Consider the following 113711-nt stretch of genomic DNA (forward strand, 5'->3'; position numbering starts at 1 on the left):
GCGATGACGCCCTGCCTTCAGCCAAACCCGCGGCGCTGACACCCGACGAACTGACCAACAGCGTATTGATCGTCCCCCTGAGCAGCAGCGACTGGCAACTGCGCGGGCTGTTCGACCGGCAACGGGTGATCGAACAACTGCTGCCGGCATTCATCGGCAAATGCCTGCTGGGCCTGGCCTTCTCACTGTTACCGTTCATCGCTTTGCTGAACATTCGTCGCCGCCAACGCCAACTGCATGAAGGCCGCCGACGCTATCAGGACATCTTCGAAGGCACCGGTGTTGCCCTGTGCGTGCTGGACCTGTCCGGGCTCAAAAGCTTTTTCGACAAGGCGCAACTCACCAGCAGCGAGCAGCTGAGAACCTGGCTCGGGATACCGGAGCAACGCCAGCAACTGTTGCAGGAACTGCGCATCACCGAGGTCAACCAGGTCGCCCTGCAACTGCTCAACGTCAATTCCTGCGATCAGGCCTGGAAACTACTGATCAACGGCTGCCCACTGGACTGCACGGCCATCGGCAATCAAGTGCTCGAAGCGGTGCTCCACCAGCAGAAACAGCTTGAGCTGGAAATCAAGCTTCAGGACGCCAATGGCCGCGACCAGCACTTGTGGCTCGTGCTGCGCCTGCCGGAAGATCAGCCCGACCATAGAGCGGTGATCCTGAGCATCAGCGACATCACGAGCCGCAAACTCATTGAGCTTTCGCTGCTGGAGCGCGAAGGATTCTGGTCCGATGTGGTGCGCACCGTGCCGGATCACCTGTATGTGCAAGACGTGATCAGCCAGCGGATGATCTTCAGCAACCATCACCTGGGGCAGACGCTGGGTTACAACCGCACCGAGCTGCACCAGATGGGCGAGTACTTCTGGGAAATCCTCTTGCACCCGGAAGATGCCGACTACTACCACCGCTCTCGCCAATCTCAGCGTCAGGCGGGTTACACCCAATTGCTGCAGTGCCAGCTGCGCTTCCGTCATCGCGATGGCAAATGGCGGCGTTTCGATATTCGCGAACAGGCCCTGGCGCGGGACAAGCACGATCAGGTCACGCGCATCATCGGTGTGGCCAAGGACATCACCGAGCAGATCGAAGCCAGTGAATCCCTGCGCGACAGCGAGCAGCGCTACCGGATGCTCGCCGAAAGTATCAGCGACGTGATTTTCTCCACTGACAGCAAGATGGCGCTCAACTACGTCAGCCCTTCGGTGCAAGCGGTGCTGGGCTTCGACGCCGACTGGATATTCCAGAACGGCTGGCAATCGACCATCGCCAACCCGCAACAACTGAGCGGCATCTACAGTCTGATGGACCGGGTCAGCAAAGCGCTGGATAAACCCGATCAACTGACACTGCTGCGCAGTCAGGTGCAGACCCAACTGTTTTTGTTCGACTGCCTGCGGGCCGACGGACGCAAGATCCCTATCGAGTTGCGTCTGGTTTTGGTCTGGGACGAACACGGCGCCTTCGAAGGTGTGCTCGGGGTCGGTCGCGACATCAGCCAGCAACGCCGGGCCGAGAAAGACCTGCGCATGGCGGCCACGGTATTCGAGCACTCGACCTCGGCGATTCTGATCACTGACCCGGCCGGCTACATCGTCCAGGCCAACGAGGCCTTCAGTCGAGTCAGCGGCTATGCGGTGTCCCAGGTGCTCGATCAGTTGCCGAACATGCTCACCGTCGACGAGCAGCAGGAAACTCATCTGCGCTACGTGCTCAAGCAATTGCATCAGCACAGCACCTGGGAAGGCGAAGTCTGGCTCAAGCGTCGCAACGGCGAGCACTATCCGGCCTGGGTCGGGATTACGGCGGTGCTCGACGACGAAGGCGATCTGGCCAGTTATGTGTGTTTCTTCAGCGACATCAGCGAACGCAAGGCCAGTGAGCAACGGATTCACCGCCTCGCCTATTACGACGCCCTGACCCACCTGCCCAACCGCACGCTGTTCCAGGATCGCCTGCACACCGCGCTGCAATCGGCCGAACGGCAGAAGTCCTGGGTGGTGCTGATGTTCCTCGACCTGGACCGCTTCAAGCCGATCAACGACTCCCTGGGTCATGCCGCCGGCGACCGCATGCTCAAGGAAATGGCCACGCGCCTGCTCGGCTGCGTCGACGATGACGACACCGTGGCGCGTATGGGCGGTGATGAGTTCACATTGCTGCTGCAACCCCGGGTCAACCGCGAGATCGCGCTGAACCGAGCCATTCACGTGGCCGAACAGATCCTCGCCAGCCTGGTGAAGCCGTTCGTGCTCGAAGGCCGCGAGTTCTTCGTCACCGCCAGTATCGGCATCGCCCTGAGTCCTCAGGACGGTAGCGAACTCAGTCAGCTGATGAAGAACGCCGACACCGCGATGTACCACGCCAAGGAACGCGGCAAGAACAACTTCCAGTTCTATCAGGCCGACATGAACGCCAGCGCCCTGGAGCGTCTGGAGCTGGAAAGCGACTTGCGCCACGCTCTGGAACAAAACGAATTCGTGCTGTACTACCAGCCGCAATTCAGCGGCGACGGCAAACGCCTGACCGGCGCCGAAGCCCTGCTGCGCTGGCGCCATCCGCGCCGCGGCCTGGTGCCGCCAGGGGACTTCATTCCGGTGCTCGAAGAGCTCGGGCTGGTGGTGGATGTCGGCGACTGGGTGATCGGTGAGGCCTGTCGTCAACTCAAGACCTGGCACCAGGCCAAGGTGCGGGTGCCGAAGGTCTCGGTGAATATTTCGGCCCGGCAGTTCTCCGACGGGCAGCTCGGCACGCGGATCGCCACCATCCTCAGGGAAACCGGCCTGCCGCCGGCGTGCCTGGAGCTGGAGCTGACCGAAAGTATCCTGATGCGTGAAGTCAGCGAGGCGATGCAGATCCTCGCCGGACTGAAAAACCTCGGCCTGAGCATTGCGGTCGACGACTTCGGCACCGGTTATTCATCGCTCAACTACCTCAAGCAATTCCCGATCGATGTGCTGAAAATCGACCGCACCTTCGTTGATGGCCTGCCGTCGGGCGAGCAGGATGCGCAGATTGCCCGGGCGATCATCGCCATGGCCCACAGCCTCAATCTGGCGGTAATCGCCGAGGGCGTGGAAACCCACGAACAGCTCGACTTCCTGCGCGAGCATGGCTGCGATGAGGTTCAGGGCTACCTGTTCGGCCGCCCGATGCCGGCCGGCCGGTTCGAAGCGCAGTTCAGCAATGATGCGTTGTTCATGTTCGACTGAAGAGGAACTTCTGTGGCGCGGGGGCTTGCCCCCCGTTGGGTCGCGAAGCGGCCCCAAAACCCGCGATGACATTTCTTCAGACAAACCGTGTTCGCGCAAATTACGACTGCTTCGCAGCCGAACGGGGCGATGCGGCGTTCCGACAAGCCCCCTCGCCACAGACGCTACAAATCCTGCGCATGAACACCACTTGTCTGCGACATGATGTCCTTTCATATGCCATCTAAAAGCGGTTGGGTTAGAATGCCTCCCTTTTCTGCCCCGATCCTTGAGGACCGCCATGTTCAGCCGTGATTTGACTATTGCCAAGTTCGACGCCGATCTTTTTGCCGCCATGGAGCAAGAAGCTCAGCGCCAGGAAGAACACATTGAGCTGATCGCTTCGGAAAACTACACCAGCCCTGCGGTGATGGAAGCTCAAGGCTCGGTACTGACCAACAAGTACGCCGAAGGCTACCCGGGCAAGCGCTACTACGGTGGTTGCGAGTTCGTCGATATCGTCGAACAACTGGCCATCGACCGCGCCAAAGAGCTGTTCGGCGCCGATTACGCCAACGTTCAGCCGCACGCCGGTTCGCAAGCCAACAGCGCCGTTTACCTGGCCCTGCTGCAAGCGGGCGACACCATTCTGGGCATGAGCCTGGCTCACGGTGGTCACCTGACCCACGGTGCCAGCGTTTCTTCCTCCGGCAAGCTGTACAACGCCGTTCAGTACGGCATCGATGCCAATGGCCTGATCGACTACGACGAAGTCGAGCGTCTGGCCGTTGAGCACAAGCCGAAAATGATCGTGGCCGGTTTCTCTGCCTACTCGCAGGTTCTGGACTTCCCACGCTTCCGCGCTATCGCTGACAAGGTTGGTGCTTACCTGTTCGTCGACATGGCCCACGTGGCCGGTCTGGTCGCCGCTGGCGTCTACCCGAACCCGGTGCCTTTCGCTGACGTGGTGACCACCACCACCCACAAAACCCTGCGCGGTCCACGTGGCGGCCTGATCCTGGCTCGCGCCAACGCCGACATCGAGAAGAAGCTGAACTCCGCAGTATTCCCGGGCGCCCAGGGCGGCCCGCTGGAGCACGTGATCGCTGCCAAGGCGATCTGCTTCAAGGAAGCGCTGCAGCCTGAGTTCAAGGCCTACCAGCAACAAGTGGTGAAAAACGCCCAGGCCATGGCCGGCGTGTTCATCGAGCGCGGTTTCGACGTGGTGTCGGGCGGTACTCAGAACCACCTGTTCCTGCTGTCGCTGATCAAGCAGGAAATCTCCGGTAAAGACGCCGACGCTGCACTGGGCAAAGCGTTCATCACCGTGAACAAGAACTCGGTACCGAACGATCCACGCTCCCCGTTCGTCACCTCCGGCCTGCGTTTCGGTACCCCGGCTGTGACCACTCGCGGCTTCAAGGAAGCCGAATGCAAAGAGCTGGCCGGCTGGATCTGCGACATCCTGGCTGACCTGAACAACGAAGCGGTGATCGACGCCGTTCGTGAGAAGGTCAAGGCCATCTGCAAGAAACTGCCGGTGTACGGCGCTTAATTGCCCCGCTAAACCGCAGCAATGAAAAAACCGGCCAGTGATGGCCGGTTTTTTTTCGTCCGCCATAAAGATCAATTGGGGTTGGCACCACTGGTCAGACCGGTCATGCCAACTTTGCTGCGTCCCCTTGTAATCCTGAAAAAATCCAGCGTAGACTGCGCCTGCACTGGACATACCGGTAAGACCACAATAATTAAGTCCTGAATCTGATGCGCTTGGCGCACGGCAGCCAGGACACCGACCAGGATTCCTCCCATGCTCAGATGGTGCTCGCGTTCAATCTTCCTTCAAGTGGTTCTCGGACTGGTGCTCGGCATCGTCTGCGGGCTGACCCTTCCCGAATACTCCGCCCAACTCAAACCCCTTGGCGACGGCTTCATCAAACTGATCAAGATGCTTATTGGCCTGATCGTGTTTTGCGTGGTGGTTAGCGGCATCAGCGGTGCCGGTGACCTGAAGAAGGTCGGACGCATCGGCCTCAAATCGGTCATCTACTTCGAAATACTGACCACCATCGCCCTGGTGATCGGCCTGGTGTTCGCCTTCACAACCGGCATCGGCAGCGGCGCGAACATTCATCTGGAGCAGCTCTCCGCCGCCGACATGGGCGACATCGCCCAGCGCGGTCAGCACATGCACACCACCACGCAGTTCCTGATGGACCTGATTCCGACCTCGGTGATCGGCGCCTTCGCCGACAACAACATCCTGCAAGTCCTGCTGTTTTCGGTGCTGTTCGGCAGCGCGCTGAATCTGGTGGGTGAAGCGGCGTCGGGTATTTCCCGGCTGATCAACGAGCTGAGCCATGTAATCTTCCGCATCATGGGCATGATCGTGCGCCTGGCGCCGATCGGCGTCTTCGGCGCCATCGCCTTCACTACCAGCAAATATGGCCTGGACTCGCTGCAACACCTGGGCAGCCTGGTCGGCCTGTTTTACCTGACCTGCGCGGCATTCGTGGCGCTGATTCTCGGCCTGGTGATGCGCCTCTCGGGCCTGCGGATGTGGCCACTGCTCAAGTACCTGCGCGAAGAACTGCTGATCGTCATGGGCACCGCTTCTTCCGACGCCGTGCTGCCACAAATCATGCGCAAGCTTGAGCATCTGGGCATCGGCAGCTCCACGGTCGGCCTGGTGATTCCGACCGGGTATTCGTTCAACCTTGATGGTTTTTCGATCTACCTGACCCTGGCCATTGTGTTCATCGCCAATGCCACCGGCACGCCGCTGGCCATGACTGACCTGCTGACGATTCTGCTGGTGTCGCTGATCACCTCCAAAGGCGCCCACGGGATTCCCGGCTCGGCGCTGGTGATTCTCGCCGCCACCCTGACGGCGATCCCGGCAATTCCGGTGGTGGGCCTGGTGCTGGTGCTGGCGGTGGACTGGTTCATGGGCATCGGCCGGGCGCTGACCAATCTGATTGGTAACTGCGTCGCCACGGTGGCCATTGCTCGCTGGGAAAAGGACATCGATATCCAACGGGCAAACAAAGTGCTGTCCGGCCAGGTGGGTTATACCTTCCAGCCGAGAAAACCGGTGGTCCCGGCACATCAGCAGGAATTTTAAACAACGTGTGCCTGCCCACGGGCAGGCACATTTATCGCGATTTGGAGCGAACAGTGATTACCTCGTCAACCGTCGTAAATTCAGTGGTAGAAAAACTTCGGGCCGCTCTGGCCCGCGGTCAGTGGCGTTCCGGCGACATGCTGCCGGGCCAGCGTGAACTGGCCGAACAACTGGGCATCAGCCGCCCAAGCCTGCGCGAAGCGGTGATCGTGCTGGAAACCCTCGGGCTGGTGCGCTCGATGCCGGGCAAAGGCGTGGTGGTGCTGGAGGCCAATCTCAGTGACAGCCAAAGCCACGACAGCGCAGTCGCCGGGGCCAGCCTGGAAGACGTGCTGCAACTGCGCTACACCCTCGAACCATTCATCGTCGGCCTGGTGGCGCAGTCCATCAGCAGCAAGGAAGTCGGGCAACTGCGCCTGACCCTGATGGACATGCGCGAAGCCCTGGAAGCCAATGACAGCGAGGCCGGTGTGAACGCCTACATCGCGTTCCACGAAGAGTTGTTCACCCTGACCTCGAACCCGATTTTCCAGAGCGTGGTGCAGCAGACCAGCAATGCCCTCAAGCAAAGCGCCGACGTGCTGCGCAATTCTCCGGAGCACTTGGCTGAGCGCCTTGAAGAAAGCGAAGCCATGGTACGAGCGATCCGCAGCAAAAACAGCGCCCAGGCCAGCGCCGAAATGCGTCGGCACATCCTTCGGGAAGGTCAACGGATGGGCATCGAATTGAATATCCCGGACGACCACCTCGGCAGTTGACCCCCTCTTCGAACTGGAGACAGGCCATGAACAGCTTCGCCTCACCACAAACTCTTGTTGCCCTGCCCTTTCGCCCGCCGGTGGATGATCTCTATTCGCGAATCTTCGACGCCATTCTCGAACAGCGTATCAATGCGGCCAGTCGCTTTACCGAAGAAAGCCTGGCGCAGATGTTCGGTGCCAGGCGCAGTGACATTCGTGGAGTACTGACGCAGCTGTCCCATCAGCAGATCATCATCCTGCGGACCAATCATCGCCCCCGGGTCGCCGATCCCGATGCCGAACAGACCCGTCAGACGCTTCATGCTCGCCGTCTGACCGAAGTCACGCTAGTGAAACTTGCCTGCCAGCAACCTCGTGCGCAAAACCTGAAGCGCCTGCGAGCCTTGATCGAAAGCGAACGCCAATGCAAGGAGCGTGGTCCAGCGATCCGGTTATCGGGGGAGTTTCACTTGCAACTGGCCGAAATGGCGGGAAATGCACCGCTGGCGCATTTTCTTGGCAGTCTGGTGCCGCTGACTTCATTGGCGATTGCGCAGTATGACGCTCAGACCGGTGATTATTGCGGATGGCAGGAGCACATGGGGATTGTCGATGCGGTGGAACGTGGGAATGTGGTGATGGCCGAAATGTTGATGCACCGGCATCTGGATCATCTTGAGGAGGTACTGCTGCACTCCGGATCAGTACTCAGCCAGAATCGTGTTGCCGGGTAGATTGCCATCGCGAGCAGGCTCGATCCCACACTGGAAATGCATCCCCTTGTGGGAGCGACGGTGCGACGATTCGACCTGCTTGCGACGACGGCATCGGGCCCGCTGAAAATGTCGGGGCTTACTGCGCCGCAACCCGCGCAAACCCCTCGCGAATCTTCTCCTCCGGCAACTCATCGGCAATAAACACGATCACGCTTTCGCGCGTGTCATCGTCCGCCCACTCGGTATCCCAATCGAAGCCGTACAGTTTCAGCACGCCCTGGAACACCATGCGCCGCGGCTCACCAAGAATGTTCAAAACGCCTTTGTAGCGCAGCAATTGCTTGCCATGGTCTTCCAGCAGTTCGTTCATGAACTCGCTGAGCTTGTCGATATCCAGCGGTTTGTCGGTACGCAGCACCAGGCTGGAAATGCGATCGATGGAGGGCGCCTTGCTCACCGGGCGCAAACTCACGCCACCACCGAGGTCGGCATTGAGGTTGAAGCCACGCACATCGAGCAATTCGGCCAGATCAATCTTACCGTGGTCGACCACACGAATCGGCGCGCGACGGTTGATCCGGGTCAGGCGTTCGCTGAGGGCAGTGAAGCTCGGCTCATCCACCAGATCGCGCTTGCTCACCAGCAAGCGGTCGGCAAAACCGATCTGCGCCTGGGCAATGGTCTGGGTCAGGTGCAGTTCGGCATGAGCCGCGTCCACCAGGGTGATGATGCCGTCGAGGATGTAGCGCTCGCGCAGCTCTTCATCGATAAAAAAGGTTTGTGCCACCGGGGCCGGGTCGGCCAGACCGGTGCATTCGATCACCAGGCGGTCAAAGGCGATTTCGCCACTGTCCAGGCGCTCCAGTAGCAGGTACAGCGCTTTGGTCAAATCGGTGTGGATGGTGCAGCAGACGCAGCCGTTGGACAGCGTCATCACTTGCACTGGCTCGTCGCCCAACAGTTGGGTGTCGATGCCGGCGTCACTGAACTCGTTTTCGATCACGGCGATTTTCAGGCCGTGCTCGGCTTTGAGCAGGTGGCGCAACAAGGTGGTTTTGCCAGCGCCGAGAAAGCCGCTGAGGATCGTGACAGGGATTGGCGCTAACAAAATAAGATCTCCCGGACGCAAAAAAACTGTAGGAGCCAGGTTTGCCGGCGAAAGCATCTTGAAGATCGCCTTCGCCGACAAGCCCTGCTCCTACAGTGGTGTGTTACCTAAACCGCGTACATCAACAGCACTTCGGTCCACCCTTGCCGCCGTAGCGAGCCTCTTGGCGCTCCCGAAAGAACGCCTCGTAACTCATCACCGGTTTGTCCGGGTGTTTGGTTTGCATATGCTCGACGTAGTTGTCGTAGTCGGGCATGCCGACCATCAGGCGCGCGGCCTGACCGAGGTATTTACCGAGGCGACTCAGGTCATTGAACATGCTGCAATCCTCAGGTTACGCATCCGGCAGAGCCTGGAATGGCGATTCTTTATCCGTGCGTTCTTTGGTGCCCCAGGCGGCAATACCGACCTTGAGCGCATAGAACAGGATGCTGAACACCACGAACAGGAACAGCGCGGTCAGCGTTGCGTTGGTGTAGGCGTTGTAGATCACGTGCTGCATCTGCTCGATGCTCTTGGCCGGAGCGAGGATCTGACCGTTGGCCAGGGCATCGCTGTACTTCTTGGCCAGCGACAGGAAGCCGATCGCCGGGTTGGCGTCGAACAGCTTGATGAAGCCTGCAGTGGTGGTGCAGATCAGCAACCAAACGGCTGGCAGCATGGTGACCCAGATATAGCGTTGGCGTTTCATTTTGATCAGCACAACGGTTGCCAGCATCAGCGCGATACCGGCCAGCATCTGGTTGGAGATACCGAACAATGGCCACAAGGTGTTGATGCCACCCAGTGGATCGATCACGCCTTGGTACAGCAGGTAGCCCCACATCGCCACGCAACCGGCGGTGGCGATCAGGTTGGCGGTCCAGGACTCGGTGCGTCTCAGCGCCGGTACGAATGAGCCGAGCAAGTCCTGCAGCATGAAACGCCCGGCACGGGTACCGGCGTCGACCGCGGTCAGGATGAACAGTGCTTCGAACAGGATCGCGAAGTGGTACCAGAACGCCATGGTGTTTTCGCCCGGCAGCACGCTGTGCAGGATCTGCGCGATACCGACCGCCAGGGTCGGCGCACCGCCGGCACGGGCCAGGACGGTGGTTTCACCGATGTCCTTGGCCACCGCCTGCAACGCTTCCGGCGTGATGGCAAAGCCCCAATTGCTGACCGCTGTCGCTACCGCCACCACATCACCGCCGACAACCGCGGCCGGGCTGTTCATGGCGAAGTACACGCCCGGTTCGATCACCGAAGCGGCCACCATCGCCATGATCGCCACGAAGGATTCCATCAACATGCCGCCGTAACCGATGTAGCGAGCGTTGACTTCGTTATCCAGCAGCTTCGGCGTGGTGCCGGAAGCAATCAGCGCATGGAAACCCGACACTGCGCCACAGGCAATGGTGATGAACAGGAACGGGAACAGCCCGCCCTTCCACACCGGCCCGGTGCCGTCAATGAACTGGGTCAATGCCGGCATTTTCAGCACGGGCATGGTGATCAGAATGCCGATCGCCAGCGCAACGATGGTGCCGATCTTGAGGAACGTGGACAGGTAATCACGCGGCGCCAGAATCAGCCACACCGGCAACACGGCTGCCACGAAACCGTAGCCGATCAGCATCCAGGTGATCTGGACCCCGGTAAAGCTGAACGCCTTGGCCCACACCGGGTCAGCGGCGATCTGCCCGCCCAGCCAGATCGAACCCAGCAGCAACGCCACGCCGATCACCGAGATTTCACCGATACGGCCCGGGCGGATGTAGCGCATGTAGACGCCCATGAACATCGCGATCGGGATGGTCGCCATCACCGTGAAAATGCCCCACGGGCTCTCGGCCAGGGCCTTGACCACGATCAGCGCCAGCACCGCGAGGATGATGATCATGATCAGGAAGCAGCCAAACAGCGCGATGGTCCCGGGGATGCGGCCCATTTCTTCACGAACCATGTCGCCCAGGGAGCGACCGTTGCGGCGGGTGGACATGAACAGGACCATGAAGTCCTGAACCGCACCGGCCAGAACCACGCCGGCAATCAGCCACAGCGTACCGGGCAGGTAGCCCATCTGCGCCGCCAACACCGGACCGACCAGCGGCCCCGCGCCGGCGATGGCCGCGAAGTGGTGGCCGAAAAGAATGTGTTTGTTGGTCGGCACGTAGTCCAGACCGTCATTGTTGATTACGGCAGGTGTAGCCCGACGCGAATCGAGTTGCATCACATTGTTAGCAATGAACAGGCTGTAGTAGCGGTATGCGACAAGATAGATAGCGACGGCTGCGACAACGATCCACAAGGCGTTGATCGCCTCGCCTCGACGCAATGCCACTACGCCCAGGGCGCACGCTCCTACGACTGCCAGCAGCAGCCAGGGTAAGTGGCGTAGCGGGCTATTATTATTTTTCATTTTATGATTCCAGCCAGAGTGGACAAGAAAGACAGCCATCTCGAGTTTAGCGCTACTGGCGGCAAAGACCATAGTTCGACATCAGTCTAGAGCCATCACTGTGCTGGCAGCCTCCGGCAATGCAGGTCTATAGTCAGCGAACCTTTACGAGGATTGCGCCATGAGCGAACAACCTGCCGATCGCCGCCGCTTCAGACGTATTGCGTTCGATGCCCGAACCGAGCTGAGCCAAGGGGAATTCACCTGGCCGGTGCGGCTGATTGACCTGTCGCTCAAGGGACTGCTGGTCGAGAAGCCCGAGCCATGGCTGGGTAATCGGGAATGGCATTTCCTGGTCGATATTCATCTCAACGATGACCTCGCCATCAAGATGGATGTGCAACTGACCCACGATGACCATGACCAGCTCGGGTTCGTCTGCAAACACATCAGCCTGGAATCCATCGAGCGCCTGCGGCGGTTGATTGAGTTCAACCTGGGCGATCCCCGGGAACTAGAGCGCGAATTGGGTGCCCTGATCGAAGCCTGAAGGCCTCCCCCTTCCATTGTGGGAGCCTGCTCGCTCCCACAGGGTTTGTGTCCCGTTTACGGTTTATTCGAACAGTGCGTCGAGGGCCTGTTCCAGGCGCGTCACGGCGATAATCTGCAACCCCGGCGGCGGCTCTTTCGGCGCGTTGCCCTTGGGTACGATGGCGCGTTTGAAGCCGTGCTTGGCCGCCTCTTTCAAGCGCTCCTGGCCACTCGGTACCGGGCGTACTTCACCCGACAACCCGACTTCGCCAAACACCAGCAGATCGTGCGGCAGCGGCCGGTTGCGCAAACTGGACATGACCGCCGCCATCAGCGCCAGATCAGAAGCGGTTTCCAGGACCTTCACACCGCCGACCACGTTGAGGAACACGTCCTGATCGTGGGTCGGGATGCCGCCGTGGCGGTGCAAAACCGCCAACAACATGGCCAGGCGATTCTGATCCAGACCGAGCGTCACCCGGCGCGGGTTGGCCAGGTGGCTGTCATCTACCAGCGCCTGGACTTCCACCAGCATCGGCCGGGTGCCTTCCCAGGTGGCCATGACCACACTGCCCGGGACTTCTTCCTGAGCGCGTGTCAGGAAAATCGCCGAAGGGTTGGAGACTTCTTTCAGTCCTTTGTCGGTCATGCCGAACACGCCCAGTTCATTCACCGCGCCGAACCGGTTTTTCACCGCCCGCAGCAAACGCAGGCGCCCATCGGATTCGCCTTCGAAATACAGAACGGTGTCGACCATGTGCTCCAGCACTCGGGGGCCGGCCAGCGCACCTTCTTTAGTGACATGGCCCACGAGGAAAATCGCCGTGCCGCTTTGCTTGGCGTAACGCACCAGCAATGCCGCACTTTCGCGCACCTGGGAGACGCCCCCCGGTGCCGACTGCAGTTGCTCGGTGAAGATCGTCTGAATCGAGTCGATCACCATCACCTTGGGCTTTTCCTGCCGGGCGGTGGCAATGATGGTTTCAATACAGGTTTCAGTCATCACCCGCAGTTGATCCTGAGGCAAGCCCAGCCGCCGGGCACGCATGGCCACTTGTTGCTGGGACTCTTCGCCGGTGACATACAGCGCCGGCATGCTCTTGGCGAGGTTGCACAAGGTTTGCAACAGAATCGTCGACTTGCCGATGCCGGGGTCACCACCGATCAACACCACCGAGCCATCCACCAGGCCGCCACCCAAAACACGATCGAGCTCACTGGACGCCGTGGAAAAACGCGGAATTTCTTCGACGCTGACTTCGGCCAGGGTCTTGATCTGTGCCTGCTGGCCGGTCCAACCGGTGCGACCGCTGGGGGCCGCGGCGCCGCCACTCTCCACCATGGTTTCGGTCAGCGTGTTCCAGGCTCCGCATTCGCCGCACTGGCCGGCCCACTTGGGGAAGGTTGAGCCACACTCGGTGCAGCCGTACATGCGCTTGGCCTTGGCCATCTGAACTCCCGGCAAAAACCGCGATGATAGCTCAGCTGACGCGGATCAGCGCGGCGCCGCCGTGCGGATTTCACCGCTGGCCAGACGCGCGGCACTGTTGCCCAACGGATCCTCGGCGTTCAGGTCCGCCCCTTTGGCCTTGAGTGCGTCGAGCAACTCGACGCGCTTGAACAACCCGGCATACATGGCGGCAGTCTGCCCGGCGCCGTTGCGTTGGTCGGGGCTGCAATTGGCGGCCAGCAGGGTTCGAGCGATCTGCACTTCGCCTTTGAAAATCGCGCCCATCAGCGCGGTATTGCCGCGTTGGTCCTGAGCGCAGGCGTCCGCCCCGGCCGCCAACAAGCGCTCCACGGCAGCCCCCTGACCGTGATAGGCGGCCAGTATCAACGCGGTGTAACCCTTGCTGTCGCGGGTGTCGAGGGAATAGCCTGCCTCGATGAAAGTCTCGAGCATCGGCACATCCCCCCTTCGGGCGGCATCGAAATAGTAATCCTGTAATTGCGCTTTCAGCGCCTCGGGGTCCTTCGAGACTTGCGCGTCAGGACCGGCGAATACACCGAACGACACGCACGCCAGAAACACAGACAGATAAACACGCATGGCGGGACTCCTTGGTCAGACGGGACCTCGTACGAGGCCCCGCTTCAGGCAGATAGATCAGTCGACCAGTTTGGCCGCCAACGCCTTGACCCGGGCCAGATCACCCTTGGCCACTTTGGTTACGCCTGTCCCGTATTCCGGGTCGGCCTTGTACAGGAAGGACAGAATGATGTGCTTGCTCTCGTCATCGGTGGTGGCCAGGGAGCCGCCGAAGCTGTCGATCAGGTCCTGACGTTCCTTCTGGTTGAACGAGCGATACAGATCACCGGCCTGCTTGAAGTTCTGCTCACGTTGAATCTTCGCCTGCTGCGTGCTGCCCGACAGGGTCGACTGGCTGTAACGCGCAGTTTGCGGCTCCTCACGGGGCAGCAGACGGCTCGGCTGGTAATTCACCCCCGTGCTGCTGGCGCCGATGTTCATCGCACCATCCTGATTACCGTTGTTCACGGCGACTTTCGGTGCGTTGATCGGCAACTGCAGTGCATTGGCCCCCAGGCGATACAGTTGGGTATCGGCATACGAGAACACTCGCCCCTGCAATAAGCGATCTTCCGAAGGCTCGATACCCGGAACCAAGTTGGCCGGTGCCATCGCCACTTGTTCGGTTTCCTGGAATACATTCGCCGGATTACGGTTCAATACCATCTGTCCAACTTTTCGCTCAGGAACACCGGGCCAGATCTTGGTGGCGTCCAATGGATCGAAATCAAACTTGGACAAATCTTGAGGATTTAGAACCTGGACGTACAAGTCCCACTTCGGAAAGTCCCCCTTGTTGATATGAGCAACCAAGTCGTTGGTCATATGACTGTAATCTTGACCTTGAACATTGGCGACTTCTTTAGGAGTGAGATTTTTTATTCCCTGCAAACTTTTCCAGTGAAACTTTACATAGTGAACTTCGCCCTGGGCGTTAACCAACTTGTAGGCATGCACACTGTTGCCGTCCATCTCCCGATAACTGGCCGGGGTGCCGGAGTTGGAATACAACTCGGTCAAGGTGCGAGTGGCTTCCGGAACATGAGAGAAGAAATCGAAACGACGGGAGTCATCGTCAAGATTGGTGCGCGGGTCCGGCTTGAAGGCATGGACCATGTCCGGAAACTTGATGGCGTCCCGGATGAAGAAGGTCGGGAAATTGTTGCCGACCAGGTCCCAGTTACCGTCGGCGGTGTAGAACTTGGTGGCGAACCCCCGCGGGTCACGCAGGGTTTCCGGGGAGTGGTTGCCATGGACCACCGCGGAGAAACGCACAAATACCGGCGTGCTCTGGCCGCCGGCGAATACCTTGGCCTTGGTCAAGTCACTGAGGTCGTCAGTCACGGTGAACGTGCCATGGGCGCCAGTGCCACGGGCATGCACCACACGCTCAGGAATGCGTTCACGGTCGAAACGCTGGAGCTTCTGAATCAACTGTACGTCTTGCAACAGCACCGGCCCGGTCGCGCCGGCGGTTTGCGAGTTCTGGTTGTCGCCGACAGCGGCACCATTATCACGGGTCAACGTCGCAGCGTTGATGGAGAAGGACAGCAGGCTGACGCTCAGAACGCCGAAGGTACGACGAAGGGGAAAAGCCCCGAGGCCAAGGGGAGTTGTCATGGAAGTTTCCTCTGGTTTTATTAAGCGCATCCTGGTGCGCACCACAGAGGCTAGTGACCCAAAGGCCAAAACATAAATAGAAATCCCGTACCGGGCCGATAGCGAAAAGGTTCTGGAAAGCCCGGTCTAGAGCGGGTAGACGCGCGCGAAGAGTGGAATTTTGTAAACTAATAACCGGAAGTTGTGTCGATAGACACGGGCATTGTAAGAAGGCGTTTCAAGCAAGGGGCGCTTTGCTGATTTACACTGCGTTCACCAACCTCATCTGTAACAAGGAAATAACCTATGGGCGTGATAAGTGAGTTCAAGGCCTTCGCGGTCAAAGGTAATGTGGTCGACATGGCCGTCGGTATCATCATCGGCGCTGCCTTCGGCAAAATCGTTACGTCATTTGTCGGCGACGTGGTGATGCCGCCAATCGGCTTGCTGATCGGTGGGGTGGACTTCAGTGATCTGGCCATCACACTCAAGGCCGCTAACGGTAATGTCCCGGCAGTGGTGCTGGCGTATGGCAAGTTCATCCAGAGCATGATCGACTTCATCATTGTCGCCTTCGCGATCTTCATGGGCGTCAAGGCCATCAACCGTCTGAAACGCGAAGAGGCCGTTGCGCCAACCCTGCCGCCGGTTCCGACCAAGGAAGAAGAATTGCTGAGCGAGATCCGCGATCTGCTCAAGGCTCAGAACAATCGGCCCTGATCGCTGATTGCCCAGAGAAACGGCGCCTTCGGGGCGCCGTTTGTTTACCAGTAGGTTTCCACCGCCACTTGGCCAGGTCGGCGACTGAGGCTCAAGTGCATGTCCCGTTGTTTCAGTAGCTTGCGCGTCTCATCGATCATCTGTGGGTTACCGCAGAGCATCACCCGCGAATGCTCGGCAGTCAGCGCTACACCGGCCGTCTGTTCCAGTTCGCCATTCTCGATGAGGCTGGTGATCCGCCCGTTCAAGGCACCCGGATGCTGTTCGCGGGTGACGGTGGGAATGAATTGCAGTTTGTGCGCGTACTCGGCCAGGTAGTCACGCTGCGCTAGCTCCGCAATCAATGCCTGGTACGCCAGCTCCCGCGCTTCGCGCACGCTGTAGACCAGGATGATTCGTTCGAATTTCTCCCAAACTTCGAAGTCCTGCAGGATCGACAGAAACGGCGCCACGCCCGTGCCTGTGGATAACAACCAGAGATCACGGCCATCGACGAAGCGATCCAGCGTCAGATAACCGAAGGCCTGACGGTCGACCAGCAGCGTATCGCCAGCTTCCAGCCGACTCAGCTCACTGGTGAATTCCCCTCCCGGCACAACAATAGAGAAGAACTCAAGGAACTCGTCATAGGGCGAAGAGACCATGGAATAAGCCCGCCATACCGTGCTGCCGTCTGTCTTGGTGACACCCAGCCGGGCGAACTGCCCCGCTCGGAAACGAAAGCCCGCATCCCTGGTGGTACGCAGGGTGAACAGGTTCGGAGTCAACGGCTGGACCTCAAGCAAGGTCTGACGAGTGAATTTTTCAACACTGGCAGTCATGGGCCGCTCCGATCAACAGATGACACCAGTGTCCCCCAAAGCAGACGACGTAAACACCGATGGTTTGTAGTGTTATTCGTGCAGAGACTTGGGCAGTGCAATAAAGAACTAGTACCGGAGTGTTGATTTTGTATAACCCTAAAACAACGCTAAGAACTAGTTATGCAGCTACAGGATTTTTCAAGAGCAAAATAGTTCAGCATGCTTGTAAGAATTCTCCTACACTCTGGGACGTGCCGGATCTTGGATCCAATCGGCACCCCCCAAGAAATTCCGCATGGAGTTACCAAATGAAAGTGTGGAAGGAGTCACAGCTAACACAGCTTTCTTGCGCTCAAAAAATAGAGACCGCGTACGAAATATCGCTTAACCTCGTTAAAAATATGGGCTTTAATTTTTGTGCATTTTCAATAACATCCCCAACAACAGGGACACACCGCCATAAGATAATCCTGAATAATTACCCTAGCGAATGGAACACGAAATATCAAAACGAGCATTACGATACGGTTGATCCAATACTAGCCCACTGCTGCGGCTCCGAAGTACCGATTCTCTGGCAAGAAGAGTGCTATTCAAAAACACCACGGCTGTGGCAAGCGCAAAAAAACCAGGGGTTGCACTACGGTTGGTCCCAATCCGTTCATGATAAGAACGGGCTTTGCAGTATCCTGAGCGTGGCCAGAACCCATTGCCCGATTACCGCATATGAACTGTACAAAAATCTGGGCTACGCGATGTTTATCAACCGTCACCTGCACGGGATTATCGCGAAAGACCTGCCGGCCTCCTCGCTGAAGCCGCCCACAACGAGTTTGTCATGCAGAGAAATCGAGGTGCTGAAATACTCAGCCGTGGGCAAGACGGCCTGCGAGATCGCAATCATCCTCTGCGTGAGCGAAAGCACTGTGCGTTTCCATATAAAGAACGCCATCCACAAACTTGGCGTCAATAACAAGATCGCGGCGGTGATCAGGGCAGCGAAAGCTGGCGTCATCTGAAACTGTTCGAATCAGGTAATCCCTGCAAGTAATCCAGACCAAAAAAACGTACCATCTGCGCTCCATCCCGAGTGATGTCGTGTGAAGCGTCCACGACGCAGTCCGCTCGGATGGCTCCGCCCGCTACAACGTCCGGCGGCCACTCGTTGATTATCTCCGCTGACTACCCAGAGCCCTCCGCCTCATGCCTCTGCTCGAAACTTCTTTCGCCCAACTCGACCTGATCCGCCAGCCAGAACAGCAGAACGAACCGCTGCAAGCGTTTGATGCCGCAGACGAATACCTGCTCAATCATCTGGCCGGGCAACAACCGACGGCAGATACTCGCGTACTGGTGCTCAACGACAGCTTCGGCGCATTGGCCGTTAGCCTTGCGGGCAAGGTCCGAGTGACCAGCAGCGGCGATTCATTTCTGGCCTTTCAGGGGCTCGAAAAAAACCTCATGCGCAATGGCCAGGCGTTTGATGCGGTGCCGAGCGTACCAGCCAGCGAAGCGTTCGTCGGGCCGTTTGACCGAGTATTGATCCGGGTACCGAAAACCCTGGCCTTGCTGGAAGAGCAACTGATCCGGCTACAGGGTCAATTGGCTCCCGGTGCTCAAGTGATTGCCGCCGCGATGGTCAAGCACCTGCCACGTGCCGCGGGCGATCTGCTGGAGCGCTACATCGGCCCGGTGCAAGCCTCGCTGGCCGTGAAGAAGGCTCGGATGCTGATCGCCACGCCCGAAACCAAAGCCCCCGCTGTCTCTCCATACCCCACGCGCTATCGACTCGACACGCCTGCAATCGAACTGCTCAATCACGCCAACGTGTTCTGTCGCGAAGGGCTGGATATCGGCACGCGAGCCTTTCTGCCGCATTTGCCGAACAACCTCGGCACAGCGCGGGTCGCCGATCTGGGGTGTGGCAACGGCGTGCTGGCGATCGCCAGCGCCCTGCAAAACCCCGAGGCCCATTACACATTGGTGGACGAGTCATTCATGGCCGTGCAATCGGCCGCTGAAAACTGGCGCGCGGCGCTGGGTGATCGTGACGTGATCGTACGTGCCGGCGATGGGTTGGCGGGGCAGGAACCCCAATCCCTCGACGTGGTGCTGTGCAATCCGCCATTCCACCAACAGCAAGTGGTCGGCGATTTCCTGGCCTGGCGGATGTTCCAGCAAGCGCGCGAAGCGCTGGTGGTGGGCGGCGCGCTGTACATCGTCGGCAACCGTCATCTGGGCTATCACAGCAAGCTTGCGCGGCTGTTCCGCGGCGTCGAACAAGTAGCCGCTACTCCCAAGTTCGTGATTCTCAAGGCACGCAAATAAAAGCAGGCAAAAAAAACCCTCCGTCGCAGGAGGGTTAAAAATCCGTGCCGCAAGGCAACGGGATGGGAATTTCAGTGGGTGCTCAGGCCCGCGGCATTCATGAACATGCGCATCAGCGTGGCCACGATGAACAGTGCCCCAACGCTGCCGGCCCAGATCAACGCCAGCCAGCCGAGTCGTTGCCAAAGCGGCTTTTTCTCTGCGGCTTCGATTTCCTGCAAATCAGGTTTGCCAGCCATCATCGCGTTCTCCTCTGCAACGGCGCAGGTATCAACCTTGCGCCGTATTCGTATGGGCTAGTGGTAACCGTCTTCATGGGTGACCTTGCCGCGGAACACGTAGTAGCTCCAGAAGGTGTAACCCAGGATGAACGGGATGATGAACAGCGTGCCCACCAGCATGAAGCCCTGGCTCTGCGGCGGTGCGGCAGCGTCCCAGATCGAGATCGACGGCGGCACGATGTTCGGCCACAGGCTGATACCCAGACCGCTGTAGCCGAGGAAGATCAGCACCAGGGTCAACAGGAATGGCGTGTAATGCGCATTGCGAGCCACCGCGCGAATCAGACCGTACAGGGTTACCAGCACCAGAATCGGCACCGGCAGGAACCAGAACAGATTAGGCAGGGTGAACCAGCGTGCGGCGATCTCGGCGTGGGCCAACGGCGTCCAGACGCTGACGATGCCAATCACCGCCAGCAACACGAAGGCCAATGGTCGCGCCAGGTCATGCATCTGTTCCTGCAGCTTGCCTTCGGTCTTCATGATCAGCCAGGTGCAACCGAGCAGCGCATAAGCCACTACCAGCGCCGCGCCACAGAACATCGTGAACGGCGTCAGCCAGTCGAGTGAACCACCGGCAAACTGACGATTGACCACCGGCAGCCCATCGATGAACGCACCCAATGCCACGCCCTGGAAGAAGGTCGCGGCGATCGAACCACCGATGAATGCCTTGTCCCACAAGTGGCGCTTGGCGTCCTTGGCCTTGAAGCGAAACTCAAAGGCCACGCCACGGAAAATCAGCCCGATCAGCATGAAAATCAGCGGCAGGTACAACGCCGAGAGCACCACCGAATAGGCCAGCGGGAAGGCGCCGAACAATGCCGCGCCGCCCAATACCAACCAGGTTTCGTTGCCGTCCCAGACCGGGGCGACGGTGTTCATCATCACGTCACGGTCGGTCTTGCCCTTGATGAACGGAAAAAGAATCCCGATCCCCAGGTCGAAGCCGTCCATGACCACGTACATCATGATGCCGAAGATGATGATCACGGCCCAGATCAGCGGAAGATCAATACCCATGATTCAAATCTCCTTGGTCAGGCTGTGGTTGTGATCGCCGTCACCGTTGTCGTCGGCGGCGGACAGCGGACGGGCTGGCGTGCGCTTCTGGCCAGGACCGCCTTCGTTGGTTTCCTTGCCTTCGTCGATCTTCGGCCCTTTGCGCACCAGGCGCATCATGTAGCCAAGACCGGCACCAAACAGCGCGAAATACACCACGACGAACATGATCAAGGTGATGCTCATCTGCACGAAGCTATGCCCGGAGGACGCATCCGCCGTGCGCATCAAGCCGTAGACCACCCACGGCTGACGGCCGATTTCAGTGGTGAACCAGCCAGCGAGAATCGCGATCAGGCCGGATGGGCCCATCCACAGTGCCAGATACAGGAACGGACGCGAGGTATACAGCGTGTCGCGCTTGCGCAGCCACAGGCTCCACAAACCGGTGAAGATCATCAGGAAACCCAGGCCGACCATGACCCGGAACGACCAGAACACGATGGTCGAATTCGGCCGGTCTTCAGGCGGGAACTCCTTGAGCGCCGGCACCTGTTTGTCCAGGGTGTGGGTCAGGATCAAGCTGCCCAGGTACGGAATCTCGACCGCGAATTTGGTCTTTTCGGCTTTCATGTCCGGCCAGCCGAACAGGATCAACGGGGTCGGCTCATCGCCGACATTTTCCCAGTGACCTTCAATCGCAGCGATTTTCGCCGGCTGGTGCTCGAGGGTATTGAGGCCGTGGAAGTCACCGATGACGGCCTGAATCGGCGCCACGATCAGTGCCATCCACATGGCCATCGAGAGCATGGTGCGGATGGCCGGGTTGTCCTTGCCGCGCAGCAAATGCCAGGCCGCCGACGAACCGACGAAGAAGGCGGTAGCGACGAACGCCGCCGTGGCCATGTGCATCAGGCGGTAAGGGAACGACGGGTTGAAAATGATCGCCAGCCAGTCCACTGGAATGACTTGGCCGTTGACGATTTCGTAGCCCTGCGGGGTCTGCATCCAGCTGTTGGAGGCGAGAATCCAGAAGGTCGAGATCAGGGTACCGATGGCGACCATGACGGTGGCGAAGAAGTGCAGCTTGCGCCCGACCCTGTTCCAGCCGAACAGCATGACGCCGAGGAAGCCGGCTTCGAGGAAGAACGCAGTGAGTACCTCGTAGGTCAGCAACGGCCCGGTCACGGAACCGGCGAAATCCGAGAAGCGGCTCCAGTTGGTGCCGAACTGATAGGCCATGACCAGGCCGGACACCACGCCCATGCCGAAGTTGACGGCAAAGATCTTCGACCAGAAATGGTACAGATCGCGGTAAGTGTCGTTGTGCGTCTTCAGCCACAGGCCTTCGAGTACCGCCAGGTAACTCGCCAGGCCAATGGTGATGGCCGGGAACAGGATGTGGAACGAAATGGTGAACGCGAACTGAATCCGGGCGAGATCAAGCGCCTCCAAACCGAACATAAGTCTTCCTCTGTCAGGTAATACTGGCTGAAGGCTTGCGGCCTGCACCCACTGCCCCCACGGTTATGGAGTGTGGCGAATTTGAACTCGTTCTTTTTCTACCATCATCACAACGTAGGGAATCTGGCCATCTGGCCACCGGATCATTTCCACGAAGGGTCTTGATCTGGATCAAGCAACGTTGAAAGAGTAGTCGCATTTTTGCCGATGGACGGTGTGGTCTATTGCCGCGTGACAGGTTGCCTCACGGGTTTGGTCATGCGTTGCAATGAATTCCCTGTGGCGAGGGAGCTTGCTCCCGCTCGGCTGCGCAGCAGTCGTAAAACCGGGTAACGCGATGTGCCTGTGGTATGGGGTAGCAGGTTCGGGGCTGCTTCGCATCCCAGCGGGAGCAAGCTCCCTCGCCACAGGGTATTTGTATGTTCTGTGGGATCGGTGTCTAGCTAACTAAATTTTCCGTGCTCGCAACTCCTGGTTACAGGTTGGTGATAATCTCGCCCTTCCCCTCACCCAGACTTGCCTTCAGATGCCCAGCCAAGCGCCCCTGCTGTTACGTCATCACCGCCCTTTTATTGCGTTCTGGCTGGCTCGGGTATTTACCGCCAGCGGTTTTCAAATGCTGACCGTGGCCATCGGCTGGAATCTGTATCAACTGACCGGCAATGTGCTCGATCTGGGTCTGGTGGGTCTGGTGGAATTTGCCCCGCGGGTGTTGTTCATGCTGCACACCGGGCATGTGGCGGATCGCTATGACCGGCGCAAGGTCGCGGCGATCTGTCAGTCCGTGCAAGCGCTGATCGCCCTGTCGCTGGCCATCGGCAGCGCGACTGACCAAGTCACCCGGGAGATGATCTTCATCCTCGCATTCCTGCTCGGCGCCGCCCGCTCCTTCGAGATGCCGACCACCCAGGCCTTGCTGCCGAGCATCGTCCCCAGTGCCTTATTCCCGCGCGCGGTTGCTGCCGCGCAATCTGCGCAGCAATCGGCCACCATCGTTGCCCCGGCGCTGGGCGGTTTGCTTTACGCCTTCGGCAGCGTCTGGGTGTATGGCCCGACGGTGATCCTCTACCTCATCGCCTGCGCGCTGATGCTTAACCTACCGGCTCGGCAGACACCGTTGAACAAGGGCAAGGCAACCCTGGATTCGCTGCTCGCAGGCATCCGCTTCATTCGCAGCCGTCCGGATATTCTCGGGGCGATTTCCCTGGATCTGTTTGCCGTCTTGCTGGGTGGCGCGACTGCGCTGCTGCCGGTGTTCGCCAAAGATATTCTGCTGACCGGCCCTTGGGGTCTGGGCCTGCTGCGTTCGGCCCCGGCGGTGGGCGCACTGCTGATGTCGCTGTTTCTGGCGCGATTTGCCGTGGAACGCAACGTCGGACGGGTGATGTTTACCGCCGTGGGTGTATTCGGCGTGGCGACCATCGCTTTCGGCCTGTCGACTTCGTTCTGGTTCTCTCTCGCTGTGTTGGTGGTTTTAGGCGCGGCAGACATGATCAGCATGGTGATCCGCGCCTCGTTCGTGCAGCTGGAAACCCCGGACGAGATGCGCGGCCGGGTCAGTGCCGTGAATGGCTTGTTCATCGGTGCTTCGAATCAGCTCGGCGAATTCGAGTCTGGCTTGACGGCCCACTGGTTCGGCACCGTACCGGCCGTGGTGATGGGCGGCATCGGCACACTGATGGTGACCGGGGTCTGGGTCAGACTGTTCCCGACCCTGGCCAACCGCGACCGCATGCATGTGCCAGTGGAAGAGGTCAGGGCCTGAAGCCGTCTTCTACACCAGCAATTCCCCCGCCACCGCCGACCGCGTGGCTTTGCCGCAGAGTTGCTCCACCAGCGTCAGCGCAAACTCCAGTGCGGCGCCCGAACCCTGGGCGGTGATGCAGTTGCCATCGACCACCACCGGTTGATCGACGAAGTTGCAGCCCGACAATTGATGGCTGACGGAAGGCAGGCACGTCATGCGCCGCTGACGCAGCACGCCAAAAGTCTGCAGCGCCAGCGCCGGCGCTTCGGCAATGCCGGCGAACAAGCGCCCGGCGGCGACCTGGTCCTTGATCAATTGTTGCAGGGGTTGGTGGGCCGCCAAATGCTGCGCCCCCACGGCGCCGCCGGGCAAAACGATCAAGTCGAAGGGTTGGGCCAGCAAATCGATCAGCATCGCATCGGCGGTCAGGCGGGTGCCGCGAGCGCAGGTCAGCATGCGCCGCGACTCGATACTGGCCACCACCACTTCAACCTTGGCGCGGCGCAGAACATCGATCAGGGTCACGGTTTGCAGATCGTCGATGCCCTCGGCGAGGGTAATCAGGGCTCTAAAGGTCATGGGCGCGGTCCAGAGAATGATCTTTAAAGCGTAGTCAGCTTTCCTGCCCCTTGTTCGAGCCTGGCCGTTACTTGATGTAAAGCTGCGTCGACATCGTGTTGCCCGGCGCGTTGATGGAGGTGTTGCTGAATGTGAAGATGCCGTCCTGCTTGCCTGCCAGGTTAAAGATGTACAGATAGCCGACAGTTTTTTTCCCGGCTGAGCACTCGGTCAGGTTGCCGGTATCAAAAGCACAGACAGGGGTCCGGGTGCCATCCACTTCGAAACCGTCCAGGGCAACATGGGCTTCGCGACCGTAACCGACTTCCAGCACGTACACCTTGATGTTCGGCCCCTGGTGATCGCAACGGGTCTGCTCCTGCTTGTCCGCAATATCTTCAAAGCCACAGTTGGGCGACTCGACCTTGAGCACCTTGACCTGACTCAGTGGTGGAGCCGACGCTGCCGAGGCGGTTTGGGCACCCAGGAACAACGCGATCAACATCGTGAATACGGCAACCACGCGCGTGCTCATGTACTTCATATTCCGCCCTTCCCTGCCCTAAAAAAACAGCGCGCAGTATGGCGCAGTTCCCTTTTTGGCAAAACATCGACGACGATCGCAGCCATAAGCAGCCATGGCTCCACGCTGCTGGTATGATGCGCGGCTTTTTCCGACCCACAGAAAATTCCCAGGCGCCTACGGCGGTCTGTGCTTTGCTGTTGAGGTCGATACATTCACGGCGCCGGGCGCGCCACGGGGAGCAGACATGCTGGAAAGGCTGTTTCAACTCAAGGCACACAACACCAACGTGCGGACCGAGATTCTGGCGGGCGTCACGACCTTTTTGGCCATGGCCTACATTCTGTTCGTCAACCCGAGCATCCTCGGCGAGACCGGCATGGACAAAGGCGCGGTGTTTGTCGCCACCTGTCTGGCAGCCGCCATCGGCTCGACGACCATGGGCCTGATCGCCAACTACCCGATCGCCCTGGCACCGGGCATGGGCCTGAACGCCTTCTTCACCTACACCGTGGTCCTGCATATGGGCCACACCTGGCAAGTGGCGCTGGGTGCGGTGTTCCTCTCGGCGGTGATGTTTTTCCTGCTGTCGATCTTCCGCATCCGTGAATGGATCATCAACAGCATCCCGTTGGCGCTACGTTCGGCGATTGCCGCCGGCATCGGCCTGTTCCTGGCACTGATCGCCCTGCACAACGCCGGCATCGTCGTCAGCAACCCGGCGACCATGGTCGGCCTCGGCGACCTGAAGCAACCGGCGCCGATCCTCGCAACCCTGGGCTTTGCCCTGATCGTTGCCCTGGAGGCCCTGAAAGTGCGCGGTGCGGTGCTGATCGGCATTCTGTCGGTGACCATCGTTTCCATCCTGCTGGGCTTCAGCCCGTTCGGCGGCGTGATGTCGATGCCACCGTCGCTGGCACCGACCTTCCTGCAACTGGACATCAAAGGCGCACTGGACATCGGTCTGGTCAGCGTGATCTTCGCGTTCCTGTTCGTCGATCTGTTCGACAACTCCGGCACCCTGATCGGCGTCGCCAAGCGCGCCGGCCTGATGGGCAAGGACGGCCACATGCCGAAAATGGGTCGTGCCCTGATCGCCGACAGCACCGCGGCCATGGCCGGCTCGTTGCTGGGCACCTCGACTACCACCAGCTATATCGAATCCGCAGCCGGCGTGAGTGCCGGTGGCCGCACCGGCCTGACCGCCGTCGTGGTGGCGATTCTGTTCCTGCTGGCGCTGTTCTTCGCACCACTGGCCGCCAGCGTACCGGCCTTCGCCACCGCACCTGCCTTGCTGTTCGTCGCCGTATTGATGACCTCGGGGCTGGCGGAAATAGACTGGGACGACATCACCGTTGCCGCGCCAGTGGTAGTCACCGCACTGGCTATGCCATTCACTTACTCCATCGCCAACGGCATCGCGTTCGGATTCATTTCCTGGACCGCCATCAAGTTGCTGTCCGGCCGTGGCCGTGAGCTGAACTCGGCGTTGGTGGTTCTGTCGATTCTGTTCGTGATCAAGTTAGGTTGGTTCAACGCATGACTTTTGATTCCCAGGCCTACGCCGTTCAGCTCGAAGAAAAGGTCACGCGCCTGCGTGATCTGCTGGCCCCGTTCGGTGCGCCCGAGCCTGCGGTGTTCGATTCGCCGCTGAAAAACTTCCGCCTGCGTGCCGAATTCCGCCTGTGGCGTGAAGCCGGCGAGCGCCACTACGCAATGTTTTCCCAGGAAGACAAACGCACGCCGATCCTGATCGAAGAGTTCCCGATCGCAAGCCTGCGCATCAACCAGTTGATGCCGCAGCTCAAGGCGGCGTGGCAAGCGAGTGCAGCCCTGAGCCACAAACTGTTCCAAGTGGAGTTCCTGACCACGCTGGCCGGCGATGCGATGATCACCCTGTGCTACCACCGCCCGCTGGACGAGCACTGGCACGCGGCGGCATCGAAGCTGGCAGCCGACCTGAACGTCAGCATCATCGGTCGCTCCAAGGGCAAACGCGAAGTGATCGGTCACGATTACGTGGTCGAGCAACTTGAAGTCGGCGGCCGCACCTTCAGCTATCGCCAGCCGGAAGGCGCGTTCACCCAACCCAACGGCACGGTGAACCAGAAGATGCTCAACTGGGCGTATGACGCCCTTGGCGATCGTTCCGACGACTTGCTGGAGCTGTATTGCGGCAACGGCAACTTCACTTTGCCGCTCGCTACGCGCGTGCGCAAAGTGCTGGCCACCGAAATCAGCAAGACCTCGGTCAACGCAGCGCTCAGCAACCTGAGCGAAAACACGGTGGATAACGTCACGCTGGTGCGTTTGTCTGCCGAAGAATTGACCGAAGCCCTGAACGAAGTTCGCCCGTTCCGTCGCCTGCACGGCATCGACCTCAAGAGCTACGAGTTCGGTAGCGTGTTCGTCGATCCACCCCGCGCCGGCATGGACCCGGATACTTGCGAACTGACCCGGCGCTTCGACAACATCCTCTACATCTCCTGCAACCCGGAAACCCTCGCGGCCAACATCGCCCAACTGAACGACACTCACCGCATTACTCAATGCGCGATGTTCGACCAGTTCCCGTGGACCCATCACATGGAATCCGGAGTGTTGTTGACCCGTCGTTGATTGCAACCGTTACACAGATCAGCCGTCCTCGGGACGGCTTTTTTGTGGGCGATCAAAGAGCCGCATCGACCTTGCGTGGGCGACCGCCCTTCTTGCCGTTGGCCCGAGCTGCCTCGGCTTTGGCGGTGCTGCTCTGACGGCCATTGCGCGAGGCGACCACCGAGGCCGCCATATCCATCAGCGGTTTGCTCGCCGAAATCAAACCGGCGATGGACACCTGCAGATCCTTGCCTTCATGGCAAAGTGCGGCTCCGGCGAAACCGATTTTCAAACCGGCGAAATCCTCGGTCTCAAAACCATCGAACTCTGGATAGTTTTTCACTGGCAACAACACACCGCTGCCATCCTCGAAACCGACGGCGAGACATGGATCGAGAAAGATCACCGTCGTTGCATTCAATCCACTGCGACGGCGTAACTCGCCACTCTCGATCGCTTCGTCCAAAACGCCTTCGGTCACAGGGTGATCTACCTGCATTTTTGCACTTATCGTTTTCATAATTCGATCTCCACGCCCTCCGGTGCTCCCATCAGCGTCAATAAGGTCTTGTTTCCTTCAGGCTCATAGCGAGCCGAACCAATCATGTAAGTCGTGCTGGCAACCCTCTTCATCACGACCACTTCATTGCCCTGCCAATCCCATAACTGATTGTCGAGGCAGGCCGTCTGCAATTTGCTCCACCAGATGCCACGGGCTCGCCGCAAATGGGCAGGTTGCCTGAGCGCCTGGCGTAACCCCTCCAGCATGGCCAGAGGAGGTCGATGCGAATGAGGAATGACATCCCAGAGATCTACGCCGTTGTGCCAGAAGCTGAACCGAAAGCGTGCGCTCCATGTGCCTCCATCGACGTGAACGTGTGGTGGGCAATGCTCGTCACGCAACATGACTACCAGTGACAATCCCTTGTAGCGGCATACATTCATGCTAACCCATCCGTTAGGTTATAGAATCCGAAGATTCGCCATTCCTTGAAAACCCGATAACTGGCGCTAACCGTTCGATCAGCTGACCACGTTTGAGCCTAGCGTTTCAGGTCGACCGTCCCCTGCCAATCAGGGCAAAAAAGAGTAAGCAATCCTTTCACTGCCAATATCTGGCCGGTGATGAACTCAACGGCGCTGGTGGTTGAAACGAATCCTGTATTTGTACGCCTGCATTTGATAAATACCACCTCAGGCATCCCATTTGATTCTTGGTGTAATCAATCATGCAGCGACATTTCGACGATCTTCAGCTCGGCAGCATCGAACTGTTTTGCCTGGCCGCCGAAGCGGGCAGCTTTACCGCCGCGGCCCTGGTGGCGGGTGTGACCCCGGCCGCGGTCAGCCGCTCGGTGTCGCGGATGGAAGAACGTCTGGGTGTGCGGCTGTTCGCGCGTACCACCCGCAGCGTCAAGCTGACCGATAGTGGCCGGCGCTATTTTGAGGAGTGTCGCCTGGCCCTTGCGCAACTGGTCGAGGCTCAGCGCGAAGTCATGGGTCAACAGCAGGAACCCTCCGGCACCTTGCGTATCAGCATTCCCACCACCTATGCCCACCACCGCATCCTGCCGCTGCTGCCGGCGTTCCGGGCGCGTTTTCCCGCCGTGAAAGTCGAGGTGCACATCAGCAATCGCAACATCGATTTCGTCGGCGAAGGCTATGACATGGCCATCCGTGTGCGGGCGATTCCCGACTCCGGACTGATTGCCCGGCCACTGGAAGACGCCGCGCTGGTGATGATCGCCAGCCCTGACTATCTGAAGCGTGCCGGCATGCCACAAACCCTGGACGACCTGGCGCACCACGAATGCATCCAGTTCGAGCTACCCAGCAGCGGGCGGCGGATTGCCTGGCTGTTCAACGATAACGGCGTGCCACTGGAGATTTTGGCCGAAGGTAATTACTGCTGTTCCGATGATGTATTGGGCGGCGTGACGCTGGCGAAACACGGCGCCGGGCTGTTTCAAACCTATCGCTTCATCGTCGAAAACGAACTGGCGGATGGCTCGCTGGTGGAAGTGCTCAAGCCCTATGGCGGGCGCTCCCGCCCCTTCACTTTGCTGTATCCGCAAAGCCGCCATGTGCCGTTGCGGCTCAGGGCGTTTATCGATTTTCTGGTTGAGCGTCTTCCGCGCTGAACGTTCGATCACCGCACAGATAATCCAGGGCCGGCGCCTCTTCAATTGACCTTATTAACCAGTTAGTACAATTTATCTCCACAGGCTGAGACCCTCGGCCAATGCCAACAATAATAAGTGGAGAGACCCGATGTCCCCTATCGTTCTGGTGCTCAACGGCCCGAACCTGAACCTGCTCGGTACCCGTGAACCGGAGACTTATGGCCACGAAACCCTGGCGGATATTTCAGCGCTGTGCGGTCGCGCCGCCGAAGAGTTCGGCCTGAAGGTGGAGTTTCGCCAGACCAACCATGAAGGCGAACTGCTCGACTGGATTCATGCCGCCCGTGGCCGCTGCGCCGGGATCGTCATCAATCCGGCTGCCTGGACCCACACCTCGGTCGCCATTCGCGATGCGCTGGTCGCCAGCGAACTGCCCGTGATCGAAGTGCACCTGTCCAACGTCCATGCCCGCGAACCCTTCCGGCATCACTCCTTTGTCTCGTCCATCGCCACGGCGGTGATGTGCGGTTTCGGCAGCCACGGCTATCGTTTGGCGCTGGAGCATTTCAGCCAACGTTTGAAAGGTTAAGCGTGATGACACAGAACACCGTGGTATTGGCCGGGCTGATCGGCGCCGGCATTCAGGCTTCCCGCACTCCGGCGCTGCACGAGCACGAAGGCGATGCGCAGGGTCTGCGCTACCTGTATCGACTGATCGACCTGGATCAGCTGAAACTCGACAGCGGCGCCCTGCCCGACCTGCTGATGGCCGCCGAGCGGATGAATTTCACCGGGCTGAACATCACCTTCCCGTGCAAGCAGACAATCATCCCGTTGCTCGACGAATTGTCGCCGGAAGCCCGCGGCATTGGCGCGGTGAACACGGTGGTGTTGAAGGACGGGAAACGCATCGGCCACAACACCGATTGCCTGGGCTTCGCCGAAGGGTTTCGTCGCGGCCTGCAGGACGTTGCCCGTGAACGAGTGGTGCAAATGGGCGCCGGTGGCGCAGGCGCAGCGGTGGCCCACGCGTTATTGAGCGAAGGCGTACAACTGCTGAGCATTTTCGATGTGGATCACAGCCGGGCTCAGTCTTTGGCGGACAACCTCAATCAGCATTTCGGTTTTGGCCGCGCCGTGGCCGGTCATGACTTGCCGGGGACGCTGGGTCAGGCTGATGGACTGGTGAATACCACGCCCATGGGCATGAAAAAGCTGCCTGGCATGCCGGTGCCGGTAGAACTGCTTCGGCCGCAGTTGTGGGTGGCGGAGATCGTTTACTTCCCGCTGGAAACCGAACTGCTACGCAATGCTCGCGCGCTGGGTTGCCGAACCCTGGACGGCGGCAACATGGCGGTGTTTCAGGCGGTGAAGGCGTTTGAATTATTCAGCGGAGTGGTGCCGGATGCCCAGCGGATGCTGGAGCATTTTCAGAGCATGAATGGTTGAAAAGCTTCGCAGGCAAGCATCGTCCGTAGGCGCGAGGCTTGCCTGCGAAGGCGTCAGGCCTGCAGATACCGCAACACCGACTCGCAGATCATCTCCCGATGACGCTGCTTGATACTTTCGTCCGGCAAGTCGATCTGAAAGATCTCACCAAAGGTATGACGGTTCGACACGCGATAGAAGCAAAACGAACTGATCAGCAGGTGCACATCCAGCGGATCGAGGCCGGCGCGGAATACACCCTCTGCGGCCCCGCGACGCAAAATCTCGCCCAGTGAATCGAGGATGGTGTTGTTCATCGCCTTGATCGCATCGGAGCGCTTCACATACTCAGCGTTGTGAATGTTCTCGATGCAGACGATACGCACGAAATCAACGTTGCGATCATGGTGGTCGAAGGTGAATTCCACCAACCGCCGAATCGCCTCCACCGGCGCCAGCTCGGCCAGGTGCAAGCGACTTTCGGTGCTGCGGATATCTCCGTAGAGTTTTTCCAGCACCTCGACGTAGAGCTGTTCCTTACTGCCGAAGTAGTAATAGATCATGCGTTTGGAGGTGTGGATGCGCTCGGCGATCGCATCGACGCGCGCACCGGAAAGCCCCTGTTGGACGAACTCGACAATGGCCTCTTGAAGGATGTTCTCGCGGGTTTTTTCCGGGTTGTTCTTGCGACTCTTGCGAGGCTCGGCAATTGGCTTTTCGGGCGCTACGGAGAGTTTTGAAATTATTGTCATTGCGGGCTCACGGCCATCACTGCACAAGTAGGCGATTATGGGCCGCTGCGCGCAGTGAAGGAAGCCACGCGGCAGCGGTTTTGTACCCGTGTTTACGATTTTCCTACAACTTTGTCTGACGTACGCCACCACTTCGGGATTTGGCCATGGCCGCCAGTCGCACGGCTACGTTGGCCGCGCCGTACCCCGCATAGCCGTTTTTGCGCTGGATGATTTCAAAGAAAAACCGCCCTTCGAACGGCTCGGTGTACACGTGAAACAGCTCGCCGCCCTGGGCATCGCGGTCGTAGAGGACGTTGAAATACGCTAGCTCGCTGAGGAATTCGTCGTCGAAATCGAAGCGTGCGGCGAGGTCATCGTAGTAGTTGAGCGGGATATCCAGCAGCGGCACGCCCGCCTCCTTGGCACGGCTGACTTCGGCAAAGATGTCATCACAATCGAAAGCGATGTGATGCACGCCGGAACCGCGATAACTCGACAGTGCGTGTGAGATCGCGGTGTTGCGATTCTCGGAAATGTTCAGCGGCAGGCGGATCGAACTGCAACGGCTGCGCAAGGCACGGCTCTTCACCAGACCATACGGGTCGGGCAGCACCACTTCATCGTCGGCTTCGAAATCCAGCAGGCTTTTATAGAACAACACCCAGCTGTCGAGGCTGTCGGCGGGCAGTGCCATGGCCATGTGGTCGATGCGCTTGAGGCCACCGCTGGCCACGGCCGCCGGTTGCAGATTGAAGTCAGTGCCATAGACGTCGGCGTCCTGGTCCACCAGGTAAATCAGACTGCCGTCCGGCGCACGCACGGCGGCGAGTTCCAGCTCATTGGGGCCTACCAGCCCGCGATACGGCTGGCCTTTGTAAGCCACGGCTCGGGCCAACGCACTGGCGCTGTCCTTGACCCGCACGGCGGTGGCGCACAGCGATGGCCCATGGGCCTCGAAAAAACTGTGGGCGAAGGAATAAGGTTCGGAGTTGAGGATCAGGTTGATATCGCCCTGACGCAACAGGCTGACACTCTTGGAACGGTGTTGCCCAGCCTTGACGAAACCCAGCCGCTCCAGCCAATGGGACAACTTCGCGCCGAGGCTTTCGTCCACGGCGAACTCAAGAAACTCGATGCCGTTGTATTCGCTGGCGCCTGGGGTATCGAACAGAATGTCGCGATTGGCCACAGGCGTGGCTTCCTGCTCCAGACGCTCGCGGGTTTTCTCTTCCAGGTACAGCAACGAACGCAAGCCGTCGGCGGCGTTGGCCCGGGGTGGCGCGGCGCGGAAACCGTCGTTGAAGATCTCCAGCGACAGCGGGCCGGTATAGCCGCTCTTGATGATCGGCGCGAGGAACCCCGGCAGATCGAACTCGCCCTGGCCGGGGAAACAACGGAAATGCCGGCTCCACTCCAGCACGTCCATGGCCAGGATCGGTGCATCGGCCATTTGCACGAAGAAGATCTTGTCACCGGGAATCTCGGCGATCGCCGTCGGGTCGCCCTTGAGCGACAGCGTATGGAAACTGTCCAGCAACACGCCGAGGTTCGGATGATCGGCCTGGCGAACGATGTTCCACACCTGTTGGTACGTGTTCACGTGGCGGCCCCAGGCCAGCGCTTCGTAACCGATCCGCAAACCACGAGCGCCGGCCCGTTCGGCGAGCAGGCGCAAGTCGTCGACCAGGATCTGCTCATCGCCGATGGAGTCGGCCGAGGCGTTGCTGCACACCAGCACCAGGTCGGTGCCCAGCTCTTGCATCAAATCGAACTTGCGCTCGGCCCGCTCCAGATTGCGCGGCAGGCGATCGCGGCGGCAACCTTCGAAATCCCGAAAGGGTTGGAACAGTGTGATCGCGATCCCGAGATCAGCGCACATCTGCCTGATTTCCCGTGGGCTGCCGTCGTAGTAGAGAAGGTCGTTCTCGAAAATTTCCACCCCGTCAAATCCGGCGGCGGCGATGGCTTCTAGTTTTTCCGGCAGGGTACCGCTCAAGGAAACGGTGGCAATGGAACGCTGCATGTGTCGACTCCCGGTGGTGGGGACATTCTTGTTGGGCAAATTATTGGCTTGACGAATCCGCACAGCAATTCAAAGTGTACTACCCGGTTAGTTTTGCGGGCGATTATCGAACACAATGGCGGTTGGCGAATTGACGATTTTTCGTCCACTGCGCACCATCGACACCACATTGAGTCCGGTCACGACCCCATGGACTCGGTTACCAAAGACCCTGAACACCACATAAAAATTTCAAAAAACGGGTACACGCTCATGCGCTCATTCAACGCCTTGTTTGCTTGCTCCACCGATCTCACGCCAGACCTGGTGTCCATCCGAACCTTGCGCCCACTCGGCCGAACTGCGCCGCTCGCTGAATAAAACGTTGTCGTCGCCTGACGAAAACACCTCAGCCGATCAATCTCACCCGCGCCCGTCGCCATCGATTGATCACGCGCCCTTGAAGTCCCGACAAGCCTCGCTTGTCAGTCATTGAACGGATGGCACACACATGTTTCCTTCTCAAAGCTCTCGCGTGGCTTCGGCCCAAAGCGTCGCCACTGGCGGCATCGGCGACAAAATCCGCGGCGCCATGGCCGTCGGCAAAACCCGCTGGGGAATGCTGGCGCTGGTATTTTTCGCCACCACCCTGAACTACATCGACCGCGCCGCCCTGGGCGTCATGCAGCCGATCCTGGCCAAGGAACTGAGCTGGACGGCGATGGACTACGCCAACATCAACTTCTGGTTCCAGGTCGGCTACGCCGTCGGTTTCGTGCTGCAAGGCCGGTTGATCGACCGGGTCGGCGTGAAGCGCGTGTTCTTCTTCGCGGTACTGCTCTGGAGCCTGGCCACCGGCGCTCATGGCCTGGCCACTTCGGCGGCGGGCTTCATGGTCTGCCGGTTCATTCTCGGTCTGACCGAAGCCGCCAACTACCCGGCCTGCGTGAAAACCACCCGGTTGTGGTTCCCTGCTGGCGAGCGCGCCGTGGCCACCGGTATTTTCAACGCCGGGACCAACGTCGGTGCGATGTTCACACCGATGCTGCTGCCACTGATTCTTCACGCTTGGGGCTGGCAAGCCGCGTTCCTGTGCATGGCGGCGCTGGGCGGCATCTGGTTGCTGTTCTGGGGCCTGAAGTACTTCAACCCGGAAGATCACCCGAGCGTTAAACAATCGGAACTGGACTACATCCAGAAGGAAGTCGAACCGGAACAATCCCGCGTACCGTTCTCGCGAATCCTGCGCATGCGTGGCACCTGGGCCTTCGCCCTCGCCTACTCGATCACCGCGCCGGTGTTCTGGTTCTACCTGTACTGGCTGCCGCCGTTCCTCAATCAGCAATACAACCTGGGGATCAACGTGACCCAGATGGGTATTCCGCTGATCATCATCTATCTCACGGCTGACTTCGGCAGCGTCGGCGGCGGGATCCTGTCTTCGTTCCTGATCGGTCGCGGGATCAACCCGATCAAGGCCCGACTGATGTCCATGTTCCTGTTCGCCTGCTGCATCATCGGCGTGGTCATGGCCGCCGGTTCGAGCAGCCTGTGGCTCGCAGTCTTCGCCATCTCCCTGGCCATTGGCGCGCACCAGGCCTGGACCGCGAACATCTGGAGCCTGGTGATGGACTACACGCCTAAACACATGATGAGTACGGTGTTCGGCTTCGGTGGCATGTGCGCGGCGATCGGCGGGATGTTCATGACCCAGTTGGTCGGCCACATTCTGACCATCACCAACAACAACTACACCGTGTTGTTCACCATCATTCCGGCGATGTACTTCATCGCGCTGACCTGGATGTACTTCATGGCACCGCGCAAGATTCCGACCGTAAAAGATTGATACACCACAAACGCAGGCCTGATCCCGGGCCTGCGTTTTTTTATGGCCGCGATTTATCCATTTCACCCTTTTTTTCTCACAGCCACAGAGGCACACCATGTCGCCAGGTAACTTGAGCATCGCCAAACGTGCCGTGATCAGCTTCGGCGTCATCGCCCTGCTGGTCCTGTTGCAGGGGCTGTTCGCCCTTAAACAGGTCGCGCAAGTCCGCGCCACCGGCCAGCACACTGAAAACGTCTCCCTGCCCAGCATTCGCCACCTGGGTGAAATCCGCGACTACATCCTGAGCATTCGCGTGCTCAGCCTGCGCATGGCGCTCAACCGCGATCCAAAGGTGCTCGATGCCACCGTCACACGTCTGCACCAAGTGCAGGGTTGGCTTGCAGAGACGCTGGAAAAATTCACTCCGCTGGTCGGTGATTACAACCGGGGGCCGTACGAAAAGTTCGTCACCACCGTCACCAGTTACCGCCAGGCGCTGGCGCAATACGAAGCTCTGTCGCGGGAGAACCGCAGCGAAGAAATGACCGCGTTGCTCAATGGAAAAATCCAGGACTACTCGACCCAGACCGGTGACCAGTTCGCCGAATTGATGGCGCTTTCCGCCAACGAAGTCAGCCTGTCAGCCAACCAGGCTGACTCGCTCTACAACCAGGTAAAAATCACCGTGATCGGTGCGCTGATAGCGGTCGCACTCCTGACCCTGTGCCTGGCCTGGCTGTTGATTCGCAGCATCGTCCTGCCGATCCGTCAGGCGGTCGACGTGGCCGAGCAAGTGGCCGCCGGTGACCTGAGTCAACCGATCCGCAGCCACGGCGCCGATGAAACCGCACGCTTGCTTAAGGCCCTGTCGGCCATGCAGACCAGCCTGCGGGAAACCCTGCAACTAATCAGCGGCACGTCGACTCAACTGGCGGCCGCCGCCCTGCAGATGAATCAAAGCACTCAACAGGATTCCAGTCGGCTGCAACAGCAACACAATGAAATCGAGCAGGCCGCCACGGCCGTCAACGAAATGACCGTCGCGGTGGAAGAAGTGGCACGCAACGCGGTATCGACTTCTGACAGCACCAGACAGTCCACACAGCAAGCCAACCAGGGCCAGGCGCGAGTGATTGAAACCCTGGATTCGATTCAGGCGATGAGCGGCAATGCGGGCATCGCGCTGCAACAGGTTCAGACCCTGGCCGAGCAGTCCCGGGAAATCGGCAAGGTGCTGGACGTGATCCGCGCCATCGCCGAACAGACCAACCTGCTCGCGCTCAATGCCGCCATCGAGGCTGCGCGAGCCGGGGAAGCCGGGCGTGGTTTCGCGGTGGTGGCCGATGAAGTTCGGGCGCTGGCGCATCGCACTCAGCAATCAACCCGGGAGATCGAACAGATCATCGGCCGGGTTCAGGGCGATACCAACGGTGTGGTGATGTCGATGCACGACAACAGTCAGCGTGTCGCCGAAACCTTGTCGATTGCTGAACAGGCCGGGCTGGCACTGGCAGAAATCACCCGGGCGATGGAGCAGATCCATGAACGTAACCTGGTGATCGCCAGCGCCTCGGAAGAACAGGCGCAGGTGGCCCGTGAGGTGGATCGTAATCTGCTGAACATCCGCGACCTGTCGCTGGAAAGCGCCGACGCCGCAACCCGGACCAGCGCCACCAGCCAGGAGTTGTCGCGACTGGCGGCGGGCCTGCAAAACCTGGTGGTGCGTTTCAAATTTTGACCGGGTTCAGCGGCGGCTTTGTTGCCACGCCGCCGCCAACCCGCTGCAGCAAATCACCGCGATCCCGACCACCGTGGTCAGGGTCGGCGTGTGAGAAAACAGCAACCAGCCGAGCAAACCGGCAAAGACAATCTGGCAATAGCCGAACGGTGCCAGCAGCGCGGGGGCGGCATGGCGGAACGCCTGGGTCAGAAACAGGTGCGCCGTCATCCCGCAGGCGCCCAGTGCAACCATCATCAATCCATGCCCAAGGCTTGGCACTTTCCAGAAAAACGGCACCAACGCACTCATCACCAGGGTGTTGCACAGGCCGGCGAAGAAGTTACTGGTGGTCGGGCTGTCGACTTCACTGAGCTTGCGGGTGAGCAATTGATAGAAGCAGAAAAACAGTGCCGAGCAGAGCGGCAGCAAGACTGCTGGCGTGAACAGATCACCGCCGGGATGGACGATGATCAATACACCGACAAATCCGCAAATCACTGCGATCCATTGGCCACGAGTGACCCGCTCACGCAGCAGTGGCACCGACAACGCGGTGACCAGAACCGGAGCGAGAAAGTTGACCGCCGTGGCTTCGGCCAATGGGATGTACTGCAAACCGGTGGTGAAGAACAAACTGGTGCCCAACAGGCACAACGCCCTGAACAACTGCAGCAACGGACGTTTGGTGCGCAGGACGCGCAACCCCGATTGCGGCAGGAAAATCCCGGCCATCAGCAAGGTGTGAACCACATAACGGGCCCAGACCACCATGACGATCGGATAGAACCCCGATAGATATTTCGACAAGGCGTCGTGACTGGAAAACAGAAAGGTCGCGACGACAATCAGCAGAATCCCTTTGAAGGGTTGGTTTACACCGGAGAGCGGGGTGCTGATGGTCATGCAAGGCCTCTGTAATCAAATCAGAATGTGGCGAGGGAGCTTGCTCCCGCTGGACTGCGCAGCAGTCCCCAAATCAGCAAAGGTGTTCCGTCACTGCATATAACAGGTCGTTGACGACCGCTTCGCCGCCGAACGGGACGGTGCGGCGGTCCGACAAGCTCCCTTGCCACAGGTTCAAAGGCGCGCCAACAATTCCCGGGTCTTATCCAACGCCATCTGCGCCCGCTGCAACCCGCTCACGCCCTGCTCCAGCAACTTCACGGTGGGAATCTCCAGGCTTAACGGGATATCGGCCGGCAAACACTGCAACAACCCCGCCAGATCACAATCACCATCGCCCGGAAAACGCCGCTCGTTACGCGCCTGACGCAAAATCTCCGCCATGTCCGTTGGCCGTGGCCCCGCGACATCGCATAACTGCGTGTACCGTAACCGTGACGGGGCAACTTTGGCCAGATCTTCCAGCCGCGAACCCGATCGGTCGAAATGGAACGCGTCCACCAACACCGCGCCGTTTTCCCGGTCAGCGTTTTCGACGACGCGCACCGCTTGTTCGAGATTGCGTGCATCGGTCCATGGCATGAACTCCAGATGCGGATGCAGCCCGTAAGGTGCCGCCAGATCACACAGCCGGGCGAAGTTCTCGGTGAGTCGTTGTTCGTCGGGATCGTTACCAGCCACCAGCAATTCACTGGCACCCAATTGCGCCCCGACCGCCAGAATCTTCTCGAAGTCGGCGACGACGGTTTGCGGTTTAAGACGCAGGATTTCAACATCCAGCACACGAATGCCGGTGTCGTGCAGCCGCGCCAGCGTCTCACGCCGTAAACCGACATCGGCTACCAGCGCAAAGTGATGTTCTTCGGCTGTCGCAGGTTCAAGGCGTAGTCCGACATGGCTGTATCCTGCCCGTGCTGCGACTTCGACCATCTCCGGCGGAGACAACTCCAGCACCGTCAGGCTGGCCAGGGAAAAGATTCGCTCACTCATGCTCATCCCTCGATTGACATCGGGGTGCAGGCACGACCGGTTTCGGCGGCCTCGCGAATCGCCTCAACCAGCGCCAGGGTGCGCGCAGCATCGGCCGCGCTCACCAAGGGTTCGACTTCCCGACGCGCCACGCGCACGAAGTGCTGCAACTGCAAACGCAATGCTTCATCGACGCTGAAGCGTTCCTGTTCCGCCAGCAACGGTTGATGCCATCCGCCATCGACGTCGGCGTAGTGCCAGCGCTTGAGCTGCGGAATGCTCAATGCACCGCCCGTCCCGGCCAGCAAGTAACAGGGCTGATCGGCCTGGCGCGGATAGGCCGGATTCTCCCCGGAACCCAGCTCCCAACTCCAGGGCGCCGCCACCGCGTCGGAACCGGTCAGGCTGCCCAGTGCGCCGTTGTCGAATTGCAGCAGCACCGCCGCGCAATCTTCGTTGGCAAATCCGCGCACCGCATTGCTGGTGATTGCCTGCACCTGGCGCACTTCGCCGCACAGATGCCGCAGCAGGTCGAGGTCGTGAATCAGGTTGGTCAACAACATCCCCGCACCGGGCTCGCGGCGCCACGACGTTTCGAAATAGCTGTCGGGTTTGCGCAACTGCCAGAGCGCCGTCACCGTCGTCAGCTGCCCCAAAGCGCCACCCTGCACCAGTTCATGGGCGCGGACGATCAACGGATTGTGCCGGCGATGGTGGCCGACCAGCACGGGAACTCCGGTGGCTTTTGACGCGGCCACCAGTTCGCGCGCTTCATCCAGGTGCACACCCACCGGTTTTTCCAGTAGCACCGGCACGCCGGCGGCGAGGCAATCGAGCGCCGTGCTGACGTGGAGCGTGTTCGGGTTGGCGACGATCACCGCGTCTGGCTTCGCCTGCTCCAGCATCTGACGGTGATCCGCGAAATACCCCACGCCCCATTCGCCTGCGAGGCCTGCCGCTTGTGGGCCGGGATCGGCCACCGCACACAACGTCGCTTGTGTCAGGGTTTGCAGATGCCGGTAATGCTGCTGGCCCATGTTGCCGGCACCGATCAGGGCGATGCGAAGGGGCGAAGTCATGCTGCGGTCCTCTTGTGATTATTGTCGGAGGGATGAATTCCAATAATTTAGAACCTGGTTCCAGATTCTTACAGGAGTAACGGCAACTTGTGTTCGAACAACGCACAGATTCGCATAGCCCACATATGGGTTTGTGCGGGCAGAATTAGACGAACAACTCCGAAGCCAGGCTTGCGGCAGACAGCTCCTCAGTGAACTTCAACAACAGCGGCGCCAGTTCATGCAACCGTGCCCCCGGCATCCGCGCGCTTGGCCCGGCAATGCTCAGCACACCGATCACTCTACCGTCGCCTGGGTGGCGCACCACCGCCGCAATCGCCGAGGTGCCCACTGCCGAACTCTCTTCGACCCAGGCGTAGCCCTGCTCTCGCGCCAGACGCAGGCGCTCCAGTAACTCAATGTTGGAACGCGGCGCGTTCGGCCCCAGGTCTTTCGGCCGTTCGCTCCCCTGACGCTCCACCAGCGACAACGCTTCGGCATCGCTCATGCACGCCAGCCATGCATGGCCCGACGCGGTGTAGAACAAGGGCGCATCACGGCCCATGTCCGGGTCGTAGCGCAGGCCCGAGCGGGCACCCTGAGACTTGGCGATCCAGACCTGGCGCTCGCCTTCAATAACGCCAAGGCGCACCAGCTCGCCGGTTTCCTCGGCCAGGCGATCGAGCACCGGTTGCACGATATCGGCGCCGCTGCTCGACAGGTAACGGAAACCCATCGCCACCAGTTTGGTCGACAGGTGATAGCGCAGGTTCTCCGGATTCTGTCGCACGTAACCCAGCCGAATCAGCTCGGTGAGCAGACGGTGGGTCGCGCTTTTGGGGATGTCCAGTTGCTCCGCCAACGTCTGCATCGGCAGGCCGCGAGGGTCACTGGTGAGGCTTTCCAGCACGCTGAAAACACGTTCGATCTGACTGCCGGCCATGGGGGGGTTCCACTCGAAATTTTGCCGATTCTAAAAGACAAACCACGTAATGCGAAATCTGGAACCCGCTGTCCGATAACCGCCCTCTTTACGCAGTGAATGGTTGCCGGGATCAATCAAGCCTTTATATTTTCTGGAATCAAATTCCAAAAACAACCTGGAGCTTTTAAACGATGCCTGCCGACTCTCCCCTCCTTGCGGACATCGAATGCGATGTGCTGATCGTCGGCTCCGGTGCGGCCGGATTGTCCGCAGCTGTAACCGCAGCCTGGCATGGCTTGAAAGTGATCGTGGTCGAGAAAGACCCGGTGTTCGGCGGCGCCACGGCGTGGTCCGGCGGATGGGCCTGGGTGCCGTGCAATCCTCTGGCGCGTCGTGCCGGCATCGTTGAAGACGTCGAGCAACCGCGCACTTACCTGAAGCACGAATTGGGTGAGCGTTACGATCCGGCTATGATCGACGCGTTCCTTGAGGCTGGCCCGCGAATGGTCGCGTTCTTCGAGCAACACACTGCCCTGCAATTCGCCGATGGCAACGCCATCGCCGACATTCATGGCGACACGCCGGGCGCCGGCACCGGCGGACGGTCGGTGATCGCTGCGCCTTATGACGGACGAAAAGTCGGCAAGCTACTGAAGCGCCTTCGCAAAACCATGCGGGAAACTTCGTTCATGGGCATGCCGATCATGGCGGGGGCGGACCTGAGCGCATTTCTCAACCTGACGCGCTCTTTGCCCGCGGCATGGCACGTGACCCGGCGCTTCACCCGGCACTTGTTCGACCTCGTTGTTCATGGTCGGGCGATGCAACTGGTCAACGGCGTGGCGCTGGTTGCGCGGTTGGCAAAGTCCGCCGAAGACCTGGGCGTCTTGCTCTGGGAATCGGCACCGGTGACCGAGTTGCTTCGCGAAGGCGATCAGGTGCAAGGCGCGATCGTCAGTACCGCCAAAGGCAATATCCGCATCCATGCACGCAAGGCCGTGGTGCTAGCGACCGGAGGTTTCGCCAATGATATCGAGCGACGCAAGGCATTGTTCCCCCGCACACCAACCGGCAACGAACACCTGGCGCTGCCGCCTCTCGGCGTCGCCGGTGATGGTTTGCGATTGGGCGAAAGCGCCGGTGCGCGGGTCAACACCGACATGGCATCGCCCGTGGCCTGGGCGCCGGTTTCGCAAGTGCCGCACAGTGACGGCAGCATCGGCCACTTCCCGCACATCATCGAACGCGGCAAACCGGGGATCATCGGTGTGCTGAGCAACGGCCGGCGCTTCGTCAACGAAGCCGACGGCTACTACGACTACGTGACGGCCATGGTCGCCGCCGCACCGCTGGGCGAAGAAGTCGCCTCCTGGCTGATCTGCACTCATGGTTTTCAACGGCGTTATGGCCTGGGAATTTCTCGGCCGTTTCCGGTGCCGCTGTCATCCTTTATCCGCAGCGGTTATCTGAAAACCGGCAACACTGTCGAGGAATTGGCCCTGGCCTGCGGCATCGACCCAAACGGATTGCGCAGCACGGTGGATGAATACAACCGGTGTGCGCGCAACGGCGAAGATCCGTTGTTCGGTCGTGGCTCGACACCTTACAACCGCAAACAGGGCGATGCGTTGCAGCAACCTAACCCGTGCGTCGCGCCGATTGAACAAGGCCCGTTCTACGCCGTGAAGGTCCAGCCTGGCTGCTTTGGCACCTTCGCCGGGCTCAAGGTCAATGAACATGCCCAGGTTCTTGGCGAGTCGGGGCAGGCCATCGCCGGGTTGTATGCAGCGGGCGGCGACATGGCCAGCATCATGGGCGGGCACTATCCCGCCGGCGGTATCAATCTCGGCCCGGCGCTGACCTTCGGCTACATCGCTGCCCGGCATATCGCCGATATAGAGTGAGTTTGATCAGTGATTCTCGAGACAAGCATTCGCCCACTCGGTAAAAACCTGTCGCCCTGAAGGAATTCGCTGGGCTATCCGTGTTCAATACAAGTCTGAAATGTTCCGTGCGCAGTAAAAGACAGACGACCGGACTGGCGCCGCTCTCTCTGACCAGCAACACTCATCACCATATTCAAACGAGGACTCACCCCCATGCTATGGAAAAAAGGCCGACGCAGCGACAACGTGGTCGATGCCCGTGGCGATGATGTCGGCGGTGGGGGTGGCGGGATGCGCTTCGGCGGGGGCAAGGGCCTGAGCCTGACGGCGATCCTGTTGATCGTCGGGATCGGCTGGATCACCGGCCAGGACCCGATGCAGATCCTCGGTCAATTGACCGGGCAAATGAGCGAGCAATCGGCTCCGGCCACCACCCACACCCGCAAGGCACCGCCGGCCAATGATGAAAACGCCGAATTCGTGCGCTCGATCCTCGGCGACACCGAAGACACCTGGGGCCAGATTTTCCAGCAGGCCGGTCGGCAATATAAAGACCCGACCCTGGTGTTGTTCAGCAATCAGGTGAACTCGGCGTGCGGATTGGCGACATCGGCGACTGGTCCGTTCTATTGCCCGGCAGACCAGAAGGTCTATCTGGACATGAGTTTCTTCCAGGAAATGTCGCAACGCTTTTCCGCCGCCGGTGATTTCGCCCAGGCCTACGTGATCGCTCACGAAGTCGGACACCACGTGCAGACCTTGCTCGGCGTTTCGGCGAAGATTCAGACCGCTCGGCAGCAGGGCCGGCAAATGGAGGGCGACGGTGGTTTGCTGGTGCGTCAGGAACTGCAGGCTGATTGCCTGGCCGGGGTCTGGGCCAACATTGCGCAGAAGCGCCTGAACTGGCTGGAACCCGGTGACATCGAAGAAGCCTTGAACGCCGCCAACGCCATCGGCGATGACCGCTTGCAGCAGCAAGGTCAGGGCCGCGTGGTACCGGACTCGTTCACTCATGGTACGTCAGCGCAAAGGGTGCGCTGGTTCAAAGCCGGATTTGCACAAGGCCAGGTTGGCCAGTGCGATACCTTTGCCGCGAAGAATCTGTAATGCACAAGTGGTTGTTAGCTCTGTTGATCACCTGCACAAGCGCCCAGGCTGCCGAGCAGGGGGTCAAGGAGATCAGTTCCGGGCGCCTGCTGTTGAGCGCCGGCGAAATCGCGGTGGGCATCGGCCCGACACCGGCGAAGAATATCGAACGAGTGCTGATCATCATTCATGGTCGTTTGCGCAACGCTGAAACCTACCGCCAGAGCGCCGAGCACGCGGCCCAGCAAGCCGGGCAAAGCGATAACACCCTGGTGCTCGCCCCACAGTTTCTCAATGAAACCGACATCGCGAGCCACCCGGTGCCTGACAGCGTTTTACGCTGGCACGGCAATGACTGGATGGCCGGCGGGTTATCCACCGCGCCGTTTACGCTGAGCTCCTACGCGGCGCTCGACGAAATCATCGCTCGCCTGGGTGATCGGCGACAGTTTCCGGACGTGAAGCAAATTGTCATTGCCGGTCACTCGGGCGGCGCTCAGGTAGTTCAGCGTTACGCCATGTTGAGCCACCCTCAGCCAGCCCTCGACACAGCGGGGGTGAAGGTGCGTTATGTGATCGCCAATCCTTCATCGTATGCCTATTTCAATGAGCAACGGCCAGTGGCGTTCAGTCACGCGGGGTGTCCGAACTTCAATCGCTGGAAGTATGGGCTGGCGGACTTGCCCGCCTATGCCAATGGGCAAACGCCTGCGCAGATGGAAGAAAACTACGTCAAACGCGACATCGTTTATTTGCTCGGGCAGCAGGACATCGACCCGAATCACCCGGCGCTGGATAAAAGTTGCGAGGCCAAAGCCCAGGGCGCGTCTCGTTTGATTCGCGGGCGCAATTATTTCAATTATCTGAAACGGCGCCATCCTCAAGGGTTGAGTCAGCAGCTGATCGAAGTGCCCGGGGTCGGGCACAATGGGGACGGGATGTTTACCTCGCCCGAGGGGCAGAAGGCGTTGTTCGGGCAGTGAGTTTTGGGGCGTCTGATCGGACGCCCAATCTCTCAAGCCGAAAGCAGCTGCCGCAACTCCACGCAATCGCGCGCATGCCAATCGGTCAATTCCGGCCACGGATTATCCGGCAGGTTCACCAACACCGTCCGCGTCCCCGCCGCCCGGCCGCAATCCAGGTCGAAGCGGTAATCACCGACCATCACCATTTCACTCGCCGGCACCTTCCAGGCCTCGGCCAGTTTCAGTAAACCACCGGGATGCGGTTTGGGCGGCGCTTCATCCCGGCCCAATACATCCTCCACCGCAAAGCAATCGGCCAGGCCAATCGCCTCCAGCGTGACATGGGCCAGCTCACGGGCATTGCGCGTGAGAATGCCCAGGCGATAACCACGCCCGGCCAACTCACGCACCAGTTCCACCGCGCCCGGAGCCGGTTTCGAACCCAGTGCCAGATCCCGCTCGTGTTCCAGCAGCCACGCATGTTTGGCCGCCGCTTCTTCGGCCGGCAGCCCAGCGAGGTGAGTGAGGATGTCGTGTTCCGCAGGAATCGCCAATGCCACGCGAATCGCCGCGAAGTCATGCACGGCCACGGTCAGGGTGCCGTCCATGTCGAACACCCAGTGCCGCACTTCGGCCAAGCTCATATCCAGTCCTTGCGATGACGAATCAGGCCTTCCTGAGTGACCGAGGCCACCAGTTGCCCGGCACGGTTGAACACGCTGCCACGGGAGAATCCACGCGAGTTGCCGGCCCACGGGCTGTCCATGGCGTACAGCAACCAGTCATCGGCGCGCAGGTCGGCGTGGAACCACAACGCATGATCAAGGCTGGCGACCTGCATGTCTTTCTGCCAGACCGATTTGCCATGGGGCAGCATCGAGGTGGTCAACAGGCCGAAGTCCGACGCATAGGCCAGCAGGTATTTGTGCAGCGCTGGAGTGTCAGCCAACGCACCATCGGCGCGGAACCAGACGTATTTGACCGGATCGGCAGGCTGCGGGTTGTAGGGATCTTTTTCGGTCACCGGCCGGAATTCGATCGGTTTCGGGCACAGCAGTTTTTCGCGCATGTGCTCCGGGATCAGGTTTGCACGCTGCTGAGTGAGTTCCAGCTCCGACGGCAGGTTCTCCGGGCCGACCACTTGCGGCATTTGGCTCTGATGCTGGAAGCCCTCTTCGTCGTACTGGAACGAGGCGCTGCAGGTGAAAATCGGGTTGCCCTTCTGGATCGCCGTCACCCGGCGCGTGCTGAAACTGCCGCCATCGCGCACCCGATCGACCTGATACACCACCGGCAACTTCGCATCGCCCGGACGCAGGAAGTAACCGTGCATCGAGTGCACATGGCGTGTCTCTTCGACTGTCTGACTGGCCGCCGACAGGGACTGGCCGAGCACCTGGCCGCCGAACAACTGACGGAAACCCAGGTCCTGGCTGCGGCCACGGAACAGGTTTTCTTCAATCGGTTCCAGGGTCAGCAGGTCTACCAGATCTTCCAACACTTGGCTCATTCAGACTCTCCTCACACAGAGCAATAATGCCGCGCAGTCTTGGCTGCGGCGGTCGATTCAGTTTATGGCCCGGTTCAACATGAGGGCCATTGTAAACGTCCGTGCCTGCTTATCCATGCAAGGTTTGCAGCCATTGCTCACGGGTGATGCGATACAACACGTGCGGGCGCAGCGGATGATCCTCTGCAAGCCGCGGGTGCTCGAAGTCATCGGCGAGGGCATGGTGCATGCCGATCGCCTGCATGACTTTTTGCGAAGGCAGGTTGGTTTCGGTGGTGAACGCCACGACCTCTTGCAGCGCCAAGCGATCAAACCCACAGCGCAGAGCGGTCCATGCCGCCTCGCTGGCATAACCCAGGCCCCAGTGCTCGCGCGCCAGGCGCCAGCCGATTTCGATGGCTGGCGTGAACGGTGCGTCAAAGCCGACCACACTCAGCCCGGTAAACCCGATGAACGCTCCGGTGTCCTTGCGCTCCAGTGCCCAGAGGCCGAAGCCATACTCGGCAAAATGCCCGCGAACCCGCCCGATCAGCGAGGCACTTTCCAGCCGACTCAAGGGCGCCGGAAAATAACGCATCACCTGTGGATCGGCGCACATCGCCGCAAACGCCGGCAAATCCTCATCGCGCCACTGCCGTAATGACAGTCGTGCGCTTTCGAGTTCCAGTATCGGCTCCATCGTGCCCCTCCCCTCTGTTTCCATGCCGCAAGTCTACATCGCTGGTAGGATCGTTCACTCATTCCTACATGCTTCCCCGATAAATCAGCCATGCCCCTGCCCCTGATCTACCACGAAGACTACAGCCCCGAGTTCCCGGCGGATCACCGCTTCCCCATGGACAAGTTTCGCCTGCTGCGCGATCACCTGGTGGACAGTGGCCTGACCCGCGACGCCGATCTGCTGCGCCCGGACCTGTGCCCGGCGGATATTCTCGCCCTCGCTCATGACCCTGCGTACATCGAACGCTACATGGGTGGCGAGTTGTCCCGCGAAGACCAGCGGCGCCTCGGCCTGCCCTGGAGCGAAGCACTGGCCCGGCGCACCGTGCGGGCGGTCGGCGGTTCGCTGCTGGCGGCCGAACAGGCGCTGGAACATGGCTTGGCTTGTCACCTGGCCGGCGGCACGCACCACGCGCATTACGATCACCCTGCCGGGTTCTGCATCTTCAATGACCTGGCGGTGATCAGCCATTACCTGCTGGAAAGTGGCCGGGTGAATCGGGTGTTGATCTTCGATTGCGATGTGCATCAGGGCGACGGGACTGCACGAATCCTGCACAACACCCCGGAAGCGGTGACCGTTTCCCTACACTGCGAAAAGAATTTTCCTGCACGCAAAGCCGAAAGCGACTGGGACATCCCGTTGCCGATGGGCATGGGCGACGCCGATTACCTGAAGGTGGTGGACGATGCGCTCAACTATTTGCTGCCGCTCTATCAACCGGATCTGGTGCTGTACGACGCCGGAGTCGATGTGCACAAGGACGACGCCCTGGGTTATCTGAAGCTGACCGACGAAGGCGTCGCCGCTCGTGATGAAAGCGTGATGCGCCATTGCCTGGGCCGGGATATTCCGGTGGTCGGCGTGATCGGCGGCGGCTACAGCAAGGACCGCAAGGCTCTGGCGCGCCGTCATGGCATCCTCCATCACAGCGCCCAACGGGTGTGGCAGTCATCAGGTTGTCATTGATGTGTGAGTCTTTACCCACAATGCCTGTGGAACCGCCTGTGGATAACCTGAGTGAAAGGGCCTGCAGCCCATGCGGGGTATAGGTTACAGAGAGGTGGTTGTTTTTTAACCAGCCCTCGAATCCTCCCACAGGGAGCAGGGCTGGTAGAATGCGCGGCTTATTCCGCCACGCCGCAGCTCTCGCCATGACCCAGCCCTCCACTTCCCTCCCCCCTCACGTCGCCATCATCGGCGGCGGCCCCGCCGGCTTGATGGCGGCTGAAGTGTTGAGCCAGGCCGGGATCAAGGTCGACCTGTACGACGGCATGCCTTCAGTGGGGCGAAAATTCCTGCTCGCCGGGGTCGGCGGCATGAACATCACCCACTCCGAGGCCTACCCGGCATTTCTCTCACGCTATGCCGAACGGGCGCCGCAGATCGCCCCGCTGTTACGCTCGTTCGGCGCCGAAGCCTTGTGCCAATGGATTCATGACCTGGGCATCGAAACCTTTGTCGGCAGCTCCGGCCGGGTGTTTCCCACCGACATGAAAGCCGCGCCCCTGTTGCGTGCCTGGCTCAAACGCCTGCGCGATGCCGGCGTAGTTATCCACACCCGCCATCGCTGGCTCGGTTGGGATAACAACGGTGATTTGCTAATCGACAGCCCCGAAGGCGAAAAAACCGTTCACGCGGATGCGAGCCTGCTGGCACTCGGCGGCGGAAGCTGGTCGCGTCTCGGCTCGGACGGTGCCTGGATGCTGCCGCTGGAACAGCGCGGTGTAGGGCTGGCGCCATTGCAACCGAGCAATTGCGGCTTCGAGGTGCAGGCCTGGAGCGAATTGATGGTCAGCAAATTCGCCGGCAGCCCGCTGAAAAATATCGCCATCGGCCTCAATGACGACGTGCCGCGACTCGGCGAGTGTGTGATCACTGCCACGGGAATTGAGGGCAGTTTGATCTACGCCCTGTCGGCAGCGATCCGCGAAGCGATCAATCAACATGGCTCGGCAACCGTTCACCTCGATCTGTTGCCGGGCAAGCCTGTGGATAAAATCCAGGCGGCGCTGAGCAAACCGCGCGGCTCACGCTCCATGGCCAAACACTTGCACAGTCAGCTTGGGCTAGATGGCGCGAAAGCAGCATTGTTGCGGGAATTGACACCGGCTGACTGTTTTGCCGATCCGGCCCTGCTGGCCAAAGCAATCAAGGCATTGCCGCTGACGCTGGTGAAAACCCGGCCATTGGACGAAGCCATCAGCAGTGCCGGTGGCGTGATGTTCGAGGCGATGGATGAACGTTTGATGCTCAAGCAACTACCCGGCGTGTTCTGCGCAGGGGAAATGCTCGATTGGGAAGCGCCGACCGGCGGCTATCTACTGACCGCGTGTTTCGCCAGTGGGCGAGCGGCGGGGTTGGGGATGGTGGAGTGGTTGAAGCACCGACACTGATCGTTCCCACACTGCGTGGGAACGATCTTCAGAGGATCAAGGCTTACGCTTACGCGGCCCGGTATTGAACACCGGCACTTTACGCACCGGCTTGATCGAAGGCTCCGGCGCCGACGCCTCACCGCTCTCGACCCATTTACCCAGGTTGCGCTTGCCGCCACCAGAGGTTTTGGGCTTCTTCGGTTTTTTCGGCTTCTTGATCACCTGACCGCTGGCATCGGTATCCGGCACGCGGTGTTCAGGTTCGAAGTCCGGCTCCATCTGGCGAGTCAACGTCTGACGGGTCAGCATCTCGATGGCTGACAGTTGATTCACTTCATCAGCGCAGACCAGCGAAATAGCCTGCCCGGTTGCGCCCGCACGGCCGGTACGACCGATGCGGTGGATGTAGTCTTCTGCCACGATCGGCAGGTCAAAGTTGACCACCAATGGCAAATCTTCGATATCCAGGCCACGGGCAGCCACGTCGGTGGCCACGAGGATCTGCACTTCGCTGGCCTTGAAGCGATCCAACGCCCGCTGGCGAGTTGCCTGGGGTTTGTCGCCGTGGATGCCGTCGGCATTGACGCCCAGGCCCTGGAGTTTTTCCACCAACGCGTCTACGCCGTTACGGGTCTTGGCGAACACCAGCACCTGCTTCCACTTGCCCTTGCGCATCAAGTGAATGAACAGCTCCGGCTTGCGCTTTTTGTCCACCGTCACCACCCATTGCTTGACGGTGTTGGCGGCCACGTTACGCGGGCTGACTTCGATGCTCAGCGGGTCGTTGAGCATTTGCCCGGCCAGCATGCGGATCGCATCGGAGAAGGTCGCGGAGAACAGCAGCGTCTGACGTCTCGAAGGCAGGGCTTTATAGATATTCCCCAGCTCCTCGGAAAAGCCCAGATCGAGCATGCGATCGGCTTCGTCCAGCACCAGGGTTTGCAGCTGGTTGAACTTGAGCGCGTTCTGACGGAACAGGTCGAGCAAACGGCCCGGGGTCGCCACCAACAGGTCGACGCCTTTGCGCAGTTTCATCATTTGCGGGTTGATGCTGACGCCGCCGTACACCGCGTAGGTGCTCAACGGCAGGTTCTCGGCATACTGGCGCACGGCTTCGTGAACCTGTTCGGCCAGTTCGCGAGTCGGCACCAGAATCAGCGCGCGCACGGAGTTGGCGCTGACTTTCGGCCCTTCCATGGCCAGCAATTGCAGCAGCGGCAAGGCGAAACCGGCGGTTTTGCCGGTGCCGGTCTGGGCCGCGGCCATCAGGTCGCGACCGGCCAGCACCGCCGGAATCGCTTGCGCCTGAACCGGCGTCGGGGTCTGGTAGCCGAGCGTCTCGAGGGCGCGCAGCAAGGGTTCGATCAGGCCAAGGGTGGCGAAAGTCATGGGAGTACCGTAGGAAAATTCAGCGCGATTGTGCGAAACAAGTGTGCAATGGCGCGCAGTTTACCCTAATTCGCTCAGGATTCTGTCGGCACCACTACGGCAGGGGCCGACCGATCCGTGCCACGGCGCCACTGCGGCATCCCGATCAACACCACCGCACTGATGATCACCGCCATGGCCAGCGCTTCCTCGACACCGATGGTCTCGCCAACGAATACGATCCCCAGCAACACCGCCACCGCCGGATTGACGTAGGCATAGCTGGTGGCCGCTGCCGGCCGCACGTGTTTCAACAGGTACATGTAGGCGTTGAAGGCGATGATCGAACCGAAGAGGGTCAGGTACGCCAGCGCCGCCCAACCTTCGATCGGCGGCAGACTTTCCAGACGCTCACCACTCACCGCACTGCCGATCAGCAACACCACGCCACCCACCAGCATCTCCACAGCACTGGCCATCGCGCCCTGAGGCAACGGCAAGTGTTTGCTCCACACCGAACCAAAGGCCCAGGACGCCGCCGCGAACACCAGCAACGCCGCGCCCAACGGGCTCGACTGCAGGTTGGAACCGAGGTTGAGCATGGCAATGCCGATCAGCCCGAGCGCAATCCCGGCCCATTCGAGACGGGTATTACGCGCGCCCCAGAAATATCCGCACAACAAGGTAAACAGCGGCACCGTCGCCACCGCCAACGCGGCCACGCCAGAGGCCACGCCCGTGTGTTCGGCGACGCTCACCGCACCGTTACCGCACGTCAGCAGCAAAATCCCGATGATCCCCGCGGCTTTCCACTGTGCCCAGGTCGGCGCCGGCGCCCCGCGCCAGCGCAGGTACGCGTACATCAACGTCCCGGCGAGCACGAAGCGGATACCGGCGAGCAGCAACGGCGGCCAGTACTGCACGCCGATGCGAATCACCAGATAAGTCGACCCCCAAATCACGTACAACGCGAAAAAAGCAGCGATCAGCGGTAAGGAAAAACGGCGTAGACCAGACATGGGCAGCTCGAGGAACAAGACAAGGAGAGCCGCTATTCTAGAAAGGCCAACAGCGGAAAATAAGCTACAAAACCTGTTTATAGCGCCGGTACACTTTTCAAAACACGGAGTTCGACGCTATAAACCGTGCTTTCGAAAGTCAGTCATTTTTCAGGTAGGCCACGATGGACAAATACGACCGCATGCTCCTCAGCGCCCTGTTGGAAAACGGTCGTGCGTCCTACGCCGATCTGGCGCGCAAGGTGAACCTGTCCGCTCCGGCGGTGGCCGAACGCGTTGCCAAACTTGAAGCCTGCGGGGTGATCACTGGTTACCAGGCGAAAGTCGACCTGTCCAAAATCGGCCTGCCGATCCAGTGCGTCATCGAACTGCGCCTGAACCAGCACGGTAATCAGAAAACCTACGACGAACTGATCAAAATCCCACAGCTCACCGAATGCCATCGCGTCACCGGCGACCCCTGCGTGATCATGCAAGCGGCGGTGGGCTCGATGCCGGAGCTGGAAGAGTTGATCAACCGGATCGCCACGTTCGGGTTCAGCAAGACCTCGATTGTGTTATCGAGTGCCATCGAAAAGCGCGTGCCGTTGGGTCAACTGGAGGGGAAATAGTGAGGCGACTGACGCCTTCGCGGGCAAGCCTCGCTCCTACGGTTTTTGAGGCGACCCCAATGTCGGGGCGCCCATAAATCTGTAGGAGCGAGGCTTGCCCGCGAAGAGGCCAGTAGAAACACTACAAGACCTTAAAACCCGCGATACCGCTTCAAATGCTCATTGATCTTCGCCGCCGGCACTTTCTGCAGGCTGCACAACAGATCATGGGACAACTCGCGCAATCCATGCTTTTGCCGCAGCTCTTGCGCCAGATGCGCCGTCAGGTTGGCGGCCATTTCCGCATCGGCCATGGCCCGGTGAGCCTTGCCGGTATTGGGCAGGCTGGCGAAGGTGGTGAGGGTGCCGAGTTTGTGGTTCGGCGCAGCGGGCATCAGGCGGCGGGCGAGTAACAGCGAGCAGGCAAAGTTCTGCAAGCGTGTACGTTTGATTCGCCCAAGCTCGTAGTCCCAGAACTTCTGGTCGAACGCAGCGTTGTGCGCCAGCAGCGGCGTGATGCCGACGAATTCGTTGACCTCGTTCATCACCTGCTCGGCCGAGGGTGCGGTGCGCAGCATGGCGTTGCTGATGCCGGTCAGTTGTTCGATGAACGCCGGCACCCGCACGCCGGCATTCATCAGGCTTTGGTAACGCTCGACGATGCGCCCCTGTTCAAGAATCACCACGGCAATTTCCGTGGCCCGGCAGCTGCTGCTCGGGGAGATCCCGGTGGTTTCAAAGTCGATGACTGCTATGCGTTCCAAACCTGTTTCAACTCCGTAAAAATCAATTCTTGAGCAGCAACGCGCCTTCGATCGGTACGTAACGACTGGCGGCGCGGATCAGCGAGTTGGCCGTCAGGCCCGGCACGCCGTAGGCCACCGCCTGCACGCCGTGCTTGGCGATGATGCGCTCCAGCAGCATGTCGAAATCGCCGTCGCCAGAGGCCAACACCACTTCGTCGACATGGTCGGCGGCGTCCATGATGTCGAGGGTGATGCCCACGTCCCAGTCGCCTTTGGCCGAACCGTCGCTGCGCTGGATGTAGGGCTTGAGCTTCACGACGAAGCCGAGGTTGCGCAGGATCTGCTGAAACTGCTGCTGTTTGCTGTCGCCACGATCGATCGCATAGGCGTAGGCCTCGACGATCTGCCCCTGCTTGCTGACGTCAGCCCACAAAGCGGCGTAGTTGAAGTGGCAACCATAGGCCTGACGCACGGTGTAGTAGAGGTTCTGGACATCGGCGAACACTGCGATTTTTTTCACCGTACATCCTCTCAGCGCGTTGGCGCGCGGGGTCGTGGCGCACAGGCGCGCGGGCTGGATCAGGCTCCAGGCCCGAAAAGTCGCCCAGTATGCCAGCCTGAAGGATTGTTCCGCGAACAATCGGCCCGGAGCGCCATGGCGCTCCGGACGAATGGCAGGTCAGATGAAGGAGTCGTCGTCATCGCCACCGAAGAACGATGAACCGTCATCGTCGTAATTCGCGTCGGTGAAACCGCCCTGATCGCTGGAGTTGTCAGCCACGCGCTGATCGTCGCCCCAACCGCTGCTATCGCTCTGATCGTTGACCTTGGCCGGTTCTTCCTTGATGACTTCAACCACTTCCGGCTGCTGATTGTGATGGAACAGGCTGCTGATGCCTTGCGCCAGCATCACGCCACCGGCCACACCTGCTGCCGTTTTCAACGCACCGCCGAGGAAACCGCTGCCGACAGGCTGTTGCGGTGCGTAATTCTGCTGAGGTGGCGCTCCGAAATTCTGCTGAGCAGGCGGTGCACCGAAGTTTTGCTGCGGCTGCGAGTTGAACGACGGCCGTCCTGGTTCACGCCAGCCGCCATTCGAGGGGGCTGCGCTTTGAGTCGGCGCAGGCTGCGGATCACGGGAAGCGCCGCCGAAAATGCTCGACAAAAAGCCGCCGCTTGGCGCCGGCGCCGCTGTCTGCGCCTTGGCCTGTTGCAGTTCGGCCTGCAATTGCTGCACTTGCTGGGTGAGTTGCTTGTTCTGTTCGTCGAGGCTCTTGATGGCTGCCTCTTGCACCAGAATCGCCTGGGTCATGAAATAGCCCGCCGCTGGTTGGCGAGTCAGGTGTTCCTTGATCCGCGCCTCGGCCTGGGCGTCGCGCGGGGCTGAGTCCGTTTCGGCCTGTTGCAGCCGGGAAAACAGTCCATCGATCAGGGTTTGTTCTTCGCTGTTCATGGCGACCTCGTAGATTGCCGGGAATATCATTGCCCTCACCCACAGTGGATAAGGTGCTCACCAGTAATGGGGCTGATACAGGATGTTTCAATGACCTTTACCGAACGTTTACGTTTGTGCCCCGAAGGGGTTGATCGGTTAAAGTGAGGCACTGCTTTCAACCTGCGATACCGACTGATGAATTCGTTCGATGTACTGCGTGACTCTCTGTATTTCTTCAAGCGCAATCTGAGCCAGATCGTGCAGCTATGCCTGCCGCTGGTGATTGTCGAGGCGCTGCTGCAACAAGTGGTCGACCGCTCCACCGGGCCGGACAGTTTCGCCGGCATCAGTGTAATTGTCGGCTTGCTGGTGTATCCGCTGTACACCGCCGCGCTGATCCTGTTTCTCGATGCCCGCAGCCGAGGAGAATCGCCGCGTACCCGCGACCTGTTGGCAGCCGCTGCGACCCTGTGGCCGCGCTTCGCCGTACTGACCGCCCTTAATACCCTGCTGATCCTGATCGGCCTGTCGCTGTATTTCCTGCCGGGCATCTGGCTGATGGTGACGCTGGCGTTCGGCGAGTACCTGTTGGTGCTGCGCGGCCTGGCACCGCTGGCGGCGATGAAGGAAAGCCTGCGCCTGACCCGCGGGCATTTCATACGCATTCTGGTGTGCATTCTGTGCGTGATGGGCCCGCTGTGGGTGCTCAAGGGAGCGACGCTGGCGGTTTACCCTGACCCGCAGAACCCGGTGATCTCGCTGCTGATCGACAGCGCCCACAGCTTCCTGCAGCTGTTCACCAGCGTGGTGCTGTTCCGTTTGTTCATGCTGATCGCCGATGCACCCGAGAAATCTGATGAGCGGCTCTGACCGCTCTACCCTTGGGCTTTGGCGCTGCTCTCGGTTATGCTCGGGGTCAATCTTGTAACGCGATAAGCCGAGCTATGCCCCGTCTACTGCGCTACACCCTGCTGGGCCTGCTGATCGCCATCAGCCTGATTGCATTGCTGATCTACAGCCTGACCTGGCGCCCCGACGCCAAGGAAACGCTGCCGGTCAGTTGCAACGCCCAGGCGCCGACGCTGGTGCCCGGCCAGGCGTTGAAGGTGATGACCTGGAACGTCCAGTATCTGGCCGGCAAGCGCTACGTGTTCTGGAACGACCTGGCCGCAGGAGACGACGAATCCCCTACACCTGAAGACATGGCCTTCAGCCTCGACGAAGTGGCGCGGGTGATTCGCGACGAGCAACCGGACATCGTGCTGTTGCAGGAACTCGATGACGGCGCCAAGGCCAGCGACTACCAGAACCAGTTCAAATTACTTCAGGATCGGGTCACCGACCTGTATCCGTGCACCACTCAGGCCTTCGACTGGAAAGCCGACTTCGTACCTGAGTCGCACATCTTCGGCAGCGTTGGCCGGCAATTGGCGACCCTGAGCCGCTACCGGATCGAACACGCCGAACGCCTGCAATTGCCGGTCGCGCCGGCCAATGTCATCAGCCGTCAGTTCAAGCCGAAAGACGCCTTGCTGGTCACGTACCTGGCATTGAACGACGGTGGCCAGATGGCCGTGCTCAACACCCATCTGGACCGTGCCACCCAGACCGACGATACCTTGCAAACCCAGGTGACCGCCGTGGCCAAGGTGCTCGACAAGTTCGAAAGCCGCGGCACGCCGTGGTTGATCGGTGGAGATTTCAACCTGTTGCCGCTGGGCCAGTATCAACGCCTGCCCGCCGAGCAACGCACGCCCTACTCTGCCGACAGCGCGCTGCATGTGCTGTGGGACAAATACCCGATGATCCCCACCAACAACGAAGCCAGCGGTATCGACCGGGCGCAATGGTTGACCCATTACCCGAATGATCCCGGCTTGAACGGGCCGGACCGGACCGTCGACTACCTGTTTTACAGCCCGCGCATCAAACGGGTCGAAGCGCGGGTGCGGCAGGACGATACGTTGCGCATTTCCGATCATTTGCCGGTGATTGCGCGGTTTCTGTTGCCGGCCGCGCCATAAAACACCTGTGGCGAGGGAGCTTGCTCCCGCTCGACTGCGCAGCAGTCGTAAACCGATTGACACCACGCACCTGAAAAATGATGTGACAGAATTTGGGGCTGCTTTGCAGCCCAACGGGAGCAAGCTCCCTCGCCACAAAAATCCGTGCCCTACTTACGAGGCTTAACCCGCGCCGTCGCCTCGGCCACCAGCGGATCATCCGGCCAGTAGTGCTTCGGATACCGCCCCTTCAAATCCTTCTTCACCTCGGCATAGGTGCTGCGCCAGAAGTTCGCCAGGTCCTGCGTCACCTGCACTGGCCGCCGCGCCGGGGACAACAGATGCAGTTTCACCACTTGCCGGCCGCCGGCAATCCGCGGAGTCTCGGCCAAGCCGAACAACTCCTGCAACCGCACCGCCAGAATCGGCGGCTGCTCGCTGTAATCCAGACGAATCGATGAGCCCGACGGCACGCTCAAATGATGCGGCGCCAGCTCATCCAGCCGTTGCGGCAACGGCCACGGCAGCAAGTTGTGAACGATGCTCGACAGGTCCAGATTGGCGAAGTGACTGAGCCGCGAGACTTTCCCCAGATAGGGCATCAGCCAGTGTTCGAGGCTTTTGAGCAATGTTGCGTCGCTGACATCCGGCCATTCGCTCTCGCCTTTACCCGCGAGATCCAACTGCCGCAACAACGCCACCCGCGCCTGCCACTGACGCAGCTCTGGCGTCCAGGGCAACAGCTCCAGACCTTTGCGCCGCACCAGATTCACCAACGCCTGACTGCGAGCACTTTCATCGAGCCCGGTCAGCGGTTCGCGGCTGAGGATCAACTCGCCGACCTTGCGCTGACGCTCGGCCCGCAGCACACCTTCGCGCTCATCCCAATCCAGTTGATCGACGCACCGCACCTGTTCGGCCAGCACGGAGTCGAACAGCGCCGGATCAAAATCCGTCGCCAGATAAATCCGTTCTTCACGCTGGCCCTGACGACTGCCCAGATCGGCGATCACCAGCCACGGTTGCTTCATCAGGCTGTCCGCCTCGGCAAACAACGCCGCACGACCGTTGGCCAGGCGATATTCAGCGCCACCGGCCCGCCGCTGTTGGGCGACCCGGTCGGGATAAGCCAATGCCAGCAACGCACCGAGCCAACGCGGATGTTCGGGGTCGCTGACCGGCTCCGACGCTTTGCCGCGCAAATAACCGCGATACTGTCGCGCCAGTTGCCGAGCTCGTTGAACACCGCCCTGCGCACCGCGAGCGGCCCGCTCTTCACCGGATAACAGCACCAGTCGGCTGTGCAGGTCCGCGCCAGCACCACGCAAGATATCGCGCTCACCAAGCAGTGCCGCGACATCACAGGCCATGTCGGCCAAACCGAGCGCCTGGCCACGCAACAGCAAATGGGCGATCCGTGGATGGGCCGGCAGTTCGGCCATGGCCTGACCATGACGGGTCAGCGCTTCTCCCTCCAGCGCACCCAAACGCTCAAGCAGATCCTGGGCCTGTGCATAAGCCGCTGCCGGAGGCACATCGAGCCAAACCAACTGCCCCGGCGTCACGCCCCAACGACCGAGTTGCAAGGCCAGCCCGGCAAGGTCCGCCGAGAGTATTTCCGCACTGGCGTAAGCCGCCAGTTGCTCGTGCTGATCCTGCGACCACAAGCGATAACACACACCGGGCTCCAAACGCCCGGCCCGGCCTGCACGCTGCGTTGCACTGGCTTTGGAGATCCGTTGGGTATCCAGGCGAGTCATGCCGCTGCCGGGGTCGAAACGCGGCACGCGCGCCAACCCGGCATCGATCACCACGCGCACGCCATTGATGGTCAGGCTGGTTTCGGCGATGTTGGTGGCCAGCACCACTTTGCGCTTGCCCGCAGGCGCCGGGTCAATCGCCGCCCGCTGCGCCGCCAGGTCCAGTTCGCCGTGCAGCGGGCACAGCAATACCGGCGTGCCCTCGCCCAAGGCATCGGCCAATTGTTGATGCACCCGCCGAATTTCCGCCTGCCCCGGCAGGAACACCAGCAGGCTGCCGGCTTCATCGTTCAGCGCGTCGAGGATGGTCTGCACCACCTTTGGCTCGATGAACTCACCGGGCTGAAACGGCCGGCCCCAGCGCATCGCCACCGGGTACATGCGACCTTCGCTGCGCAGGATTGGCGCGTCATCCAGTAACCCGGCCAGGCGTTCGCCTTCCAGGGTTGCCGACATCAAGAGGATCTTCAGCGGTTGATCGTCGCGGAACAGCTCCCGGCCATTCAGGCTCAGGGCCAGCGCCAGGTCGGCATCGAGGCTGCGCTCGTGGAATTCATCGAAAATCAGCAACCCCACGCCTTCCAGCGCCGGGTCATCCTGCAGGCGCCGGGTGAGGATGCCTTCGGTGACCACTTCGATGCGGGTATTGGGGCCGACCTTGCTGTCAAGACGAATGCGATAACCCACGGTTTCGCCGACCTTCTCGCCCAATTCACTGGCCAAGCGCTCCGCCGCCGCCCGCGCTGCCAACCGGCGCGGTTCGAGCATTAGAATGGTCTGCCCGGCCAGCCACGGCTCATTGAGCAAGGCCAACGGCACCCGGGTGGTTTTACCGGCACCGGGCGGTGCTTCGAGCACGGCTTCGTGGCGTGTAGCGAGGGCTTCACGCAGGGCGGGTAAAACTTCATCAATTGGCAAAGAAATCATGCTGGCTCCCAAACAGAGGGCCGAGTATAACGGCGTTCAGCGCGGTCCTAATTCATATCGACGATGCTTCGTTTCCAGATAACCCAGGAGATTTCAAATGCGTGCTCCCTTTCGCTTGATCGGCGGTGTATTGATCGCGTCCTTGCTGACCCAAATGACCGCCTGCGGTTCGATTTTCTACCCCGATCGCCGCGGCCAGATCGACGGCAAGATTGACCCGGCCATTGCCGCGCTGGATGCAGTGGGCCTGCTGTTCTATATCATCCCCGGCCTGATCGCCTTTGCAGTGGACTTCACCACGGGTGCCATTTACTTCGAGCCCGGCCGGACCGCCCAGGTGGCGCCGGAAAAACTCAAGGAAGCCATCGGCGCCGACGGCAAGGTCGATAACCACAAGTTGCAGACTATTCTCGAAAGTGAACTGGGCCGCAGCTTCCCGCTGGACGATCCGCGTCTGATCCAGCACAAGGGCAGCGCCCAGCAACTGGCTATGTTCGGCCTGCAACCGGCTGCATAATTCGTGCATTTGAAGGAACCACAGCACTGATGACGACCCCTACCGACCACGCCCGCCTGCTGCGGCTGGCGACGCGCGCCTCGGTGGCGGTCGCGTGCATATTGATCATCGCCAAAGCCATCGCCTGGTGGCTGAGCGGCTCGGTGAGCATGCTCGCCGGGTTAACCGACTCGGCACTCGACGGCATTAGCTCGCTGCTCAACCTGATGGCCGTGCATTACGCCTTGCGCCCGGCCGACGATGATCATCGATATGGGCACGGCAAGGCCGAATCACTGGCGGGCATGGCTCAGGCGCTGTTCATTGGTGGCAGTGCCGTGCTGATTTCCCTGCAGGCGATCGAACGGTTGAAACATCCGGAACCGATAGGCGCAGCGTGGCTCAGTATCGGGGTGATTGTGTTCTCCCTCGTCCTGACCGTGGCCCTGCTGATGTTGCAGCACCGGGTAATCAAGGCTACCGGCTCCAACGCGGTGAGCGCCGACTCCTTGCATTACCGCTCGGACCTGCTGCTCAACGGCGGTATTCTCGTAGCGCTGGTGCTGGCAGGGTTTGGCTGGCAGCAAGTCGACCCGTGGTTCGGCCTGGGGATCGCTGCTTACATCCTCTGGAGCGCGATTCAAATCGCCCGGGATAGTTTTGCAGTGCTGATGGATGAAGAATTGCCGACCGATGTCAGCCAGCACATGCTCGAACTGGCCTGCAGCGTACCGGGGGTTCTGGGTGCCCACGACTTGCGCACGCGGATTTCCGGCAACCAGTGGTTCGTGCAATTGCATCTGGAATTGCCGGGGGACTTGACCCTGTCAGTCGCCCACGGCATCAGCGATCAAGCCGCCGATGCGATTCATGCCGTCTACCCGCGAGCCGAAGTGCTGGTGCACGCCGACCCGCAGGAAGTGGTAAAGACCGCCAAGGCTCAGTAACTCACCTGATAACCGCGACTGCTCAGGCAGTTGCCCTGGGCCTGTCGGTAAACTTGCACCACCGACGGATCCGGTCGGTAGGTGGCAGTACGTGGATCGAAACCGCTCTGTTGCACGGCCCAGCGATAACATTCATAAGCGTCCCGGCTGACTTCCTCCGGCGACTGGCCGTTGGCTGGGTACGCCACCACGTCATAACCATTGCTCACCGGTGGCGGCTGCACAGGAGGGTCGACCACGACGTAATCCTGAGTGCTCTCCTGATAGGCGTAATATGCGCCGGCCGCCAGGAACAACAGCGTGCCGCCGATCCACACTTCACGGGCGTAATCGGGCAAGTAGCTGACGCGAATCCCGCGAGGCGGCTGAACCACCACATAACGCGGGCCTTGCGGGCGATACCAGTAGCCACCGGAATAGAAATAATCCTGGCCACGATACGGCACGCGGAAGTGACGCTCCTCCGGGAAGCGATCGATCACGTACCCAGGACGATACTGCGGGCCGGGGCCCCAGCCTGTGCCGTGCCCCTCCGGACGACCGGGCCAGCGACGGTCATCGTGACGCGGCTCCCGCCCCCCGGTCTGCCATGGCTGGTTGTGATTGTTACGCCACGGTTCGTCCTGATAGTAGCCACGCCGCGGTTCCTGGGTCTGGCGCACGGTATCGGGCCGACCCTGGATTGGCAGATTGTTACTCGGCTGTTGCGGCGCTCGCTCCTGAACGTTTGGATCGTGTAGCGGACGGTTCTGCCACTGGCCACCCTGAACGCTGGAGTCGTGCGGCGTACGGTTCTGCCACTGGCCGCCCTGATTGTTGGACTCGTGCGGCGCCCGGTTCTGCCACTGGCCGCCCTGATTCTGGTCGTGGCGTTCGAATTGGCGGCTGTTGTCGCCACGAATGATTTCGGTGTTCTGCGGGCGTGGCTGATTGCTGCCGCCATGGCCCTGGCCCTGTTCATTGCCCCGATGATCAGGCCCACGCTGCCCGCCATCGGGGCCGCGGTTCTGTGGTTCATCGGCAAGCGATTGTGCAGTGACACTCACACACAGCAAACCAACACCGGCCAAACGCCAGATGCGCGATTTCATGCTTTTCCTCACGGCGGGTTAGGGCCTGTACGTAAGACTGGGAAAGCGCAGGCCGGTTCTGCAACAGGTTATCAGTCACGTAACTTTTTTATTGAGCGGCTTTTTATTAAGGGCATGCCAAATTGCGGGCAAGAAAAAAGGGAGACCCGTCGGCCTCCCTTTGAGAACTTCGTCCGTGCTCGACGCTTATGACGTCGGCTCACCTCACGCCGTCTTCTGGACAGTGTGTAGCTCGGGGGCCGACGCATCCCCGGTGGGGGTGGCGACCGCAGCTGGCCTGATTGGGCGAGCCGCACTGGACTGTTTGTCCGAGCAGTGATTCTGGTGATAAGAATAGGCCCGGAGCACCGACAGAGGATTGCGAAGATTGCTCAAATAAACATCACTTGCGCAATTTTTAACTCAGGATAGATAATCTGCCGCAATAGTTATGACAAAGGCCTGATTGATGAGCAAACTCGACCGATACGACCTGAGTATTTTGGCGGAATTACAGCGCGACGCGCGCATCTCCAATCAGGAGCTGGCCGAACGCATCGGCCTGTCGCCTTCGCCTTGCTCGCGGCGGGTCAAGCAACTGGAAGACGACGGCTACATCTCCCGCCAGGTCGCCTTGCTGGACCGCAAGATGCTCGGCCTGAGCCTGACCGCCTACGTGCTGATCGGCATGGACCGCCATACACCCGAGCGTTTCGAGAACTTCGAAGCCGCCATTCGCACATTACCGCAAGTGCTGGAATGCAGCCTGGTGACCGGGATGGACGCGGATTATCAGCTCAAGGTGGTGGTGCCGGACATGGATCACTATCAGAAGCTGCTGCTGGGGCATCTGACCCGGATTGAAGGGGTGACGAGTGTACGGTCGAGTTTTGTGTTGAACCAGGTGCTCAATAGCACGGAGTTGCCTTTAACTCATTTGCGCAGCTGAGAATGCTTTGTGGCGAGGGAGCTTGCTCCCGTTCGGCTGCGAAGCAGTCGCAAAACCAGTGAACGCAGTGTGCCAGATTAAACCCGGTCGCTGATTTTGGGGCCGCTTCGCGCCCCAGCGGGAGCAAGCTCCCTCGCCACAATCCGACGCAGGTCAATACCCCGCCAATCCCCCTTGGCGTATACTCCTCCCGCCTTTTTAGCCCCGCCCGCGCTGGAGATGTTCAATGGATCCTGCAGTTTTTGAAGAGTGGATGATGACTGGCCTGGTCAGCATCCTGATCATTTTCATGGGTTTCATCGTCTGGGATCTGGCAAAAAAATCCAAAGCCGGACGCTTCGGCTCGTTCATTCTGTTCTTTGTGCTGGGGTTGGGTGTGGCCGCATTCGTGATCAAAAGCGTGGTCATCGGCCTGATCGAATCCGGCACGCTATAAACGCGCCGGCACTTCCTTCCACTGTCCCTGATCGAGCCCTTCGATCGACCAGTCACCGATTTTGACCCGCACCAGGCGCAACGTCGGCAAGCCGACCGCCGCAGTCATGCGCCGCACCTGACGGTTGCGCCCCTCGCGAATCACCAACTCCAGCCAACTGGTGGGCACGCTTTTGCGAAAACGCACAGGCGGGTTGCGCGGCCACAGCTCAGGTTCTTCAAGCTGCCGCGCCTCGGCGGGCAAGGTCATACCGTCGTTCAGCTCGACGCCCTCGCGCAAACGCTGCAACTGCTCGGCGGTTGGCTCGCCTTCCACTTGCACCCAGTAAGTCTTGGCCAGTTTGTGTTTCGGGTCGGCAATCCGCGCCTGCAGCTGGCCGTCGTTGGTCAGCAGCAGCAAGCCTTCGCTGTCGCGGTCCAGCCGTCCTGCCGGGTAAATCCCCGGAATCTCGATAAAGTCCTTGAGCGTCGCCCGCCCTTCGCCGTCGCTGAATTGCGTCAGCACATCGAAAGGTTTGTTGAACAGAATCAGCTTCGGCTCGGCCGGGGGCGCTTTGGCGATACGGCGCGGGGCGGAAGAAGATGACACAGGCTTCACGCCAGGGCGGCGGGAAACGGGACGTTGAGGACGGGACATGGCGAGAAGAACATCTAACGGTCAGGGCTGCTAATGCTAGTGCCCCAACCGTCAAATGACCATGAGAACAATCAGCGGAACGGCGGCTCGTCGAAGCTGCGCAGTTTGCGTGAGTGCAGCGAGTTGAGCTCGGTGCGCAACAGATCCACCGCCTCGATGCCGATCTTCAAGTGCTGGCTGACCGCGCGCTCATAGAACGCGTTGGCCGACCCCGGCAGTTTGATTTCGCTGTGCAGCGGTTTATCCGACACACAGAGCAACGTGCCATAGGGCACCCGCAAGCGATATCCCTGGGCCGCAATCGTGCCGCTTTCCATGTCCACCGCCACGGCGCGGGACAGGTTGATCAGCGGACGCTCCTGCGCCCAGCGCAGCTCCCAGTTACGGTCGTCGTAGGTCAACACGGTGCCGGTACGCAGGCGTTTTTTCAGTTCGTCGCCCTTCTCACCGGTGATGTTGGCCGCCGCTTGCTGCAACGCCAACTGCACTTCGGCCAAGGCCGGAATCGGAATGTTCGGTGGCACCACCCGGTCGAGAATCCCGTCGCGACGCATGTAAGCGTGTGCCAGCACGTAATCGCCAATGGTCTGCGACTGACGCAAGCCGCCGCAGTGGCCGATCATCAGCCAGCAATGCGGACGCAGCACGGCCAAATGGTCGGTGATGTTCTTGGCGTTGGACGGGCCGACGCCGATGTTCACCAGGGTCACGCCATGGCCGTCGCTGGCGATCAGGTGATAGGCCGGCATCTGGTAACGATGCCAGACCACGCCAGCGGCAATCGCCGAGGCTTCGCCGTGGTCCATGCCCTTTTCGATGATCACGTTGCCCGGCAACACCATGCGTACAAAACGCGGGTCTTTGCGCAGTTGTTCCAGGCCATGAACGATGAACTGGTCGACGTAACGGTGGTAGTTGGTCAGCAGAATCCACGGCTGCACATGCCGCCAGTCGCTGCCGGTGTAGTGCACCAGTCGGCGCAGGGAGAAGTCCACCCGCGCGGCATCGAACAGGGCCAATGGCAGCGGGTCGGTGTTTTCCCAATCGTACAAGCCATCAGCGATGCCATCGGTGGCGGCCGACAGATCCGTACTCGGGAACACCCGCGCCAGTACCGCCGCCGTAACGCCAGAGCCGGCCAGTTCATCGCCCTGCTCGACCACATACGGATAAGGAATGTTTTGCTGGCTGACGCCGACTTCCACGGTCACGGTGAAGTCGTGCATCAACGGAACGAGTTGCTCCAGCAGGTATTTGCGAAAGGCTGCTGGATGAGTGACGGTGACGCTGTAGGTCCCCGGCAATTGAACCTTGGCATAGGCGCGAGTGGTCTGTGGGACTTCGCCCTGGCAGAGGTAGGTCAGACGCAACTCGGGATAACGAAACAGGGCACGCTGTTCAGCGTCCGGCTCGACGCGATCCTTGAGATAACGCTTGAGCGCTTGATTCAGCGCTGTGGTTGCACGCTCGTGCAAGACAGCAAGCCGATCAACGGCTTGCTCGGCGGTTTGAACGACAATAAACGCTTCGGTCACGATCAGCTTCCTGTGTTCTGACTTGCAGACCTTCATCTTGCCTGCATCATCGCTTCACGGGAACAGTGAAAAAAGATCGTAGCCTTCGGCAACTCCTACAGAGGGTCGTCGTACACCTGTAAGAGGCTGCCGAAGGCTGCGATCTTTTCGCCCTTCAGAAGCCCTGCGGTGTCGAGCGGGCCACAATCGCTTCCACATCCAGCCCACGTGGCAACGTTCCATACACCCGACCGGCCGAACCGAGGCGGCTGGCGATGAACGCATCACTGACCGCCGCATTACCCGCCTCCAGCAACAGCCTGGCCTGAAGCCCCAAAGCGATGTCTTCGGTGAGCTGGCGGGCGCGGTATTGAATGTCGTCGGTGTCCTTGAACGCCTTCTGCAACTGGCCGATGTGTGCGGCCAGGCGTTTGTCGCCATGGCCATCGCCCAACTCGTTGAACAGCACATCGAGCACGCCCGGTTCTTTCGACAACGCGCGCAACACGTCGAGACATTGCACGTTGCCGGAACCTTCCCACGTCGAGTTGACCGGTGCCTCACGGTACAGTCGCGGCAAGATGCTTTCTTCGACGTAACCGGCGCCGCCCATGCATTCGGCCGCTTCGTTGATCATCGCGGGCGCGCGTTTGCAGATCCAGTACTTGCCCACTGCCGTCACCAATCGAGCGAATTTCGCTTCGTGGTCGTCATCCAGATGATCCAGCGCTCGCCCCATGCGCAGGCTCAACGCCAGGGCGGCTTCGCTTTCCAGGGCCAGGTCGGCCAGCACGTTTTGCATCAAGGGTTGTTCGCTGAGCAACTTGCCACCGACCTTGCGGTGGGCGCAATGATGGCTGGCCTGGGTCAGGGCCTGGCGCATCAGCGCGCTGGAGCCGACCATGCAATCGAAACGGGTCATGGCGACCATTTCGATAATGGTTGGAACGCCCCGGCCCTCTTCGCCGACCATCCAGGCCAGGGCGCCACGGAACTCCACCTCGCTGGAGGCGTTGGACCAGTTGCCGAGTTTGTTTTTCAGCCGCTGTATGTAGAACTGATTGCGCGTGTCATCCGGACGATGACGCGGCAGCAGGAAACAGGTCAGCCCTTTGTCGGTCTGGGCCAGGGTCAGGAAGGCGTCACACATTGGCGCCGAGCAGAACCACTTGTGGCCCACCAGTTCATACGCCTGGCCCGGCCCACCGCCCCCCACCGGAAACGCCTTGGTGGTGTTGGCCCGCACATCGGTGCCGCCCTGTTTCTCGGTCATCGCCATGCCGATGGTGACTCCGGCCTTATGGGCCATGCCGACATTGCGCGGGTCGTACTCGATGGCGAGGATTTTCGGCAGCCATTGCCGGGCCAGATCCGGTTGCAGGCGCATCGCCGGGACGCTGGCGAAAGTCATGGTCAACGGGCAACCGCTACCGGCCTCTGCCTGACTGTGCAAATACGTCATGGACGCGCGAGCCACATGAGCGCCCGGTTGCGGATCGGTCCAGGGCAACCCTGTCAGGCCATGCTCCACCGCCGTGTGCATCAACTGGTGATAAGCCGGGTGAAACTCCACCAGGTCGATGCGATGGCCGTAACGGTCATGGCTGACGAACACGGGTTTGTTTTGATTGGCCGCAAACCCGGCCTCCATCAGCGGCCCGCCGGCCAATGCGCCGTAAGCATCGATCCGCGACTCGGCCCAACCGGCATCGAACCGTCGCGACCATTCCTGCAAAGGCAGGTCGATGCGATAGAGGTTGATGCCATCCAGCGACGGTGGCTGGTTGGTGACTTCGTGGGTTTCGGCGAACTGATGCAGGTTCATGACGGGGCTCCTTTGGTCAGCCAAGGGCTTCAGTTAAGCACCGCCCCGAGGCCGAACAAAGTGGCATATCTGCCTAAATGTCGGCGCTTTCGCCTTGTCCAGAACAGAGCACCCGTCGATAGAGCGCGGCCTGCAAGTCCTCGAATTTCACCGGTTTGTTCAGGTAGTCGACCACGGTGTCGCTCGGGCAGTGCACTCGGTCCGCACTCAGGGCAATCATGAACACGGGTAATTCGGCGCAACCCGGCAACGCACGGATCCGGCGGCAGATGGAGGCGCTGTCCGCTGGCGGCAACTGGCAATCGAGCAATACAGCGTCAACGGCTTCACATTGCAATTGATCGAGCGCAGCAAGGCCATTGTCAGCGGTGCGTACCCGGAACCCGAGCTTGAGCAACATGCCGCGCATCACCAATTGATTGATGCTGTTGTCATCGACCAGCAATACCGTGCACTCCTGGGGCAAGCGCAGGCCGGTGGTCTGCCGGGTGATCGAGGGAGCAGGCTCCACCAACGACAGCTCGAATTCGACGTCCAGCTGGAAGCGGCTTCCACGGCCTGGTTCGGAACGGTGGCTCAGGCGCCCCCCGAGCAATTCGACCAACTGCCGACAGATCGCCAGGCCAACGCCAAGACCGCCATATTCACGGGTCATCGAGCCGTCGAGCTGGAAGAAGCGCTGGTACAGCGTCGCCTCCCCCAGATCGGTAAAACCGATGCCGGTGTCGATCACCGCAAAAGACAGCGCCAGCCGACCGGGCTCCGCCGCCGGTTTACCCGTCACCCGCAGCGCCAGACCACCGACTCGGGTGAATTTGATTGCGTTGTCCAGCAAGCATTCCAGGCATTGCGCCAGCTTGCCGCTGTCGCCGAACAAACGATCCGGCAACCCGGGTGCTACCTCGACCTTGAAGTCCAGCGACTTGCTCGACGCATTGCCATCGAACTGCCCGCGCAAAGACTCGACCATACTGCGCAAGCTGAACGTGTCCGGATAGACCTTGAGCTTGCCGGCCTGCAATTCGGTCAGGGTGAGGATGCCGTTGACCATGCGCATCATGTCCCGCGCCGAACCTGCCGCCGTTTGCTGATACTGCTCCAGCTCTGGGTTCATCTCGACGGTCTGCATCAGCTCCAGCGAACCGATCACACCGTTCATGGGCGTGCGCAGTTCGTGGGTCAACGTGGCGAGGAATTCGTCCTTGAGCCTATTGCTGTGAGCCAGTTGCTGGTTCAGCACCTCAAGCTTCTGGCCGGCGTCGAACAACGTCTGTGCCTGATGCTCGCGCATGGCGTTGATACGATCGGCCAGGGCCAGGGACAGCAACGCCACTTCAAGCGCCGAGCCGATCTGGCTGGCGTACATGGTGAGGAACACGTTGGGCAAATACCCCAACACCATCATCGTGTTGACGACGCCACCGAGCAAAAATGCCGACCAGGCAATGATGAAGTAGCGCGCCACCCTCAAGCCACGCCACCAGGCGAAAACCCCGGCAGCGAAAATCACTACGGTAAAGACCAGTGCCAACGCCGTCGCCAGACGCAGGGCCAGGGCGTAACTGGTCATCAGAGATAACCCGACCACCAGCGTACTGAACGCGATCAGCGCCAATAGCACACGGTCCAGCCAGCGGCTGTGGGTGGCCGTCCGCAGGAAGCTGCGGGCGAACTGGCTGCCGAACAACCCTGAACAGCCGATGAAGAACGGCGTCGCGGCATTGGCCCACCACGGATTGTTCGGCCAGAAATACTCCACGGCCGCGCCGTTCACCGACAGCTGATACAAGCCGAACGAGGCGATGTAGACGATGTAATAGAGGTAACTGGTATCGCGCACACTGAGGAAGATGAACAGGTTGTAGACCAGCATCCCCAGCAACACGCCGTAAATCAGCCCCAGCACATAAAGCCGCACCGGCTGCTCTTCAAGGTAAGCAGTGCTCGACCACAAGGTGACGGGCGCCTGGATCGAGCCTTCGCTTTGCAGACGCAGGTACACGGTTTGCGCCTGCCCGGGCGCAAAGCTCAGACCGAACAGATAGTTGTTCTGACGAATTTCGCGAGTGGCGAACGGCAACGCATCGCCCGTCTGTCGGACCAATTGATAGTCGCCGCCAGCATCGGGCAAGTACAAATCAAGGTGATCGAGGGGTGGATAGGCCAATTCCAGCAGCCAGGTCCGTTGCGCCGACGGATTGGTCGGACGGTATTGCAGGTCGATTTTCAGCCAGAACGCCGAACGCGAATAGCCGGCGTTGAGGGTGGCTTTATCGTGGGGTTTGAAGTGCCCGGCCGCGGCTTGCGCACGGACATCGGCAATGGTCGCTTGACCGCCCGGGTCTTCATAAACCTGCATCGTTCGGCCCAGGGGAAGGCTCTGGGTGAACTCGTCGAACTCGACGGCGCTCGCCAGGAGGGGCAAGCACAACAGCAACATCAGCAAATAGCGCATTTAAGCCCCAGCGTGGCCTGTCCGGTTCTGTCAGGAAGCCCCCCATTCCTTTTGAGTAGACGTAAAACCGGTATTACCTGTTATTGGTTTGGATCCACTCTAGCATAGCCGTTAGTGGCCATTGAACACCATTGAATTTTTTCCTAAAAAGGCTCTAGCACGGGCGTTCCAGCGCTATGTATTGAGCTAGAGCTGTTGGCTTGATCAGGATGTGACAATGTCCCGGCGAGTGATGAACACCTGTGGCGAGGGGGCTTGCCCCCGTTCGGCTGCGAAGCAGTCGTAAATCTGCCGACGCGGTGTTCCAGACAGAAGGCAAAGGGGGCGCTTCGCACCCCAACGGGGGCAAGCCCCCTCGCCCACAATGTATCGGCCGGACTGGACGTCGCAACACCCGAAAAACATGTTTGGTGGTAAGCTCGCGCACCATGAATATCTACAGCTCTCGCCCCGTTGTCCTCTGTCTCTCCGGCCACGACCCTAGTGGTGGCGCCGGCTTGCAGGCAGATATCGAAGCCCTGCTTGCCCAGGGTTGCCATGCGGCTCCGGCCGTCACCGCCCTGACCGTGCAAGACACAGTCAACGTCACTGACTTCCGCGTGCTCGATCGCGAGTGGGTACTGGCCCAGGCCAATGCCGTGCTCAACGACTCCGAAGTCGCCGCCGTCAAACTGGGCATGCTCGGTTCCCTGGAAATGGTCGACACCGTGGTCGAACTGCTTTCAGCGCACCCGCATTTGCCAGTGGTCTGCGACCCGGTGCTGCGCGCCGGCGGTGGCGGACGACTGGGCAAGGACGAAGTCGGCTACGCCATGCGCGAACGCTTGCTGCCGTTGTCGATCATCGCCACCCCTAACCTTCCCGAAGCCCGCATCCTCGCCGAACTGCCCGAAGGCACCGCCGACGAGTGCGCGGAAAAACTCCTGCCATTCGTCAAACACCTGCTGATCACCGGCGGCCATGGCGACGAACACGAAATCCACAACCGCCTGTACAGCCGCGACGGTCGCCGCGAAACCTTTACCTGCCAGCGCCTGCCCGGCAGTTATCACGGTTCCGGTTGCACGCTGGCCAGCGCCCTCGCCGGTCGCCTGGCCCAGGGTGAACACCTCGCCAGTGCCGTACAGAGCGCGCTTGACTACACTTGGCGCACCCTGCGAGATGCGGAACAGCTGGGCAAAGGCCAGTTCGTGCCCCGCCGCCTGCCGCTGGATTTCTGTTCGTAACTTTCGATGCGTAAAGCGCAGAGGCTTGTCCGATGAAACTACGTGGCCTGTACGCCGTTACCGACAGCCAGTTGCTTGCCGGTAAATTTCTACCGTATGTAAAAGCAGCGTTGGACGGCGGTGTCACCTTGCTGCAATACCGCGACAAAAGCAGCGACGAGGCCCGCCGCCTGCGCGAGGCCGAAGCCCTGCGCAACTTGTGTGAACTCTATAAAACCCAGCTGATCATCAACGACGACGCCGAACTGGCCGCGCGACTGAATGTCGGCGTGCACCTGGGCCAGACTGATGGCCCACTGATGCCGGTGCGAGCACTGCTCGGGCGTCAGGCGATCATCGGCTCGACCTGCCACGCGCAACTCGAACTCGCCGAACAAGCCGCCAAGGAAGGCGCCAGTTACGTCGCCTTCGGCCGCTTCTTCAATTCCAACACCAAGCCTGGCGCCCCGACATGCAGCCTCGACTTGCTTGATCAGGCCCGCAGCAAACTGCACCTGCCGATCTGTGCGATCGGCGGCATCACCCTGGACAACGCTGCCCCGCTGGTGGCCCACGGCGTCGATCTGCTGGCGGTGGTGCATGGCCTGTTCGGCGCCGAGAGCACGGCTGAAGTGACGCGTCGCGCCCGCGCCTTTAACGAATTGTTCAAATCCTGATTTTGAGAGCCAAATAATGTCTCGTTCCGAAACCCTGTTTGCCAATGCCCAGAAACACATCCCCGGAGGCGTGAACTCGCCTGTTCGTGCGTTCAAGAGCGTTGGCGGCACGCCGTTGTTCTTCAAACACGCCGAAGGCGCCTACGTCACCGACGAAGACGACAAGCGCTATGTGGATTACGTCGGTTCCTGGGGCCCGATGATTCTCGGCCATAGCCACCCGGACGTGCTGGACGCGGTGCGCAAACAGCTTGAGCACGGACTGTCCTACGGCGCCCCGACCGCGATGGAAACCGAGATGGCCGATCTGGTCTGCTCGATCGTGCCATCGATGGAAATGGTGCGCATGGTCAGCTCCGGCACCGAAGCGACCATGAGTGCGATCCGTCTGGCCCGTGGTTTCACCGGTCGCGACAGCATCATCAAATTCGAAGGCTGCTACCACGGTCACTCTGACAGCCTGCTGGTCAAGGCCGGTTCCGGCGCCCTGACCCAAGGCGTACCGAGCTCGGCCGGTGTACCGGCGGCGTTCGCCAAACACACCCTGACCCTGCCGTTCAACGACATCGACGCAGTAGAAGCCATGCTCGCCGAAGTCGGCCAGGACGTGGCGTGCATCATCGTCGAACCGGTGGCCGGCAACATGAACTGCGTACCGCCGGCACCGGGTTTCCTCGAAGGCCTGCGGACCCTGTGCGACAAGCACGGCGTGGTGCTGATTTTCGACGAAGTGATGACCGGTTTCCGTGTCGCCCTCGGCGGTGCCCAAGCCTATTACGGCGTAACACCGGACCTGAGCACCTTCGGCAAGATCATCGGTGGCGGCATGCCCGTGGGCTGCTTCGGCGGCAAACGCAAAATCATGGAACACATCGCGCCACTGGGCCCGGTCTACCAGGCCGGTACGTTATCGGGTAACCCGCTGGCGATGGCGGCTGGCCTGACCACGCTGCGTCTGATCAGTCGTCCGGGCTTCCACGCCGAGCTGAGCGACTACACCAGCCGCCTGCTCGATGGCCTGCAACAGCGCGCCGATGCCGCTGGCATTCCGTTCGTGACCACTCAGGCCGGCGGCATGTTCGGTCTGTACTTCAGCGGCGCCGACGACATCGTCACCTTCGATGACGTGATGGCCAGCGATGCGAACCTGTTCGGGCGCTTCTTCCACCTGATGCTCGAAGGCGGCGTGTACCTGGCGCCGAGCGCCTTCGAAGCCGGCTTCACCTCGATCGCCCACGGCGAAACCGAGTTGAAACTGACGCTGGACGCCGCCGAACGTGCCTTCGCCGCACTGAAGTAAATCTGCGACGCTGACGTTGGCGATTGCCAGCGTCAGCTTTCACCTACATCCGCTCCCTTTTTCCTGCTCAGCTGCCAATAATCCCCCGCAAAGTGGGTGATATAGTCCCCGCGCAGCAGAAAAACGAGTAAAGACTTTGTAAGGTTGGCCCTGCTTATTTCATAATGCGCGCTTATTGGATCCCTCGACGGGTCCGCGCGCCCCTCAGAGGTAAGTCGATTCCCATGAACCGCACCGGCCGCACCCTTGCATTGGGCTGCCTGTTGCTCCTTCAGCCCCTGCTCGCGCTCGCACAAGCAGGCGGCAACTCGTTGTTGATCCCGGCGATGGGTCGCTGCACCCTCAATACTCAGCCGCAAGACCTGACGCAAGCGCTCGCCGCCTGCCAGAAAGCGTCGGATGAAGGGGATGCGCAAGCGCAATACGAGTTGGGTGAGTTCTACTACGAAGGCAAGAACGTGCCGCGCGACCTCAATAAAGCCCTGAGCTACTTCGAAAAGGCCTCGCTGCAAGGTCATGCCCAGGCGCAATTCAAACTCGGCACTATGTTCTTCCATGGCGAAGGTGTACCGGCCAATAACATTCAGGCGTATATCGTGCTGAAAATGGCTGCGGTCAACGGCGCCGAAGACGCGCTGGACACCGCCGACGAAGTCGCCGAAAAAATGCCCCGCGAAGACCTGGAAGTTGCTACCCAGGTGCTGGGGCAAATTTTCCGTAAATACCTGATGGAATTGCAGAGCGCCGACGGGCGTACGCCGTTTTCGCCACTTCCCTGAATTGAACACGCCCCCCTGTGGCGAGGGAGCTTGCTCCCCGCTCGGCTGCGCAGCAGTCGTAAAACCCAAGAACGCGGTGTGCCAGACTTATCGTGATTGCAGATCTCGGGGCCGCTTCGCGCCCTGGCGGGAGCAAGCTCCCTCGCCACAAAAAGCCATTCTCACCTTAGAAAAACCTGCTGCTTACTTCTCAGGCATCGGCATCGGAAACGGCATGACATTACCGACCGCGCCGCGGGCTTCGCTGATTTTCGGCGTGCCAAGGCGTTCGACCTCGTCGATGCGCACGATCGAATGCATCGGCACAAAACTGCGCACAACGCCTTCGAACTGAGCCTTGAGCTTTTCTTCGCTCGGATCGACGACCACTTGCGTGCGCTCGCCAAAGACGAACTCTTCCACTTCCAGGAAGCCCCACAGATCACTTTGATAGATCTGCTTGGCGTACATTTCGAACACCTGGCCCTGATTGAGGAAAATCACCTTGTAGATTGGAGCTTCACGTTTGGTCATGGTGGGCGGGTAACACATCGGGGATAAAAATGAGGGCGCGAACTATAGCATAGCCACCGGACGCGCAGCGGTAGGAACCTTGGGACATGTTCCCTATAATGCGCGGTTCTTTGAATCACGTGATGAATCTTTCCATGGCCAAGAAGCTTTACATCGAAACCCACGGTTGCCAGATGAACGAGTACGACAGCTCGCGCATGGTCGATCTGTTGGGTGAACATCAGGCCCTGGAAGTCACCGCCCGCGCTGAAGACGCCGACGTGATCCTGCTCAATACCTGCTCGATCCGTGAACGCGCCCAGGACCGGGTGTATTCCCAGCTCGGCCGCTGGCGCGAACTGAAACTGGCCAATCCGGAAATGGTCATCGCCGTCGGCGGTTGCGTGGCCAGCCAGGAAGGCGCGGCCATCCGTGATCGCGCTCCGTATGTCGACGTGGTGTTCGGCCCGCAGACCCTGCACCGCCTGCCGGAAATGATCGACGCCGCGCGCGCTACCAAACTGCCGCAAGTCGACGTCTCGTTCCCGGAAATCGAAAAATTCGACCACTTGCCCGAACCGCGCATCGATGGGCCGAGCGCTTACGTGTCGGTCATGGAAGGCTGCAGCAAGTACTGCACCTTCTGCGTGGTGCCTTATACCCGCGGTGAAGAAGTCAGCCGGCCGTTCGACGATGTGATTGCCGAGATCATCCACCTGGCCGAAAACGGCGTGCGCGAAGTGACTCTGTTGGGGCAAAACGTCAACGGCTATCGCGGGACCACTCACGACGGTCGCCTGGCCGACCTGGCGGAATTGATCCGGGTGGTCGCCGCCGTCGATGGCATCGACCGGATTCGCTACACCACTTCGCACCCGCTGGAGTTCTCCGACAGCCTGATCCAGGCCCACGCCGACGTACCGGAACTGGTAAAACACCTGCACTTGCCGGTGCAATCGGGCTCCGACCGAATCCTCGCGGCGATGAAGCGCAACCACACCGCGCTGGAGTACAAGTCCAAACTGCGCAAACTGCGGGCCGCCGTGCCGGGGATCTGCATCAGTTCGGACTTTATCGTCGGCTTCCCGGGCGAGACCGAAAAAGACTTCGAACAGACCATGAAGCTGATCGAAGACGTCGGTTTCGACTTCTCCTACTCGTTCGTCTACAGCCAACGCCCGGGCACCCCGGCCGCCGACCTGGCCGACGAAACGCCGGAAGAACTGAAAAAAGAACGCCTGAATGCCCTGCAACATCGCCTGAACCAGCAAGGGTTCGAGATCAGCCGACAAATGGTGGGCTCCATTCAGCGGATTCTGGTTACCGATTATTCGAAAAAAGACCCTGGCGAACTGCAGGGGCGCACCGAGAATAACCGTATCGTCAACTTCCGCTGCGACAATCCGACCCTGATCGGCCAGTTCGCCGACGTGCACATCGACGCCGCGCAACCACACTCGCTGCGGGGTTCGCTGATCCAATAACAGCAGGCCATAGAGCCTTTGTGGCGAGGGAGCTTGCTCCCGCTCGGTTGCGAAGCAGCCGCAAACCAGACACCTCGATCCTGAAAGATTGAGGCTGGATGATTTGGGAGCGCTTCGCACTCCAGCGGGAGCAAGCTCCCTCGCCACAGTTATCCAGTGAGACTGCTTTAAGAGCTTTCGCACCCAGGCGACTGGCGTTATCCTTTATTTCATCAATATTGCCCCAGGGCGGCTAAATACGACCTTGAACGCACCCATAGAACCACATCGTTTCATCCTCGAGCCTTTTGAAGCTCGCCGCTTCGCCAATTTGTGCGGGCAATTCGATGAGCATCTGCGCTTGATCGAACAGCGCCTGACCATCGAGATCCGCAACCGCGGAAACCAGTTCGAACTGATCGGCGAGCCCAAGCACACCACCTCCGCGGAAAACCTCCTGCGTCGCTTGTACCGGGAAACCAAGGGTACCGAGCTGTCGCCGGACATGGTTCACCTGTTCCTGCAGGAATCGGCCGTCGAGGAACTGGACAACCACTCCCCCGCCGAACCGTCCGTCGCCTTGCGCACCAAAAAAGGCATGATTCGCCCTCGCGGCTTGAATCAACTGCGCTACGTGAAAGAAATCCTCGGTAACGACATCAATTTCGGCATCGGCCCGGCCGGTACCGGCAAGACCTATCTGGCTGTTGCCTGCGCGGTAGACGCACTGGAACGCGAGCAGATTCGTCGCATCCTGTTGGTGCGTCCGGCGGTTGAAGCGGGTGAAAAACTCGGCTTCCTGCCCGGCGACCTGTCGCAAAAAATCGACCCGTACCTGCGCCCGCTCTACGACGCGCTCTACGAAATGCTCGGCTTCGAATATGTCGCCAAGCTAATCGAGCGTCAGGTGATTGAAGTCGCGCCACTGGCCTACATGCGCGGCCGCACGCTGAACAACAGCTTCATCATCCTCGACGAAAGCCAGAACACCACCGTCGAACAGATGAAGATGTTCCTGACCCGGATCGGCTTTGGCTCCACGGCGGTCATCACCGGTGACATCACCCAGGTCGACCTGCCACGCGGCACCAAGTCCGGGCTGCATCATGTGATCGAAGTGCTCAAGGACGTTCCGGGCATCAGCTTCACCCACTTCCAGCCCAAGGACGTGGTGCGCCATCCGCTGGTGCAACGCATCGTCGAGGCGTACGAGCGCTTCGAAAATCGCGCTGCCGATGCCGCGCCAAAGGACACCCCGCACGATGCTTGAGCTTGATCTGCAACTGGCCAGCGACGCACCTGCCCCGAGTGAAGCCGAGTTCCGGAAATGGTGCGAACTGGCCTTGCGCCAGCGCACCGCCGACTCCGAGCTGACCATTCGTCTGGTCGACGAAGAAGAAGGCCGCGAACTGAATCACACCTGGCGGCAGAAGGATTACGCCACCAACGTGCTGTCATTTCCTGCCGATGTGCCGGACGAGTTGCTGGATATCCCGTTACTGGGCGATCTGGTGATCTGCGTGGCCGTGGTCGAGCGCGAAGCCGCCGAACAAGGCAAGGCACTCAACGCCCATTGGGCGCATCTGGTCATTCACGGCTGCTTGCATCTGCTTGGTTACGACCATATAGATGACGACGAAGCCGAAGAAATGGAAGCACTGGAACGAACGTTGCTTGCAGAACTGGGTCATCCGGACCCTTATGCGGACGACGAAACAGACACATCCCCTATCGTTACAACAAAGGATTCAGAGTAATCGCTATGAGCGAAGATCGATCGAGCAACGGGCAGAAGTCTTGGCTGGGTAAGCTCACCCAGGCTTTTGCCCACGAGCCGAAAAACCGCCAGGAGCTGCTGGAGCTGCTGCGCGATGCACACCAAAACAAGTTGCTGGACAGCGAAGCGCTGGCCATCGTCGAAGGCGCCATCCAGGTTGCAGACCTGCAAGTACGGGACATCATGGTCCCGCGTTCGCAGATGATCAGCATCAAGGCGACCCAGACACCTCGCGAGTTCCTGCCTGCCGTGGTCGACTCGGCCCACTCCCGCTACCCGGTGATCGGCGAAAGCCATGATGACGTGATGGGCGTGTTGCTGGCCAAGGACTTGCTGCCGTTGATCCTCAAGGAGAACGGTGACAGCTTCAACATCAAGGACCTGCTACGCCCGGCCACCTTCGTGCCCGAGTCCAAGCGCCTGAATGTGCTGCTGCGCGAATTCCGCGCCAACCATAACCACATGGCCATCGTCATTGACGAATACGGCGGCGTGGCCGGTCTGGTGACCATCGAAGACGTGCTCGAACAGATCGTCGGCGACATCGAAGACGAGCATGACGTCGAAGAAGACAGCTACATCAAGCCGCTGCCCAGCGGTGACTTCCTGATCAAGGCCCTGACGCCGATCGAGAACTTCAATGAGTTCTTTGACAGCGAATTCTCCGACGACGAATTCGACACCGTCGGCGGACTGGTGATGAGCGCGTTCGGGCACTTGCCAAAACGCAACGAAATCACCGAAATCGGCGCCTATCGCTTCCGCATCCTGAACGCCGACAGCCGTCGGATTCATTTGCTGCGTCTGACACCTATAGCTCGGTAACTCTAAGGATTGAAATGCGCTGGATGACCCGCCCCGGCTGGCCCGGTAACCTGCTGGCCGTGGCGGCCGGTGCACTCACCACCCTGGCCTTGGCGCCATTCGATATCTGGCCGCTGGCATTGCTGGCGGTCGGTTTCTTTTACGCCGGCTTGCGCGAGCTGAGCCCCCGTCAGGCCCTGGGCCGTGGCTGGTGTTTCGGTTTCGGCCTGTTTGCCGGCGGAACCAGCTGGATCTACTACAGCATTCACAACTTCGGCGGCGCATCTGTACTGCTGGCCGGGTTCTTGATGCTGCTCTTCACCGCAGCGATTGCCTGGTTCTTCGCCTTGCCCGCCTGGATTTGGGCGCGCTGGCTGCGCCGTAACGAAGCGCCGCTGGCCGATGCCCTGGCGTTTGCGGCGCTGTGGGTGGGTCAGGAAGCCTTTCGCGGCTGGTTCCTCACCGGTTTCCCATGGCTCTATTCCGGTTACAGCCAGCTCGACGGCCCATTGGCCGGTCTCGCACCGGTCGGCGGAATGTGGCTGATTTCATTCGCGCTGGCCCTGACCGCCGCGCTGATCTACAACGCACCGCGCCTGATTCGCACCGCTCGCAAGGGCTTTATTGCCGCTGGCGTGTTGCTGCTGGCCGGCCCGTGGGTGATCGGCCTGGCGCTCAAGGAACACGCCTGGACCAGCCCTTCGGGTGCGCCGTTGAGCGTCGCGGCGATTCAGGGCAACATCGAACAAAGCATGAAATGGGACCCGTCGCAGATCAACGCGCAGCTGGCGCTGTACCGCGACATGAGTTTCAGCTCCAAACCCGTCGACTTGCTGATCTGGCCGGAAACGGCGGTCCCGGTGCTCAAGGAATCCGCCGAGGGCTATCTGGACATGATGGGCAGCTTCGCTGCAGAGCGTAAATCCGCGCTGATTACCGGCGTGCCGATTCGCCAGGAAGTCCATCACGAGAAGCGCTACTTCAACGGCATCACCGTTGTCGGTGAAGGTGATGGCACTTACCTGAAGCAGAAACTGGTGCCATTCGGTGAATACGTTCCGTTGCAGGAAGTCTTGCGCGGCCTGATCGCGTTCTTCGACCTGCCGATGTCCGACTTTGCCCGTGGACCGGCCGATCAACCGCTGCTACAGGCCAAGGGCTATCAGATTGCGCCGTACATCTGCTACGAAGTGGTCTACCCGGAATTCGCCGCAGGCCTCGCCGCCCGCAGCGATTTGCTGCTGACCATCAGCAACGACACCTGGTTCGGCACCTCGATCGGTCCATTGCAACACTTGCAGATGGCGCAGATGCGCGCCCTTGAGGCCGGCCGCTGGATGATCCGCGCCACCAACAACGGCGTGACCGGCCTGATCAACCCGTTTGGTCAGATCACTGCCCGGATCCCGCAGTTCGAACGCGGTATTCTGTACGGCGAAGTGGTGCCAATGCATAACCTGACGCCGTATCTGCAATGGCGTTCGTGGCCGTTGATCATCATTTGCGTGCTGTTGTTTGGCTGGGCGTTGATGGCCAACCGGATGGCGAAGACCGTTTAACCCGGCAGGATCATTCCCATGCACTGGCGTGGGAATGATCACTCCTCAACAGGCTCGCCTCGATAGAACATCCAATACCCGACCTGCCCCACGAGCTCATTCATCAACTGCCCCGATTGCCAGATCGATTTGAATTCCGGCATCCAGCCACCCAGCGGCCGCGCATTGTCCACGCCTAAAAACCCCACCGGCGCCGGCACCACCTCAAATCCGGCCTGCTCAAAGCTCCACACCGCCCGCGGCATATGCCACGCCTGAGTCACGACCACCACCCGTTTGATCCCCTGCGGCAACAATACCTGGGCGCTGAACTGCGCGTTTTCCCAGGTTGTGCGGCTGCGCCCTTCCTGCCAGCGTACCGTCACGCCAAAATCATCGAGCAACGAATCTGCCATCAGCTGCGCTTCAGTCGGCGGTGTCCCGTAATGCAGGCCGCCGCTGGCCAGAATCGGCAAGCCGGAAGCCTTGGCCAGACGCGCGGCATAGCGCTCGCGCCCAAGACCTACGCCGGTGGGCTGGTCGACGCCCCAGGCCAGGTCGCCACGCTCACGCCCGGAACCCAGCACCACGATCGCGTCGGCGCGCTGGCCCAGGGTGGCCCATTCCTCGCGCACGAGCGGCGGCTCGCGCTCCAGAGCCTTGGCAGTCCACTCCACCATGACTGGCAGGCTCATCAACCAGAAGCCGCCCACCCCCATAACGAAGCACGCTCCCGCCAGCCTCGGCCTTGAGCGGCGCCACCACCAGGCGAGTACCAGTAACAGCAAAAGAACGCCGGGCGGCAATAGAAGTTGTTTAATGAAATAACGAAAAGGCATCGGGCATCTCCATAGATGCCCGAAGCCTAAGTGGGTTAACGCAATGCGACAACAAATGCGGAAGGACTTTATTTCAAAAAACCATATGCGATGGTTTCAAGTGTCCTTACTTGAACTGCAGAGACCGGACCTTTACCGCGCCTCCGCCGGGTGTCTTATCCTTGAGCCAGAGGATCTTGGCCGTACGTGGTGCCTCGAGTTGCTTCATTGCTGCTGACAAGCATCCGTGCGTTTCACGTTCACTGCGGTCCAGATAGGCCTTGACCAGTTCAAACTCTGCGGGGGTCAAACCACGCAGTTCCAGCTCCAGGGGACGCTCGTCGCGAAGCCGTCCAGCGGTTTTGGCCGCGTCCAAGGCCATTGCGAGACGGTCGATCAGTCTTTCGTACAACTCCGGTTTTGTAGCTTTTTGCTGTGAATCAACCATCCATCACCTCATTGAAGATAAGACTCACTCCCCTTTTAGAGCTTAGCTTCGCTGAAAAAACCGGCTGAGCGCCGCGACCAACGGCCCTCGGGGCGGGAATTGGCCGCGCCCTTGCGTGTAATCAGGGTTTCCCTCGGTAGAGTGCCGTCATGTATGCTACGGCGCTTCCTGTAACTCCACTTCCAGCTCGGCTGGGCAGCGAAACGCCGATTTGGCGTCATCACCGTCCAGCGTTGCATTGAAGAGGATTAGGCCACCCCTATTCAGTTCAAAAGTAGCCATGCACGAACAATATCAGCCCCGTGAAATCGAAGCCGCCGCCCAGTCGTTCTGGGACGAGCAAAAGTCCTTTGAAGTCAGTGAACAGCCAGGCAAGGAGACTTTCTACTGCCTGTCGATGTTCCCTTACCCCAGCGGCAAGCTACACATGGGGCACGTGCGCAACTACACCATCGGCGACGTGATCTCCCGCTACCAGCGCATGCAAGGCAAGAACGTCCTGCAACCCATGGGTTGGGACGCGTTCGGCATGCCGGCGGAAAACGCCGCGATGAAGAACAACGTAGCGCCCGCCAAGTGGACCTACGAAAACATCGCCTACATGAAAAGCCAGCTGCGCAGCCTGGGCCTGGCGGTGGACTGGTCGCGCGAAGTGACCACCTGCAAGCCCGATTACTACCGCTGGGAACAATGGCTGTTCACTCGCCTGTTCGAAAAAGGCGTGATTTACAAAAAAAGCGGCACTGTGAACTGGGACCCGGTCGACCAGACTGTTCTGGCCAACGAGCAAGTGATCGACGGTCGCGGCTGGCGTTCCGGCGCGCTGATTGAAAAGCGCGAAATCCCGATGTACTACTTCAAGATCACCGCTTACGCGGATGAGCTGCTGGAGAGCCTCGACGAACTGACTGGCTGGCCTGAACAGGTCAAGACCATGCAGCGCAACTGGATCGGCAAATCCCGCGGCATGGAAGTGCAGTTCCCGTACGACGTCGCTTCCATCGGTGAAGCCGGCGCGTTGAAAGTCTTCACCACCCGTCCGGATACCCTGATGGGCGCGACCTACGTTGCCGTGGCCGCCGAACACCCTCTGGCTGCCCTGGCGGCGCAGAACAACCCTGAACTGCAAGCGTTCATCGCTGAATGCAAGGGCGGCAGCGTTGCTGAAGCCGACGTCGCCACTCAAGAGAAAAAAGGCCTGCCGACCTCGCTGTTCGTCGAGCACCCGCTGACCGGTGAGAAACTCCCGGTATGGGTCGCCAACTACGTGCTGATGCACTACGGCGATGGCGCGGTCATGGCAGTTCCGGCGCACGACGAGCGTGATTTCGAGTTCGCCCACAAGTACAACCTGCCGATCAAATCGGTGGTGCGCACAAGTGCCGGTGACACCAATCCTGCCCCGTGGCAGGACGCTTACGGCGAGTACGGCACGCTGATCAATTCCGGCGAGTTCGATGGCCTCGACTTCGCAGGCGCTTTCGACGCTATCGAAGTCGCACTGATCAAGAAAAACCTCGGCGCCTCGCGCACCCAGTTCCGCCTGCGCGACTGGGGCATCAGCCGTCAACGCTACTGGGGCTGCCCGATCCCGATCATCCACTGCGGTACTTGCGGTGATGTACCGGTCCCGGAAGATCAACTGCCCGTGGTGTTGCCGGAAGACGTGGTACCGGACGGCGCTGGTTCGCCGCTGGCACGCATGCCCGAGTTCTACGAGTGCGCTTGCCCGAAATGCGGTGCACCGGCCAAGCGTGAAACCGACACCATGGACACCTTCGTCGAGTCCTCGTGGTACTACGCCCGTTACGCCTCGCCGCACTTTGAAGGTGGCCTGGTAGAAAAATCGGCGGCCGACCACTGGTTGCCGGTGGATCAGTACATCGGCGGTATCGAACACGCGATTCTTCACCTGCTCTACGCGCGCTTCTTCCACAAGCTGATGCGCGATGAAGGCCTGGTGAGCTCCAACGAGCCGTTCAAGAACCTGCTGACCCAGGGCATGGTGATCGCCGAGACTTACTACCGTCGTGAAGCCAACGGTGCCTACACCTGGTTCAACCCGGCGGACGTCGAACTCGAACGCGACAGCAAGGCCAAGGTTATTAGCGCCAAGCTGATCGCAGATGGCCTGCCGGTGGAAATCGGCGGCACCGAGAAGATGGCCAAGTCGAAGAACAACGGCGTCGACCCACAGTCGATGATTGACCAGTTCGGCGCAGACACCTGCCGCCTGTTCATGATGTTCGCCTCGCCACCTGACATGAGCGCGGAATGGTCCGACTCCGGAGTAGAAGGTTCGCACCGCTTCCTCAAGCGCGTCTGGCGCCTGGCTCAAGCGCACGTCACTCAGGGCCTGCCGGGAAAACTGGATGTCGCCAGCCTGAATGACGAGCAGAAAGCCATTCGCCGTTCGATCCACCAGGCCATCAAGCAGGCCAGCCACGACGTCGGCCAGAATCACAAATTCAACACCGCCATCGCCCAGGTGATGACGCTGATGAACGTGCTGGAAAAAGCCCCGCAAGGCACCGAACAGGATCGCGCGCTGATTCACGAAGGCCTGGAAACCGTGACTCTGCTGCTGGCCCCGATCACCCCGCACATCAGCCACGAGCTGTGGCATCGCCTGGGCCACGCCGACCCGGTGATCGACGCCGGTTGGCCGGTGCTGGACGAAAGCGCGCTGGTACAGGACAGCCTGCAACTGGTCATTCAAGTGAATGGCAAGCTGCGCGGCCACATCGAAATGCCAGCCAGCGCCAGCCGCGAAGAAGTCGAAGCCGCCGCACGGGCCAACGAAAACGTCCTGCGCTTCGTCGATGGCCTGACTATTCGCAAAGTGATCGTAGTGCCCGGGAAACTGGTCAATATCGTCGCCAGCTAAAAATTGGATCGGGCGCCAGGTGAGCCTGGCGCCGAGTAAAACCTTCCGGGCCGCTTGACCGGCCCACATGGTTTCAAGGGGAGCAACAAGATGATCAAACGCAATTTGCTGGTGATGGGCCTTGCAGTCCTGCTGAGCGCCTGCGGTTTCCACCTGCGTGGCACCGGCACCACCGAACTGGCGATCAAGGAACTCGACCTGAGCGCCCGCAATGCCTACGGCGAAACCGTGACACAATTGCGCCAGGTACTGGAAAGCAGCGGCGTCCGGGTCTACACCGGCGCACCTTACAAACTGGTGCTGACCGATGAGCAGGAAAGCCAGCGCATCCTCAGCTATGCCGGTGCCGGCCGTACTGGCGAGTACCAGGTGAACACCGTGCTCAATTACGACATCCGTGGTCAGGGTGACCTGCCACTGCTGAGCGACAAGCTTGAAGTGCAGAAGGTGTTCATCCACGACGGCAACAACCTGGTGGGCTCCGACCAGGAAGCCAACGATGCCCGCAAGGACATTCGTCGTGAACTGGTTCAACGCATGATGCTGCGTCTGCAACAGCTCACCCCGACCCAGTTGGAACAGCTGCAACAGACTGCCGACGCCCGGGCCAAGGCTGAAGCCGCCGCGCTGGAAGCGGCGCAGAAGGCTGAAGCGGAGACCCCGCGTCAGTCGCCTGTCGAACTGCCGAAGCAGTAAGACTTACGGGGCGCTCAGGCGCCCCGTTCGCCTCCTCTTATGAAACTCGCCCCCGCCCAACTCGGTAAACACCTGCAAGGCGCTCTTGCGCCGGTCTACATCATCAGTGGCGATGACCCACTGCTGTGCCAGGAAGCCGCCGACGCCATTCGCGCCGCGGCTCGCCAACAAGGTTTCGATGAACGCCAGGTCTTCGCCGCCGACGCCAGTTTCGACTGGGGTACGCTGCTGCAGGCTGGTGCAAGCATGTCGCTGTTCGCCGAAAAACGTCTTCTGGAACTGCGTCTGCCCTCCGGCAAACCTGGTGACAAAGGCGCCGCCGCGCTCATCGAGTACTGCTCGCGCCCGGCAGAAGACACGCTACTGCTGATCAGCCTGCCCAAGCTTGATGGCAGTGCGCAGAAAACCAAGTGGGGCAAGGCGCTGGTCGAAGGTCCGCAGACCCAGTTCGTGCAAATCTGGCCCGTGGACACCAACCAGTTGCCGAGCTGGATTCGTCAACGACTGTCCCAGGCCGGGCTTTCCGCCAGCCAGGACGCCGTCGAACTGATCGCCGCTCGGGTCGAAGGCAACTTGCTGGCTGCCGCCCAGGAAATCGAAAAGCTCAAGCTGATGGCCGAAGGTGGTCAGATCACCGTCGAAACCGTGCAAGCGGCGGTGGCCGACAGCGCGCGCTTCGACGTCTTCGGCTTGACCGACGCGATCCTCAACGGCGAAGCCGCTCATGCCCTGCGCATGCTCGAAGGGCTGCGCGGCGAAGGCGTCGAACCGCCGGTGATTCTCTGGGCGCTGGCCCGTGAACTGCGCCTGCTGGCCAACCTGTCGCTGCAATACAGCCAGGGCGTGCCGCTGGACAAAGCCTTCAGCCAGGCCCGACCGCCGGTCTGGGACAAGCGCAAACCACTGATGAGCAAGGCACTGCAACGCTACTCGGCACAACGCTGGGCGCAATTGCTGCTTGAAGCACAGCGCATCGACGCGCAGATCAAAGGCCAGGCGGCGGGTTCACCCTGGATGAGTTTGAGCCGGTTGACGTTGTTGATGGCTGGGCAGAGATTGTCGTTGCCTGCCGAATAACCTGTTTTCCAGCCTGCACCAACCTCTGTGGCGAGGGAGCTTGCTCCCGCTGGGTTGCGAAGCGACCCCGAAACCAGACACCGCGACGCTTCAGGTAATCCAAGTTCACCGGGTTTACGACTGCTCCGCAGCCGAACGGGAGCAAGCTCCCTCGCCACAGGTCATCATTTCCTACACATCCTGGGGACTAGACAGAACCCCAACTTCGGCCGATGATTTGTCCCGCAAAATCCACTCACTTGCGAGAAATCATCATGAGTAAAAAGCCATCCAAGCATGGCCCCAACAAGGCCAAATCCATCATCGCCCAGCCACTGTTCCGCAGCCGTCAGGAACGAGCCGGCAAGGGCAAAGGCAGCTACCGCCGCGAAGCCTTCCAGTCTAATAGCTGGGAGGCTTCTTACTTTCTGGCAGCCTGAAAGGCAAGCCATCGCTCAACATGTTAAGGTCTGCACCTGATTCGTATCCTCTGGACCTGTGCATGCCCCTTTGTCTTTCCCGTCGTTGGCACCTTCGCCAATTGATAGCTGCCTCCAGCCTCGTTCTGCTTGTCGCCTGCGCGGAAAAACCCACCGCCGCCGACGCCCAGCCGCTTCAAACCCAAGCCGTTGCCACGGCCCCTGCGGTCGTTCCGCCGGTGGTTCCGACCGGTGAGGATCTCGACATCCAGCCCACCCAGACCTTTGCCGAATGGCAGTCGGGTTTTCGCAAAGACGCCCTCGCCGCCGGCATTCGCGCCGACCTGTTCGACCGTGCCTTTGCCAATGTCAGCTTGGACGCCAGCGTGATCCGTGCCGACCGCAGCCAGCCGGAATTTACTCGTCCGGTGTGGGAATACCTCGATGGCGCGCTGTCGCCGCTGCGGGTACGCAAAGGTCAGGCACTGGTCAGCCAGTACGCCGATATCCTGCAAAGCATCGAGCAGCGCTATGGCGTCGACCGTCAGGCACTGGTCGCGGTGTGGGGCATGGAGAGTAACTTCGGTCAGTTCCAGGGTAACAAGTCTGTGATCAACTCCCTTGCAACCCTGGCCTATGAAGGTCGACGCCCAGGCTTTGCTCATGCGCAGCTGATCGCTGCCCTGCAAATCCTGCAACAGGGTGATATTGAACCCGAGAAAATGCTCGGCTCCTGGGCGGGTGCCATGGGCCAGACCCAGTTCATCCCGACCACCTACAACACCCACGCCGTAGACTTCGACGGCGATGGCCGCCGTGACATCTGGAACAGCGCCGCTGATGCACTGGCCTCGACCGCGCACTACCTGCAAAGCTCCGGCTGGCAGAAAGGCCAGCCGTGGGGCTTCGAAGTCCAACTGCCGAGCAGCTTCAATTACGTCCTGGCCGATGGCGCGATTCGCAAAAGCGTCGCCGAGTGGCAGCAACTGGGGGTCACCCTGCCCAATGGTGCCCAGGTTCCGGCCGGTTCCGAACACCTGTCGGCCGCCCTGCTCCTGCCGGCAGGCTATCGCGGCCCGGCATTCCTGATCTTCGATAACTTCCGAGCAATCCTCAAGTACAACAACTCTTCGTCCTACGCCTTGGGCGTGAGCTTGTTGTCTGAGCGTTTCAATGGCGGTGGCCTGATCAACGGTCTATGGCCAAAAGATGACTTGCCGCTGAGCCGTACCGAGCGAATCGAGCTGCAAACCCTGCTGAGCGCCCGGAACTATGACGCCGGCACCCCCGACGGCATCATCGGCGCCAATACCCGTAAAGCAATCCGCAGCGCGCAGCAGTCGTTTGGCTGGCCGGCGGATGGGTACCCTACGCACAAGTTGCTCGAAGGTTTGCGTAACCGCTAAAAGCAAAAAATCGCAGCCTTCGACAGCTCCTACAGGGTTTTGTGTACACCTGCAGGAACTGCCGAAGGCTGCGATTTTTTTTTGCGATGTGTTGTTACTTGATCACCACATCCTGCTCCAACACCAACGTCTTGCTCCCCGCATCCAGCCTGACCAGTGCCCCCATCGGCAACGTCAGGTTCGGATCGCAATGCCCGCTGCGCCACCCCGCCAGCACGGGTATGCGCAACGACGCGAAGGTCTGCTTGAGCAAGCCCTCCAGCGCGATGGTGTCCACGCCCGCCACATCCCCCACCAGAACCCCGCGCAACTTGTGCAGCGTGCCGGCCAGACGCAAGTGGGTCAGCAGCCGATCAATGCGATAAAGCGGCTCGTTGATGTCTTCAATGAACAGGATGGCGCCCTCGGCGTCGATCTCGTAAGGCGTACCCATGGTCGCGGCGATCATCGACAGATTGCCCCCCAGCAAACGCCCGTGAGCAATGCCTGGCGAGACGGTCGTCAACGGGTAGGCCACAGGGTGCGCCAGCACGCTGTCCGCCGTCACTTGCCCGCGCAACATGTTGAAAAACGAGGACTCGGTGGGTTTCTGCTTGTCACCCAGCAGGTCCGCATTGAGCATCGGGCCGTGAAACGTCACGAACCCCGCATAACGGCTGATTGCCAGATGCAGTGCAGTGATATCGCTATAGCCGATGAACGGTTTGGCATTGTTGCGCAGTAACTCGAAATCGATCCGATCGAGCAAACGCGGAGTACCGTAACCGCCACGCAAACAGATGATGGCGTCGACCTCGCTGTCGGTAAATGCCGCGTGCAAGTCATTGAGCCGCACATCGTCGCTGCCGGCCAGGTAGCCGTCTTTCTCGTAAACGCCGGGGAACACTCGCAGCGAATAGCCGCGAGCGCGCATCCAGGCAATCGCTTTATCGGTGTCCAGGGCAGCGGGGCCGGCAGGCGCAATGACGCCGATCAGCCCTGCAGGCGGCAAGGCCGGAACAGGGACGTGAGGACAAAGGGTGTGGGTCGGTCGAGCAGTCATCCATGATTCTCCCTGTGTGAATGCTTCAGCACACAGTAGTCAGGAACGGGAATAAACAAAAGAGGGTCAGTCGCACCACGGCTTGCAGGAAAAGCCTGCAGAGGATGTGGGCAGCGCCAATGAAAACGCCCGCAAGGACTAACCTTGCGGGCGTGCTCTTTTCTCAGCGCGGAATCAGGACGACATCAATTCGGCCTTGACCAGCTTCGCCTGCTCGTCGGCGTGGTACGAGGAGCGTACCAGCGGGCCGGAAGCGACGTTCTTGAAGCCCATCTTGTAGCCTTCCTCGGCAAACCAGGCGAAGGTGTCCGGGTGCACGAAGCGCTGGACCGGCAAGTGGCTGCGGGACGGTTGCAGGTACTGGCCCAGGGTCAGCATGTCGATGTCGTGTTCGCGCATGCGTTTCATGACTTCGATGACTTCTTCGTCGGTTTCGCCCAGACCCAGCATCAGGCCGGACTTGGTCGGAATGTGCGGCATCATCTGCTTGAAGCGTTGCAGCAGGGTCAGCGACCACTGGTAATCCGACCCCGGACGCGCAGCCTTGTACAGGCGCGGCACGGTTTCCAGGTTGTGGTTGAACACATCTGGCGGCTCGGCGGCGGTGATTTCCAGTGCGACGTCCATGCGGCCACGGTAGTCCGGGACCAGGGTTTCGAGCTGTACGTTCGGCGACAGTTTGCGTATTTCGCGGATGCAGTCGGCAAAGTGCTGGGCACCACCGTCACGCAGGTCGTCACGGTCTACCGAGGTGATGACCACGTATTTCAGTTTCAGGTCGGCGATGGCAATGGCCAGGCTTTCCGGCTCGTTCACGTCCAGTGGCTTCGGACGACCATGGCCAACGTCGCAGAACGGGCAACGACGGGTGCAGATATCGCCCATGATCATGAAGGTCGCGGTGCCGCCGGAGAAGCACTCGCCCAGGTTCGGGCAGGATGCTTCTTCGCAAACGCTGTGCAGCTTGTGTTTGCGCAGCAAGGCCTTGATGCGGTCGACTTCCGGGGAAACCGGGATGCGCACGCGAATCCAGTCAGGTTTCTTCGGCAGTTCGGTGGTCGGGATGATCTTCACCGGGATGCGTGCAACCTTCTCGGCGCCGCGCAGCTTGACGCCGGCTTCAACCTTGGCACGCGGGGCCGGACGCTCGGTGACATCGAGCGTCGGGATCATGGTTTGCACTGCATCAGTAGTCATATCAATCGATTCCGCCCGTTAGGGTCGTCTGCTCAGCATAGTCGAGGTGTTTGACGAGCTGCGCGCGCAGCCGGGCACTTACCTCGGCAAATTCAATCGGTCCTGCGTGATCGCGCAGCTGGGTCATCGCCAGCCCGGCATAGCCGCAGGGATTAATCCGTCGAAACGGTTCCAGGTTCATATCCACGTTCAGGGCCAGGCCATGAAAGGAACAACCGTGGCGGATCCGCAGACCCAAGGACGCGATTTTCGCGCCATCGACATAGACACCCGGTGCATCCGGCTTGGCGGATGCGGTCACGCCGTAACTGGCCAGCAACTCGATCAGGCACTGCTCCATGCGGCTGACCAGGTCACGCACGCCGAACCCCAGCTTGCGCACATCCAGCAACAGGTAGGCCACCAACTGGCCCGGACCGTGGTAGGTCACCTGCCCACCGCGGTCGACCTGCACCACCGGAATATCGCCTGGCAGCAACAGGTGTTCAGCCTTGCCGGCCTGGCCCTGGGTGAACACCGGCGGGTGCTCGACCAGCCAGATCTCGTCGGCGGCATCGCTGCCGCGTTCGTTGGTGAAGCGTTGCATGGCATGCCAGACCGGCTCGTAAGCCATCTGGCCAAGTTCGCGAAAGCCCAGCGTGCCAGGCATCACAGCACCATGTGCACGAAGCCGGTAGCCCGCAGTTCGCTGTTGATGTTGTACAGCTGGTCCTGGTCGGTGGCGACGATGTGCAACTGAATCGTGGTGTACTTGCCGTTGGTGCTTTGGCGCTCATCAACGCGGTCATGGTTGATCGTCGCGTGTTTCTTGACGATCTCGATGATCTTGTCTTTGTTGCCCACACCCGTATCGCTGATCACCTTAACCGGGTAATCAACGTTGGGGAATTCGATCTTAGGCGCCTTTACTTCGGTATCGGTCATGGCGTAACGGCCTCGTAAGCGTAAGCCGTGGCGACAGCAAGGCCCCACGCCGGATCAGCGTGGGGCCATGCAGGTGCACACTATCAGTTGAACAAGCCGTAGAAGAATAGACGGATGCTATCCCACATGCGGCGGAAGATACCACCCTCGTCGACTGCGTCCAGAGCGATCAGGTCGGCGCTGTGCACCACTTTGTCGTCCAGTTTCACTTCGACTTTACCGATCACGTCGCCCTTGGCGATGGGTGCAACCAGTTGCGGGTTCATGGTCATGCTGGCAGCAAGCTTCTTCAGCTGGCCTTTTGGCAAGGTCATGGTCAGGTCTTCAGCCAGGCCGGCCTTGACTTGATTGGTGGTGCCTTTCCAGACAGGTGCCTGAGCCAGCTCGGCGCCTTTCTGATAGAAGGTCTGGGTTTCGAAGAAGCGGAAACCGTAAGTCAGCAGCTTCTGGGTTTCGGCAGCACGAGCCACTTCGCTGTTGGTGCCGAACACCACGGCGATCAGGCGCATGCCATCACGTACGGCCGAAGACACCATGCAGTAGCCGGCTTCGTCAGTGTGACCGGTTTTCAGACCGTCGACAGTCTTGTCGCGCCACAGCAGCAGGTTGCGGTTAGGCTGCTTGATACCGTTCCAGAAGAACTCTTTCTGCGAGTAGATCGCGTAGTGAGCCGGGTCTTCGTGGATGATCGCGCGAGCCAGCACGGCCATGTCGTGAGCCGACGAGTAGTGCTCCGGGTTCGGCAGACCGGTCGGGTTCATGAAGTGGGTGTTGGTCATGCCCAGATCAGCAACGGTTTTGTTCATCAGGTCGGCGAATGCGTCTTCGCTGCCGGCGATGTGCTCGGAGAGCGCAACACTGGCGTCGTTGCCCGATTGAATGATGATGCCGTGCAGCAGGTCGCTGACGGTAACTTGCGAGCCGACCTTGATGAACATCCGCGAACCACCGGTACGCCAGGCGTTCTCGCTGACGGTCACCGGATCGTTTTCGCCGATCTGGCCACGACGGATTTCCAGGGTCGCGATATACGCGGTCATCAGCTTGGTCAGGCTGGCCGGCGGCAGACGCTGGTCACCGTTGTTCTCTACCAGCACGTTGCCGCTGCTGGCGTCCATGAGTACGTAGGCTTTGGCGGCCAATTGCGGTGGCGACGGCATCATCTCGACCGCGAAAGCCGCGGGAGAGAGAAGCAGCGGGACTAGCAGGCACAGGCGTTTGGCAAAGGTGGTGATGTTCATCCGTCTCTCGAAATCGCTAATGGAAACTGCCCTAGGGCAAAACTAATCAGACAACTTTTCAAAAAGCTGTCACGTGTTCAGTTGCTCACTCTGTAACCCTTGCCGGGCTTTTGTTCTTCAACGAGCCAACAACCCGGTTCGCCCCCCAAAACTGCAAGCGAACCGTCAATCAAGTACTACGTGTTACTCGGCGCTGACCAGGCTCGGTGAACCGAGATTGGCCAGCCGCACGCTGTTCTGCACCTGCTGGATTTCACCCGCAGAGCCGATCGGCCCCATGCGCACCCGATGCAGAGTCTGCTGGTTACGCACGATCGAGCTGATGAACACCGGAGCGCTCACCATCCCGCTGAGCTTCGATCTCAGGAGCTCTGCAGCGTCCGGGTTGGCGAACGCGCCCACCTGCAGATACTGGCCAGAGGCTGGTACAGAAGCGTTTTTTTTTGCATCGATCTGCACGGGCACAACGGCCGCGGCGTGTTGCTGCGGCGGTGGCGTCCATTGCTCGACGGTGCCAGTGGAAGCGGTCATGGTCGGCGCGGCATTTTGCGCCACTTGCGGCTCGTTGAGCATCAACGGCGCCGGACGACCTCTCTGCGCCCACCATTCCTGCGGATCGATGCCTTCGACCTTGACCCGCGCCGTGCCGATTTCAGCGTAGCCAAGCTTCTTGGCGGCCGCGTAGGACAAGTCGATGATCCGGTCTGAATAGAACGGCCCACGGTCATTGACCCGCAGAATCACCGTCTTGTTGTTGTCCAGGTTGGTCACCCGAACGTAACTTGGCAGTGGCAAGGTCTTGTGGGCGGCGCTCATGCCATACAGGTCATACACCTCGCCGTTGGCGGTGTTCTGGCCGTGGAACTTGGTGCCATACCAGGACGCCGTGCCCGACGCGACGTAGGTCTTGGATTCCTGCAGCGGGAAGTAGGTCTTGCCCAGCACGGTGTACGGGTTGGCTTTATAAGGACCACTGTGCAGGGTCGGCGTGGCATCCGGGATGCGCGATACGTCGACGTCCCACCAGGGTGCGCCATCCTTGTGCGCCCGGTTGATGTCCAGGCCGGGGGCCGAACGAACGGCGGTGGAAGACTTCTGAGTCGGTGAGCGGCTGGTCGAACAACTGGCGACCAGCACCGCCAACGCGGCGAATGCCATGAGCTTCAGGGGTTTATTCATAGGCAATGCCCGCATTACTTGACGCCCCGTGCTTGGACCAGCTGTTCAGACAGTTGATGTACGGCCATGGCGTACATCACGCTGCGGTTATAACGCGTGATCGCGTAAAAATTCGTCAGGCCCATCCAGTATTCAGGGCCATTGTCACCTTCCAGGCGGAAAGCCGTGACCGGCATATCATCGCGCAGCGCATCATGACTCGACCAGCCCAGCGCCCGCAACTCCCCGACGGTTTTCGTCGGTTCGATGCCGTCGGTCAGCCCGTCGTCCACCTGATCGCCGCGCACATCGGCACGGCTGACCACAGGTTCGCCGGCGACCCAGCCGTGTTGCTTGAAATAACTGGCGACGCTGCCGATGGCATCATCGGGGTTGTTCCAGATATTAATGTGGCCGTCACCGTCGAAATCCACCGCATAGGCGCGAAAGCTGCTCGGCATGAATTGCGGCAAGCCCATGGCCCCGGCATAGGAGCCTTTGAGGGTCAACGGGTCGACCTGCTCTTCACGGGCCAGCAGCAGGAATTCACGCAACTCCTTGCGGAAGAAATCAGCACGGGGAGGATAGTCGAAACCCAGGGTCGACAAGGCGTCGATCACCCGATAATTACCGGTATTGCGACCAAAAAAGGTCTCGACGCCGATGATCGAGACGATCACCTGCGCCGGCACACCGTATTCCTGCTCCGCACGGGCCAGCACCGCCTCGTGCTGACGCCAGAAGTCCACGCCACGGGCGATGCGCGCGTCGGTGATGAACATCGGACGATATTCTTTCCACTGCTTGACGCGTTCGGCGGGTTTGGAGATCGCGTCCAGAATCGACTGTTTACGCTCGGCTTCGCGGAACACGCCCATCAGCTGTTCACCGGCAAAGCCGTAGTCACGGGTCATTTCACCAACGAACTCGGCCACCTGCGGTGAGCCTTCGTAATCGCTGGCCAATGCTTCCTGCACGGAACCAAGGATGCTCACCAGGCCGACCCACGGTGCGTATCGAGTCGCCCAGCCACGCATTACTTGCATTGAAATCTTCACCTTATTCAAACCTGCGCGATCCACTTGCGATGGGTATGGATCGACATCAAAACCCCAAACGCTGACAGTAGCGTCACCAGCGAAGTTCCTCCGTAGCTAATGAACGGCAACGGCACCCCCACCACCGGCAACAGGCCACTGACCATACCGATGTTGACGAAAACGTAAACAAAAAACGTCATGGTCAGGCTGCCCGCAAGCAATTTGCCAAACAGTGTCTGGGCCTGGGCGGTAATCACCAGCCCGCGACCGATCAACAGCAGGTAAATCAGCAACAGCGCGCAGATACCGACCAGGCCGAACTCTTCGCCCAGGACCGCAATAATGAAGTCGGTGTGGCTTTCTGGCAGGAAGTCCAGGTGCGACTGGGTACCGAGTAACCAGCCCTTGCCGAACACGCCACCGGAACCGATGGCCGCTTTCGACTGAATGATGTTCCAGCCCGTGCCCAGCGGATCGCTCTCGGGGTCGAGGAAGGTCAGGATTCGCTGCTTTTGATAGTCGTGCATGATGAAGAACCACATCGCCACGGCCACCGGCACGGCGGCGGCGATCACGCTGAGGATCCAGCGCCAGCGCAGGCCACCCATGAACAGCACGAATGCGCCACCGGCGAGGATCAGCAACGAAGTGCCGAGGTCGGGCTGACGCACGATCAGAATGAACGGGACACCGATCAGCACCAGACTGATCCCCACGTGCTTGAGCTGGGGTGGCAAGGAGCGCTTGGCCAAATACCAGGCGATGGTCGCCGGCATCAGGATCTTCATGAATTCCGAGGGCTGGAAGCGGATCACCCCGGGGATATTGATCCAGCGGGTGGCCCCCATGGCGTTATGGCCCATGACGTCCACCACCACCAGCAAGATCACGCCGACCACATAGCCGAGCGGCACCCAGCGGGCCATGAAGCGCGGTTCGAACTGGGCGATGACGATCATCGATATCAGGCCGATGCCGAAGGAAGTGGCTTGCTTGGCCAGCAGATCCCAGCTCTTGCCGCTGGCCGAATACAGCACGAACAGGCTGCCGGCGGCGAGGGTCAGCAGCAGGATCAGCAGCGGGCCGTCGATGTGCAGGCGTTGCAACAGCGTCGCACGGCGACGCATCACATCCTCGCTGGAGAGCATGCGATCGAAATTATTCTTCACGGGCCGTAGCCTCCGCACTGATAGGGCTGGCGTATTCGGCTTTCAGTCGTCCGTCCTGGTCGAGGAGCCAGGCGTCCATCACTTGACGCACCACCGGCGCGGCGACGCCGGAGCCCGACTCGCCGTTCTCGACCATCACCGACACCACGATTTGCGGGTTGTCGGCCGGCGCGAAGCCGACGAACAAGGCGTGGTCGCGGTGGCGCTCCTGCACCTTGGAGCGGTCGTACTTCTCGCCCTGCTTGATCGCAACCACCTGGGCCGTACCACTTTTGCCGGCGATCCGGTATTGCGCGCCAATCGATGCCTTGCGCGCCGTACCCCGGGCACCGTGCATTACCTGCTGCATGCCGTGATTGACCTTGGTCCAGTCCGACGGGTCGCGCAGGATAATGTCCGGCATCGGATGTTCATCCTTCGGCTTCTCGCCCTCGATGGTCTTGGCCAGGTGCGGACGATTCCAGACACCCTTGTTGGCCACCAGTGCCGTGGCCTGCGCCAGTTGCAACGGAGTGGACTGCATGTAGCCCTGACCGATCCCCAGAATCAGCGTCTCGCCCGGGAACCAGGCCTGACGACGGGTCACGCGCTTCCATTCCCGTGTCGGCATCAGCCCCGGCGACTCTTCGAACATATCCAGGGAGACCTTCTGGCCAATGCCGAATTTGCTCAGGTAGGACGACAACCGATCAATCCCCAGCTTGTGCGCCAGGTCATAGAAGTAGGTGTCGTTGGAACGCATGATCGCCGTGTCGAGATCGACGAAGCCGTCACCGGTACGGTTCCAGTTGCGGTACTTGTGATCGTAGTTGGGCAGCATGTAGTAGCCCGGGTCGAACACCCGGGTCGACGCCGTGACCACGCCCGCATCCAGGCCGGCAATCGCCACCGCTGGCTTGATGGTCGAACCGGGCGGGTACAGACCGCGCAGCACGCGGTTGAACAGTGGCCGGTCGATGGAGTCACGCAGCTCGGAGTAGGCCTTGAAACTGATGCCGGTGACGAACAGGTTCGGATCGAAACTCGGCTGGCTGACCATCGCCAGCACCTCACCGGTTTTCGGGTCCAGCGCTACCACCGCGCCACGGCGACCGCCAAGCGCGGCTTCGGCAGCTTCCTGCAATTTGATGTCCAGGCTCAGGACGATGTCCTTGCCGGAAATCGGCTCGGTACGTTTGAGTACCCGCAGTACACGGCCACGGGCGTTGGTCTCGACTTCTTCGTAACCGACCTGACCGTGCAATTCGGGCTCGTAGAAGCGCTCGATGCCGGTTTTGCCAATTTGATGGGTGCCGCTGTAACTCACCGGGTCCAGAGACTTGAGCTCTTTCTCGTTGATCCGCCCCATATATCCCACCGAGTGCGCAAAGTGCGCGCCCTGCGGATAGTGACGAACCAGCTGCGCGACCACTTCCACACCGGGTAGACGGAACTGGTTCACCGCGATGCGGGCGATCTGCTCTTCGGTCAACTCGAACAGGATCGGCACCGGCTCGAACGGCCGACGCCCCTGACGCATACGCTTCTCGAAGATCACCCGGTCCTCGGGCGTCAGCTCCAGCACTTCGACGATCACGTCGAGCACTTGCTGCCAGTCGCCGGAGCGTTCACGGGTCATGCTCAGGCTGAAGCTGGGCCGGTTGTCGGCCACCACCACGCCATTGCGGTCGTAGATCAGCCCGCGAGTCGGCGGAATCGGCTGCACATGGACGCGGTTGTTTTCCGACAGGGTCGAGTGGTACTCGTACTGGATCACCTGAAGGAAATACAGCCGCGCGATCAGCACGCCGATCAGCGTCACCACCGTAATAGCCCCGAACACGACGCGGCCACGCACCAGACGGGCGTCTTTTTCGTGGTCCTTGATGCGGATCGGCTGGGACATGAGGGCAGAACTACTTGTGGTAAGGGTGGCCGGACAGCACTGTCCAGGCACGATACAGCTGTTCACCGATCAGAATCCGCACCAACGGGTGCGGCAACGTCAACGGCGACAACGACCAGCGTTGATCCGCCCGGGCACAGACTTCCGGCGCCAGCCCCTCGGGGCCGCCGACCATGAAATTCACCGTGCGCGAGTCCAGCCGCCAGCGATCGAGTTCGACCGCCAGTTGCTCGGTGCTCCAGGGCTTGCCGTGGACTTCGAGGGTGACAACGCGCTCGTTCGGCCCGACCTTGGCCAGCATGGCTTCGCCTTCCTGACGGATAAAGCGCGCCACGTCGGCGTTCTTGCCGCGGGTGTTGAGCGGAATTTCCACCAGTTCCAGCGCCAGCTCGGAAGGAAGACGCTTGGCATATTCATGCCAGCCTTCTTCCACCCACTTGGGCATGCGTGAACCGACGGCGATCAGTCGCAGTCGCACAGCGTTCCCTTATTGCTGGTCTTTGTTGAGCTTGGTGAAATGCTCATGGGTGTTCTCAGGGCTGTGGTGTGCAGCGCTGGCAGAACGGCTTTGCTCGGCACCGGCCCACAGGCGTTCCAGGTCATAGAACTGGCGCGCCGAGGCAGTCATCATGTGCACGATGACGTCGTCCATATCCAGCAGCACCCAGTCGCTGTCGCCCTTGCCTTCTTCACCCAGCGGCTTGACGCCTTGGGCTTTGACGGCTTCGCGGACCTTGTCCAGCATCGCGCCGATCTGGCGGTTGGACGTACCGGTGGCGATGATCATGTAGTCAGTGATGCTCTGCTTTTCACGAACGTCGATCACCTGGATGTCCTGGGCCTTGACGTCTTCCAGGGCCGCTACGGCAACCTTGACCAGCTCTTCGCCGGCCAGTGGCGCGCCAGTTGGTGCTTCTACTGGCAGCGGTGCGCTCTTGAATGTGCCCTTGCGCTTTACTTTGTTTACGTCTTTGTCAGTCATATAAAACTCGTTTTGCTCGTATGTTCGGGCGCTTCGATACACGCATTCACGTGCCTTGAAGCGCGCCCTTTTTCAGTTCGACGCACGGTAAAGTCCGTGCGCATCGATGTAGGCCAGGACCGCGTCGGGCACCAGGAAACGTACCGACTTACCGCTGGCCAGCAGTTGACGGATCTGGGTGGCGGATACCGCGAGCGGTGTCTGCCAGACGAATGCAATCTGTCCGCTCGGCCCTTTGAGGGCCAGCGGGTCGCTCACCGAACGTGCTGCCAGCAGGTTGCGCAAGGCATCCGGCGGTTCGCTGTCGGCATCCGGGCGTTGCAGCACCAGGATGTGGCAATGCTGGAGCAACTCTTCCCAGCGGTGCCAAGTGGGCAGGCCGCAAAATGCGTCCCAGCCCAAAAGTAGAAAAACCTGGTCTGACGCGGCAAGTTCGGCGCGCATCAGTTCCAGGGTGTCGATGGTGTAGGACGGCTTGTCCCGCTGCAATTCGCGGGCATCCACCACCAACGGTGCCACACCGGCCACCGCGCACTTGACCATCGCCAGACGGTCCTTCGCCGATACCTGCGGCTTGTCCCGATGGGGCGGCCTGGCACTGGGTGTCAGACGCAACTCATCGAGAGCCAGCGATTCGGCGACTTCCAGTGCACCGCGCAAATGGCCGATGTGCACCGGGTCGAAGGTCCCGCCCAGTACGCCAATGCGTCGAGGCCGGGGCTCGCTGGCGGTCACTGGGACTGACGGGTCGAGGTCGCCCAAGTCAGAGCGACTCCTGGCCGCGCAGCTGACCGTCACCGACCACGATGTACTTCTCGCAGGTCAGACCTTCGAGGCCCACCGGGCCGCGGGCGTGCAGCTTATCAGTAGAAATGCCAATCTCGGCACCCAATCCGTATTCGAAGCCATCGGCGAAGCAGGTCGGGGTGTTGATCATCACCGAGGACGAATCGACTTCAGCCACGAAACGCCGGGTGTCAGACAGGTTTTCGCTGACGATCGAGTCGGTGTGATGGGAGCCGTACTGGTTGATGTGCTCGATGGCCTGGTCCAGCCCGTCGACCACGCGGATCGAGAGGATCGGCGCCAGGTATTCGGTAGTCCAGTCGTCTTCAGTGGCCGCGACGGCCTCGATGATCGCCCGGGTGCGCTCACAACCGCGCAGTTCGACGCCTTTTTCGCGGAACTGGGCAGCCATCGCTGGCAGAAACTCTTTGGCGACGGCTTGATCGACCAACAGGGTTTCCATCGCGCCGCAGATGCCGTAACGGTAAGTCTTGGCGTTGAATGCGATGCGCTGGGCTTTCGGCAGATCGGCGTGGGCACTGACGTAGACGTGACAGATGCCGTCCAGGTGCTTGATGACGGGCACGCGGGCATCGCGGCTGACCCGTTCGATCAGGCCACGGCCGCCGCGGGGCACGATGACGTCGACGTATTCGGGCATGGTGATCAGCGCGCCGACGGCGGCACGGTCGGTGGTTTCGACCACTTGCACCACCGCGGCCGGCAGATCGGCCTCGGCCAGGCCGCGCTGGATGCAGGCGGCAATGGCGCGGTTGGAGTGAATCGCTTCGGAGCCGCCACGCAGGATGGTCGCGTTGCCGGACTTCAGGCACAGGCTGGCAGCATCGATGGTCACGTTAGGCCGGGATTCGTAGATGATCCCGATCACGCCCAACGGCACGCGCATCTTGCCGACCTGAATGCCCGACGGCCGGTAACTCATGTCGCGGATCGCGCCGACCGGGTCCGGCAAGGCCGCGACCTGACGCAAACCGACGATCATGCCGTCGATGCGCGCCGGGGTCAGCGCCAGGCGTTCCAGCAGGGCCGGCTCAAGACCATTGGTGCGGCCAGCGGCCAAATCCAGTTCATTGGCTGCGGTCAGCTCGGCGCGCGCAGCATCCAGCGCATTGGCGGCCGCCTGCAACGCGCGGTTTTTCTGCGCGGTGCTGGCACGGCCGATCACGCGGGAAGCTTCGCGGGCGGCGCGACCCAAACGGGTCATGTAGTCAAGAACGGACTCAGTCATGGTCTGCTGTGGTCTTGGTAAAGAGGAAAGCGGCAGATTATAGCTGTCGCGTCTCGGGACTAACAGCGGTGACGGGCGGATGGTCGAAATGGAAGGCAATTTGCCGACGTTCAGCCGTGACCAGGGGGCGCTCTCAATGAGTTTCCCCGCCGCGTTGTCGCCTTAAAGCGGGCCAGGCAAGGCGCAGGCCGCTGGGAATGGTTGTTCCCTTTCCAAGGCCTGCAACGCAGCCTGGCCCGCTTTAAGGCACAACCCGAAGGGCCGGGCCTGCTGTTGTGCAGGGCTGCGTTGCTCGAAGCTTATTTGGAATGACCAAACCACGCTTCTCGCGCCTTGCCCTGCACAACAGCAGACCCGGCGCGGCGGGGAAACTCATTGAGAGCGCCCCCTTAGCATATTGTTATCATCACGACTCAATCAGCCCTGATAAACGCTGTTCATCATGACTAACCTGACTGTTCGTGCGTCCGAAACGCGCCCGCCCAAGGCTCTGCCGGATACATTTTTCGACCGCGACGCCCAAACGCTGGCCCGGGATCTGCTGGGCAAAATCATCCGCCACCGGGTCGACGACCTGTGGCTCAGCGCCCGGATTATCGAGACCGAAGCCTATTACTGCGAAGAAAAGGGTAGCCACGCCTCCCTGGGCTACACAGAAAAGCGTAAGGCTTTGTTTCTGGATGGCGGCCACATCTATATGTATTACGCCCGCGGCGGCGATTCCCTGAACTTCAGTGCCCAAGGTCCGGGCAATGCGGTGCTGATCAAATCCGCCTATCCATGGGTCGATGAACTGAGCGGGCCAGCCAGCCTGGCGCAGATGCTGCTGAACAATCCCGACGCCCAGGGCCGCCCTCGCCCCTCGCAAAAGCTGTGCGCCGGGCAGACGTTGCTGTGCAAGGCGCTGGGGCTGAAGGTGCCGGTCTGGGACGCCAAGCGTTTTGACCATGAAGTGCTGCTGGTGGAAGACATCGGGCCTGCGCCCGGCCATATCATCCAGACCACACGCCTGGGCATCCCCCAGGGGCGCGACGAACATTTAATGTACCGTTTCGTCGATGCGGCTTACGCGCCGTACTGCACTCGCAATCCGATGCGTCGGGGTCAGGTCGAAGGGCGTGATTATTTTTTGCTGACTTGAAACGTGCCCGGGCAAACGGGAATCCCAGTGGGAGCGGTCGTTCAGCATTTGGGAGATTCATCCCTTTGGGGCCAAGTGAACATTCGATGGAGTTGTTTTTATGGGCCCATGGCTCGATAGCGTGATCGGTTGGCTGACGGTCAATCCGCAGTGGCTGGCCATGGCAGTGTTCGTAGTGGCGTGTGTGGAGTGCCTGGCGATTGCCGGGCTGATCGTACCCGGTACGGTGTTGTTGTTTGCCGCGGCAGTACTGGCCGGCAGTGGCGCACTGTCGCTGGGTGAAACATTGCTGCTGGGTTTCCTCGGCGGCGTGCTGGGCGACATCGTTTCGTATTTCCTGGGACGACATTTCCACCAGAACATCCGGCGCCTGCCGGGGTTGCGCCATCATCCGGAATGGATCGCCGGGGCCGAAGCGTATTTTCAGCGTTATGGCATCGCCAGCCTGTTAGTCGGACGCTTTATCGGCCCGTTGCGGCCAATGCTGCCGATGGTCGCAGGTATGTTCGATATGCCCTTCCCCCGCTTCGCCGCCGTCAGCCTGTTGGCCGCCGCGGGCTGGAGCGTTGCCTATCTGCTGCCCGGCTGGGCCACCGGCGCGGCGATTCGCTTGCCATTGCCCGAAGGGTTCTGGCCCGAGGCCGGGATCGTTGCCGGCAGCATCGCCGTCATGGTGGGCTTGAGCATTACCAGCAGCATGCGCCGCCATCGCAAGGCGACGATGCTGATCACCGGCATGAGTTTTCTAATTCTGGCGGGACTGTTCATCGGCTATCCGCACCTGACCGCCCTCGACCAAGGGTTGATGACCCTGGTGCAGGAACACCGCAGCCCGATGCTCGATGAAGTAGCCGTGGTGTTCACGCTGATTGGCGAGTTCCGCAACATGTTTATGATCAGCGCCCTGTTGACGGCCCTGCTGTTGCTGACGCGACAATGGCGGCACGCGATCTTCGCCGGCAGCACGTTGCTTTTCACCGCGCTGGGCAACACGGCAACCAAGCACTTTTTCGCCCGCATTCGCCCGGAAGTGCTGAGCGATCCACTGACCAGCTACAGCATGCCCAGCGGCCACGCCTCGGGCTCGTTCGCGCTGTTTCTGACGCTAGCGGTGCTGGCTGGCCGCGGACAACCGCCGCGAATGCGCCTGACCTGGTTGTTGCTGGGTTGTTTGCCGGCGCTGGCGATTGCCCTGTCGCGGGTTTACCTGGGGGCGCACTGGCCTACCGATGTACTGGCCGGTGCGATGCTGGCGGCATGCGTGTGTGCGGCGAACCTGTGGCTGACGCAACGCCAGGTGCCGCTCAACGCCATGCCACCCAAGGTCTGGTGGCTGGTGTTGCCGTCGTTGCTGGCGTTGTTCGGCTTCTTTGTGTTGCGGCATTTGCCGCAAGCTTTGTTGCGGTATGCATATTGAGGATTGAAAGATCGCACCTGTAGCGGCTGCGATCTTTCAGTGGACATCAGGCAAACAACTCACCCTGCAGTTCATCCAGCAACGCCTGAATCGCATCCAGCCGTTGCTGCGGATCATCGAGTTGCAGCAAGTCGATCTTGTCCACCTCGGAAAACGGCAACAGATACGCCAACTGATTGGCCAGCGACTGTTGCCCCGTCGCTTCGGTGCCCATGCTCAGTGCTTCGACCATCGGGTGTTCCGCCAAGGCCTTGAGCAGCGCGACCAGGTCGGCATCTTCATCCTGTAGCGGTTGCTCAGGTTCATCTTTGAGCCACTCGACTTCGGCGACGATCAACTGGTCGCGCTGCACCTCGGTGCGCACCACGTGAAAACGCCGCCCGCCCTTTACCCGAATGCCCAGCAGGCCGTTGTCCTGCTGATGGAAATCGGTGATCAGCGCCTCGCACCCCACCCGCGCGTAGCCTTCAGGAGCGATGCCGACTTCTTCGCCCTCGAGAATGCACACCACGCCGAAGCCGCTGCCCTGTTTCATGCAACGGCCGATCATGTCCAGGTAGCGTGCTTCGAAAATCTGCAAGTCGAGGATGCAGTCCGGAAACAGCACCGTGTTCAGCGGAAAAAGCGGCAGACTCATAGACATTTCCTTACACCACCATCGACACCGCCAACGGCAGGAATACCGCCGTGGCCACGCCCATCAGACTCATCGCCAGCGCCGCGAAGGCGCCGCACTCCTCACTTTCCTGCATGGCCACCGCCGTGCCGACCGCATGGGCGGTCATGCCCAGAGCCATACCGCGGGCCTCCGGGCTGTGGACACCGAGACGAGTCAAAAGACTCGGCCCGAAGATCGCTCCGATCACCCCGGTAATCAACACGAACACCGCCGCCAGCGCCGCGACGCCACCAATCTGCTCCGCCACCAGCATGGCAATCGGCGAGGTCACCGACTTGGGGGCCATGGTCATCAGGATCATGTGTTCGGCGCCGAACCACCAACCCAGCAGCACTCCCATGCCCGTGGCGACTACGCCACCTATCACCAGCGTAGTAAATATCGGCCAGAACAACTGTCGAATCCGCCGCAGGTTGAGGTACAGCGGCACCGCCAGCGCAACGGTGGCCGGCCCGAGCAAGATACTGAGGATCTCGGTGCTCTTGCGGTACTCAACGTAACTCAGGCCGCAACTGACCAGCACGCCGATGACCAGCAGCATGGAGACCAGCACCGGTTGCAGAAAAATCCAGCGGGTTTTCTCGAACGCCGCCAGCACCAATTGATACGCGCCCAGCGTAATGCCGATGCCGAACAGCGGATGATGAATCACCGACGCCCAGGCGCCGTGCCAATCGAACATCATTGGCTGTCCTCGGAATGGGAGTGACGCTTGACCAGGCGCTGCATCAGCACCCCGGCGAAGGCCATCGACAGCACCAACGACAACACCAGCGCACCGGTGATCGCCCAGAAATCCGCGGCAATGTCAGTGGCGTAGACCATCACGCCCACGGCCGGCGGCACCAGCAGCAACGGCAAATAACGCAACAGGCTGCTGGCCGCAAGGTTCAGCGGTTCGCCGACTTGACCGCGGCTGATCAGATACCCCAGCAGCAACAGCAGGCCAATGATCGGCCCCGGCAGCACCGGCAAAAACAGATGATTGAGGGCTGTGCCGAGCAATTGAAACAGCACCAGCCAGGTCAGGCCACGTAACAACATCCATCCTCTCCCGCGCTCTCCCCCACCAAGAAGGGGCCCGACATTATAAGCACGCTATGAGTCGGCATTCGCCAAAAGCATGGTCAGTTGACCGGAGCAATTTGTCATGTTGATCTAAAGTGGTTCGCAGGGAGGTCAAGTCCCCCACTCGAAAAACTATAAATCCGATGAACCCAAGGAGAGTCTCAATGCCCTATGTTCCAGTTGCAGAGCTCAAAGATTATGTCGGCAAGGAACTCGGACGTTCCCAATGGCTCACCATCGACCAGGAACGCATCAACCTGTTCGCAGAAGCCACAGGCGATTATCAGTTCATCCATGTCGACCCGGTCAAAGCCGCGCAAACGCCTTTTGGCAGCACCATCGCCCATGGTTTCCTGTCCTTGTCGCTGATCCCCAAACTGATGGAAGACATCCTCATCCTGCCCGAAGGCGCGAAGATGGTGGTCAACTATGGCCTGGACAGCGTGCGTTTCATCCAGCCTGTGAAGGTTAATTCCAGGGTTCGACTCAAGGTCGACATGAACGACGTCACCGAGAAGAAACCCGGCCAATGGCTGCTCAAGGCCACCGCTACGCTTGAAATCGAAGGATCGGACAAACCGGCCTATATCGCCGAGCCATTGTCCCTCTGCTTCGTCTGACACATGCCTGATTGCGAAGCAGCTCATGCTGTTTCGCGCTGTGTCTGTGCCGTGTCTCTATAAATGCGACACATAGCTGCGGCATACTCCGTCGCCTAATTGCCCGGATCCCGCTATGCGCTCACTTGCACTCCTTGCCCTGACCCTGATGCTCACCGCTTGCGGCGATGGCGAATCGCTGTTGCCCCCCGACGCCCGCCTGCCGGATGGCGGACGCTATCGTGGTGATCTGGTCAACGGCCTGCTGCAAGGCGAGGGTCGCATCGATTACCCGAACGGCAGCTGGTATGCCGGTCACTTCGACAAAGGCCAATGGCATGGCCAGGGCGAATGGCACGGCAGCAACGGCGAGGTCTATCGCGGGCAGTTCCAGCAGGGGCTGTTCGACGGCCAGGGCACGCTGACCACCACCGGCAGCAGCTACACCGGCGGTTTCAAGGCCGGTCGACGGGACGGTGAAGGCACCCTCAAAGAAAACGCCATGACCTATCGCGGCGAATTCAAGGCCGACCAATATTCAGGGCTCGGTCGTCTGGAACTCGAAGACGGCAGCCAGTACCAGGGTCAGTTCGCCCACGGCAAACCCAACGGCGAAGGCCAGCGCAGCGATGCCAGCGGCAATCAGTTCACCGGGCACTTCGTCGATGGCCAACTGGAAGGCAACGGTACTTTCAACAGCGCCGATGGCGATATCTACGTCGGAGGGTTCAAGAACAATCAATTGCATGGCAAGGGCCGCTACGAAAACGCCGATGGCGATGTCTGGATCGGTCAGTTCAAGGAAGGCGTGCTGAACGGCAAGGGCGAGTTGATCGGCGCCGATGGCAGTCATTACATCGGTCAGTTCAGCGACTGGCGTTTTACCGGTCAGGGCCGCTTGAACCTGGCCGATGGCAGTTTCTATATCGGCCAGTTCGACGGCGACAACTATCAGGGCAAAGGCACGTTGGTGCTGACCGATGGCACAGTGCTGAGCGGCACCTGGATCAACAGCCAGCGCGTGCGCGACGCCGACGGCAAGCTGCTGCCCGACACCCTGGAACTCGGCTTGCTGGCCCAGGGCCGCTTGCTCGACGAAGCACTGGCCAACGTGCCGGCCTCGACTCCGGCGGTCGAACTGTACACCTTGACCCTGGGCGGTGACGGCAAGCAGAGCGTGTTCCTGCGCGAATCCGACTACGTCGCCAACATGCTCGCCAGCCGTTTCGGCGCTTTCGGCCAGATTCGCCTGGTCAATCATCGCGACCACCTCGGCGACCGGCCGATGGCCACCCGGGAAAACCTGCGCCGCGCCGCCCAGACCCTGGCCGAACGCAGTGGCCCGGAGGACTTGCTGTTCATTTACCTGACCAGCCATGGCTCCAGTGAACACGAGCTGGTACTCGACCAGCCACGCATGGAGCTGGCCGACCTGCCGGCCGACGAACTCGCCGCCGTCCTCGCGCCCCTGAAGAAGCGCGACAAGATTATCGTGATTTCGTCCTGTTATTCCGGCGGCTTCATCCCTGCCCTCAAGGATGAACACACCCTGATCATGACCGCCTCGCGCGCCGACCGGGTGTCCTTCGGGTGCTCGGAAGAAGCCAACTTCACCTATTTCGGCGACGCACTGTTCGCCCAGGCGCTGAACCAGACCGACGATCTGGAGCAAGCCTTCAAACGGGCCAGCGCCACCGTGGCCGAGCGTGAGCTGGCCGACAGCTTCGAAGCTTCCGAACCACAGATCTGGGCGCCGAAAGCCGTGCTTGCCCATTGGCAATTGTTACGCAAGCAGCAGGCACGAAAGGCATTGCAAAGTGTCTCTATCAGCAAGGATGAAAAGAGCAACTAAGCTGAACAGTATCAAGGGGGAATAACTATGTACTTGACGCCTCAGCATGTATTGCTTGCCGGAGCTACCGGGTTAACCGGTGAACATTTGCTTGACCGTCTGCTCAACGAGCCAACGATCGCACGCGTATTGGCCCCCTCACGCCGGCCACTGGCCGAACATCCTCACCTGGAAAACCCGGTCGGTGACCCGACTGTGTTTCTGCCGCAATTGAACGGTCGCGTCGACGTCGCCTACTGCTGCCTCGGCACCACGATCAAGCAAGCCGGCTCCGAGGAAGCGTTTCGCGCGGTGGACCTGGACATGGTCGTGGCCTTCGCCAAACGTGCCCGGGAAATGGGCGCACGGCACCTGATCGTGATCAGTGCCTTGGGGGCCGACCGCAGATCGCCGATTTTCTATAACCGGGTTAAAGGTGAGATGGAACACGCATTGCGCGCGCAGAATTGGCCGCAGCTGACCATCTGCCGGCCTTCGCTGTTGCTGGGCGATCGCGCCGAGCCGCGACTGGCCGAACGGGTTGCCGGTCCGTTGTCGAAATTGATTCCGGGCAAATACCACGGCATCGAAGCCTGCCAACTGGCCCGCGCCATGTGGCGCCTGGCGCTGGAAGAGCAGGATGGCGTACGGATTGTCGAGTCGGATGAATTGCGCAAGTTAGGCAAGTAATCCAGCAGCGCCCGCGAATAGAGCGCGAAGCGCTCTTCTATAATCCGCCGGTCGCCTGAAACCCAACACCTAAAACCGTCAACAACGACAACGGCAACAGCAGTGTGTCGAGCAAAGCACTGGCCGGCAGATCAACACCGGGATAACTCGGCGCTTCTGCGCCAAATCTGTCCATGGCGCAGCACCCGCCGTTCATTGCATACAAATCCAGACGCGTCCCCGAATACACCACCGGTGCCCCGGGTTTGGCGGCATCGAGGGTGCGCGCCGTGGCGCAGCCCGCCAGTTGCACCGCCAGCAGAATGATCAGCAGCCTATTCATCACTGCTCAAATGGTGCTCGCCCCAACGCGGTAGCATGTCTTGCGGAATGTTCAGCAGATTGAGAATTCGCGCCACGACGAAGTCGATCAAGTCATCAATGGTTTGCGGCTGATGATAGAAGCCTGGCGATGCCGGCAGAATCGTCACACCCATGTTCGACAGCTTGAGCATATTTTCCAGATGAATGCTCGAATACGGCGCCTCGCGCGGTACCAGAATCAGCTGGCGGCGCTCCTTCAACGTCACGTCGGCCGCCCGCTCGATCAAGTTGTTGCAGGCCCCGGTCGCGATCGCCGACAAGGTCCCGGTGGAACACGGTACCACCACCATCGCCGCTGGCGAGCCGGAGCCCGAAGCCACCGGCGACATCCAGTCTTCCTTGCCGTACACCCGAATCTGCCCGGTGGCGGCGCCGGTGTATTCAGTGAGGAAGGCTTGCATCATCTGCGGCTTGGACGGCAGCGAGACATCGGTCTCGGTGGCCATCACCAGTTGCGCGGCCTTGGAAATCAGGAAGTGCACCTCGCGGTCTTCACGCACCAGGCAATCAAGCAGGCGCAAGCCGTACTGGGCGCCCGAAGCGCCGGTCATCGCCAGCGTGATGCGTTCCGGACCGTTGTTCATTGCAGCGCCTCGGCCAGTTTGCCGTGCAGGCCGCCGAAGCCGCCGTTGCTCATGATTACCACGTGAGTGCCGGGCTGGGCCTGGCTCTTCACGCGCTCGATGATGCCTTCCAGCGAATCGCTGACAATCGACGGCACGGTGCACAATGCCGCCGTGGCACCCAGGTCCCAACCGAGGTTGGCCGGCGAATACCAGATCACCTGATCGGCATCGACCACGCTTTCCGGCAAGCCATCGCGGTGAGCACCGAGCTTCATGGAGTTGGAGCGCGGCTCGATGATCGCGATCAGCGGCGCATCGCCGATGCGCTTGCGCAAACCGTCGAGGGTGGTGGCGATGGCGGTCGGGTGGTGGGCGAAGTCGTCGTAAATGGTGATGCCACGGACTTCCGCAACTTTTTCCATCCGGCGCTTCACGCTTCTGAACGCGCTCAGTGCCGCGATGCCCATCGACGGCACGACGCCGACGTGACGCGCGGCGGCCAAGGTGGCCAAGGCGTTGGCGACGTTGTGCTGACCGGTCATGTCCCACTCGACCACGCCTTGAGCCACGCCTTCGAACATCACTTCGAACTTCGAGCCATCTTCACTGAGCAGTTTGACCTGCCATTGACCGCCGGCGCCGGTGGTTTGCACCGGAGTCCAGCAGCCCATCTCGATCACGCGCTGCAAGGCCGGCTCGGTGGTCGGATGGATCACCAGGCCTTCGCTCGGAATGGTCCGCACCAAATGGTGGAACTGTCGCTCGATGGCCGCCAGATCAGGGAAGATGTCCGCGTGATCGAACTCCAGATTGTTCAGGATCGCCGTGCGCGGGCGGTAGTGAACGAACTTGGAGCGCTTGTCGAAGAATGCGCTGTCGTATTCGTCGGCTTCAATCACGAAGAACGGCGTATCGCCCAGACGCGCCGACACCGAGAAATTCTGCGGCACTCCGCCGATCAGGAAACCCGGGCTCATGCCGGCGTGTTCCAGGACCCAGGCGAGCATGCTGCTGGTAGTGGTTTTGCCATGCGTGCCGGCAACCGCCAGCACCCAGCGGCCTTGCAGCACGTGATCGGCCAGCCATTGCGGGCCGGAGACGTACGGCAGGCCTTTGTTCAACACGTACTCGACCGCCGGGTTGCCGCGGGACATGGCATTGCCGATCACCACCAGGTCCGGGGCCGGATCGAGCTGCGCCGGGTCGTAACCTTGCGTCAACTCAATGCCCTGGGCTTGCAGCTGAGTGCTCATCGGCGGATAGACGTTGGCATCGGAGCCGGTCACATGATGGCCTAGCTCTTTGGCCAGAACCGCCATCGAACCCATGAAAGTGCCGCAAATACCAAGAATATGAATGTGCATAGTCGACCTCGTAAAACATGGCCGCAGGTTAGCGTAGGGAGGGGAAAATCGCACTCTTTAGCTGAACGTGACACAACCGCTTGGCTGATCGAGCGCATTTTTTTGTGGCGAGGGAGCAAGCCCCCTCGCCACAAAAACGGCTATCGTGCGATGCCGTGTTTGCGCAGCTTCCGGTAGAGGGTATTGCGGCTCACACCCAACTGTTCGGCGGTGTGGGTCATGTGCCAGCGCTGCTGTTCCAGTGCGTTGAGCAACGCCAACCGCTCGGCATCGTCCAGCGGATACTCGGACGGCGCTTCAATCGTCGCCACCGTCACCGGCCGGACCTGACGAATCATCGCCGGCAAATCTTCCAGCCCGATCCGACCGCCGTCACACAACGCCGCCAGGGTCCGCAGCACATTGCGCAACTGCCGCACGTTCCCCGGCCAGGCAAAATCCAGCAAGGCCTGCCGCGCCGCTGCATCAATCAATACCGTCTCCCCGCCCGCCTCTTCGGCCAACAGAAAGTCGAGCAACTGTGATTTATCCGTGCGCTCGCGCAACGCTGGCAATGCGACTTCCAGCCCATTGAGCCGGTAATACAAATCCTCGCGGAAACTGCCGTCCTGCACCCTTTCGAGCAGGTTACGGTGAGTGGCGCTGATGATCCGCACATTGACCGATTCCGGCTCGCCGCCAATCGGCACCACCTGACGGTCTTCCAGCACCCTTAATAGCCGGGTCTGCATGCTCAGCGGCATGTCACCGATTTCATCCAGGAATAAAGTTCCGCCATCGGCCTGCTGCAACTTGCCACGCATGCCCTCCTTGCGGGCACCGGTGAAGCTGCCGCCGCGATAGCCGAACAACTCGCTTTCGATCAGGCTTTCGGGGATCGCCGCGCAATTGAGGGCGACGAACGATTTTTCCGCCCGTTGACTGGCCTGATGCACGGCCTTGGCGAAAGCCTCCTTGCCTGAGCCGGTTTCGCCGTTGATCAGCAACGGCACGTCCCGTTCGAACACCCGCAAGGCCTTGCGGAAGTCTTCCTGCAACGCGGCATCGCCCAGGCAAATACCCGACAGCCGTGGACGCTCGGCCACTGCCGGGCTTTGCACCACCGGTGCAGGAATGCTGCGCGGCTGCCCACGTAATACAGCAAACAGCCGCCGCCCGTCGCGGGTGCGCAACGGCCAACTGGCGCTGGCATTGGCGCTCGCGCGGCCGAGCAACTCATTCAGCGAGCAGTCGAAAAACGCCTCCACCGGCTGGCCCAACAGGCCGCCACGAATATGCCCCAGCAAATTCAGCGCGCTCTGGTTGACCGCACAGATCCGCCCTTCCCCGTCGAACGCCAGCAGCCCTTCGCTGAACAGTCCGACGGATTCGGCCTGCAAGTGAAAACGCAGCAGCCATTGATTGTCGAAGTAACGCAGGAAATAACAGCTCTCGATCATCTTCGCCGACAGATTGACCAGGGCCATGGTGTGAAACTGGCTCTGCCGCGAAACCTCATGACGCGCCGAAGACACGTCAAGCACCGCCAACAGTTCACCATGAGGGTCGAACACCGGGCTTGCCGAGCAGGTCAGGCCGGTGTGGCGGCCACGAAAGTGTTCGTCCTGGTGAATGGTCAGGGACTGGCGCTCCACCAGGCAAGTGCCGATGCCGTTGGTACCTTCGCAGGCTTCGCTCCAGTCGGCGCCAAGCCAAAGGCCGGCGCGTTCGAAAATCTTCCGTTCGGCGGGCGCGGTGACGCAGTTGAGGATCACCCCGCGAGCGTCGGTCAGCAACACTGCGTGGCCGGCGCCGGAGAGTTGCTGGTGGAGGCTGGTCATTTCGTTGCCGGCGATCTGCAGCACTTGCTGCAAACGTTCGCGGCTTTCCAGGAGACGTCCATGTTCCAGCACCGTCGGCGCCATGGTCAGGGCCGGGTCGAGGTGATAGTCCTCAAGGCAACGCAGCCAGGAGCGGGCAATAGACGGATCGCTGCCGGGACCGTGCAGGTGGGACTTACCCTGGGTCACGGTCAACACTTGCTGGGCATGGCGACTCAAATGGTTGTCGTGCATTTCTTATTATTCTCCCAGAGGGCTGTGCTGAACCCTCTTTAAGGGGCTGGCACACACCTTGTGGCGAGGGAGCTTGCTCCCGCTCGAGTGCGAAGCGCTCGCCAAAAATCATGACCGGCAGACATTTCTGGACTGCTTCGCAGCCAAGCGGGAGCAAGCTCCCTCGCCACAGAGGATTACCTGTGGGCCATTTGAGGCCCAGCATCCTCCAGCCATCGACGCATTGCAATGCTGACAAGACCCATCGGTCACAGGCTGTGCCACAAGCGGTACAAAGTGTCACACGGGTTGTACCGCAAGCGTCACAAGCACCGCCCAGCCGTCCGACAAAAAATACACAAGCCCTTGATTTAACTGACTTGCGAGGCGGTGGCCCAACCTTTGCTCTACGCTTGTTACCGCGCTCTGGCGCGTCCTCCCTTATAAGCACAAAAGCCAAGGAGAAACCCATCATGCGTTACGCTCACCCCGGTACTGAAGGCGCTATCGTTTCGTTCAAGAGCAAATACGGTAACTACATCGGCGGCGAGTTCGTCGCGCCTGTCAAAGGTCAGTACTTCACCAATACTTCGCCGGTCAACGGCCAACCGATTGCCGAATTCCCGCGCTCCACTGCCGAAGACATCGAAAAAGCCCTGGACGCCGCCCATGCCGCCGCCGATGCCTGGGGCGCCACGTCCGCCCAGGCACGCTCGCTGGTGCTGCTGAAAATCGCCGATCGCATCGAACAGAACCTGGAACTGCTGGCGATCACCGAATCCTGGGACAACGGCAAGGCCGTGCGTGAAACCCTCAACGCCGACATCCCGCTGGCCGCCGACCATTTCCGCTATTTCGCCGGTTGCATCCGCGCCCAGGAAGGCAGCGCCGCCGAGATTGACGGCAATACTGTGGCCTATCACATCCATGAGCCGCTGGGCGTGGTCGGGCAGATCATCCCGTGGAACTTCCCGATTCTGATGGCCGCCTGGAAACTCGCTCCGGCCCTGGCCGCCGGTAACTGCATTGTCCTCAAACCTGCCGAGCAAACCCCGCTGGGCATTACTGTGCTGATGGAGCTGATCGGCGACCTGCTGCCACCTGGCGTGCTCAACGTGGTGCAAGGCTTCGGCAAAGAAGCCGGTGAAGCCCTGGCCACCAGCAAACGCATCGCCAAGATCGCCTTCACCGGTTCGACTCCAGTCGGCTCGCACATCATGAAATGCGCCGCCGAAAACATCATTCCATCCACCGTGGAGCTGGGAGGCAAGTCGCCGAATATCTTCTTCGAAGACGTCATGCAGGCCGAACCGTCCTTCATCGAGAAAGCCGCTGAAGGTCTGGTGCTGGCATTCTTCAACCAGGGCGAAGTTTGCACCTGCCCGTCCCGCGCCCTGGTACAGGAGTCGATCTACGACGAGTTCATGGAAGTTGTCATGAAAAAAGTCCTGCAGATCAAGCGTGGCGACCCGCTGGACACCGACACCATGGTCGGCGCCCAGGCGTCCGAGCAGCAATTCGACAAAATCCTTTCGTACCTGGACATCGCCAAGGGCGAAGGCGCCGAACTGCTGACCGGTGGCAAGGTGGAAAAACTCGAGGGCAGCCTGGCGACCGGGTATTACATCCAGCCGACCCTGCTCAAGGGCACCAACAAAATGC

General features: G+C 60.4%; 106 protein-coding genes and 1 pseudogene (2 of these 107 cut by a window edge). 50 read left to right on the forward strand and 57 right to left on the reverse strand.

Features of this window, described 5'->3' with window-relative positions:
- From LOY28_RS25640 to LOY28_RS25660, 5 genes are all read left to right on the forward strand, one after another.
- Positions 1–3215, forward strand: partial view of a bifunctional diguanylate cyclase/phosphodiesterase gene (locus tag LOY28_RS25640; protein ID WP_018925868.1) — the 3' portion only. It extends 634 nt beyond the left edge of the window; only the last 3215 of its 3849 coding nucleotides appear in the window; its start codon lies beyond the left edge, outside the window; its stop codon occupies positions 3213–3215.
- Positions 3216–3495: 280 nt separating this feature from the next.
- Entirely contained in the window at positions 3496–4749 is a 1254-nt protein-coding gene (glyA, locus tag LOY28_RS25645) for a serine hydroxymethyltransferase (protein ID WP_018925867.1), read from the forward strand.
- Positions 4750–5004: 255 nt separating this feature from the next.
- Entirely contained in the window at positions 5005–6318 is a 1314-nt protein-coding gene (locus tag LOY28_RS25650; RefSeq protein WP_018925865.1) for a C4-dicarboxylate transporter DctA, read from the forward strand.
- Between the two features lie 53 nt (positions 6319–6371).
- On the forward strand, positions 6372–7076 hold the full coding sequence (locus tag LOY28_RS25655; RefSeq protein ID WP_018925864.1) for a FadR/GntR family transcriptional regulator: 705 nt from the start codon (positions 6372–6374) through the stop codon (positions 7074–7076).
- A gap of 26 nt (positions 7077–7102) precedes the next feature.
- On the forward strand, positions 7103–7792 hold the full coding sequence (locus tag LOY28_RS25660) for a GntR family transcriptional regulator (RefSeq protein WP_018925863.1): 690 nt from the start codon (positions 7103–7105) through the stop codon (positions 7790–7792).
- Between the two features lie 118 nt (positions 7793–7910).
- On the opposite strand, the gene yjiA is transcribed toward LOY28_RS25660, so the two are convergent.
- The 3 genes from yjiA to LOY28_RS25675 form a co-directional block, all read right to left on the reverse strand.
- Complete coding sequence (gene yjiA / locus LOY28_RS25665) at positions 7911–8882, reverse strand: GTPase (protein WP_258612701.1); 972 nt, start codon at positions 8880–8882, stop codon at positions 7911–7913.
- Between the two features lie 121 nt (positions 8883–9003).
- Positions 9004–9201 (reverse strand): YbdD/YjiX family protein, encoded by a 198-nt coding sequence (locus LOY28_RS25670; RefSeq protein WP_007937254.1) that lies wholly within the window; start codon positions 9199–9201, stop codon positions 9004–9006.
- A 15-nt stretch (positions 9202–9216) separates the two neighbouring features.
- Positions 9217–11283 (reverse strand): carbon starvation CstA family protein, encoded by a 2067-nt coding sequence (locus tag LOY28_RS25675; protein ID WP_086945914.1) that lies wholly within the window; start codon positions 11281–11283, stop codon positions 9217–9219.
- A 160-nt stretch (positions 11284–11443) separates the two neighbouring features.
- Between LOY28_RS25675 and LOY28_RS25680 the strand changes: the two genes are divergently transcribed.
- Positions 11444–11812, forward strand: coding sequence for a PilZ domain-containing protein (locus LOY28_RS25680; protein ID WP_018925823.1), 369 nt, complete (start codon positions 11444–11446; stop codon positions 11810–11812).
- A gap of 63 nt (positions 11813–11875) precedes the next feature.
- Here LOY28_RS25680 and radA read toward each other — a convergent pair whose 3' ends face one another.
- Genes radA through katB form a run of 3 tightly spaced genes read right to left on the reverse strand, consistent with a single transcriptional unit; the run spans position 11876 to position 15442 of the window.
- Entirely contained in the window at positions 11876–13243 is a 1368-nt protein-coding gene (radA, locus tag LOY28_RS25685) for a DNA repair protein RadA (RefSeq protein ID WP_019581287.1), read from the reverse strand.
- A 45-nt stretch (positions 13244–13288) separates the two neighbouring features.
- Complete coding sequence (locus LOY28_RS25690; protein ID WP_018925821.1) at positions 13289–13843, reverse strand: ankyrin repeat domain-containing protein; 555 nt, start codon at positions 13841–13843, stop codon at positions 13289–13291.
- Between the two features lie 57 nt (positions 13844–13900).
- Positions 13901–15442 carry a catalase KatB gene (gene katB, locus LOY28_RS25695; RefSeq protein WP_064620499.1) on the reverse strand — a complete coding sequence of 514 codons (1542 nt, stop codon included), beginning with the start codon at positions 15440–15442 and terminating at the stop codon, positions 13901–13903.
- A gap of 285 nt (positions 15443–15727) precedes the next feature.
- Here katB and mscL point away from each other — a divergent pair, with 285 nt between their 5' ends.
- A complete protein-coding gene (gene mscL, locus LOY28_RS25700; protein WP_018925819.1) occupies positions 15728–16141 on the forward strand; it encodes a large-conductance mechanosensitive channel protein MscL in 414 nt (137 codons plus the stop codon).
- A gap of 44 nt (positions 16142–16185) precedes the next feature.
- Here the strand turns inward: mscL and LOY28_RS25705 are convergent, their stop codons facing one another.
- A complete protein-coding gene (locus LOY28_RS25705) occupies positions 16186–16962 on the reverse strand; it encodes a ferredoxin--NADP reductase (protein ID WP_064620502.1) in 777 nt (258 codons plus the stop codon).
- A gap of 290 nt (positions 16963–17252) precedes the next feature.
- On the opposite strand from LOY28_RS25705, the gene LOY28_RS25710 reads away from it, so the two are divergent.
- Positions 17253–17963, forward strand: coding sequence for an autoinducer binding domain-containing protein (locus LOY28_RS25710; protein ID WP_064620506.1), 711 nt, complete (start codon positions 17253–17255; stop codon positions 17961–17963).
- Positions 17964–18147: 184 nt separating this feature from the next.
- Positions 18148–19272: a class I SAM-dependent methyltransferase gene (locus LOY28_RS25715; protein ID WP_258612702.1), complete on the forward strand. Its 1125-nt coding sequence runs from the start codon at positions 18148–18150 to the stop codon at positions 19270–19272.
- A gap of 71 nt (positions 19273–19343) precedes the next feature.
- Here LOY28_RS25715 and LOY28_RS25720 read toward each other — a convergent pair whose 3' ends face one another.
- From LOY28_RS25720 to LOY28_RS25730, 3 genes are read right to left on the reverse strand one after another with little or no spacing between them, the layout of a single operon-like run.
- Positions 19344–19511: a DUF2474 domain-containing protein gene (locus tag LOY28_RS25720; protein WP_081625770.1), complete on the reverse strand. Its 168-nt coding sequence runs from the start codon at positions 19509–19511 to the stop codon at positions 19344–19346.
- A 57-nt stretch (positions 19512–19568) separates the two neighbouring features.
- The gene (gene cydB, locus LOY28_RS25725; protein WP_018925814.1) at positions 19569–20576 is read right to left on the reverse strand and encodes a cytochrome d ubiquinol oxidase subunit II; all 1008 of its coding nucleotides are present in this window, start codon (positions 20574–20576) and stop codon (positions 19569–19571) included.
- Positions 20577–20579: 3 nt separating this feature from the next.
- Positions 20580–22019, reverse strand: coding sequence for a cytochrome ubiquinol oxidase subunit I (locus tag LOY28_RS25730; RefSeq protein WP_018925813.1), 1440 nt, complete (start codon positions 22017–22019; stop codon positions 20580–20582).
- 526 nt (positions 22020–22545) lie between these two features.
- Here LOY28_RS25730 and LOY28_RS25735 point away from each other — a divergent pair.
- On the forward strand, positions 22546–23784 hold the full coding sequence (locus LOY28_RS25735) for an MFS transporter (protein ID WP_258612703.1): 1239 nt from the start codon (positions 22546–22548) through the stop codon (positions 23782–23784).
- Between the two features lie 9 nt (positions 23785–23793).
- Here the strand turns inward: LOY28_RS25735 and LOY28_RS25740 are convergent, their stop codons facing one another.
- Both LOY28_RS25740 and LOY28_RS25745 read right to left on the reverse strand, forming a co-directional pair.
- Complete coding sequence (locus tag LOY28_RS25740; RefSeq protein ID WP_064620512.1) at positions 23794–24345, reverse strand: DJ-1 family glyoxalase III; 552 nt, start codon at positions 24343–24345, stop codon at positions 23794–23796.
- Positions 24346–24412: 67 nt separating this feature from the next.
- Entirely contained in the window at positions 24413–24859 is a 447-nt protein-coding gene (locus LOY28_RS25745; RefSeq protein ID WP_167331177.1) for a YolA family protein, read from the reverse strand.
- Positions 24860–25094: 235 nt separating this feature from the next.
- Between LOY28_RS25745 and LOY28_RS25750 the strand changes: the two genes are divergently transcribed.
- A complete protein-coding gene (locus LOY28_RS25750; protein ID WP_018925809.1) occupies positions 25095–26390 on the forward strand; it encodes an NCS2 family permease in 1296 nt (431 codons plus the stop codon).
- Positions 26387–27466: a tRNA (uridine(54)-C5)-methyltransferase TrmA gene (trmA, locus tag LOY28_RS25755; RefSeq protein WP_018925808.1), complete on the forward strand. Its 1080-nt coding sequence runs from the start codon at positions 26387–26389 to the stop codon at positions 27464–27466. Before LOY28_RS25750 ends, trmA begins: the two co-directional genes overlap by 4 nt.
- A 52-nt stretch (positions 27467–27518) precedes the next feature.
- Here trmA and LOY28_RS25760 read toward each other — a convergent pair whose 3' ends face one another.
- Both LOY28_RS25760 and LOY28_RS25765 read right to left on the reverse strand, forming a co-directional pair.
- Positions 27519–27965, reverse strand: a complete 447-nt coding sequence (locus LOY28_RS25760) for a DUF2442 domain-containing protein (RefSeq protein ID WP_258612704.1) — start codon at positions 27963–27965, stop codon at positions 27519–27521.
- The gene (locus tag LOY28_RS25765; protein WP_064620521.1) at positions 27962–28390 is read right to left on the reverse strand and encodes a hypothetical protein; all 429 of its coding nucleotides are present in this window, start codon (positions 28388–28390) and stop codon (positions 27962–27964) included. The genes LOY28_RS25760 and LOY28_RS25765 overlap by 4 nt, the downstream gene beginning before the upstream one ends.
- A gap of 284 nt (positions 28391–28674) precedes the next feature.
- Here LOY28_RS25765 and LOY28_RS25770 point away from each other — a divergent pair, with 284 nt between their 5' ends.
- From LOY28_RS25770 to LOY28_RS25780, 3 genes are all read left to right on the forward strand, one after another.
- A complete protein-coding gene (locus LOY28_RS25770; RefSeq protein WP_018925805.1) occupies positions 28675–29586 on the forward strand; it encodes a LysR family transcriptional regulator in 912 nt (303 codons plus the stop codon).
- Between the two features lie 130 nt (positions 29587–29716).
- Positions 29717–30157: a type II 3-dehydroquinate dehydratase gene (aroQ, locus tag LOY28_RS25775; RefSeq protein WP_086945920.1), complete on the forward strand. Its 441-nt coding sequence runs from the start codon at positions 29717–29719 to the stop codon at positions 30155–30157.
- A 5-nt stretch (positions 30158–30162) separates the two neighbouring features.
- Entirely contained in the window at positions 30163–31017 is an 855-nt protein-coding gene (locus LOY28_RS25780; RefSeq protein ID WP_018925804.1) for a shikimate dehydrogenase, read from the forward strand.
- Between the two features lie 53 nt (positions 31018–31070).
- Here the strand turns inward: LOY28_RS25780 and LOY28_RS25785 are convergent, their stop codons facing one another.
- Both LOY28_RS25785 and quiC read right to left on the reverse strand, forming a co-directional pair.
- Positions 31071–31748, reverse strand: a complete 678-nt coding sequence (locus LOY28_RS25785) for a TetR/AcrR family transcriptional regulator (RefSeq protein WP_018925803.1) — start codon at positions 31746–31748, stop codon at positions 31071–31073.
- Positions 31749–31851: 103 nt separating this feature from the next.
- Complete coding sequence (quiC, locus tag LOY28_RS25790) at positions 31852–33753, reverse strand: 3-dehydroshikimate dehydratase QuiC (RefSeq protein WP_064620527.1); 1902 nt, start codon at positions 33751–33753, stop codon at positions 31852–31854.
- A 490-nt stretch (positions 33754–34243) separates the two neighbouring features.
- Between quiC and LOY28_RS25795 the strand changes: the two genes are divergently transcribed.
- The 3 genes and pseudogenes from LOY28_RS25795 (at position 34244) to LOY28_RS30210 (ending at position 37301) form a co-directional block, all read left to right on the forward strand.
- Complete coding sequence (locus LOY28_RS25795) at positions 34244–35581, forward strand: MFS transporter (RefSeq protein WP_018925801.1); 1338 nt, start codon at positions 34244–34246, stop codon at positions 35579–35581.
- A 97-nt stretch (positions 35582–35678) separates the two neighbouring features.
- Positions 35679–36446 (forward strand): annotated as a pseudogene (locus LOY28_RS30205) (MCP four helix bundle domain-containing protein); the annotation flags it as partial.
- 66 nt (positions 36447–36512) lie between these two features.
- Positions 36513–37301 (forward strand): methyl-accepting chemotaxis protein, encoded by a 789-nt coding sequence (locus LOY28_RS30210; RefSeq protein WP_408981053.1) that lies wholly within the window; start codon positions 36513–36515, stop codon positions 37299–37301.
- A 6-nt stretch (positions 37302–37307) separates the two neighbouring features.
- Here LOY28_RS30210 and LOY28_RS25805 read toward each other — a convergent pair whose 3' ends face one another.
- The 4 genes from LOY28_RS25805 to LOY28_RS25820 all read right to left on the reverse strand — a co-directional run bounded on the left by LOY28_RS25805 (position 37308) and on the right by LOY28_RS25820 (position 41156).
- Positions 37308–38186: a DMT family transporter gene (locus LOY28_RS25805; RefSeq protein WP_018925799.1), complete on the reverse strand. Its 879-nt coding sequence runs from the start codon at positions 38184–38186 to the stop codon at positions 37308–37310.
- Positions 38187–38360: 174 nt separating this feature from the next.
- Positions 38361–39176, reverse strand: coding sequence for a sugar phosphate isomerase/epimerase (locus tag LOY28_RS25810; protein ID WP_064620536.1), 816 nt, complete (start codon positions 39174–39176; stop codon positions 38361–38363).
- A 2-nt stretch (positions 39177–39178) separates the two neighbouring features.
- The gene (locus tag LOY28_RS25815) at positions 39179–40234 is read right to left on the reverse strand and encodes a Gfo/Idh/MocA family protein (protein ID WP_064620539.1); all 1056 of its coding nucleotides are present in this window, start codon (positions 40232–40234) and stop codon (positions 39179–39181) included.
- Positions 40235–40379: 145 nt separating this feature from the next.
- Positions 40380–41156 carry an IclR family transcriptional regulator gene (locus LOY28_RS25820; protein ID WP_018925796.1) on the reverse strand — a complete coding sequence of 259 codons (777 nt, stop codon included), beginning with the start codon at positions 41154–41156 and terminating at the stop codon, positions 40380–40382.
- A 173-nt stretch (positions 41157–41329) separates the two neighbouring features.
- Between LOY28_RS25820 and LOY28_RS25825 the strand changes: the two genes are divergently transcribed.
- The 3 genes from LOY28_RS25825 (at position 41330) to LOY28_RS25835 (ending at position 45093) form a co-directional block, all read left to right on the forward strand.
- Positions 41330–43042 carry an FAD-dependent oxidoreductase gene (locus LOY28_RS25825; RefSeq protein ID WP_086945922.1) on the forward strand — a complete coding sequence of 571 codons (1713 nt, stop codon included), beginning with the start codon at positions 41330–41332 and terminating at the stop codon, positions 43040–43042.
- 195 nt (positions 43043–43237) lie between these two features.
- Positions 43238–44131 (forward strand): neutral zinc metallopeptidase, encoded by an 894-nt coding sequence (locus LOY28_RS25830; protein ID WP_096479511.1) that lies wholly within the window; start codon positions 43238–43240, stop codon positions 44129–44131.
- Positions 44131–45093: an alpha/beta fold hydrolase gene (locus tag LOY28_RS25835; protein ID WP_086945923.1), complete on the forward strand. Its 963-nt coding sequence runs from the start codon at positions 44131–44133 to the stop codon at positions 45091–45093. Before LOY28_RS25830 ends, LOY28_RS25835 begins: the two co-directional genes overlap by 1 nt.
- A 32-nt stretch (positions 45094–45125) precedes the next feature.
- On the opposite strand, the gene LOY28_RS25840 is transcribed toward LOY28_RS25835, so the two are convergent.
- The 3 genes from LOY28_RS25840 to LOY28_RS25850 all read right to left on the reverse strand — a co-directional run bounded on the left by LOY28_RS25840 (position 45126) and on the right by LOY28_RS25850 (position 47264).
- Positions 45126–45719: an HAD family hydrolase gene (locus LOY28_RS25840; RefSeq protein WP_028938856.1), complete on the reverse strand. Its 594-nt coding sequence runs from the start codon at positions 45717–45719 to the stop codon at positions 45126–45128.
- Positions 45716–46585, reverse strand: coding sequence for an acyl-CoA thioesterase II (tesB, locus tag LOY28_RS25845; RefSeq protein ID WP_258612706.1), 870 nt, complete (start codon positions 46583–46585; stop codon positions 45716–45718). Before tesB ends, LOY28_RS25840 begins: the two co-directional genes overlap by 4 nt.
- A gap of 109 nt (positions 46586–46694) precedes the next feature.
- Positions 46695–47264, reverse strand: coding sequence for a GNAT family N-acetyltransferase (locus LOY28_RS25850; RefSeq protein ID WP_258612707.1), 570 nt, complete (start codon positions 47262–47264; stop codon positions 46695–46697).
- A 90-nt stretch (positions 47265–47354) separates the two neighbouring features.
- Between LOY28_RS25850 and LOY28_RS25855 the strand changes: the two genes are divergently transcribed.
- A complete protein-coding gene (locus LOY28_RS25855) occupies positions 47355–48275 on the forward strand; it encodes a histone deacetylase (RefSeq protein ID WP_018925789.1) in 921 nt (306 codons plus the stop codon).
- 185 nt (positions 48276–48460) lie between these two features.
- Complete coding sequence (locus LOY28_RS25860) at positions 48461–49702, forward strand: TIGR03862 family flavoprotein (protein ID WP_258612708.1); 1242 nt, start codon at positions 48461–48463, stop codon at positions 49700–49702.
- 36 nt (positions 49703–49738) lie between these two features.
- On the opposite strand, the gene LOY28_RS25865 is transcribed toward LOY28_RS25860, so the two are convergent.
- The gene (locus LOY28_RS25865) at positions 49739–51073 is read right to left on the reverse strand and encodes a DEAD/DEAH box helicase (protein ID WP_086945927.1); all 1335 of its coding nucleotides are present in this window, start codon (positions 51071–51073) and stop codon (positions 49739–49741) included.
- 74 nt (positions 51074–51147) lie between these two features.
- A complete protein-coding gene (yedA, locus tag LOY28_RS25870; protein WP_258612709.1) occupies positions 51148–52071 on the reverse strand; it encodes a drug/metabolite exporter YedA in 924 nt (307 codons plus the stop codon).
- 164 nt (positions 52072–52235) lie between these two features.
- On the opposite strand from yedA, the gene LOY28_RS25875 reads away from it, so the two are divergent.
- The gene (locus LOY28_RS25875; protein WP_018925785.1) at positions 52236–52682 is read left to right on the forward strand and encodes an Lrp/AsnC family transcriptional regulator; all 447 of its coding nucleotides are present in this window, start codon (positions 52236–52238) and stop codon (positions 52680–52682) included.
- A gap of 131 nt (positions 52683–52813) precedes the next feature.
- Here the strand turns inward: LOY28_RS25875 and LOY28_RS25880 are convergent, their stop codons facing one another.
- The 3 genes from LOY28_RS25880 to LOY28_RS25890 all read right to left on the reverse strand — a co-directional run bounded on the left by LOY28_RS25880 (position 52814) and on the right by LOY28_RS25890 (position 54860).
- Positions 52814–53425, reverse strand: coding sequence for a PolC-type DNA polymerase III (locus LOY28_RS25880; RefSeq protein ID WP_018925784.1), 612 nt, complete (start codon positions 53423–53425; stop codon positions 52814–52816).
- A 22-nt stretch (positions 53426–53447) separates the two neighbouring features.
- Positions 53448–53927, reverse strand: coding sequence for an NYN domain-containing protein (locus LOY28_RS25885; protein ID WP_018925783.1), 480 nt, complete (start codon positions 53925–53927; stop codon positions 53448–53450).
- A gap of 159 nt (positions 53928–54086) precedes the next feature.
- Positions 54087–54860: a DUF2076 domain-containing protein gene (locus LOY28_RS25890; protein WP_019650906.1), complete on the reverse strand. Its 774-nt coding sequence runs from the start codon at positions 54858–54860 to the stop codon at positions 54087–54089.
- 177 nt (positions 54861–55037) lie between these two features.
- Here LOY28_RS25890 and LOY28_RS25895 point away from each other — a divergent pair, with 177 nt between their 5' ends.
- Both LOY28_RS25895 and LOY28_RS25900 read left to right on the forward strand, forming a co-directional pair.
- On the forward strand, positions 55038–55712 hold the full coding sequence (locus LOY28_RS25895) for a YciC family protein (RefSeq protein ID WP_019581325.1): 675 nt from the start codon (positions 55038–55040) through the stop codon (positions 55710–55712).
- A 74-nt stretch (positions 55713–55786) separates the two neighbouring features.
- Complete coding sequence (locus LOY28_RS25900) at positions 55787–56866, forward strand: endonuclease/exonuclease/phosphatase family protein (RefSeq protein ID WP_258612710.1); 1080 nt, start codon at positions 55787–55789, stop codon at positions 56864–56866.
- Between the two features lie 149 nt (positions 56867–57015).
- On the opposite strand, the gene hrpB is transcribed toward LOY28_RS25900, so the two are convergent.
- Entirely contained in the window at positions 57016–59532 is a 2517-nt protein-coding gene (gene hrpB, locus LOY28_RS25905; RefSeq protein ID WP_258612711.1) for an ATP-dependent helicase HrpB, read from the reverse strand.
- 97 nt (positions 59533–59629) lie between these two features.
- Between hrpB and LOY28_RS25910 the strand changes: the two genes are divergently transcribed.
- Positions 59630–60049: a hypothetical protein gene (locus LOY28_RS25910; protein WP_018925778.1), complete on the forward strand. Its 420-nt coding sequence runs from the start codon at positions 59630–59632 to the stop codon at positions 60047–60049.
- A 29-nt stretch (positions 60050–60078) separates the two neighbouring features.
- The gene (locus LOY28_RS25915; RefSeq protein ID WP_018925777.1) at positions 60079–60975 is read left to right on the forward strand and encodes a cation diffusion facilitator family transporter; all 897 of its coding nucleotides are present in this window, start codon (positions 60079–60081) and stop codon (positions 60973–60975) included.
- Here the strand turns inward: LOY28_RS25915 and LOY28_RS25920 are convergent.
- The gene (locus tag LOY28_RS25920; protein ID WP_018925776.1) at positions 60969–62066 is read right to left on the reverse strand and encodes a DUF6515 family protein; all 1098 of its coding nucleotides are present in this window, start codon (positions 62064–62066) and stop codon (positions 60969–60971) included. The genes LOY28_RS25915 and LOY28_RS25920 overlap by 7 nt on opposite strands.
- A gap of 448 nt (positions 62067–62514) precedes the next feature.
- On the opposite strand from LOY28_RS25920, the gene LOY28_RS25925 reads away from it, so the two are divergent.
- Together LOY28_RS25925 and LOY28_RS25930 are read left to right on the forward strand one after the other, a co-directional pair.
- Positions 62515–62994 carry an Lrp/AsnC family transcriptional regulator gene (locus tag LOY28_RS25925; RefSeq protein ID WP_007937367.1) on the forward strand — a complete coding sequence of 160 codons (480 nt, stop codon included), beginning with the start codon at positions 62515–62517 and terminating at the stop codon, positions 62992–62994.
- A gap of 226 nt (positions 62995–63220) precedes the next feature.
- On the forward strand, positions 63221–63430 hold the full coding sequence (locus LOY28_RS25930; protein WP_007937369.1) for a DUF2788 domain-containing protein: 210 nt from the start codon (positions 63221–63223) through the stop codon (positions 63428–63430).
- Here LOY28_RS25930 and LOY28_RS25935 read toward each other — a convergent pair.
- From LOY28_RS25935 to LOY28_RS25950, 4 genes are all read right to left on the reverse strand, one after another.
- Positions 63425–63991, reverse strand: a complete 567-nt coding sequence (locus tag LOY28_RS25935; RefSeq protein ID WP_258614509.1) for a pseudouridine synthase — start codon at positions 63989–63991, stop codon at positions 63425–63427. The two genes, LOY28_RS25930 and LOY28_RS25935, sit on opposite strands and share 6 nt — an antisense overlap.
- Positions 63992–64137: 146 nt before the next feature.
- Positions 64138–65637: an AMP nucleosidase gene (gene amn, locus LOY28_RS25940; protein ID WP_018925774.1), complete on the reverse strand. Its 1500-nt coding sequence runs from the start codon at positions 65635–65637 to the stop codon at positions 64138–64140.
- 118 nt (positions 65638–65755) lie between these two features.
- Complete coding sequence (locus LOY28_RS25945) at positions 65756–67405, reverse strand: acyl-CoA dehydrogenase family protein (RefSeq protein ID WP_258612712.1); 1650 nt, start codon at positions 67403–67405, stop codon at positions 65756–65758.
- Between the two features lie 73 nt (positions 67406–67478).
- Positions 67479–69860, reverse strand: coding sequence for a hybrid sensor histidine kinase/response regulator (locus LOY28_RS25950; protein ID WP_111454208.1), 2382 nt, complete (start codon positions 69858–69860; stop codon positions 67479–67481).
- A gap of 428 nt (positions 69861–70288) precedes the next feature.
- Here LOY28_RS25950 and LOY28_RS25955 point away from each other — a divergent pair, with 428 nt between their 5' ends.
- From LOY28_RS25955 to LOY28_RS25970, 4 genes are all read left to right on the forward strand, one after another.
- Positions 70289–71086: a hydroxymethylpyrimidine/phosphomethylpyrimidine kinase gene (locus LOY28_RS25955; protein WP_019581334.1), complete on the forward strand. Its 798-nt coding sequence runs from the start codon at positions 70289–70291 to the stop codon at positions 71084–71086.
- A 32-nt stretch (positions 71087–71118) separates the two neighbouring features.
- Positions 71119–71742 carry a thiamine phosphate synthase gene (gene thiE / locus LOY28_RS25960; RefSeq protein ID WP_258612713.1) on the forward strand — a complete coding sequence of 208 codons (624 nt, stop codon included), beginning with the start codon at positions 71119–71121 and terminating at the stop codon, positions 71740–71742.
- Between the two features lie 16 nt (positions 71743–71758).
- A complete protein-coding gene (hemL, locus tag LOY28_RS25965) occupies positions 71759–73042 on the forward strand; it encodes a glutamate-1-semialdehyde 2,1-aminomutase (protein WP_018925769.1) in 1284 nt (427 codons plus the stop codon).
- A gap of 224 nt (positions 73043–73266) precedes the next feature.
- A complete protein-coding gene (locus LOY28_RS25970) occupies positions 73267–73821 on the forward strand; it encodes a tetratricopeptide repeat protein (RefSeq protein WP_018925768.1) in 555 nt (184 codons plus the stop codon).
- A 183-nt stretch (positions 73822–74004) separates the two neighbouring features.
- Here the strand turns inward: LOY28_RS25970 and LOY28_RS25975 are convergent, their stop codons facing one another.
- Positions 74005–74334, reverse strand: coding sequence for a DUF1820 family protein (locus LOY28_RS25975; protein ID WP_003185742.1), 330 nt, complete (start codon positions 74332–74334; stop codon positions 74005–74007).
- Positions 74335–74468: 134 nt separating this feature from the next.
- Here LOY28_RS25975 and miaB point away from each other — a divergent pair, with 134 nt between their 5' ends.
- The 5 genes from miaB (at position 74469) to lnt (ending at position 79916) form a co-directional block, all read left to right on the forward strand.
- Positions 74469–75797 carry a tRNA (N6-isopentenyl adenosine(37)-C2)-methylthiotransferase MiaB gene (gene miaB / locus LOY28_RS25980; protein WP_018925767.1) on the forward strand — a complete coding sequence of 443 codons (1329 nt, stop codon included), beginning with the start codon at positions 74469–74471 and terminating at the stop codon, positions 75795–75797.
- Between the two features lie 244 nt (positions 75798–76041).
- A complete protein-coding gene (locus LOY28_RS25985; RefSeq protein WP_019020889.1) occupies positions 76042–77046 on the forward strand; it encodes a PhoH family protein in 1005 nt (334 codons plus the stop codon).
- The gene (gene ybeY / locus LOY28_RS25990; protein WP_018925765.1) at positions 77039–77533 is read left to right on the forward strand and encodes an rRNA maturation RNase YbeY; all 495 of its coding nucleotides are present in this window, start codon (positions 77039–77041) and stop codon (positions 77531–77533) included. The genes LOY28_RS25985 and ybeY overlap by 8 nt, the downstream gene beginning before the upstream one ends.
- A 5-nt stretch (positions 77534–77538) precedes the next feature.
- Positions 77539–78378: an HlyC/CorC family transporter gene (locus LOY28_RS25995; protein ID WP_007909641.1), complete on the forward strand. Its 840-nt coding sequence runs from the start codon at positions 77539–77541 to the stop codon at positions 78376–78378.
- A 14-nt stretch (positions 78379–78392) separates the two neighbouring features.
- Positions 78393–79916, forward strand: a complete 1524-nt coding sequence (gene lnt / locus LOY28_RS26000) for an apolipoprotein N-acyltransferase (RefSeq protein ID WP_138866356.1) — start codon at positions 78393–78395, stop codon at positions 79914–79916.
- Positions 79917–79954: 38 nt separating this feature from the next.
- Here lnt and LOY28_RS26005 read toward each other — a convergent pair whose 3' ends face one another.
- Positions 79955–80734 carry a YdcF family protein gene (locus LOY28_RS26005; RefSeq protein WP_026286383.1) on the reverse strand — a complete coding sequence of 260 codons (780 nt, stop codon included), beginning with the start codon at positions 80732–80734 and terminating at the stop codon, positions 79955–79957.
- A gap of 106 nt (positions 80735–80840) precedes the next feature.
- A complete protein-coding gene (locus tag LOY28_RS26010) occupies positions 80841–81161 on the reverse strand; it encodes a hypothetical protein (RefSeq protein ID WP_019650894.1) in 321 nt (106 codons plus the stop codon).
- 280 nt (positions 81162–81441) lie between these two features.
- Between LOY28_RS26010 and leuS the strand changes: the two genes are divergently transcribed.
- From leuS to LOY28_RS26035, 5 genes are all read left to right on the forward strand, one after another.
- The gene (gene leuS / locus LOY28_RS26015) at positions 81442–84048 is read left to right on the forward strand and encodes a leucine--tRNA ligase (protein WP_018925761.1); all 2607 of its coding nucleotides are present in this window, start codon (positions 81442–81444) and stop codon (positions 84046–84048) included.
- 90 nt (positions 84049–84138) lie between these two features.
- Positions 84139–84744 carry an LPS assembly lipoprotein LptE gene (gene lptE / locus LOY28_RS26020; RefSeq protein ID WP_018925760.1) on the forward strand — a complete coding sequence of 202 codons (606 nt, stop codon included), beginning with the start codon at positions 84139–84141 and terminating at the stop codon, positions 84742–84744.
- Between the two features lie 39 nt (positions 84745–84783).
- Positions 84784–85821, forward strand: a complete 1038-nt coding sequence (gene holA, locus LOY28_RS26025) for a DNA polymerase III subunit delta (protein ID WP_007937416.1) — start codon at positions 84784–84786, stop codon at positions 85819–85821.
- A gap of 254 nt (positions 85822–86075) precedes the next feature.
- On the forward strand, positions 86076–86240 hold the full coding sequence (gene arfA / locus LOY28_RS26030) for an alternative ribosome rescue factor ArfA (RefSeq protein WP_003176285.1): 165 nt from the start codon (positions 86076–86078) through the stop codon (positions 86238–86240).
- A gap of 62 nt (positions 86241–86302) precedes the next feature.
- A complete protein-coding gene (locus LOY28_RS26035; protein WP_258612714.1) occupies positions 86303–87625 on the forward strand; it encodes a lytic murein transglycosylase in 1323 nt (440 codons plus the stop codon).
- Positions 87626–87719: 94 nt separating this feature from the next.
- Here the strand turns inward: LOY28_RS26035 and LOY28_RS26040 are convergent, their stop codons facing one another.
- The 13 genes from LOY28_RS26040 to LOY28_RS26100 all read right to left on the reverse strand — a co-directional run bounded on the left by LOY28_RS26040 (position 87720) and on the right by LOY28_RS26100 (position 100298).
- Positions 87720–88667: an LD-carboxypeptidase gene (locus LOY28_RS26040; RefSeq protein WP_018925758.1), complete on the reverse strand. Its 948-nt coding sequence runs from the start codon at positions 88665–88667 to the stop codon at positions 87720–87722.
- 174 nt (positions 88668–88841) lie between these two features.
- Complete coding sequence (lipA, locus tag LOY28_RS26045; protein ID WP_007946663.1) at positions 88842–89864, reverse strand: lipoyl synthase; 1023 nt, start codon at positions 89862–89864, stop codon at positions 88842–88844.
- A 1-nt stretch (position 89865) separates the two neighbouring features.
- On the reverse strand, positions 89866–90513 hold the full coding sequence (gene lipB / locus LOY28_RS26050) for a lipoyl(octanoyl) transferase LipB (protein ID WP_007937425.1): 648 nt from the start codon (positions 90511–90513) through the stop codon (positions 89866–89868).
- Positions 90513–90788 carry a DUF493 domain-containing protein gene (locus tag LOY28_RS26055; RefSeq protein WP_003215438.1) on the reverse strand — a complete coding sequence of 92 codons (276 nt, stop codon included), beginning with the start codon at positions 90786–90788 and terminating at the stop codon, positions 90513–90515. Before LOY28_RS26055 ends, lipB begins: the two co-directional genes overlap by 1 nt.
- Positions 90789–90871: 83 nt before the next feature.
- Positions 90872–92029: a D-alanyl-D-alanine carboxypeptidase family protein gene (locus LOY28_RS26060; RefSeq protein WP_018925757.1), complete on the reverse strand. Its 1158-nt coding sequence runs from the start codon at positions 92027–92029 to the stop codon at positions 90872–90874.
- 183 nt (positions 92030–92212) lie between these two features.
- Complete coding sequence (locus LOY28_RS26065) at positions 92213–93223, reverse strand: septal ring lytic transglycosylase RlpA family protein (RefSeq protein WP_064620605.1); 1011 nt, start codon at positions 93221–93223, stop codon at positions 92213–92215.
- Positions 93223–94233 (reverse strand): lytic murein transglycosylase B, encoded by a 1011-nt coding sequence (gene mltB / locus LOY28_RS26070; RefSeq protein ID WP_258612715.1) that lies wholly within the window; start codon positions 94231–94233, stop codon positions 93223–93225. The genes LOY28_RS26065 and mltB overlap by 1 nt, the downstream gene beginning before the upstream one ends.
- 17 nt (positions 94234–94250) lie before the next feature.
- Complete coding sequence (rodA, locus tag LOY28_RS26075; protein WP_019650887.1) at positions 94251–95354, reverse strand: rod shape-determining protein RodA; 1104 nt, start codon at positions 95352–95354, stop codon at positions 94251–94253.
- Between the two features lie 31 nt (positions 95355–95385).
- Positions 95386–97281: a penicillin-binding protein 2 gene (gene mrdA / locus LOY28_RS26080; RefSeq protein ID WP_111454207.1), complete on the reverse strand. Its 1896-nt coding sequence runs from the start codon at positions 97279–97281 to the stop codon at positions 95386–95388.
- A gap of 10 nt (positions 97282–97291) precedes the next feature.
- Positions 97292–97759, reverse strand: a complete 468-nt coding sequence (rlmH, locus tag LOY28_RS26085) for a 23S rRNA (pseudouridine(1915)-N(3))-methyltransferase RlmH (RefSeq protein WP_007937439.1) — start codon at positions 97757–97759, stop codon at positions 97292–97294.
- A gap of 9 nt (positions 97760–97768) precedes the next feature.
- Positions 97769–98263: a ribosome silencing factor gene (rsfS, locus tag LOY28_RS26090; RefSeq protein ID WP_019581345.1), complete on the reverse strand. Its 495-nt coding sequence runs from the start codon at positions 98261–98263 to the stop codon at positions 97769–97771.
- Positions 98264–98335: 72 nt separating this feature from the next.
- On the reverse strand, positions 98336–99025 hold the full coding sequence (gene nadD, locus LOY28_RS26095; protein WP_111454205.1) for a nicotinate-nucleotide adenylyltransferase: 690 nt from the start codon (positions 99023–99025) through the stop codon (positions 98336–98338).
- A 1-nt stretch (position 99026) separates the two neighbouring features.
- The gene (locus tag LOY28_RS26100) at positions 99027–100298 is read right to left on the reverse strand and encodes a glutamate-5-semialdehyde dehydrogenase (protein ID WP_258612716.1); all 1272 of its coding nucleotides are present in this window, start codon (positions 100296–100298) and stop codon (positions 99027–99029) included.
- A 442-nt stretch (positions 100299–100740) separates the two neighbouring features.
- Between LOY28_RS26100 and LOY28_RS26105 the strand changes: the two genes are divergently transcribed.
- Positions 100741–101439: a DNA-3-methyladenine glycosylase gene (locus tag LOY28_RS26105; RefSeq protein WP_258612717.1), complete on the forward strand. Its 699-nt coding sequence runs from the start codon at positions 100741–100743 to the stop codon at positions 101437–101439.
- Positions 101440–101539: 100 nt separating this feature from the next.
- Positions 101540–102856, forward strand: coding sequence for a bifunctional DedA family/phosphatase PAP2 family protein (locus tag LOY28_RS26110; RefSeq protein WP_258612718.1), 1317 nt, complete (start codon positions 101540–101542; stop codon positions 102854–102856).
- A gap of 46 nt (positions 102857–102902) precedes the next feature.
- Here LOY28_RS26110 and LOY28_RS26115 read toward each other — a convergent pair whose 3' ends face one another.
- The 3 genes from LOY28_RS26115 to LOY28_RS26125 are packed head-to-tail and all read right to left on the reverse strand — an operon-like array spanning position 102903 to position 104579.
- Positions 102903–103493, reverse strand: coding sequence for an LON peptidase substrate-binding domain-containing protein (locus LOY28_RS26115; RefSeq protein ID WP_018925747.1), 591 nt, complete (start codon positions 103491–103493; stop codon positions 102903–102905).
- 10 nt (positions 103494–103503) lie between these two features.
- Positions 103504–104220, reverse strand: a complete 717-nt coding sequence (locus LOY28_RS26120) for an LrgB family protein (protein WP_018925746.1) — start codon at positions 104218–104220, stop codon at positions 103504–103506.
- Complete coding sequence (locus LOY28_RS26125; RefSeq protein ID WP_018925745.1) at positions 104217–104579, reverse strand: CidA/LrgA family protein; 363 nt, start codon at positions 104577–104579, stop codon at positions 104217–104219. The genes LOY28_RS26120 and LOY28_RS26125 overlap by 4 nt, the downstream gene beginning before the upstream one ends.
- A gap of 188 nt (positions 104580–104767) precedes the next feature.
- Here LOY28_RS26125 and LOY28_RS26130 point away from each other — a divergent pair, with 188 nt between their 5' ends.
- The 3 genes from LOY28_RS26130 (at position 104768) to LOY28_RS26140 (ending at position 107723) form a co-directional block, all read left to right on the forward strand.
- A complete protein-coding gene (locus LOY28_RS26130) occupies positions 104768–105223 on the forward strand; it encodes a MaoC family dehydratase (RefSeq protein ID WP_007937463.1) in 456 nt (151 codons plus the stop codon).
- Between the two features lie 115 nt (positions 105224–105338).
- On the forward strand, positions 105339–107054 hold the full coding sequence (locus LOY28_RS26135; RefSeq protein ID WP_018925743.1) for a C13 family peptidase: 1716 nt from the start codon (positions 105339–105341) through the stop codon (positions 107052–107054).
- 27 nt (positions 107055–107081) lie between these two features.
- Positions 107082–107723 carry an oxidoreductase gene (locus LOY28_RS26140; protein WP_019650883.1) on the forward strand — a complete coding sequence of 214 codons (642 nt, stop codon included), beginning with the start codon at positions 107082–107084 and terminating at the stop codon, positions 107721–107723.
- 37 nt (positions 107724–107760) lie between these two features.
- Here the strand turns inward: LOY28_RS26140 and LOY28_RS26145 are convergent, their stop codons facing one another.
- The 4 genes from LOY28_RS26145 to LOY28_RS26160 all read right to left on the reverse strand — a co-directional run bounded on the left by LOY28_RS26145 (position 107761) and on the right by LOY28_RS26160 (position 112070).
- Complete coding sequence (locus tag LOY28_RS26145; protein ID WP_018925741.1) at positions 107761–108045, reverse strand: YceK/YidQ family lipoprotein; 285 nt, start codon at positions 108043–108045, stop codon at positions 107761–107763.
- Positions 108038–108670, reverse strand: a complete 633-nt coding sequence (ubiX, locus tag LOY28_RS26150) for a flavin prenyltransferase UbiX (protein WP_018925740.1) — start codon at positions 108668–108670, stop codon at positions 108038–108040. Before ubiX ends, LOY28_RS26145 begins: the two co-directional genes overlap by 8 nt.
- Positions 108667–110016, reverse strand: a complete 1350-nt coding sequence (mpl, locus tag LOY28_RS26155) for a UDP-N-acetylmuramate:L-alanyl-gamma-D-glutamyl-meso-diaminopimelate ligase (RefSeq protein ID WP_258612719.1) — start codon at positions 110014–110016, stop codon at positions 108667–108669. The genes ubiX and mpl overlap by 4 nt, the downstream gene beginning before the upstream one ends.
- A gap of 140 nt (positions 110017–110156) precedes the next feature.
- Positions 110157–112070, reverse strand: a complete 1914-nt coding sequence (locus LOY28_RS26160) for a sigma-54-dependent Fis family transcriptional regulator (RefSeq protein ID WP_018925738.1) — start codon at positions 112068–112070, stop codon at positions 110157–110159.
- A 452-nt stretch (positions 112071–112522) separates the two neighbouring features.
- On the opposite strand from LOY28_RS26160, the gene LOY28_RS26165 reads away from it, so the two are divergent.
- Positions 112523–113711, forward strand: partial view of an aldehyde dehydrogenase family protein gene (locus LOY28_RS26165; RefSeq protein ID WP_018925737.1) — the 5' portion only. It continues 332 nt past the right edge of the window; the window shows 1189 of its 1521 coding nt (coding positions 1–1189); its start codon is at positions 112523–112525; the stop codon falls past the right edge of the window.

Source organism: Pseudomonas sp. B21-017, from assembly GCF_024749245.1.
Taxonomy (GTDB): domain Bacteria; phylum Pseudomonadota; class Gammaproteobacteria; order Pseudomonadales; family Pseudomonadaceae; genus Aquipseudomonas.

What these genes read in the sequence shown, in the direction of transcription:
- glyA (WP_018925867.1), top strand. Translation starts at nt 3,496, where the DNA reads ATGTTCAGCCGTGATTTGACTATTGCCAAGTTCGACGCCGATCTTTTT.
- LOY28_RS25650 (WP_018925865.1), top strand. Translation starts at nt 5,005, where the DNA reads ATGCTCAGATGGTGCTCGCGTTCAATCTTCCTTCAAGTGGTTCTCGGA.
- LOY28_RS25660 (WP_018925863.1), top strand. Translation starts at nt 7,103, where the DNA reads ATGAACAGCTTCGCCTCACCACAAACTCTTGTTGCCCTGCCCTTTCGC.
- LOY28_RS25670 (WP_007937254.1), bottom strand. Translation starts at nt 9,201, where the DNA reads ATGTTCAATGACCTGAGTCGCCTCGGTAAATACCTCGGTCAGGCCGCG.
- LOY28_RS25675 (WP_086945914.1), bottom strand. Translation starts at nt 11,283, where the DNA reads ATGAAAAATAATAATAGCCCGCTACGCCACTTACCCTGGCTGCTGCTG.
- LOY28_RS25680 (WP_018925823.1), top strand. Translation starts at nt 11,444, where the DNA reads ATGAGCGAACAACCTGCCGATCGCCGCCGCTTCAGACGTATTGCGTTC.
- radA (WP_019581287.1), bottom strand. Translation starts at nt 13,243, where the DNA reads ATGGCCAAGGCCAAGCGCATGTACGGCTGCACCGAGTGTGGCTCAACC.
- LOY28_RS25690 (WP_018925821.1), bottom strand. Translation starts at nt 13,843, where the DNA reads ATGCGTGTTTATCTGTCTGTGTTTCTGGCGTGCGTGTCGTTCGGTGTA.
- katB (WP_064620499.1), bottom strand. Translation starts at nt 15,442, where the DNA reads ATGACAACTCCCCTTGGCCTCGGGGCTTTTCCCCTTCGTCGTACCTTC.
- mscL (WP_018925819.1), top strand. Translation starts at nt 15,728, where the DNA reads ATGGGCGTGATAAGTGAGTTCAAGGCCTTCGCGGTCAAAGGTAATGTG.
- LOY28_RS25705 (WP_064620502.1), bottom strand. Translation starts at nt 16,962, where the DNA reads ATGACTGCCAGTGTTGAAAAATTCACTCGTCAGACCTTGCTTGAGGTC.
- LOY28_RS25710 (WP_064620506.1), top strand. Translation starts at nt 17,253, where the DNA reads ATGAAAGTGTGGAAGGAGTCACAGCTAACACAGCTTTCTTGCGCTCAA.
- LOY28_RS25715 (WP_258612702.1), top strand. Translation starts at nt 18,148, where the DNA reads ATGCCTCTGCTCGAAACTTCTTTCGCCCAACTCGACCTGATCCGCCAG.
- LOY28_RS25720 (WP_081625770.1), bottom strand. Translation starts at nt 19,511, where the DNA reads ATGGCTGGCAAACCTGATTTGCAGGAAATCGAAGCCGCAGAGAAAAAG.
- cydB (WP_018925814.1), bottom strand. Translation starts at nt 20,576, where the DNA reads ATGGGTATTGATCTTCCGCTGATCTGGGCCGTGATCATCATCTTCGGC.
- LOY28_RS25730 (WP_018925813.1), bottom strand. Translation starts at nt 22,019, where the DNA reads ATGTTCGGTTTGGAGGCGCTTGATCTCGCCCGGATTCAGTTCGCGTTC.
- LOY28_RS25735 (WP_258612703.1), top strand. Translation starts at nt 22,546, where the DNA reads ATGCCCAGCCAAGCGCCCCTGCTGTTACGTCATCACCGCCCTTTTATT.
- LOY28_RS25740 (WP_064620512.1), bottom strand. Translation starts at nt 24,345, where the DNA reads ATGACCTTTAGAGCCCTGATTACCCTCGCCGAGGGCATCGACGATCTG.
- LOY28_RS25745 (WP_167331177.1), bottom strand. Translation starts at nt 24,859, where the DNA reads ATGAGCACGCGCGTGGTTGCCGTATTCACGATGTTGATCGCGTTGTTC.
- LOY28_RS25750 (WP_018925809.1), top strand. Translation starts at nt 25,095, where the DNA reads ATGCTGGAAAGGCTGTTTCAACTCAAGGCACACAACACCAACGTGCGG.
- trmA (WP_018925808.1), top strand. Translation starts at nt 26,387, where the DNA reads ATGACTTTTGATTCCCAGGCCTACGCCGTTCAGCTCGAAGAAAAGGTC.
- LOY28_RS25760 (WP_258612704.1), bottom strand. Translation starts at nt 27,965, where the DNA reads ATGAAAACGATAAGTGCAAAAATGCAGGTAGATCACCCTGTGACCGAA.
- LOY28_RS25765 (WP_064620521.1), bottom strand. Translation starts at nt 28,390, where the DNA reads ATGAATGTATGCCGCTACAAGGGATTGTCACTGGTAGTCATGTTGCGT.
- LOY28_RS25770 (WP_018925805.1), top strand. Translation starts at nt 28,675, where the DNA reads ATGCAGCGACATTTCGACGATCTTCAGCTCGGCAGCATCGAACTGTTT.
- aroQ (WP_086945920.1), top strand. Translation starts at nt 29,717, where the DNA reads ATGTCCCCTATCGTTCTGGTGCTCAACGGCCCGAACCTGAACCTGCTC.
- LOY28_RS25780 (WP_018925804.1), top strand. Translation starts at nt 30,163, where the DNA reads ATGACACAGAACACCGTGGTATTGGCCGGGCTGATCGGCGCCGGCATT.
- LOY28_RS25785 (WP_018925803.1), bottom strand. Translation starts at nt 31,748, where the DNA reads ATGACAATAATTTCAAAACTCTCCGTAGCGCCCGAAAAGCCAATTGCC.
- quiC (WP_064620527.1), bottom strand. Translation starts at nt 33,753, where the DNA reads ATGCAGCGTTCCATTGCCACCGTTTCCTTGAGCGGTACCCTGCCGGAA.
- LOY28_RS25795 (WP_018925801.1), top strand. Translation starts at nt 34,244, where the DNA reads ATGTTTCCTTCTCAAAGCTCTCGCGTGGCTTCGGCCCAAAGCGTCGCC.
- LOY28_RS30210 (WP_408981053.1), top strand. Translation starts at nt 36,513, where the DNA reads ATGAATCAAAGCACTCAACAGGATTCCAGTCGGCTGCAACAGCAACAC.
- LOY28_RS25805 (WP_018925799.1), bottom strand. Translation starts at nt 38,186, where the DNA reads ATGACCATCAGCACCCCGCTCTCCGGTGTAAACCAACCCTTCAAAGGG.
- LOY28_RS25810 (WP_064620536.1), bottom strand. Translation starts at nt 39,176, where the DNA reads ATGAGTGAGCGAATCTTTTCCCTGGCCAGCCTGACGGTGCTGGAGTTG.
- LOY28_RS25815 (WP_064620539.1), bottom strand. Translation starts at nt 40,234, where the DNA reads ATGACTTCGCCCCTTCGCATCGCCCTGATCGGTGCCGGCAACATGGGC.
- LOY28_RS25820 (WP_018925796.1), bottom strand. Translation starts at nt 41,156, where the DNA reads ATGGCCGGCAGTCAGATCGAACGTGTTTTCAGCGTGCTGGAAAGCCTC.
- LOY28_RS25825 (WP_086945922.1), top strand. Translation starts at nt 41,330, where the DNA reads ATGCCTGCCGACTCTCCCCTCCTTGCGGACATCGAATGCGATGTGCTG.
- LOY28_RS25830 (WP_096479511.1), top strand. Translation starts at nt 43,238, where the DNA reads ATGCTATGGAAAAAAGGCCGACGCAGCGACAACGTGGTCGATGCCCGT.
- LOY28_RS25835 (WP_086945923.1), top strand. Translation starts at nt 44,131, where the DNA reads ATGCACAAGTGGTTGTTAGCTCTGTTGATCACCTGCACAAGCGCCCAG.
- LOY28_RS25840 (WP_028938856.1), bottom strand. Translation starts at nt 45,719, where the DNA reads ATGAGCTTGGCCGAAGTGCGGCACTGGGTGTTCGACATGGACGGCACC.
- tesB (WP_258612706.1), bottom strand. Translation starts at nt 46,585, where the DNA reads ATGAGCCAAGTGTTGGAAGATCTGGTAGACCTGCTGACCCTGGAACCG.
- LOY28_RS25850 (WP_258612707.1), bottom strand. Translation starts at nt 47,264, where the DNA reads ATGGAGCCGATACTGGAACTCGAAAGCGCACGACTGTCATTACGGCAG.
- LOY28_RS25855 (WP_018925789.1), top strand. Translation starts at nt 47,355, where the DNA reads ATGCCCCTGCCCCTGATCTACCACGAAGACTACAGCCCCGAGTTCCCG.
- LOY28_RS25860 (WP_258612708.1), top strand. Translation starts at nt 48,461, where the DNA reads ATGACCCAGCCCTCCACTTCCCTCCCCCCTCACGTCGCCATCATCGGC.
- LOY28_RS25865 (WP_086945927.1), bottom strand. Translation starts at nt 51,073, where the DNA reads ATGACTTTCGCCACCCTTGGCCTGATCGAACCCTTGCTGCGCGCCCTC.
- yedA (WP_258612709.1), bottom strand. Translation starts at nt 52,071, where the DNA reads ATGTCTGGTCTACGCCGTTTTTCCTTACCGCTGATCGCTGCTTTTTTC.
- LOY28_RS25875 (WP_018925785.1), top strand. Translation starts at nt 52,236, where the DNA reads ATGGACAAATACGACCGCATGCTCCTCAGCGCCCTGTTGGAAAACGGT.
- LOY28_RS25890 (WP_019650906.1), bottom strand. Translation starts at nt 54,860, where the DNA reads ATGAACAGCGAAGAACAAACCCTGATCGATGGACTGTTTTCCCGGCTG.
- LOY28_RS25895 (WP_019581325.1), top strand. Translation starts at nt 55,038, where the DNA reads ATGAATTCGTTCGATGTACTGCGTGACTCTCTGTATTTCTTCAAGCGC.
- LOY28_RS25900 (WP_258612710.1), top strand. Translation starts at nt 55,787, where the DNA reads ATGCCCCGTCTACTGCGCTACACCCTGCTGGGCCTGCTGATCGCCATC.
- hrpB (WP_258612711.1), bottom strand. Translation starts at nt 59,532, where the DNA reads ATGATTTCTTTGCCAATTGATGAAGTTTTACCCGCCCTGCGTGAAGCC.
- LOY28_RS25910 (WP_018925778.1), top strand. Translation starts at nt 59,630, where the DNA reads ATGCGTGCTCCCTTTCGCTTGATCGGCGGTGTATTGATCGCGTCCTTG.
- LOY28_RS25915 (WP_018925777.1), top strand. Translation starts at nt 60,079, where the DNA reads ATGACGACCCCTACCGACCACGCCCGCCTGCTGCGGCTGGCGACGCGC.
- LOY28_RS25920 (WP_018925776.1), bottom strand. Translation starts at nt 62,066, where the DNA reads ATGAAATCGCGCATCTGGCGTTTGGCCGGTGTTGGTTTGCTGTGTGTG.
- LOY28_RS25925 (WP_007937367.1), top strand. Translation starts at nt 62,515, where the DNA reads ATGAGCAAACTCGACCGATACGACCTGAGTATTTTGGCGGAATTACAG.
- LOY28_RS25930 (WP_007937369.1), top strand. Translation starts at nt 63,221, where the DNA reads ATGGATCCTGCAGTTTTTGAAGAGTGGATGATGACTGGCCTGGTCAGC.
- amn (WP_018925774.1), bottom strand. Translation starts at nt 65,637, where the DNA reads ATGAAGGTCTGCAAGTCAGAACACAGGAAGCTGATCGTGACCGAAGCG.
- LOY28_RS25945 (WP_258612712.1), bottom strand. Translation starts at nt 67,405, where the DNA reads ATGAACCTGCATCAGTTCGCCGAAACCCACGAAGTCACCAACCAGCCA.
- LOY28_RS25950 (WP_111454208.1), bottom strand. Translation starts at nt 69,860, where the DNA reads ATGCGCTATTTGCTGATGTTGCTGTTGTGCTTGCCCCTCCTGGCGAGC.
- LOY28_RS25955 (WP_019581334.1), top strand. Translation starts at nt 70,289, where the DNA reads ATGAATATCTACAGCTCTCGCCCCGTTGTCCTCTGTCTCTCCGGCCAC.
- thiE (WP_258612713.1), top strand. Translation starts at nt 71,119, where the DNA reads ATGAAACTACGTGGCCTGTACGCCGTTACCGACAGCCAGTTGCTTGCC.
- hemL (WP_018925769.1), top strand. Translation starts at nt 71,759, where the DNA reads ATGTCTCGTTCCGAAACCCTGTTTGCCAATGCCCAGAAACACATCCCC.
- LOY28_RS25970 (WP_018925768.1), top strand. Translation starts at nt 73,267, where the DNA reads ATGAACCGCACCGGCCGCACCCTTGCATTGGGCTGCCTGTTGCTCCTT.
- LOY28_RS25975 (WP_003185742.1), bottom strand. Translation starts at nt 74,334, where the DNA reads ATGACCAAACGTGAAGCTCCAATCTACAAGGTGATTTTCCTCAATCAG.
- miaB (WP_018925767.1), top strand. Translation starts at nt 74,469, where the DNA reads ATGGCCAAGAAGCTTTACATCGAAACCCACGGTTGCCAGATGAACGAG.
- ybeY (WP_018925765.1), top strand. Translation starts at nt 77,039, where the DNA reads ATGCTTGAGCTTGATCTGCAACTGGCCAGCGACGCACCTGCCCCGAGT.
- LOY28_RS25995 (WP_007909641.1), top strand. Translation starts at nt 77,539, where the DNA reads ATGAGCGAAGATCGATCGAGCAACGGGCAGAAGTCTTGGCTGGGTAAG.
- lnt (WP_138866356.1), top strand. Translation starts at nt 78,393, where the DNA reads ATGCGCTGGATGACCCGCCCCGGCTGGCCCGGTAACCTGCTGGCCGTG.
- LOY28_RS26005 (WP_026286383.1), bottom strand. Translation starts at nt 80,734, where the DNA reads ATGCCTTTTCGTTATTTCATTAAACAACTTCTATTGCCGCCCGGCGTT.
- LOY28_RS26010 (WP_019650894.1), bottom strand. Translation starts at nt 81,161, where the DNA reads ATGGTTGATTCACAGCAAAAAGCTACAAAACCGGAGTTGTACGAAAGA.
- leuS (WP_018925761.1), top strand. Translation starts at nt 81,442, where the DNA reads ATGCACGAACAATATCAGCCCCGTGAAATCGAAGCCGCCGCCCAGTCG.
- lptE (WP_018925760.1), top strand. Translation starts at nt 84,139, where the DNA reads ATGATCAAACGCAATTTGCTGGTGATGGGCCTTGCAGTCCTGCTGAGC.
- holA (WP_007937416.1), top strand. Translation starts at nt 84,784, where the DNA reads ATGAAACTCGCCCCCGCCCAACTCGGTAAACACCTGCAAGGCGCTCTT.
- arfA (WP_003176285.1), top strand. Translation starts at nt 86,076, where the DNA reads ATGAGTAAAAAGCCATCCAAGCATGGCCCCAACAAGGCCAAATCCATC.
- LOY28_RS26035 (WP_258612714.1), top strand. Translation starts at nt 86,303, where the DNA reads ATGCCCCTTTGTCTTTCCCGTCGTTGGCACCTTCGCCAATTGATAGCT.
- LOY28_RS26040 (WP_018925758.1), bottom strand. Translation starts at nt 88,667, where the DNA reads ATGACTGCTCGACCGACCCACACCCTTTGTCCTCACGTCCCTGTTCCG.
- lipA (WP_007946663.1), bottom strand. Translation starts at nt 89,864, where the DNA reads ATGACTACTGATGCAGTGCAAACCATGATCCCGACGCTCGATGTCACC.
- lipB (WP_007937425.1), bottom strand. Translation starts at nt 90,513, where the DNA reads ATGCCTGGCACGCTGGGCTTTCGCGAACTTGGCCAGATGGCTTACGAG.
- LOY28_RS26055 (WP_003215438.1), bottom strand. Translation starts at nt 90,788, where the DNA reads ATGACCGATACCGAAGTAAAGGCGCCTAAGATCGAATTCCCCAACGTT.
- LOY28_RS26060 (WP_018925757.1), bottom strand. Translation starts at nt 92,029, where the DNA reads ATGAACATCACCACCTTTGCCAAACGCCTGTGCCTGCTAGTCCCGCTG.
- LOY28_RS26065 (WP_064620605.1), bottom strand. Translation starts at nt 93,223, where the DNA reads ATGCGGGCATTGCCTATGAATAAACCCCTGAAGCTCATGGCATTCGCC.
- mltB (WP_258612715.1), bottom strand. Translation starts at nt 94,233, where the DNA reads ATGCAAGTAATGCGTGGCTGGGCGACTCGATACGCACCGTGGGTCGGC.
- rodA (WP_019650887.1), bottom strand. Translation starts at nt 95,354, where the DNA reads ATGCGTCGCCGTGCGACGCTGTTGCAACGCCTGCACATCGACGGCCCG.
- mrdA (WP_111454207.1), bottom strand. Translation starts at nt 97,281, where the DNA reads ATGTCCCAGCCGATCCGCATCAAGGACCACGAAAAAGACGCCCGTCTG.
- rsfS (WP_019581345.1), bottom strand. Translation starts at nt 98,263, where the DNA reads ATGACTGACAAAGACGTAAACAAAGTAAAGCGCAAGGGCACATTCAAG.
- LOY28_RS26100 (WP_258612716.1), bottom strand. Translation starts at nt 100,298, where the DNA reads ATGACTGAGTCCGTTCTTGACTACATGACCCGTTTGGGTCGCGCCGCC.
- LOY28_RS26105 (WP_258612717.1), top strand. Translation starts at nt 100,741, where the DNA reads ATGACTAACCTGACTGTTCGTGCGTCCGAAACGCGCCCGCCCAAGGCT.
- LOY28_RS26110 (WP_258612718.1), top strand. Translation starts at nt 101,540, where the DNA reads ATGGGCCCATGGCTCGATAGCGTGATCGGTTGGCTGACGGTCAATCCG.
- LOY28_RS26115 (WP_018925747.1), bottom strand. Translation starts at nt 103,493, where the DNA reads ATGAGTCTGCCGCTTTTTCCGCTGAACACGGTGCTGTTTCCGGACTGC.
- LOY28_RS26120 (WP_018925746.1), bottom strand. Translation starts at nt 104,220, where the DNA reads ATGATGTTCGATTGGCACGGCGCCTGGGCGTCGGTGATTCATCATCCG.
- LOY28_RS26125 (WP_018925745.1), bottom strand. Translation starts at nt 104,579, where the DNA reads ATGTTGTTACGTGGCCTGACCTGGCTGGTGCTGTTTCAATTGCTCGGC.
- LOY28_RS26130 (WP_007937463.1), top strand. Translation starts at nt 104,768, where the DNA reads ATGCCCTATGTTCCAGTTGCAGAGCTCAAAGATTATGTCGGCAAGGAA.
- LOY28_RS26135 (WP_018925743.1), top strand. Translation starts at nt 105,339, where the DNA reads ATGCGCTCACTTGCACTCCTTGCCCTGACCCTGATGCTCACCGCTTGC.
- LOY28_RS26140 (WP_019650883.1), top strand. Translation starts at nt 107,082, where the DNA reads ATGTACTTGACGCCTCAGCATGTATTGCTTGCCGGAGCTACCGGGTTA.
- LOY28_RS26145 (WP_018925741.1), bottom strand. Translation starts at nt 108,045, where the DNA reads ATGAATAGGCTGCTGATCATTCTGCTGGCGGTGCAACTGGCGGGCTGC.
- ubiX (WP_018925740.1), bottom strand. Translation starts at nt 108,670, where the DNA reads ATGAACAACGGTCCGGAACGCATCACGCTGGCGATGACCGGCGCTTCG.
- mpl (WP_258612719.1), bottom strand. Translation starts at nt 110,016, where the DNA reads ATGCACATTCATATTCTTGGTATTTGCGGCACTTTCATGGGTTCGATG.
- LOY28_RS26160 (WP_018925738.1), bottom strand. Translation starts at nt 112,070, where the DNA reads ATGCACGACAACCATTTGAGTCGCCATGCCCAGCAAGTGTTGACCGTG.